Source organism: Neotabrizicola sp. VNH66 (assembly GCF_049445895.1).
Lineage (GTDB): Bacteria > Pseudomonadota > Alphaproteobacteria > Rhodobacterales > Rhodobacteraceae > Pseudogemmobacter.
On sequence record NZ_JBMSDW010000003.1, the window covers coordinates 274327 to 384002 of the forward strand.

Sequence of the window (109676 nt, forward strand, 5' to 3'; positions counted from 1 at the left end):
CTGGACGGGGCTTGGCCCGCGCCTTGGGCGCTGGACAGCTTTCCTGTCATCCGTGACCGCATCCGCGCCGCTTTGCAGGGACAGCCCGCCGACCGGGTGATCCTTGTGGGCGACCACGGGCTGGAGGCGGAATGGTGCGCCGCAGGGCGGCTGGCCGCCTGGCTGCCTGCCGAGCGGTATTTCGGCTGAAGGTCGCGGCTTCCGGCCCACTTCCCGTCGCCTCCGGCGTTGCAAGGACAAGCGGTCAGGCGCAGGAGAAACGTTGCGCAATGAAAAACGGCGGCCTTTCGGGACCGCCGTTTTCTGTTCGTCCGGAAAACCTCACGCCGCGCGCGACAGCAGAACCTCGTCCACCTTCTTCTGCGCGCCCGCCTCATCCACGCCGGACACGGCGGCGACTTCGCGGGTCAGACGCTCCAGCGCCTGTTCGTACAGCTGACGCTCGGAATAGCTTTGCTCGCGCTGGTCGTCCGAACGGTGCAGGTCGCGCACCACTTCGGCAATCGCCATCAGATCGCCCGAGTTGATCTTCTGCTCATATTCCTGCGCGCGGCGCGACCACATCGCCCGCTTGACCTTGGCCTTGCCCTTCAGGGTTTCCAGCGCGCGGCTGACCACATCGGGCGCGGACAGGGCGCGCATGCCGATCTCGGTGGCCTTGTGCGTGGGGACGCGCAGGGTCATCTTGTCCTTCTCGAAATGGATGACGAAGAGCTCCAGCTTGAAACCGGCGATCTCCTGCTCCTCGATGGACATGATCTTGCCGACGCCATGGGCGGGATAAACGACAAACTCGTCGGGGCGGAACTCAGGCTTCTTCGACTTGGTCATTCGGGCTTTCCTCGGGCGGACGCCGCCGCGACAATTGCGCCTGCCGCAGGCGGAACCTGCGGGCATGACGCGGGAGTTTTCACAGAAAATCCGCCCCGGGCGAGCAGCGCCGGAACAGGGGAACGGCATCCTTGTTTGTTTGTGAACACACCATAACACAGAAATGGCATGATTCCAACTGCCGCGAAACAAAGCGGCCCTGCGCCAAACGCAAGGAAATCAAGCTGTTTTTGGCCGGCTGGCCGTCTTTGAACGCTGTGTCAGCGAATCGTGAACGAAGGCCGGTTCAGCTGCCCTGGCCGGGTTCCGGGCTGAAATATTTCTCCAGCTTGCCAGTCTCGCCGTCGCGCGCCTCATGGTCGGGCAGGGGATCGCGCTTTTCGGTGATCACCGGCCACAGCTCCGCATATTTGCGGTTGAAGGACACCCATTCCTCCATATCCGGCTCGGTGTCCGGGCGGATGGCGTCGGCCGGGCATTCCGGTTCGCAGACGCCGCAGTCGATGCATTCGTCGGGGTGGATGACCAGCGTGTTGACCCCTTCATAGAAGCAGTCCACCGGGCAGACCTCGACGCAATCGGTGTATTTGCAGGCGATGCAGTTGTCGGTGACGACATAGGTCATGGCTGGCCCCGAAAGCGGTCTTTGCCCTGCCAGTTACGCCAGCGCCGCCGATCATTCAAGCGGGGGCGGCACCATCGGGGGGGCATCAAGGTCAAGAAAGAGCGTCTGTGCCTCGGATGCGGGCCCGCGGCGGACGCCCGTCTCCAGAATGCGGATCAGGCGGATATTTCGTCCCTGCGGGAAGGTCAGCGTATCGCCCGGCCCCACCTCGCGCGAGGGGCGGGCGACCGGCGTGCCGTTCACCCGGACATGTCCGGTCTCCACCATCTCGGCGGCAAGGGTACGGGATTTGAAGAATCGCGCCTGCCACAGCCATTTGTCGATGCGGATGCGCGGAACGGTCGGGGCGGGCGCCTCGTGCGAGAGGGGATGCCGTCCGCCGCCGACCTTTGCCAAGGCTCAGACCTTGCCCTTCAGCGCCAGAAGCGCGGCGAAGGGATTGTCGGGGTCGATGGGCTTGTCCTTCTTGGGCGGACGCGCCTCAAAGTTCTTCGGCCCGTCGTTGCGCCGCTCGGGCTTGCCATGCTTGCCCTGCGGCTTGCCGCCAAAGTCCTTGCGGTCGCGCCGCTCCCCTTGCGGGCGGTCACCCTGCGGACGATCCCCCTGTGGCTTGTCACCACGCGGACGGTCGCCCTGAGGGCGGTCACCTTGCGGGCGGTCCCCTTGAGGACGGTCACCGCGCGGGCCACGGCGTTCGCCCTGCGGGCGGTCTCCGCGAGGCTGGCCTTCGGACCGTTCCTGACGGGGGCCACGCTCGGGGCGCTGGAAGCGGGGCTTCGGTGCCCAGGTGAAGGTATAATAGGTCTCCATCTCGGGTGCGGTCTCGGCCACAGCCTCGCCCTCGGGGAGCGGCGCCTCTTCCGGCGCAGCCTCTGGCACGGGGGCCAGAAGCGAGACCTCCTCGGGGATCGGCTGGCCGGACGCGGCCGCCGCCTCGATGGCGGCTTCCACCTCGGCCGGCGCCACCACGGGGGCGGCCTTGACCTTCGGACGTTCGGCCTTTTCACCCTTGTAGCCCAACCCGCCCATCAGATCGGCGAATTGTTCCAGCGTCATGCCGGTGATCGACAGCATGTCCGGCGTCGCTTCGAACCCGGCGCGCGAATCCTTCGTGCGCAGGATGTCGGCCAGCCGTTCCAGCATGTCGATGCGGATGGCGCGGGTGCCTGCGGGGCGATAGCCCGACAGGGTGTAATGCTCTTTCGGCACTTCGGCGATGTTCGGGATGGTCACCAGACCGGGGGGCGGGCTTTCGGGGAATTCCGACAGCCCGTTCCACAGCGACCACAGCACCAGCCGCAGCCGGGTGGGAGCGGGCTTCAGCAGGGCGGGCAGGAAGACGGTGTACTGGCCGAACCGCACGCCATGCTTGCGCAGCGCGCCGCGGGCGTCCTGATCCAGTTCCTTCACCTCCGTCGCCACCGCCTCGCGCGGGATGACGCCCAGCGTTTCGGACAGGCGGAAGGCGAAGCCGCGGGCCAGACCGGCCAGCGCCTCGTCCCGCGCCATGGCCAGAAGCGGCTCATATTGCGCGGCGACCTTGCGGTCGATGAAATGCTGCAACCGGCGGCGGACCTTCTCGGTCACCTCCGGGCCTGCCTCTTCATCCACGAAGGGTTCGACCCCGGGCTTCAGGGGTTCTGACCCCTTCACCAGCTTGCCGACCGCGTGGGATCCCCACATCAGCCCGCCCTGTTCGGTGAAATCCATCTCGGTATCGGGCGCGTTGTAGAAACGGTCCGCGCGGAGATGGAATTCCGGCTTCAGCGCCGCGATGGCAGCCTGACGCAGGGTTTTGCCCTCATCCGTGCCGGCGCTGGCGTCCTGCTGGAAGCGGAACCCTTCTAGGCGTCCGGTGAACTGACCCTCGACGGTCACTTCGCCCTTGTCGTTAACCTCGGCCACGAGGTCCTCCTTCTGTTTCAACCGGCGAAGCAGCACAGATGTCCGCCGGTCGACAAAGCGTTGCGTAAGGCGCTGATGCAGCGCGTCTGACAGGCGGTCTTCTACCGCGCGGGTCTCTCCCCGCCAATGGGATTCGTCATCGACCCAGTTCTTGCGCTGCGCGACATAGGTCCATGTGCGGATATACGCCAACCGCTTGGACAAAGCGTCGATATCACCATCGGTCCGGTCGATGCGCGCGATGGATTTCGCCAGCCAGTCCGAGGGGATGCGCCCGCCGCCGATGCCCTTGCCCACGAGGAATTCGAAAATCCGCGACAGGAGATGGGCATGGTCGGATTCACTGGCGTTGCGGAAGTCCGGGATGCGGCAGACGTCCCACAGAAGCTGCACCCGTTTCGGCCCGGTCAGAAGGGCGGCCACCTCGGGCATGGCGGACAGCGTCTTCAGCGCCAGAACGTCATCGGCATCCCGCGCGCGCGACAGCCATTCGTCGAAGGTCGGCCGTTCCAGCGAGCGGATCAGATGCTCGGCGCTGGCGAAATCCAGATCGGCATTGCGCCACATCAGCTTTTTCACCGGGGCAAAGCGGTGCGCCTCGATCTGGTCGACCAGCTCCTGACTGAAGGGCCGGGCCTCACCCGTCACGCCGAAGCTGCCGTCCTCGGTATGGCGGCCCGCGCGCCCGGCGATCTGGCCGATCTCCTGCGGCAGCAGCGCCCGCATCCGCCGCCCGTCGAATTTCGAGGTGGAGGAGAAGGCCACGTGTTTGATGTCGAGGTTCAGCCCCATGCCGATGGCATCGGTCGCCACCAGATAATCCACATCGCCATTCTGGTAGAGTTCGACCTGCGCATTCCGCGTCCGGGGCGAAAGCGCACCCATGACCACCGCGCAGCCGCCCTTCTGACGCCGGATCAGCTCGGCAATGGCATAGACATTTTCAACAGAAAACCCAACGATGGCTGAGCGTTCTGGCATGCGGCTTATCTTTTTCGAACCTGCATAGCGCAAGGTCGAAAAGCGGTCGCGCTTGGTATAGGTCAGGTTCGGCACCAGCCCTGCAATCGCGCCCCGCATGGTGTCTGACCCGAGGAACAGCGTCTCATTCGTTCCTCGCGCGCGCAGCAGGCGGTCGGTGAAGACATGGCCGCGCTCCGGATCGGCGCAAAGCTGGATCTCGTCCACGCAGACGAAGTCGGCCAGATTGTCCTGCGGCATCGCCTCGGTCGTGCAGACCCAGTATTGCGCGCGTTCGGGAACGATCCGCTCTTCCCCGGTGACCAGCGCCACCCGCGACGGCCCGGCCTTGGCGACCACGCGGTCATAGACTTCGCGCGCCAGAAGACGCAGCGGCAGGCCGATCACCCCGGTGCGGTGCGTCAGCATGCGTTCGATGGCATGATGGGTCTTGCCGGTGTTCGTCGGTCCAAGGACCGCCGTCACCCGCCGGGGCGCATCCATTGTTTAAAGGTCCTGCCCCTCAAGGTCCTTCGACAGACGGTCGATGGCGTCGTTCACATCCTGCATGTAGGGGTGAATGTCGGCTGCCGCGCGATAGGCTGCAAGTGCCTTTTCTTTGTCGCCCGTTTCTTCAAGGATGGTGGCCAGACCCGCCAGCGCCGCGAAATGCCGCGGCTCCGCCGTCAGGACATGGGCCAGATCGCCCACGGCGGGGCCGATTTCGCCCGACAGGTAATAGGCCGCGGCCCGCCCGTCCCACGCCGCCACGAAGGCCGGATCATGGTCTATGATCGCCGTAAAATGTTCCACCGCGGCCTGCGCATTGCCCACGGCCAGCGCATCCGTCGCGCGCTGATACAGCAGATCCATCGCCGGAGAGCCGGATTTGGTCCATTCGATCTGTATTTCCGATTCGATCCGCCCGGCCTCGCCCGCGTCTTTTGCGTCCTTCAGGCGGCTGAACAGGCTGTCCAGCTTGGCCCGGTCCACCGCCCCTGCGGGCAATGCGGCCAGAAAGACGGCCAGAAGTGCCGCAACGACATGATTGTGAAACCGGATCATGGCTTTCATATACCAAACTGTAGCCGATCCGCGGTGAAATGCCAGCGGCGGCAAGGTCACGAAAGGGAGACTTGGGGATGAGCGAGATCGTGGACAAGGCTGTCGAGAAGCTGGCGGCAAAACTGTCGGGGGGATTCGACGGCGTGGCAAAGTTTGTGATCAAGGATGAAGGCGCGATCATGCTGGATGCCGGCGGTGTTCGCGCCGGGGATGAAGAGGCGGATGTCACCCTGACCGCCACGGCCGAGACGTTTCAGGCCATTCTCGAAGGCGATATGAACCCGACCATGGCCTTCATGACCGGCAAGCTGTCGGTCGACGGGTCGATGGGGCTGGCGATGAAGCTGGGATCGGCCCTGTCGTGACTGCTGAGGCCGCCCCGTTCCGCGCCGATCTGGCCGATGGGCCTGAAGGCGGCCATGCCGTCTGGTTGCGCGCGTCCGACGGGGTCCGCATCCGTCTGGGCCTGTGGCCGGGCGGGGCGAAGGGGACGGTGGTCCTGCTGCCCGGCCGCACCGAATATGTCGAAAAATACGGGCGGGCGGCAGCAGCACTGCGGCAGCGCGGCTGGTCGGTCCTGACGATCGACTGGCGCGGGCAAGGTCTGGCCGACCGCATCCTGCCCGATCCGATGCTGGGCCATGTCGGGGCCTTCGCAGATTATCAGCTGGATCTGGACGCCGCTTTGCTCTGGTTGCGGCAGGAGGGCGGGGCTGCGGGCTTCTGCGGCCCGCTGATGATGATGGCCCATTCGATGGGCGGGCTGATCGGTCTGCGCGCGCTCTATCGTGATCTGGGCTTCCGCGCCGCGGTGTTTTCGGCACCGATGTGGGGCATCCATATGCCGATCTGGCGGCGCCCCTCGGCGGCGGTTCTGTCGCGGCTGCGGCTGCGGCTGCCGCAGGATCACGGCTATGCGCCCACCACCTCTGGCAAAAGCTATCTGCTGGTCGCCCCGTTCGAGGGCAACCTGCTGACCGGCGATCCGGAGATGTGGGCCTATATGCACCGCCACGCGCTGGCCGAATCCGGCTTCGGGCTGGGCGGCCCCAGTCTGGGCTGGGTGCGCGATGCCCTGCGCGAGGCGCGGGCGCTGTTGCGGATGGCCGCGCCGGACGTGCCCGCCATCGTGGGCCTGGGCGGGCATGAAGGCATTGTCGAGCCGGGTCCGATCCGCCGCCGCATGGCCGCATGGCCCGGGGCAGAGCTGGATTTCTACCCCGAGGCCCGGCATGAACTGCCGATGGAACGCGCCGCGATCCGCGACCGTTTCTTCGACCGCGCGGCCGAGCTTTATGAGCGGACGGCGCCCGCGCAGGCGGTGGCCGCCCGTTGATCCGTCAGGCAGTGCAGGTCAGGCAGACCCCCGCCTTGTCGCCGCGGTCGCGCACCAGTTCGATGCTGCGTCCTTCCGGCCCGGTCAGGACCAGATGATCCTCGCGCAGCTCTGCTCCGGTCATGGAGGACAGCGCCGTCAGAAACTGGTCTTCGGCGGCCATGGCATCGCAGGCCATGCGTGTGGCACCGATGGCATCCAGCTGCAGGGCGGGCAGCGCGGCCTTGCTCTGCCCGAAGTAACGGTTGCAAGGCGCCTTGCCCGCGATCTGGCCGTCGGGGGTAACCGAGAAGGTCGCTTCGGCGGCAAACAACGCGCCGTCCACGGCCAGCACCTGCCATTCGCCTGCGGCAATCTCTTCCGCGTGAAGGGGCAGCGCCAGCAGCGCGCTTATGGCGGCAAGGGTCAGGGTCTTCTTCATTCCGGGGCACTCCTGATGATTCCGGTTGCCCCAGTATGACGCATCAGAAGGCCGCGGGCTTGGCCTCGCGCGCCATATGATCCAGCACCGCGTTCACGAAGCCGGATTCCTTGCCCTCGGGAAAGAAGGCGCGGGCCACATCGACATATTCGGTGATCGCCACCTTGGGTGGCGTGTCCATCTGCGTCAGCTCCGCCCCCGCGGCGCGGAACAGCGCGCGCAGCACCGGGTCGATCCGGCCGATCGGCCATTTCGCCACAAGCGCCCGGTCGGTCATCTGGTCGATCAGCGCCTGCCAGTTGACGGCATGGTCCACCACGGCGCGGAAATGGTCCAGATCGCCCTCGATGAACTCGCCCTCGTCATAGGTGGCGCCGAAGCGATGCACCTCGAACTCCCGGCAGACGGCCTTGATGGTCTGGCCCGAGCTTTCCATCTGAAACAGCGCCTGCACGGCATAAAGCCGGGCCGCCGATTTCATCTGGCGCTTGGTGGGGGCGGTGGTCATGCGCGGAATCCGATTCCCTTTGTCTGGGCGGCCCATTTGCGGGAAAGCGCGATCAGGTGCAAGGCCGCCGCTGCGGCACCGCCGCCCTTGTTCTGGCCGTTCGGGTCGGCGCGGACATCGGCCTGCGGCTTGTTCTCGACCGTCAGGATGCCGTTGCCGATGCAGACGCCCTGCAGACCCAGAAGGGTGATCCCGCGTGAGCTGTCGTTGCAGACAGTGTCGTAATGCGTCGTCTCGCCCCGGATGACGCAGCCGAGGGCCACGAAGCCGTCGTAATCGCCCATGCGCTGCGCGATGCCGATGGCGGTCGGGATTTCCAGCGCGCCGGGCACCTCGACCAGATCGACACTGGCGCCGGCCGCTTCGCCCGTGGCGCGGGCGCCGGCGATCAGATTGTCGGCGATGTCGCGGTAATAGGGGGCCACCACGATCAGAAGCTTCACCGGACGGTCGAAGCTGGGCAGGGGGAGGCTGTAATGCTGTTCCGAGGACGCCATGGGGTTCACTCCGTCAGGGGGCGGGTGCCCGCGATGGTCAGGCCATAGGCGTCAAGGCCGATGACCTTGGGCGCCTTGGAATTGGTGACAAGGGTGATCTGCGACAGGCCGAGCGAGGACAGGATCTGCGCCCCCAGCCCGTATTGCCGCAGCGTCTGTGGCGAATGCTCGCCCGCTTCGACCAGTTTCATCGTGGTGTCGCGCAGAAGGACCACGACGCCGCGGCCCTCGTTGGCGATCAGCTTCATCGCCTTGGGCAGGCTGGCGCAATTGCCGATGCCCAGCACATCTTCCATCGGGTTCAGCGCATGGACGCGGACCAGCACCGGCTCGGGGGTGGTCAGGTCGCCCTTGGACAGCACGACATGCTCGGCGCCCTGCGTCTCGTCGGTATAGACGCGCATCAGCCAGTCGCCGCCATGGATCGAGCTGACGGATTTGACCGCCTTTTCGTTCACCAGATTGTCGTGGCGGCGGCGGTAGGCGATCAGGTCCGAGATGGTGCCGATCTTCAGCCCGTGCTTTTGCGCAAAGCCGATCAGCTCGGGCAGGCGGGCCATGGTGCCGTCTTCGTTCATGATCTCGCAGATCACGCCCGAGGGGTTCAGCCCGGCCAGACGGCTGACATCCACCGCCGCCTCGGTGTGGCCTGCGCGGACAAGGACGCCGCCGTCACGGGCGCGCAGCGGGAAGATATGGCCCGGCGTGGCAATATCCGCGGGCCCGTGGCTCGGGTCGATGGCGACCGAGACGGTGCGCGCGCGGTCCGCGGCCGAGATGCCGGTGGACACGCCCTCGCGCGCCTCGATCGAGACGGTGAAGGCGGTCTCATGCCGCGACGAGTTCTTGGTGCTCATCAGTTGCAGGCCGAGCGCGTCGATCCGGCTGCCCGGCATCGCAAGGCAGATCAGCCCGCGGCCGTGGGTCGCCATGAAATTGATCGCAGAGGGCGTGCACATCTGCGCCGGGATCACGAGGTCGCCCTCGTTCTCGCGGTCCTCATGATCGACGAGGATGAACATGCGCCCGTTGCGGGCGTCTTCGATGATCTCCTCGACCGAGGAGATGGCGTCGGAAAAGTCGGTGCGCGTGTCAGACATGGGCCTAGTCCGGGGTATGGGTCGGGTCACCGATAGCGCGGGTGGGCGGCAAAGGCCAGAGGATTGGGCGCGGGTCTTCTGTGCAGCCGCGCAGGGGGGCGCTGCCCCCCGTCTCCTGACGGAGACTCCCCCCGGGATATTTGGGCCAAGATAAAGGGGCCGGTCAGGCGAGAAGGGGCAGCGCCGCGGCCATGGCGATCTGCTGGCTGGCGCCGAGGATATCGCCGGTCTGGCCGCCGATCCGGCTTTGTGCCACGCGGGCGAGGAGGGTGGTGAGGACAAGGATCGCTGCCGCGGCCACGAGGGCTTTGGTGCCGCAGAGGGCGAGGGCGATCAGAAGCGCCAGCGCGCAGGCGGCCAGCGCGGTTCCCGCCGTGGGGCGGCCGGTTCCCGCAGAGAGGCCGGTGGCCCGGGCCGGGGGCAGGGCGGCCATGACCGCGGCCATCGGCGCGCGGGAGAGTGCGGCGGCGGCGATCAGCGCGGGGGCAGAGGCCGCGGCCAGCGCAGACCATTGCGCCAGCGTGACCAGCATCAGCGCCAGCGCGCCATAGCTGCCGATGCGGCTGTCCTTCATGATCTCCAGCCGTCGGTCGCGGTCGCGCCCGCCGAGAAGCCCGTCGGCGGTATCGGCCAGCCCGTCTTCATGCAGGCCGCCGGTCGTCAGCGCCATGGCGGCTAGCGCGGCGGCGGCGGCGGGGCCCGGACCTGCCCCGGCCCATGCCGCCAGCGCCCCGGCCGCCGCGCCGAACCCGCCGACCAGAGCGCCGACCAGGGCCCAGGCCCAGGCCCCAGCGGCCCCGCGGAACGCATGGGCGGGGACGGGCAGGCGGGTCAGCAGGGAAAGCGCGCTGCACAGATCATCCCGCAGCCGGGCGGCAAGGTCGGTCTTCAGCATGAACGCGTCCTTTCCGGCTGGCTGGTCCCTTTCGGATGGGGTAGCCCCTTGGTCCGACAGGATCAATCGGGATCACCTTCATGACCGGACTTGCCCCCTTCCGTGCCGCCCTTGCTGCCTTGCCCGGCCCCGATGCTGCCGCTGTGGCCGCGGCCCGCGCGCGCGATGCCGTGCTGACGAAGCCGCCCGGTGCGCTTGGCCGGCTTGAGGAGATTGTCCTGTGGCTGGCCGCATGGCAGGGCCGTGCGGTACCGCAGGCCGACCGGGTGCGGATCGCGGTTTTCGCGGGCAATCACGGGGTGGCGGCGCGCGGCGTTTCGGCCTTTCCGGCGGCGGTGACGGCGCAGATGGTGGCGAATTTCACAGCGGGTGGCGCGGCGATCAACCAGCTGGCCCGCAGCTTCGGGGCCGAGATGCAGGTGGTGCCGCTGGATCTGGACCAGCCCACGGCGGATTTCACCGAAAGCCCCGCGATGAGTGCGGCAGAACTGGCCGCCGCGCTGCAGGCCGGATGGGATGCGGTCGATCCCGGGCTGGACCTCTTCATCGCGGGTGAGATGGGCATCGGCAACACCACGGTGGCGGCGGCGCTGGCGGCGGCCTTGTTCGGCGGCACCGGCTGGGCGGGGCGCGGAACCGGGGTGGATGATGCCGGGCTGGCCCGGAAAGAGGCGGCAGTGGCCGCGGGGCTGGCCGCCCATGCCGGGCATCTGGACGACCCGCTGGAGGTGTTGCGCCGTCTGGGCGGGCGCGAGGTGGCGGCGATGACCGGAGCCATCCTGCATGCGCGGATGCTGCGGGTGCCGGTTCTTCTGGACGGGTTCATCGCCTGTGCGGCGGCGGCGGTCTTGCATCGGGCGATGCCGGGCGCGCTGGATCATTGCATGGCCGCCCATGTGGGGGCCGAAGGCGCGCATCGCCGCCTGCTGGCCGCGCTGGACAAGGCGCCGCTTCTGGATCTGGGCCTGCGGCTGGGGGAGGGGTCGGGCGCCGGGGTCGCGCTTGGGCTGGTGAAGGCGGCGGTCGCCTGCCATGCGGGCATGGCGACCTTTGCCGAGGCCGGGGTCTCCGGCGCCTGAGCGGGGCGCGGTTGCGCCGGATCAGCCCTTCGGCATCTCCAGCGCGAGCAGGCGGCCGCCCTTCTGATAGCGGACTTCGGTCTGGGTGATCGCCTCGATCCGGCCGCCGTCGATCTTCTCGCCGACCTTGACCTTCTTGTAACGGCCATTGGCCTGCCGGATCAGCGCATAGCGGTTGGACGGCGTGCCGTAGATGCCGATCAGGTTGATCTTCGACAGGTTGATCGCGTTCTTGTAGGTGGCCTGCTTGGCCACGCTGGCCTTGGTCGGGATCTTCGGCGCGGCGGCCACGACCTCCGGCTCGTCGATCTCGTCATGTTCCTCGGGCTTCACCTCGGGCGCCTTGGCCGTCTTCTTGGCGGCGGGGGCGGGCTCCGGCTCTGGCACGGGGTCCGGCGCGCGGACGGCGGCGGCCACGGCGGCCTCGACCGCGCGGGAGAAATCCTTGGGCTTCGTCGCCGGGCGGCGCGAAATGGTCAGAAGCGAAGGGTTCGCCGCATCTTCTGCGGTCACCGAAGGCACCGCGGCAGAGGCCAGTTGCACCTCTGCCTCTCCAGAGGCCAGTGACGCGGCAGCCGTGTCGGACCGGGCCCGCTCACCGGCGGCCAGAATGATCTCTGGGCGCGCGCGTGGCTTCAGGCTGGCAAAATCAACCACCGCTTCGGGTTGCAGGGCGGCATCATCGTCGGCCGTGGCCGGGACCAACCCCTCGGGACGGACCCGCGGGCGGCGGTCGGCGAGTTCGGGATTCGGCTGCGCCTCGGGTCCGGTGGCGGCGACAGGCACGGCCTCGACCACGGCACCGGCGGGGGCCGCTCCGGGGGCCACGGGCGCGGCTTCCACGGCAGCCGCGGCTTCTGCGGCGGCACGGGAGGTCGTTGCGGCCTCTTCCGCGGCGGCACTGCGCGCCGGGGGCACCCGGACGGGCTTGCCCGCCCAGATCGTATAGCCATCGGGGCTGGGAATGCCCTCGGCCATCGGCACGATCAGCCCGTTCGCGTCGAACTGGTAAACCATACCATAGGGCGGCGGAGGCATCGGCGCGTCCGGCGACTGTTCCTCGGCCCCCTGCGGGGCGGGCAGCGACAGTGCGTCGAAGGCCGGCGGCGGCGCATCGGCCGCGGACAGGAAAATCTCATCCTCGGAATCGGCCAAAGCGACAGCGGTGGGGCTGTCGCTTGTCATGGCCGTTTCAGGAGCGGGCTCAACCCTGGGCTCCGGCGCGGCTCCGGCGGCAAGGGTCGGGTCCTCGGCGGCTTGTTCTGCAGGCGGCTCATCGCCCGCGGCCAGCGTATTGTCCCCGTCCGGAGCGGCAAGTTCCGCCTCGTCGCCCGTCACGCCATCGGCCAGTGCCTCGGGGTCCTGTCCGTCGGCCAGAAGTTCCGCATCCACCGTGCTGCCGCCGTCCAGCGCGGCCACGGCGACGGCCGGGTCCTGATCCCCGCGTGAGGCAAGGAAGAACGATGACCAGGCCGCGACCAGCGCAAGACAGATCAGCAGGATCGCGGTCAGGATCAGCCCCAGATAGCGCGGCTTGCCCCGCTGCAGGCCGGGTCCGGTGAAGGGCGATTTGCCAAGGCTGCGCGCCGCCTCTTCAGCCGTCATGGCCGGGGCAGCCGCCCCGGCACCGGCCGGGCGGGCTGCGGACGGGGTTGCGGTGACCTTGGCCTTTGGCTTGGCCTTGCCGGGCGGCGGCACCGATGTGCCAGGCCCCTTGGCCGCGGGCTTTGTCGCGGTCACGGGGGGGCGGGCGGCAAGGGGCTGCGGCGGGCGCGGCACGGGCGGCAGATCTTCGATCGGCTTGCCACGGGCATTGCGGGCCAGCGTGGCCGCATCGGGCCGGGTTACCGGGGGCAGCGGCGGGGCCTTGCCTGCGGCGGCCGGGCTGGCCGGGGCCGCGGCATCGCTGCGGCGGCTGGCAAGGGCGGCCATCACCGCATTGGACGGTGCCGGCGGCAGGTCGTCCTCTTCGGGATCGGCGGCCAAGGGCGAGGGGCGGCGCAGTGCCGGTGCGGGCGGCAGATCGTCTTCTTCGGGGAAGGCCGAACTATCGGGCACATGGGCAAAGGGCGCCTCGTCCGGCTCCGGCTCCACTTCCGGCTGATGCGGCGGCTGGGGGCGCGGGCTGCTGAAAGAGGGGGCCGCAGCAGCGGCCGGTGCGACGGGGGGCGTGACCGCCGGGGGGGCGGGCATCCGCGTCGGTTCGACCGAAGAGACCGACAGGGCGGGTTTCGGGGCCGGTTGCGGGACCGGTGCCGCGGGTATGGGTTCAGCCGCAGCAGCGGGTGCCGGGCCAGCGTTGCCGCCCAGAGGCGCCGGTTCGGCAAAGCGGAATTCGGCCTGCGGGCGGGGCGCGGATTCGGGTGCATTGGGCGCAGATTCCGCCGCCACCGGAGCAGGCGCCACGGGCTCGGCTGCCGCGGGTTCTGCAATCACAGGTTCGGCCGGCACAGGATCAGCGGGCGCGGTTTCGGTGGCCGGGGGCGCCACCGGCTTGGCCGGGGCAGGCGGTGGCGCGGCAGGCTCTGCCGCAACCGGCGGCGGGGCTGCGGGCAGGACGGCGGGCTCCGGCGCAGCCATGGCGGCCTTTGGCGCGGGCGGCGGTTCTTGCGGCGGCGGTGGCGGGGCCACGGCAGGCGCTGCCTGCGGCTCTGGCATAGGCTCAGGCTCGGCCAGCCGTTCAGGTTCCGGCACCGGCTCGGGCTCCGGCTGGCGGCGGGCGCGGGGGGGCTCGGCGGCATTCACCGGCATGCTGTCGCGCTCGACGGTCAGATCCGCGGCGGCGGCCGTGGGGCCGAACCACGGCTCGCCCGCGAAACCATCCTCCTCGGGGGCCGCGACAAAGCTGACCGGGTTGAACCGGTGCTGCACGGCAAAGCCCTCGGCCTCGGCCAGCGTCTCGCGCGCGACGGCGGCGACCAGAACCGAAGCCCCGTCGCCCGACCAGTCGAAGACGATCTCATCGGCGCGATAGGGCGTCCGCCCTTCCAGCGCCTCGGCGATCTCGGCCCGTTTCGCCTCGTCGGTGGTGCCCGTCACCTGAACCGCAGTGTAAAGCACCTGCGCATTCGGGATGACCAGCTTGGTCGAGAATCCGCCCGGTTCCAGCCCGAGGGCGGTCTTGCGCAGATAATCCAGCGCCTCCTCCAGATCGGGGCTGTCGAAGGGCGTCTCGCCGACCTTGAGCCAGCCCTTCGCCGTCCGGTGCAGGAGCGCGATGCTGGTGTCGGTGAAGTTCAGGGCGAAATTCGGTTTCATGCCTAGGGTCTAGCACAGCAAGGCAGGGCGCGGGAACGCGCCCCGGAGGGTGCAGACTGTCTATAGCAGCTTTCCGCCGAAAGAAAGAAAAACACCCGTGAGCGCCAAGGAACCCGCAACGGCCTGCGTTACAGAGGGGCAATTGCAGGCAGATCGAACAAAGGAGAGATCCATGCGCAAGCTTCCCCAGGCCCTTCGGGCGCTTCCCGTGGCCGCGCTGATGGCAGCGGCCCTGTCCACCGCGACGATGACCGCGGTCCGGCCGGCGATGGCGCAGACCGCGGGCCAGACCCAGACGGCCACGATCACCGTCACGGGTGAGGCGATGGTTTTCCGGTCCCCGGACATGGCCACCGTGACCATCGGCGTCACCACCGTCGAGGCGACGGCGGCCGAGGCGCTGGCCGGGAATTCGGTGGCGATGCAGGCGGTGATCGACCGGCTGAAGGCGGCTGGCGTCGCTGCCAAGGACATCCAGACCAGCAATCTGTCGGTGAACCCGAACTGGTCGGGCTATGATTCCTCGTCCTCGGGGCAGACGATTTCAGGCTATACGGCGTCGAACTTTGTCACCGTCGACATTCTGGCGCTGGAGGGCTTGGGCGCGGTGCTGGATGCCGCGGTGGCCGATGGCGCCAATACGCTGAACGGCGTCAGCTTCGGTCTGGCCGATCCGCGCCCCGCGCTGGATGAGGCGCGCGTGGCCGCCGTGGCCGATGCCCGCACCAAGGCAGAGCTTCTGGCCAATGCCGCCGGGGTGAAGCTGGGGGCCATCGTCTCGATCAGCGAAGGCGGCGGCTATGGCACGCCGGTCCCGCTCTACAAGGCCGACTCGGCCGGAGCGGTGCCGGTGCAGGCGGGTGAGGTCAGCTACAATGCGGGCGTCACCGTCACCTGGGCGCTGGCCACCGAATAAGCACCGCGAAGCTTTCCCGCTTCCGGCGCGTTTTCGCCGTATTTGAACCGCAGAACCCCCGGAGGCCATACGCTTTCGGGGGTTTTTCATGGTTCGCGGTCCGGTCAGCCTGGTGATCGTCGGCGTCCTTGCGCTTTTTGTGTTCCTGCTGGTCAGCCTTGGGCCGCGGGCCTTTGAAAATGTGCTGCCCGCGCGGGCCATCGCCTTTCTGGAGACGATGGGCGATCCGCAGATGCTGATGGACCGCGGCTATGCGACCCGGGGCGAAGAGGGGCGCGCCCCGCTGGACTATCTGCGCGACAGTTCGGATGGCTGGAAGGTTTCAGGCCCGATTGCCGGGCTTGCAGGGGGCGGGGCGGCCTTTGTCGGGGATGTGGTCGCTGACTATTCCGCCCGTGTGCGCGATGCCGAGACCGGGCCGCTGACCGTGCTGGCACCGCTGGCGGGCTGCCTGCCCACGCCGCCTTCGGCCGGGGCGGCCTTTGCCCATGTGGGACAGCGTGGCGATACCGGTATGACGCTGGCGCTGGCCACCTATAACGACGCCGATCTGGCCCAGGCGGTGCAGGTCCTGGTCAATGTCGCGCGCGATCATGGCGGCCGGCACCGGCCCTCGGCCGCGGGGCTGGGGTATCAGTCCTTTGACGTGGCCGTGACCGAAACCGCTGCCCCGGTCTATCTGGTGGTCGAGGCGGGCTATGGCCGGCAGATCGTGAACCTGCATCTTTCCCCCGGCGCAAGGCTGGAGCGGGTGGTCCTGCTGGGCGGCGATCAGATGGGCGTGGCCAACCTGCCCGCCGACGTTCCGGTCGAGGTCCTGCGCGGGGCGGAGCTTCAGGCCTGCGGCCTCTTGCCCTTCTATCCGCTGAACCCCGGGCATCTCTATTATCAATCCGTCGCCAATGGCGCGATCCGCCCCGACGACGTGGCCGCGAAAGAGGCGCAGTTCGCCGCACAGGTCGCCGCGTGGGACGGCTGGTTTCGGTCAGCCTTCGGCTATGGCGCGGGTGAAACACTGGCCGGTGGCTGGCTGGCGGCCACGGCCGCAGTCGCCGGTCCGCTGCCTGCCACACCCGAGGCGCGGGCGGTCTTTGCCCCGGTGAAGGGTGCCCCCGTCAGCCTGACGCAGGACCAATATCTGGAAACCCCGGCGATGGACCGTGCCGGGCAGGGCTTTGCCGCGCGGGTGGAGGCCATTGCCGCGGCCTTCGCCTGGGGGGATCTGAAGAACCTGACGTTGGAAGGGGGCATGTAACATGCTGGTGCGGATCGTTCTTTTCCTTGGTCTTGCGTTGGTCGTCTTTGCGGGCGGGGCCGCGGGCTGGCAATATTGGCAGACCCATCGCGGCACGCCGACCGCCACGGCGCCCGCGCCGGAGGTCCGCGCCGGACCCTTTGCCGCAATGGCGGGTGCGCCCGCCCCGCAGGATGCCGCGGTGCCCGAACAGGACTGGCTGATCTCGCCCGGTGGCGGACTGGTCGAACAGGCCGAGGCCGCGGGCTTTCTGAAACAGGACCGCTTTGTCGAGGGGAGAGAGGTGCAGATCGTGCTGCGCCTGCCGCTGACCACGCTGCTGGCCGCGGGCGAGCGGCTGCCGGATGCGGTCTTTGCGGGGGTGTTCGCCGATATCCGCGCGCCTATTCTGGCGCTGGACCTCTGCCGCCCGCTGCTGGCGGACTGGGCCTCGGGCTGCCGGGTGATTCTGGCCCGGGCGGTGAAAGACAGTTTCGACCCGGCCACCGGCACGGCGGAATTCCGGTTCCGGCTGGCCTTCACGCAGAAACCCGGCCCGCTGCCGCTGCCCGATCTGGCCACGGTGATCCATCACGCGGATTGGGTGAACCCCGATGCGACGGGACCGGACCTTGCCGCTGCGACTCCGCAAGAGGCGCTGACCGCGCTGGTTGCCGCCGCCGGTCAGGTCTGCGCCGAGAGCGAGGCGGCCGGGCGACCCTGCCGCCTGCAATCCCTGTCGCTGAGCTGGGAGGGGCCGGGGGCCTCCTCCTCCTCGGTGCGGTTCGGCTGGTTGGCTGCCATGCCAAAAGGGATGTTCCCCGCCCCGCCGCTGTTCTGACGGCGGGGCGCGAAGTCCTTAGCGGGACTGTCCGGTCGCCGCCGTCAGCGCCTGATCCAGATCGGCGATGATATCGGCCACATCCTCGATCCCGATGGAGACGCGCACCACATTCGGCGCCGCGCCCGCGGCGATCTGCTGCTCTTCGCTCAGCTGCCGGTGCGTGGTCGAGGCAGAGTGGATCACAAGGCTGCGCGTATCGCCCAGATTGGCGACATGGCTGAACAGCTTCAGATTGTTGATCAGGCTGACGCAGGTGTCATAGCCGCCCTTCAGCGCGAAGGTGAACAGCGCACCCGCCCCCTTGGGCAAAAGCGCCTCGGCCCGGCGATGCCAGGGCGAGGATTTCAGCCCGGCATAGGTGACATACTCCACCCGCGGATCCTGCTCCAGCCAGTCGGCCACGATCTGGGCGTTCTTCACATGCCGTTCCATCCGCAGGCCCAGCGTCTCGACGCCCATCAGCGTGTAATGCGCGCCCTGCGGGTTCATCGTCATGCCCAGATCGCGCAAGCCCACGGCGATGGAATGGAACGTATAGGCCATGGCCCCAAGCGCGGGGTGGAAGGCCAGGCCGTGATAGGCGGGCTCCGGCTGCGACAGGCTGGGGAATTTGTCGTTCTGCGACCAGTCGAACTTGCCCGAATCGACCACGATGCCACCGGTGACGGTGCCGTTCCCGGTCAGGTATTTGGTGGCCGAATGCACGACCAGCGTGGCCCCCATCTCGATGGGCCGGGCCAGCCAGGGCGTGGCGGTGGTGTTGTCCACGATCAGCGGAATGCCCTTCAGGTTGGCAATGCGTGCCAGCGCGGGGATATCGCTGATATAGCCGCCCGGATTGGCGATGGTTTCACAGAAGATTGCGCGGGTGTCGTCGTCCACCGCCGCCTCGACCGCGGCCAGATCGTCGGTGTCGACGAATTTGGCCGACCAGCCGAAGCGTTTGATGGTCTGGCTGAACTGGGTGATCGTGCCGCCGTAAAGCCGGGTCGAGGCCACGATGTTGCGGCCCGGCCCCATCAGCGGAAACAGCGCCATGATCTGCGCGGCATGGCCAGAGGAGCAGGCGATCCCGCCCGCCGCCCCTTCCAGCGCGGCCACCCGATTGGCCAGAGCCGCAACCGTCGGGTTCGTCAGCCGCGAATAGATGTAGCCCACTTCCTGCAGATTGAAGAGCCGCGCGGCATGGTCGGCATCTTTGAACTGATAGGCGGTGGTCTGGTAGATCGGCGTCTGGATCGCGCCGGTGGCGGGGTCGGGCGCGGTGCCGGCGTGAATGGCCAGCGTGTCAAAGCCCTGCGGTCTGTCGGTCATATCGTTCCTCCCGGATTGCGGGCGAAGTTTAGGCGGCGACCTGCGGCCCGGCAATGGGCGGCAGTGGAACGGGATATCCGAAATTTTCAACTTGAAGATGCGGGAGTTTCATCGCGGACCGGCGGCGGGGAATTCCGTTCCCGCCGGATGTGCCGGTTCAGCCGCGGTCATCCTTGGGGCTGCCCATCACGACATGGGTGACCACGGTCTGCACCTGCGGCAGCACGCCCAGAATATCGGTGTGCCAATGCTTGTAGCTGGCCAGATCGGCGGTTTCGACCCGGAGGAGGTATTCGACGTTGCCAGTGATGTTGTGGCATTCCCGGACCTGCGGCGCGCGGGACACGGCACGCTCGAACGCCTCCTGCGCAGCTTTGGTGTGGGTGTTCAGGCCAACGGTCACATAGGCGACAAAGCCGGTGCCGGTCTTTTCCCCGTCCAGCACCGCGCGATAGCCCTTGATGATGCCCGCCCGCTCCATCTCCTGCACACGGCGCAGGCAGGCACTGGGCGACAGGCCCACCCGCTCGGCCAGAGCAAGATTGGTCAGGCGACCGTCGCGCAAAAGCTCTCGCAATATCCGGCTGTTTGTGGCGTCAATATCGGTCATTTGTTGTGTATAGTGCGATCAGGCGATGCAGATTGCAATCATTCACCGCGAATTGCAGCGCAAAGATTGCGCCATGACATGGGATCTGTACCTTGCCCTGCTCGGCTTTGCCTTCGTGACCACGGTGACACCGGGGCCGAACAATATGATGCTGCTGGCCTCTGGGGTGAACTTCGGGTTCCGCCGCACGCTGCCGCATATGCTGGGGATCAGCCTTGGCATGGGGGTGCTGGTCAGCGCCACCGGCCTGGGCGTCGCCGGGCTGTTCCGCGCCTGGCCGCCGGCGCTGACGCTGCTGAAGGTGGCCTCGGTCGCCTATATGCTCTGGCTGGCGTGGAAGATTGCCCGCGCAGGCGCCCCCGGCAGCGGGCGGGTCGGCGCGCGGCCGATGACGCTGCTGCAGGCGGCGGCATTCCAATGGGTCAACCCCAAGGCCTGGGCCATGAGCCTGGGCGCGGTGACGGCCTATGTCGCCCAACCTTCGGCCGCGGCCTATCTGGCGGTGGCGGCGGGGTTCATGGCGGTCGGGCTGCCGTCGATTTCGGTCTGGGCGGCGGCGGGGCAGGGGCTGCGCCGCTGGCTGGAGCATCCCGTCCGGCTGCGCCTCTTCAACGGGGCAATGGCGGTGGTGCTGGTCCTGTCGCTGTGGCCGGTGGTGACGATGCAGATGCCGTAAGGGGGCAGATGCCGTAAGGGGCCTTCCGCTTTGCGCCCGCGTCTCCTATGGCTTGGGCAAAGGCGGCAAAGGGGGCGGCGATGATCCCGGTTCGGGGCTATCAGGGGCAGAGGGTGGCGGTTCTGGGCTTGGGCCGGTCGGGTCTGGCCACGGCGCAGGCGCTGGAGGCGGGCGGCGCGGAGCCCCTGTTGTGGGACGACAGCCCCGAGGCGCGCGCCAAGGCCGAGGCCGAAGGCTTTGTCCTGACCGATCTGACCCGCAATGCCGCGCTGGAAGGGGTGGCCTGCCTCGTCACCTCGCCGGGGATACCGCATCTTTACCCGAAACCCCATCCGGTGATCGCCCGCGCGCTGGAGGCGGGCGTGCCGGTGGACAATGACATCGGCCTGTTCTTCCAAAGCTGGGCCGGTCCGGCCTGGGATGATTTCGAAACCATGCCCAAAGTGGTGGCGGTGACCGGATCGAACGGCAAATCCACCACGACCGCGCTGATCCACCATATCCTGCAAGAGGCCGGGCGCCCGACGCAGATGGCGGGCAACATCGGCAAGGGCGTGTTGTCGATCGACCCGGCGCAGGATGGCGAGGTGGTGGTGCTGGAACTGTCCAGCTACCAGACCGATCTTGCCCGCGCGCTGACGCCCGATGTGGCGGTCTTCACCAATCTCTCGCCCGATCATCTGGACCGGCATAACGGCATGGGCGGCTATTTCGCGGCCAAGCGCCGGCTGTTCGCCGAGGGCGGGCCGGACCGTGCGGTCGTGGGGGTGGATGAGACGGAAGGCCGGTATCTGGCCAACCAGCTGGGGCAGGGGCCGGGGGATGACCGGGTGATCCGGATTTCCTCGGGGACGAAGCTGGAGGGGTTCGGCTGGTCGGTCTTCGCGCGCAAAGGGTTTCTGGCGGAATGGCGCAAGGGACGGCAGGTGGCCAGCATCGACCTGCGCGGGATTGCCGGGCTGCCGGGCGCGCATAACCATCAGAACGCCTGCGCGGCCTATGCGGCGACGCGGGCGCTTGGCCTGGCGCCCAAGCTGATCGAAGAGGCCCTGCACAGCTTTGCCGGGCTGCCGCACCGCAGCCAGCTGCTGCGCGAGATTGGTGGCGTGAAATTCATCAATGATTCCAAGGCGACCAATGTGGACAGTGCCGCCAAGGCGCTGCAGGCTTTCCCGAAGATCCGCTGGATCGCGGGCGGCATGGGCAAGGACGGCGGCATCGCCGCACTGGAGCCTTTGCTGGGCCCGGTGGTGAAGGCCTATCTGATCGGCCATTCCGCGCGGGACTTCGCGCTGCAGATCGGCCAGACCCCGCATGTGATTGCCGAGACGATGGAGGCGGCGGTGGCGCAGGCCGCGGCAGAAGCCGAGCCGGGTGAGGTGGTACTGCTGGCCCCCGCCGCGGCGAGTTTCGACCAATATCCGAATTTCGAGAAGCGGGGCGAGCATTTCGCCGCGCTGGTGGCGGCGCTGCCGGGCTGAGGCGCAGTGCTTTCCGCAGGCTGACCTCGCGGAGCGGCCCCGAGGGCCGCATGCCATGTCCCGGCGCAGGCCCCTGGCCTGCACCGGCGAGAGGGGGGGCGCTGCCCCCCGGCTTCGCCGCCCCCCGGGATATTTTAGCCAAGATGAAGGTGGATTACAGTTCGATTTCGGCGCCGGGGGCGGGTTTTTCCAGCGGGGCGGGCACCAGCGGCGTCTTGCGGCGGATCAGGATATCGCCGTTGGGCAGGATTTCCGGCGGGTTGTAGTTTTCGATATCGCCCATCAGCCGGGCCACCTCGCGCAGTTGCGGGCCCCATTCCTCGATCAGGGGGCGGAACTCTTCCAGCGTCCGGCCCATCTCGTCGAGCGCGGGTTCCATCTCCTGCATGAGGCCGCGGAAGAGGAGTTTCGCCCCCTCTTCCATCAGCGAGAAGCCTTCATCGGGGGATTCTGCTGCGGCCGGGGGATCGGTCTGGGCGCCAAGCACAGACGGCGGCGCGGCCAGTGCCAGCGCGGCCAGAACCGGCGCGGGTCGCAGGAGCAGGGATTTCAGGCGCATGGGGCGGGTATTAGCGGGGCGCATGTTTGCGGCGGGCATGAATCCTCCGGTCCGGCACTGCAAAGCACTGCCCCCAATATGGGGCGGCCCCGGCACGCGCGCAATTCAGCCGGGCGGAACGGGCGGGGTCCTGCCGGGCGGCGCCTCCAGCGGAATGTCGATGGTGACCGGGAAATGGTCCGACGCCTGCAGCAGCGCCTCGCGCAGTTCGGGGACGGCGGTGACCATGGGATCGTTGAACGGGTGCCAGATCCGCCATTCCGGCTGGCGGGCGGCGATGCCGGGCGAGACCATGACGAAATCGAGGAGCGCTTCGAAATAGCGTTTCTTCGGCGCAAGGTAGAACCGTGCGGTGGTGGGGGCAAAGCCGATCCGCGCGTTCAGGGCCATCTGGGCATGCGGGTCACAGAGCCGCAGCGCGGGCGGCGCCCCTTCGCCCAGCACGATCTCGATCCCGGATTTCCCGAACAATTTTTCGAATTCGTCCAGACCGGGGCCGTCATTGAAATCGCCCATCACCACAAGGCTTTCGCCGCGGCTCAGGTGTTCCTCGACCCGCTGGCGCAGCCAGATGCATTGCGCCAGCTGCTTTCTGCGGTTCTCGATCGAGACGCGCATGGCGCTGGCCTCGTCGGTGGCGCCATGGGGGTTCTTGGATTTGGCATGGACGCCGATCACCCGCAGGCGGTGGCCGCCCGGCGTGCGCAGGACCAGTTCCAAGGGCGGTTTGGAAAAGCGGATCGTGTCGGGCGCGTGGTCGGCGTCAAGATCGTAGCGGAAGGTGCCGTCGAAGCGGGGGGCCAGCCGGCTGCCCTTCTTGCCGGTGGGGTCGCCGCGGGGATCATGGCGGACGGACAGGCGGGCGGGATCGTAGAGGAAGGCGATTTCCTGTTCGGTTTCCGAGGAGAAGCCGTGGATCGCCCGGCTTGTCCGGAGCCCGTATTTCGCGGCGAATGTCTCCAGCGCGCGCACGGTGGAGCGGCGGGAATTGGTGTCGGGCCCTTCGACGATCATGATGCCGTCGGCATCGAGCGCGGTGAAGACGATGCCAAGCGCGCCCGTCTGTCCGGCGCGGGTGATGTGATAGCGGGAGGAGGGGGCGCCGTCTTCCCAGAGCCGCCCCTGATCGTCGAACAGGGCGTTGAACCATTCGACATTATAGGTGGCCAGCCGCAGCACGTTGTCGCGCATCAGGCGGCCTTCCGGTCGGCGATGTCCTTCCAGGCGGCGTTGATGGCGATGAGCCGGCGTTCGGCCAGTTTCACCGCCTCGGGCGGGACGCCGCGGGCGATCATCGCATCGGGATGGGTGTCGCGTACCAGAACGCGCCATGCGCGGCGCGCTTCTTCGACCGAGGCGGTGCGGGGGATGCCCAGCACGTCATAGGGGTCGCGCGGCGCGCCTTCGACCAGCCGGGCGCGGACGGCGCGGAAGCAGCCTTCGTCCAGCCCGAAGATCTCGGCCACATGGGCCAGAAAGACATCTTCGCCGGGATGATAGCTGCCATCGGCCAGCGCGATCTGGAACAAAGCCTCCAGCACATCGACCAGAACATGGTGGTCGTCGGCGCAGAGGCGGCGGCCTTCGGGGTTGAACAGGCGGGCGATCTTGCGGGCATAGGCGTCGAAGCCCGCCACATCCTGCCGGGCCAGATTGAAGACGCGGGCGGCATGCTCTTCCTCGCCCTCGGGAAAGGTGAAGATGCGGCGGAACGAGGTCACCTCGTCACGGGTCACCTCGCCATCGGCCTTGGCCATCTTGGCGCCCAGCGACAGCACGGCGATGGTGAAGCCGATGGTCCGTTCAGGGGCCGCGGCACCGCGCAAAATGTCGAAAACCGCGGAAAGCGGCTCTCCCTTGGCAAGGGCGGCGAGGGCGTCGGCGATGCGGGTCCAGATCGACATGACCGGATCATAGCCGCGCCGCAGCGGAAATGTCAGAGCAATTTCCCGAGAAGCCACAAATCCATGTGACGTCCGAACTTGAACCCGGCCTGCGGCAGCGTGCCGTAAAGCGTATAGCCCACGGCTTCGTGGAAGGCGCGCCCCTCGGTGTTCTCGCCCGAGACTGCCCCGATCATCAGCCGGTGTCCGGCCAGACGGGCGTGATCCTCGACCGCTGCCATCAGGGCGCGGCCATGGCCGTGGCCGCGGGCGCCGGGGTTCAGGATCACTGTATGTTCCATCGTATGGGCATAGCCGGGGCCGCCGCGGAATTGTCCGTAGGTGGCAAAACCCAGAAGGCCGCCCTCCTTCTCGGCCAGAACGAAGGCCTGTCCGCCAGCCTGCCGGGCAAAGATCATCGCCGCAATGTCATCGGCGGATTTCGGCACCGGATTGAAGGTGATGGCGGTGCCGGTGATCCACGGATTCCAGAGCGAGGCCAGTGCCGGGGCGTCAGAGGGATTGGCGTCCCGGATCATTCAAGGCTCCTTCTGCCATGCGGCGTGTCGAATTCGGCGCGCATCGCCTTGTGCGGGCCTTCGGTGAGGGTGACGCGCGGATCGCCGAACCGGCCCGCCAGCGCGGCGCGCAGGGCAGGGGTTTCGGGATGCGCGATTTCAAGCCGGTGCAGCCGCAGGCCGGTGTCGGGGAGGAGGGGCGCGGGATGCGGCCCGTCCCAGCGGATCAGCGCCGGAAAGGCACCGTCGAACGGCAGGCGCCCGTCGGCCGGAATGCCCATGCGCCAGCGGAAATCGCCGCGCGCGACCGGGGTTTCCACCCCCGCACCAGCGGGCGAGGCGGCGAGTTCCGCGCCGATATCCTCGCAGGCCGCGACCCAGTTGGTGATCCGCGGCGGGCCGGAGAAGCGGTCAAGGTCGAACCAGCGCGGTCGCCCGGGGGGCGGGGCGGCAGGGTCGATGGCGATGACTTCCAGATACAGATCGCCCATGCCCATCAGCCGGTTGTGCGTGCCCATCAGAGGATGCGCGCCACCGCCTGCCATCGGCAGGCCAAGCGCCGCCTCAACAGCGGCCACACCTTCGGCCAGCGTGGCAGCCGCCACGGCGAAATGGTCGAATACCAGCATCAGCCCGCCTCGGCGGCAAGGGCGATCCGGGTCTGCGCCTTCAGGGCCACGGCCAGCGCGGCAAAGCGCGCCTGTGCCACCTCTCCGAACAGGCCCGCGCCTTCCTCGGACAGTTCCAGCCCCAGAACGCGCTTTTTCGGCATCCAGACCAGCCGCCCCGCCCGGGCCGGATCGCCGACCGAGAACATCGCGCCAAAGCGCATGGCCTTGCCCAGAACCTCGGCCTGCTGGATGTCGGCATCCGACAGCAGACGGAACAGCGGTTCCATCCGGTTGCCGGAGCGGCTGTTCTTGTAGCGGTGCAGCAGCGCCAGCCCCAGAAAGACGCGGCCGGTATGGTCCAGCCCGCCCAGATTGGCGCGGGTGGCATTGTCGAAACAGGCCTCGGCCCGGTAGTCGGGATGGGCCCGCCATGTGCTGTCATGCAGAAGACAGGCGGCCTTGATCAGCCGAAGCCGCTGTTCACCCGCATCGCGGAACAAAGGCTGCAGGAATTCGAACAGCTTCTTGCCGAAGCCCGGCATCCGGGCCTGGGTGCGTTCGGTCATCCGGGCCGCTTCGATCAGCGGGTCCCGCTCGCGCAGCTTTTCGGGCATCTGTTCATAGAGCAGCCCCTCACGGATGCCATAGGCAGAAACGTCGATCTCTTTCGGCTTCAGCACGGCGATCAGCTCGCGCAGCACCTCGCAGGCGATGGGGACCAGTTCCATCCGCTCGGCCCCGGTGCCGGTGCGGGCCCGCAGGATCGCCAGATCCGAGGCCGCGATCCAGTCCAGCGTGTCCAGAAGGCCCTGCGGCGTCATGCGGTATTCGTGTAGCACCAGAAGGGGATAGTTCCGCCGCTCCATGTCCAGCCGGGCGATGACGCGCCAGCTGCCTCCGACCAGATAGATCCGTTCCCCGGTGGATTTCAGCTTTGACTGGGCGTCCTTCAGGATGCGGTCGATGTGATCCTTGCGCCGTTTCGGCCCGCCTTCCAGCTGTTGCAGGCGGAAGGGGCCAAGCGGGGTCGAGACACGCTTGCCCACCTGCCCGTCGCCGATCCGCGCCAGTTCCATGGAATTGCCGCCGATGTCGCAGACCAGCCCCTTGGCATCGGGCCAGCCCAGAAGGACACCCTGCGCCGACAGCCGCGCCTCTTCGTCGCCGTCGATCACATGCAGCCTGAGGCCGGTCTCGCGGAACACCTCTTCCTGGAATTCCGGTCCGTCCAGCGCCTCACGCGTGGCGGCGGTGGCGACCACGGTGAACGGGTCCACCTGCATCCCCTTGGCCAGAAGCGCGAAACGGCGCAGCGCGGACAAAGCACGCTTGCGGCCTTCGGGGTTCAGGCGGCCGGTCTCGGCCAGCCCCTTGCCCAGCCCGCACATGATCTTTTCATTGTAGAAATAGGCCGGGCTGCGCGCTGCACCGTCAAAGACCACCATCCGGACCGAGTTCGAGCCCACATCCACCACGCCGACCCGGCTGAGCGCGCGGGTCGAATCGTCCTGAAACAGACGGCGGCCAAAGGGCTCCCAGTCGTCTTCGCCATGGGACGTGAGGGCGGAGGGTCCGTCGATGGCCATGAGGCGATTCCCGTGAGTTGCGCGCCATGATTGCCATGCTGCGGCGCTGGGTCAACCGCCTGCATCGCAGCATCTTTCGCGCTGCAAAAAATTCCGTTGCCGAATCAACAGGATCAGCGAGGCATTCAGCCCCGCGCCACCTGCTCATCACGGGCGGGGGCCAGCCGGGGGGCATCCTTTGCCCCAGCCGTGCCGCGGCCAGACAGCGAGGGGTTCTCCATGAAGAAGCGGTGGCAGCTGAAGGGCACGTGGTCCTGCGGCAGGGTGCGGCGATAGCTGCCGTCGGGCATCAGCACCCAGCTTTGCGCCTCATCCGCCAGGTTGGCGGCCATGATCTGGCTGAGGATCTGGCTTTTCACCGTGGGGTTCATCGCCTCGATCAGCGTCTCGACCCGGCGGTTCAGGTTGCGCCCCATCCAGTCGGCCGAGGACAGAAACACCCGCGCGCCCTGCGCCGGCAGGCCGTGGCCCGCGCCGAAACAGACGATGCGCGAGTGTTCCAGAAACCGGCCCACGATGGATTTCACCCGGATGTTCTCGGACAGGCCGCGGATACCGGGGCGCAGGCCGCAGATGCCGCGGATGACAAGGCTGATCTTCACCCCGGCGCCGCTGGCCGCATAAAGCGCATCAATCACCTGCGGGTCGATCAGGCTGTTCATCTTGGCCCAGATCTCCGCCGGGCGTCCGGCGCGGGCATGGTCCGCCTCGGCCGCGATCAGGTCCAGAAGCCGCGGCTTCAGGCTGATCGGCGAAATCGCCAGATTCTCCAGCCCCTGCGGCTGCACATAGCCCGACAGGTAGTTGAACACCTTGGTCGCATCGCGCCCAAGGGCCGCATCGCAGGTGAACAGGCTGAGGTCGGTGTAGATCCGCGCGGTGATCGGGTGATAGTTCCCGGTGCCGAAATGGGTATAGGTGACCAGACTGTCGCCTTCGCGCCGGACGACGGTGGAAATCTTCGCATGGGTCTTCAGGTTCATGAAACCATAGACGACATGGGCGCCTGCACGTTCCAGACGGCGGGACTGCCTAATGTTCGCCGCCTCGTCGAAGCGGGCTTTCAGCTCCACCAGTGCGGTGACGGATTTGCCCGCCTCGGCCGCCTCGCACAAAGCGCTGACGACCGGGCTGTCCCAGCTGGTGCGGTAAAGCGTCTGCTTGATCGCCAGAACGTTCGGATCGCGCGCCGCCTGTTCCAGAAAGCGCACCACCATGTCGAAGGTCTCATAGGGGTGGTGCAGCAGCATGTCCTTCTGGCGGATCGCCGCGAACATGTCGCCTTCGTGGTCCTGGACCCGTTCCGGCACCCGCGGCTTGAACGGCGGCCACAGAAGATCGGGGCGTGAGGGCAGGACCAGCGCCTTCAGATCGGCCATGCCCAGCAGGCCGCGGACCTCGACCACCTCCTCCTCGGCGACGTGCAGCTCTTCCATGATCAATGCGCGCAGTTCCGGCGGTGCCCCGGCCGACATCTTCAGCCGGATCACCTCGCCCCGGCGGCGGCGTTTCAGCGCCGTCTCGAATTCGCGCACAAGGTCTTCGGCCTCTTCCTCGACTTCCAGATCGCTGTCGCGCAGCACCCGGAAGGTGCAATGGCCGCGGTCGGCATAGCCGGGGAACAGCATGTCCAGATGCAGAAGCAACAGCTCTTCCAGCGGCAGAAAACGGTCTTCGCCTTCCTTGCAGGGCAGTTTCACGAAACGGGCAATCTGCTGCGGAATCGGCAGCAGCGCCTTCAGCGGGCGGCGGTCGGTGATCCGCTCCAGCTCCAGCGCCAGAGAAAACCCGGTGTTGGGGATGAAGGGGAAGGGGTGGGCCGGGTCGATCGCAAGCGGCGACAGCACCGGAAAGACATTGGACAGGAAGTAATCCTCAAGGAATTTCAGGTCGCGCGCGGTCAGCTTGGACCGGGTCAGAAGCACGATCCCCGCATCTTCCATTGCGGCCCGCAGCTTCTTGAACTTGATCTGCTGCGCCTGCATCAGCCGCCGCGCATCGGCGTGGATCATCCGCAACTGCTCGGCTGGTCTGCGCCCGTCTTCGGAAGGCGTGCTGTTGCCGGTGCGCACCAGCGCCCGCAGCCCGGCCACCCGGACGGTGTAGAATTCATCCAGATTGGTGGCCGAGATCGACAGGAAACGCAGCCGCTCCAGCAGGGGAACGGCGGGGTTCGCGGCCTCTTCCAGCACGCGCCAGTTGAAGGCCAGCCAGCTGAGCTCACGGTTGAAAAACCGTTCAGGGCCAGAGGTTTCCTCCTCAGGCAGAGAGAGGGGGACGGCGAAGGGGGATTTCAGGAAATCGGTCTGGGTCATCTGGGGTGCAATCGGGGAAACAGGTCAATCGTCCGGGGTGTCATGAAGGATTTCGGCAGCAAGACGCAGGCCGACCGTGCGGCCTTCGGCCAAAGCGCGGGCGTCCAGCTCTGCCACCACGGCGCGCGCGGCGCCGATGGACCGCGGCATCCGCGTCAGAAGATAGGAGATCAGCCCCGGCGGCGGCGCGATCTGGCGGTCCGAGAACAGCTTGGTCAGGACGCCGTGCAGAAGCGTGTCATCCGGTGCCTCCAGCCGGGTCAGGGGCGCGGCCTGCATCCGCGACAACAGATCGGGCAGTCCCAGACCCCAGTCGCGCGGCGGGGTGGCGGCCGTCACCAGCAGCCGCCCCGCGGGCAGCAGCAGGTTGTGCAGGTGGAAGAGCGCCCGCTCTGCCGCCGGTTCGCCCGCGATGCGGTCTGCATCCTCGACCGCGACGGCGCCATGGCGCGCCAGCCGGTCGGGATCATCCAGCGCGGTGGCCGAAACCACGGTCGCACCGCTGTCCGCGGCCCAGATCCGTGCCAGATGGGTCTTGCCCGCACCCGAAGGCCCGGCCAGCACCATCTTGCCGCCCGGCCAGCCCTGCCAGCCGTCCAGCGCCGCCAGCGCCAGCCGGTTGGCCGGTGTGACGATCAGCCCCGCGCGGGTGAAATTCTCCAGCGGCGGCAGGTCAAGGATCAGCTGCCGGCTCACCCGCGGTCCCCTTCGGCCGGGGGCAGGGGCGTCATCGGGACCGAGACCACCGTCTGCGCAGGTCTCTGTGCAGGCACCTGTCCGCCCTGTCCGGTAAACAGCAGGCTGGTCTGATACCGCTCAACCGCGAAACGCACGACCACTCCGATCACCGCAGCCACCGGCACGGCGACCAGCATCCCCACAAACCCGAAGAGCGAGCCGAAGACCGAAAGCGCCAGCAGCAGCCAGACCGGATGCAGGCCGACCGATTTGCCCACCAGCTTCGGCGTCAGCACATTGCCTTCCAGAAACTGGCCAAGCGCGAAGATGGCGGCGACGATGCCGATGGACAGCCAGTCCCCCCAGAACTGGAACAGCGCAAGGCCGATGGCCAGTGCGCCGCCGACCAGCGCGCCGACATAGGGAATGAAGGTGATCGCGCCTGCGATGGCGCCGACGATCAGCCCGAACTGCAGCCCCGCGATCATCAGCGCGACGGCATAATAGGTGCCAAGGACAAGACAGACCATGACCTGCCCGCGCAGGAAACCCGCCAGCACTGTATCCACCTCACGCGCAAGGCGGCGCACGACGGGGGCATGGTCGCGCGGCAAAAGCGCATCGACCCGGCTCACCATCGGGTCCCAGTCCAGAAGCATGTAGAAGGCCACCACCGGCACCACCAGCAGGAAGACCACCATGGAGACGATCCCCATGGCCGAGCTGAGGAGGCCATTCGCCAGCTCTCCGCCGCGTTCCTGGATGGCCTTGCCGATCGAGGACAGCGTCTGACGCATGGTGGAGGTGGAATCCGCCAGCTGCGGGAACTGATCCATCAGGAAGCTTTCCAGCCGCTTCACGATATCGGGCGCGGCATTCACCAGCGCGGCCAGCTGATTGACCAGCGTGGGGATGATCGAGAGGACCAGAAGGATCATCAGCAGAACCGCGGCAAGGCCGATCACCACGGTGGCGCCGGTGCGCGACAGGCCCGCGCGTTCCAGCCGGTCGGCCACCGGATCAAGGAAATAGGCCATGGCTCCGCCCACGACGAAGGGCAGCAGGACATTGCCCATCAGCCACAGGAGCAGCATCAGGATCAGGGCGGCAAGGCCCCAGTATTTCACCTGATCGCGGATCGGCAGCGCCATCTTGTCATCCTTCCGGCCAGAGGCCCGTGCGGCCGTTCCGGCCCATCCTCCGATATTGCCCGGCCCGTCCCCCCGCGCAAGGGGAGGCGGGCCGGATGCGGCAATTCAGGACGGTTGATGGCAGGCAAGGGGGCGGGCCACGCCCGCGAACGGCTCAGGGGAACATCAGCGAGCGGTGGACGGTTGCCCCGGCCCAGGCGCCGTCGGCCACCGCCAGCGTCACTGAGTGCGGGGTCCGCGCCACGTCGCCACAGGCAAAGGCCCCGGGAATGCTGGTTTCCTTCATCGCATCCACGCGGATCTGGGTACCGAAGGGAGTCTCCTCCAATGCACAGCCCAGCCCGGCGGCCAGCGGGGTGGAGGGCTCACAGCGCGGGGCGGTGAACAATCCGGCAAAGACCGCGCGGCGACCGTCGGCCAGCAATACCTCGGCATCCCCCTCCAGCCCCAGGACCGGCACCGTCTCGATCCGGATCCCGCGCGCGGCCAGATCGGTGCAGAGTGCGGGGTCCTCTGGCGCGGGCTGGCCGTTCAGGAACAGCGTCACCGGTCCCCAGTCGGCCACCACCTGCGCCTGATGCACCGACATCGGCCCGGTGGCGATGACCCCCAGCGGACCTTCGCCCAGTTCGTAGCCGTGACAATAGGGGCAGTGGAATACCGATTGCCCCCAGCGTTCGGCCAGACCCGGCACCGCGGGCAGAATGTCGCGCAGCCCGGTGGCGAAGAGCAGGCGCGTGCCCCGGTGCACCTCGCCCGTGGCTAGGGTGACGGTGAAGGCGTCCTTCGTCCCGGCCACCGCGGTGGCACGACCGTCCACCCAGGTCAGCGTGGGATAGGCCATCAGCTGCGCCCGCGCGGTGGCGGCGATGGTGTCAGGCGGTACGCCGTCCTGCCCCAGAAACCCGTGCGAGGTGGAGGCAAAGCGGTTGCGCCGCAGCCCCTCGTCCACCACCAGCACCTTGCGGCGGGCACGCAGAAGCTGCAGGGCGGCGGCCATTCCGGCAAAACCACCCCCGATCACGATCAGGTCGTGCATGGTCAGTCCCTTTCCCTGTGTCGCACCCGGGCATGGCGCCGGGCGAAATCGGCGGCCAGATCCGCCAGCGTGATTTCGGCGAACCGGGCCAGAAGCAGCGCCTCGGCCCGGGTGAAGGCATCGTCCAGCGCGGCATTCACCGCCTGTTCGACAAGGCAATCGGGCGCCTCATGCCGGTTGCCGATGGCAAAGACGGCGGGTTCGCCCAGAAGGTCATGCAGCTGCCGCAGGGTGACCTGCGCCAGATCGGCCGAGATCCGCCAGCCGCCCGATGGCCCGCGGGCCGAGGCGACCAGCCCCGCCTCGCGCAGCAGGCCCATTGTGCGGCGCACCACGACCGGATGGGTCTGCATGCATTGGGCCAGCGTGTCGCTGGTCATGGGCTGGTCCTGCTCTGCCATATGCAGAAGGGCATGCAGGACACCGGAGAGGCGGCTGTCGCGTTTCATGTAACTTCAATTATTACGAATTAGCGTACAAGGCAAGCCCCCGCGCGACGCCAGTGCGGAGGGTCAGAGAACCCGGCCGCGCTCCAGCCGGACGATGCGGTCCATTCTGGCTGCAAGATCAAGGTTATGAGTGGCAATCAGGGCCGACATGCCGGTGTCGCGCACCAGTTCCATCAGCGCGGCAAAAACCGTGTCCGAGGTGCCGGGGTCGAGGTTCCCGGTCGGTTCATCCGCCAGCAGAAGCCGCGGCCCATTGGCCAGCGCCCGGCAGAAGGCCACCCGCTGCTGTTCCCCGCCTGACAGGGCGGCGGGGCGGTGGTCGGCGCGGGCGGCGACGCCCACCTTCTCCAGCAGGGACCGCGCGCGGGTCTCGGCCGTGCCGCGGGGGGTGCCGTTGGCAAGCTGGGGAATGACAATGTTTTCCAGCGCAGTGAATTCGGGCAGCAGGTGGTGGAACTGGTAGATGAACCCCACCTCGCGCCGCCGCGCCTCGGTCCGGGCGCGGTCGCCCAGGCCCCCCATCTCGCGCCCGTTCAGCCGCACCGTGCCGGTGTCCGGCGTGTCCAGCAGCCCCGCTATGTGCAGCAGCGTTGATTTCCCTGCGCCCGATGGGGCGACTAGTGCGACGACTTCCCCCGCCGCGACATGCAGCGATGCACCATGCAGCACCTGCACCGCATTGGGCTTGCCGCGGTTATAGCCCTTTTCGATCCCGTCCAGAACCAGAGTGTCATTCATAGCGCAGGGCCTCCACCGGGTTCATGCGGGCGGCGCGGCGGGCCGGGAAGATGGTGACGACAAAGGACAAGACCAAGGACAGGCTGACGGCCGAAAGCACGTCCTTCAGCTGCAGCTTGGCGGGCAGGCTGTAGATGCCGCGGATCGAGGGGTCCCAGACCTCGGCCCCGTTGATCCAGTTGATCGCGCTCATCACCTGATCAATGTAGGTGGCCAGCAGGCATCCAAGGATCAGCCCGCAGAGCGTGCCGATCACCCCGGTGAACGCCCCGCAGATGAAGAACACCCGCAGGACCGCCCCTTCGGTCAGGCCCATGGTGCGCAGGATGCCGATGTCGCGGCCCTTGTTCTTCACCAGCATGATCAGCCCCGAGACGATGTTCAGCGAGGCGATCAGGACGAGGATCGACAGGATCAGGAACATCACATTGTCTTCGATATCCAGCGCGCGCAGAAAGCTGCCCGCGCTGTCCTGCCATGTCCAGATCAGCGCATCGGGCCCGGCGGCATTCAGGATCGGCAGGGCATAGGCACCGATATTGTCGGGGTTCTGCACCGAAACCTCGATCTCATCGGCAAAGCCTTCGCGGTTGAAAAAGCTCTGCGCCTCGGTGAAGGGCAGGTAGATCCGGGTCTTGTCGATATCATAACGGCCCGAGTTGAAGATATAGACCACCTCATAGGCGTTTTGCCGTGGCGCCGATCCCATGGCGGTCTTGACGCCGGAGGGCGAGATGATCCGCACCCGGTCGCCCACACTGACGCCCAGATCGCGCGCGATGCCGGAGCCGAGCGCGATGCCGTTGCCGAAATTTTCAATGTCGCCAATGCCCTGCGCGTTGTCTCCGACGCGCGGGATGGTCTTCAGATCGGCGGGAGAGATGCCGAAAACCTCGGCCCCGGCGCTGTCCTGCCCGTCGCTGACCATCACCTGCGCCTTGATCAGGGGCGCGGCGCGGGTCACGCCCGGCACTTCGGCGATGCGGGCGGCCAGCGCCTCATAATCGGGAAATCCGCTGATCGACTGGCCGTTTTCGTCGGTGCGTTCGGTGGTGTAGACGGTCACATGGCCATTCGCGCCCAGGATCGTCTGCACGAATTCCTCGCGAAAGCCCGCGCGCACCGCCAGCGTCACGATCAGCGCAAAGACGGCCAGCGTGATACCGATCAGGCTGATCCATGTCATGACGCTGACACCGCCCTCGGCCCGTTTGGCGCGCAGATAGCGCCAGGCGATCATCCATTCGAAGGCGGCAAAGAGTTTGGTCGTGGCGGCCATGGGTCCGGTCTCTTGGGTCGCGCGGACCCTGACTTGGGCGCGGTGAAAGGTCAAGGAACGGGCGGACCTCGGGGTCCTGTTGCGGCACAGATTCGCGTGATCGGGGTGGGGAATGGCAGACTTGGCCCCGCCCCGCCGCCGGGGCCAGATGCCCGCCATGAAAGCCGCGCTTGCCCGGGCCTACGGCCCGCCCTCCGTCCTGACCGTGGACGAAATCCCCCTGCCACCCCTGCGGTCCGGGCAGGTGCATGTGCGGGTGACCGCGGCAGCGGTGACGGTGGGCGATGCGCGCATCCGGGCCGCGCGGGCGCCTGCGGGCCTGTCTTTCGGGCTGCGGCTGGCCTTTGGGCTATTCCGGCCCCGCCGTCCGGTTCTGGGCATGTTCTTCTGCGGCGTCGATCCGTCGGGCGCGCGGGTTCTGGGGAATACCGGCATGGCCATAGGCGCGCATGCAGAGGTGGTCGCGGTGGCGCCCGACCGCCTGCTGCCGGCGCCGCCGGGCCTTGGCGATTCCGAGGCGGTGGCACTGCTGTTCGGCGGGCTGACGGCGGCGGATTTTCTGATCGGCAAGGCCGCGGTCCAGAGCGGAGAGCGGGTGCTGGTCAACGGCGCCAGTGGCGAGGTGGGCTGTGCCGCGGTGCAGATCGCCCGGCATCTGGGGGCAGAGGTCACCGCAGTCTGCCGCCGCGAGAACCATGATTTCGTCCGTGGCCTTGGCGCGCAGGCGGTGTGGGACTATCGCGACGGCCCGCCCGCGGGGCAATGGGATGTGGTGATGGATGTGGCGGGGACGCTGCCTTGGGCACTGTCCCGGTCCTTGCTGGCGCCGGCCGGGCGGCTTTTGCCGGTGACGGCCAGCCTAGGCGCCATGCTGGGCGCGGCCCTGCGGCCCCGGCGCGGCACGCTGCGGGTCTTGCCCGCCACCACGGCGGACGGGCCGGAGGCGATGCGGCACCTGCTGGACCTTTATGCGCAGGGTGCGCTGCGGTCGGTTTTGGGCGCAACCTTCCCGCTGGACCAGATCGCCCGCGCCCATGCTCTGGCCGACAGCGGGCACAAGCGCGGCGCGGTCGTGGTTCTGATGGATCAGGCGGCGACAGAGACGGCAATCGCCGCGAAGTGAAGCCCCGCGGCCACCGCCACGAAGAGGTGCCAGATCGCGTTCTGGAACCGCAGCCGTTCCCACACATAGAAGGCCACCCCGGCGACATAGGTCACGCCACCCGCGACCAGCAGCCAGACCGAGACGGCGGGCAGCGCGGCGGTGACCGGCACGGCGGCGGCCACGCCGACCCAGCCCAGAAGGATATAGGCCAGGATCGACAGCCGGTCATAGCGGCCGGGCAGCAGCACCTTGACCAGAATACCGATGGCTGCTGCGACCCAGACCACGACACCCAGGGCCCAGGTCCAGGCCGGGCTGTCGAACTGCACGATGACGGCGGTATAGGTGCCCGCGATCATCACATAGATCATCGAATGGTCGAACCGGCGCAGCAGCCATTTCACCGCCGAGGGCGGGGCCATGTTATAAGCCAGCGAAAAGCCGAACATCAGGAAGAACCCGGCCGCATAGACCGCCAGCGCCGCGAAAATCCCTATGCCCGAATTGTTCAGCGCATGGGACAGCAGGAGCGGAAAGGCGATCAGCCCTGCCAGCAGCGCCAGCGCATGGACGATGCCGTCGGCGACAAGCTCCCCCTCGGAATAGGGGCGTTTCAGAAGGCGGCGGTGATAGTCGGGCAGGGTCATGCGATCAGGCTAAAGCTTTTGGGTTACCGGAGGATGACCTTAGAAACAGCATCGCCCGGCGGCCCCTGTCAACGAACAACCCCGTGCATGACGCAACGGAAAGGCGGGGCTTCGGGGATATGGGCGTACCCGCCGCGACCGGATGCCGCAGGGCGATCAGCAACGGGACCGGCAGCCGCCGGGGGCGGGCTGCGGGGCAGGCCGATGTTTCGCGCGTCGCCGGATCTGTGGCCTGCCTGACAATGGCGTTCATTAGGCCTGCGGCACGGGGCGGGGGCGCATGAAAAGGCCCGCCTCCGGAGGAAGCGGGCCTTGGGTCGGGTCGGCGCGCCTCAGGGATGGGCGGCGTAAATTTCCGCGATGCGGGCCACGGCGGCCTCGGGCGTCATCTCTTCCGACTGGCCGGTGCGGCGCGAGGTCAGTTCCACAACGCCATTGGTCAGACCGCGGGGGCCCACGGTGATGCGCCAGGGCAGGCCGATCAGGTCCATCGTGGCGAATTTCGCCCCCGCGCGTTCGTCGCGGTCATCGTAAAGCGGTTCCAGCCCGCGGGCCAGCAACGCCTTTTCCAGATCGGCGCAGGCGGCATCGGCCGCGGCATCGCCCTGCTTCAGGTTCACAAGGCCCACGGGGAAGGGCGTCACGCCCTCGGGCCAGATGATGCCCTTGTCGTCATGGCTCGCCTCGATGATGGCGCCCAGCAGGCGGCTGACGCCAATGCCGTGGCTGCCCATTTCGACCGGAACCTTGCTGCCGTCCTTGGTCACCACGGTGGCGCCCATGGATTCGGAATATTTGGTGCCGAAATAGAAGATCTGCCCCACCTCGATCCCGCGGCCCACCTTGCGGTGTTCCTCCGGGATCTGGTCGAAGAGGGCGCCGTCATGCGTCTCATCGGTGCGGGCATAAAGCGTGGTGAATTCCTCACACACGCCGGCCACCTGCGCGCGGTCGTCATAGTCGATCTCACGCTGGCCCAGCTTCAGCCCGGTCACGCGGTCATCGTAAAACACCTCCGACTCGCCGGTATTGGCCAGCACCAGGAATTCATGGGTGTTGTCGCCGCCGATGGGGCCCGAGGCCGCGCGCATCGGGATCGCGGTCAGGCCCATGCGTTCATAGGTGCGCAGATAGCTGACCATATGGCGATTATAGGCGTGCAGCGCCGCGTCGCGGTCCACGTCGAAATTGTAGCCGTCCTTCATCAGGAATTCGCGCCCGCGCATCACGCCAAAGCGGGGGCGCACCTCGTCGCGGAATTTCCACTGGATGTGATAGAGCGTCAGCGGCAGGTCTTTGTAAGACGAGACATGCGCGCGGAAGATGTCGGTGATCATCTCTTCGTTGGTGGGACCGTAGAGCATGTCGCGCTCGTGCCGGTCCTTGATGCGCAGCATTTCCTGACCGTAGTCGTCATAACGGCCCGACTCGCGCCACAGATCCGCCGGTTGCAGCGTCGGCATCAGAAGCGGGATATGCCCGGCGCGGATCTGCTCTTCATGCACGATCTGTTCGATCCGCTTCAGCACCCGATACCCCAAGGGCAGCCAGGAATAGATCCCCGCGGCCTGCTGTTTGATCATGCCGGCGCGCAGCATGTAGCGGTGCGAGACGATCTGCGCCTCAGCGGGATTTTCCTTCAGGACGGGCAGGAAATAGCGGGACAGACGCATCTTGGCCTCTTGGCAAGCAGGTTGGGGCAAGCAGGGTGGATTGGAACGGGTTCGGACGTTCCTAGCGGGTCGGGGCAGGATCGGCAAGTTTGCCCCGCCCGCTTTTGCCCGCCCGCTTTTGCCCGGCTGCTTTGTCCCGCTTGCGGCACGGGCCGCAGTTCCCTTTCCGGCCCGGCGCGCGCTATGTTGCGGTCAAAGCCAGCCCGCGCCTGCCAAGAGGTTTCCCATGCGTCCCGTCCTGCTTCTTTTGCCCCTCGCCCTTGCCGCCTGCCTGCCGCAGGACAAGCGCCCGACCGGGGCCGAGGATTTCACCACCTATTGTGCGGCCTGCCACGGGGCGGGCGGCATGGGCGATGGCGAACTGGCGGGCGGGCTGACGAAAAAGCCCGCGAATCTGACCACATTGGCCGCCCGCAACGGCGGCACCTTTCCCAAGACAAAGGTGATGGCCAAGATCTGGGGCTACACCGGCGGCAAGGACAGCCATGCGGTGATGCCGCAGTTCGGGCCGCTCCTCGAATCGGAGCTGGTGCCCTATGATGGCGGCGACGGGATCCAGACCCCCACGCCGGTGCGGCTGGTGCAGATCGCGGAATACCTCCAGACCCTGCAGCGCTAGAGGGAAGGCGGGCAGGCGGCCCCGGCCTCGGTGCAGCCGCCTGTGCATCCCGCCCCATCCCCTCTGGCGATGCGGGCGGGCCTGCGCCCCGGCCATGACCAAAAGGTGCAGCAAAGGCCGAAGCCTTTGGTTCTGCATCACTTTTGGAAAGATGGTGGGCGATCCTGGAATCGAACCAGGCATGAGTCGCCTCGGCGGAGTTACAGTCCGCTGCCACACCTTGTAGCATATCGCCCACTGAGGGCGGGGAATAGCCAAGGGGGCCGGGGGCGTCAAGAGGCGGAAGTCACCGAAATGCGAATATGCTGTCCCGCCGCCCTTCACCGCCGCCGCCCGGCCCCCGCGCGCCTTTGCGCTTGCGCTTTGCGCGCGTTTGGCCCTTCTGTCGGGCAAAGCGGCGGCCCGGCGAAGGGGCCGGAAACGGGGATTTGCGATGAAGAAACCGGCCTGGGTTGTCGATAAAGAGCGGAACCGCAAGGTCGAGGCGAAGGAAACGATCTGGCTGTTCGGCCTTCATGCGGTGCGCGACGCGCTGCTGAACCCCCGGCGGGAAAAGCTGCGGCTGATCGTCACCAAGAATGCGCTGGACAAGCTGGCCGAGGCGGTGGCCGCGTCGGGGATGGAACCCGAAGTGGTGGACCCGCGCAAATTCTCGGCGCCGATCGACGAAGGCTCTGTCCATCAGGGCGCCGCGCTTGAGGCGCGTCCGCTGGACTGGGGCAGCCTTGCCGATGTGGCGATCTCCGGTCAGGGGGCGCCCTTGGTGGTGCTGCTGGACCGGGTGACCGATCCGCATAACGTGGGCGCCGTCCTGCGTTCGGCCGAGGTGTTCGGCGCCCGCGCGGTGATCGCCCCGCGCCACCATTCGGCGCCGGAAACCGGGGCGCTGGCGAAAACCGCCTCCGGTGCGCTGGAGCGGCAACCCTATCTGCGGGTGACCAACCTCTCGGACGCCATGGCAGAGCTGAAGGATGCGGGCTATGTGCTGATCGGGCTGGACGGCGCGGTGGAAACCCCGCTTGCCGCCGCGCTGGCGGGGGCGGGCACCCGTCCGGTGGCGCTGGTGATGGGGGCCGAGGGGCCTGGCCTGCGCGAAAAGACGCGCGAGACCTGCGATGTGCTGGCCCGCATTCCGGCCGCGGGGGGATTCGGCAGCCTCAATGTCTCGAATGCGGCGGCGGTCTCGCTTTATGCCGCGGTGACCCGCTGATCACAGATGCGCGACGGCGTCTTTAATTCCGCGCTAGGGTTTCTAGATCACAGTCACAGGGTGTGGGACCGGAACCCCCGCGCCTTTGTCACTGTCCCTCGTTCCGCAACTTCGGCGCCCGGGCCCCATGCCTCGGGCGCCTTTTTCTGTCAGGGGAGGCCTGCATGAGCGACGATGCCACCATCCGCAGCGTTCTGACCGGGGCGAAGACCATCGCCGTCGTCGGCTGGTCGCCGAAAGAGGACCGGCCAAGCCATCGCGTCGCCGCCTTCCTGGCGGGGCGGGGCTACCGGGTGATCCCGGTCAACCCGGGACAGGCCGGGCAGATCGCCCTCGGCGCCACGGTCCGCGCCTCGCTTGCCGAGGTGGCGGAGAAGGACGGGCCGGTGGATATGGTGGACGTCTTCCGCCGCAGCGAGGAGGCGGGCGCCGTGGCGGATGAAGCCGTCGCCATCGGTGCAAAGGCGGTCTGGATGCAGCTGGGCGTCGTGAACGAAGCCGCTGCGGCCCGCGCCCGCGCCGCGGGATTGTCTGTGGTGATGGACCGCTGCCCGGCGATCGAAATTCCCCGCCTCGGACTGTGACGGAAGCCGCGGAAGGGGGCGCTGCCCCCTTCACCCCCGGGATATTTGCACCAGTATGAAAGCAGTCAGGTCTTTCATACTGGTCTAAATATCCCCGCCGGAGGCTCTGCCGCTGCGGCAGGGCGGGCGGGCTGTCAGGCTCGTGCCGCTTTTTCCGCGATGCCGGAGGTGCCTTCGCGCCGTTCCAGCTCTGCCAGAACCTCGGCCAGCGTGACATCGCGCGCGGTGAGCATGACGAGCAGGTGATAGATCACATCCGCCGCCTCGGCCGTCAGCTTCGTCCGGTCGCCCTTCACCGCCTCGATGATGGCCTCAACCGCCTCTTCGCCGAATTTCTCGGCGCATTTCTCGGGGCCCTTGGCCAGCAGCTTTGCCGTCCAGGAGGTGTCGGGATCGGCGCCCTTGCGGGATGCGATGGTGGCGGCAAGGCGGTCCAGCGTGGTCATGCAAGCCTCATCGGGATGCCGGCGGCGGCCATATGGGCCTTGGCCTCGGCGATGGTGAAGGTGCCGAAGTGGAAGATCGAGGCGGCGAGAACCGCCGAGGCATGGCCTTCGGTGATGCCTTCGACCAGATGGTCCAGCGTGCCCACCCCGCCCGAGGCGATGACCGGCACCGGCACGGCATCGGCGATGGCGCGGGTCAGCGGCAGGTTGAAGCCGGATTTGGTGCCGTCGCGGTCCATCGAGGTGAGGAGGATCTCCCCCGCGCCCTTGGCGGCCACGGTGCGGGCGAATTCGACCGCGTCGATGCCGGTGGGTTTGCGCCCGCCGTGGGTGAAGATTTCCCAGCGGCCCGGAGCCACTGTCTTGGCGTCGATGGCGACCACGATGCACTGGCTGCCGAAGCGGTCGGCGGCTTCGGCCACCACATCGGGATTGGCCACGGCGGCGGAGTTGAAGCTGACCTTGTCGGCCCCGGCCAGAAGCAGCGCGCGCACGTCCTGATGCGTGCGGACGCCGCCGCCCACGGTCAGCGGCACATAGATCTGTTCCGCCGCGCGGGTGACGAGATCGAACATCGTGCCGCGATTTTCATGGGTGGCGTGGATGTCGAGGAAGCAGATCTCATCCGCGCCGGCGCGGTCATAGGCGCGGGCCACCGCGACCGGGTCGCCCGCGTCGATCAGATTGACGAAATTCACGCCCTTGACGACGCGACCATCGGCCACGTCAAGGCAGGGGATGAGGCGGGTTTTCAGCATGGCGGCCCTCCGGCTGTCCCCCGTTTACGGCGCGGGCGCGGGCGGCGCAACCATGGCTATCGGCCGGGGGCCATGCGCCGGGCGGCACTGCGGGTGATCAGGATATGGAAGGGCATCACCGCCGCTAGATAGGCCCGGCCCGCAGGGTTGTGCGGATGCACCCAGGTGGAGAGAAAGAGCCGCTCCCCGTCGCGCAGGACGGCGATGCGGAAGTTCAGATGGCGGTCGTCGAAGCCGAGGACGCATTCGTCCGGCCCGTCTTTCTGCACCGGGAACATGCCAATCGCCTCCTGCCCGGCCTCCGGTCCGGTGCGCAGTCCGAAAGGCCGGACCAGAGCATTGCGCAGCCCGAGCAGCGCGCGCGCCCAGCCGGGCAGCGCCAGCGCCCGAAGCGCCGCCGCGCGCGGCGAGAGCGGGCTTTCGACCGAGGTGCAGTCGAGAAAATCGCCCGGACGGCAGAGGGACCAGAGGCTGCTTGTGGCGGGCAGGCGGTCGGTGCGGATGCGGGGCATGGTGTCCCTCCCAGAGGCGGGAGCAGGGTGGCATGTCCTGCGGGCGGCGCACAGCGGACGCAGCGTCGCAGGGGCGCTGCCCCTCTGGGCCTGCGGCCCATTCACCCCGGGATATTTCTGAACAGATGAATTCAGGCGGCGAGGGTTTTCAGGGCGGCGGCAAGGTCGATGGCGCCGTCATAAAGCGCGCGGCCCGAGATGGCACCGGCGATGATGCCGGTGTCCTTCAGCGCGATCAGGTCTTCCATGCGGGAGACGCCGCCCGAGGCAATCACCGGGATCGTCACGGCGCGGGCGAGGGCTTCGGTCGCGTCGATGTTCGGGCCCTGCATGGCGCCGTCGCGGTCGATGTCGGTGTAGATGATGGCCGCCACGCCCGCGTCTTCGAAGCTGCGGGCCAGATCGGTGGCCTGCACGGTGGTCTCTTCCGCCCAGCCCTTGGTCGCGACAAAGCCCTTGCGGGCGTCGATCCCTACAGCCACCTGTCCGGGGAAAGCGCGGGCCGCCTCGCGCACCAGCGCGGGGTTTTCCACCGCGACGGTGCCCAGAATCACCCGGGCGAGCCCCTTTTCCAGCCACATGGCGATGGTCGCCATATCGCGGATGCCGCCGCCCAGCTGGGCCGGGACCGACACGGCCTTCAGGATCGCCTCGACCGCGGCGGCATTGACCGGCTGGCCCGCGAAGGCGCCGTTCAGGTCAACAAGGTGCAGCCATGTGCAGCCCGCCTCCTGAAACTTCAGGGCCTGTGCGGCGGGATCGTCGCCGAAGACGGTGGCCGCGGACATTTCCCCCCGCAGGAGGCGCACGCATTTGCCGTCTTTCAGGTCGATGGCGGGATACAGGATCATCGGGGCCTCCGGTCGGTTGCGGCCTCCTTTGTCATGGGCGCGCCGCGAAGGGAAGGGCGCACGCGACCCCACGTCATACTTGATCGGCAGGCCCGAGGGCGCGCAGGATCGGCACAGCTTTCAGGAGGAGGAAGCCCCCATGAAGACATTTGCGCTTGCCGCCGTTCTGGCGGTTCTCGGCACCGCCGCCCTTGCCGCCGACCCGGTGGAGGGGACGTGGAAGACCAAGCCGGACGACAACGGCAACTTTGGCCATGTGCAGATCAAACCCTGTGGCCCGGCGTTCTGCGGCACGCTGGTCAAGGCCTTTGACGGGTCGGGCAAACAGATCGAAAGCCCCAATGTCGGCCGCCAGATCGTCTGGGACATGGTGGCCTATGGCGACGGGTTCTATGACGACGGCAAGGTCTATTCGCCCGACCGCGACAAGACCTACAATTCCGAGATGCAGCTCAGCGGCAACAGCCTGACCGTCAAGGGCTGCGTTCTGGGCATCTGCCGCGATGGCGGCACCTGGACGCGGGTGAAGTAACCGCGAATGCGCAGGCTCCGGGTCGCCCGATGGGGTGGTCCGGGGCAGGCTTGGGCCTCTGGACAGGGGGTGCCGATGAAACGATCAGAAGCGGGGCGCGCGGTCAGCGATGCCGAATGGGCGGATTTGCAGGCCAAACGTTCGACCGGGCTGGTCTGGGCGGTGGCAACGACCGGCATTCATTGCCGTGATGGCTGCGGTGGCCGACCCTTGCGCAAGAATTTGCGGGTGATGCCCAGCCGGGCTGCGGCCGAGGCGGCGGGGTTCCGCGCCTGCCTGCGCTGCGGTGGCGGGCCGGAATAGGGGCGGCAGAGACAGGTACAGGTGCAGTCTGCCGGGGCCGCGAAGCCGGGCCCTGGCGCTGTGAAGATCAGGGCAGGGCAGCCCCGTTTCCGGGGGCCGCCCTTACGGTGCCCAGTTCAGGAAGTTGGCGATGATGCGCAGCCCGGTGGCCGCGCTTTTCTCGGGGTGGAACTGGGTGCCGACGATGGTGTCCCGCCCCACGATGGCCGTCACATCCCCCGCATAATCGCAATGCGCCAGCCGCTGCGCCGGATCGGCCACGCGGAAGTGGTAGGAATGCACGAAATAGGCGTGATCGCCGGTCGTGACGCCCGCCAGAATCGGGTGGGGATGGTCGATCACCAGATCGTTCCAGCCCATATGCGGCACCTTCAGCGCGGGGTTGGCGGGGGTGATCCGCGCGACCTCTCCGCCGATCCAGCCGAAGCCGGGGGTGGGTTCATATTCCAGCCCGCGGTCGGCCAGCATCTGCATGCCGATGCAGATGCCCATGAAGGGTCGCCCTTTCACGGTGACGGCTTCGTCGATCGCCTCGAACAACCCGCCATGTTCGCCCAAAGCGCGGCGGCAGGCCGGGAAGGCGCCGTCGCCGGGCAGGACGATCCGGTCGGCGCGGGCCACATCCTCGGGCCGGGCGCTGACGATCACCTCGCCCGCGCCGGTCTCGGCCGCCATGCGCTGGAACGCCTTTTCGGCGGAGTGCAGGTTGCCCGACTCGTAATCGACCAGAACGGTCAGTCCCATCAGAGCGCGCCCTTGGTCGAGGGCAGGACACCCGCCATCCGCGGATCGGGCTCCACCGCCTCACGCAGGGCACGCGCCACGGCCTTGAAGGCGGCTTCGGCGATGTGGTGGCTGTTCAGGCCCCGGATCAGATCCACGTGCAGGGTGATCCCGCCATGGGTGGAGAATCCCTGAAAGAATTCCCGCACCAGTTCGGTGTCGAAGGTGCCGATCTTCTGGGTCGGGAAGGGGACCTCCCACGCCAGCCAGGGCCGGGCTGACAGGTCCAGCGCACAGGCGACCTGCGTGTCGTCCATCGCCAGCCGGAAATGGCCGTAGCGGCGGATGCCGCGCTTGTCGCCAAGCGCCTGCGCCATCGCCTGTCCAAGGGCGATGCCGGTATCCTCGACCGTGTGGTGATCGTCGATGTGCAGATCGCCGGTGGCCTTCACGGTGATGTCGATCAGCGAATGGCGGGCCAGCTGGTCCAGCATATGGTCGAAAAACCCGACGCCGGTCTTGCAGTCATACTTGCCGGTGCCGTCAAGATTGACCGAAACCTCGATCTGCGTCTCAGCGGTGGTGCGGGACAGGCTGGCCTTGCGCATGAGCGCCTCCGGACAAAGGGGCTATCGTGCAGGCGGAGTAACGCCTTGGCCCCGCTGCGGCAAGCCCCGGCAGGGCAGCAGAAACGCAAAGGGGCGCCCGATGGCGCCCCTTGCGGTTTCGTTGGAGCGGGCGATGAGATTCGAACTCACGACCCTAACCTTGGCAAGGTTATGCTCTACCCCTGAGCTACGCCCGCACTCCGTGGCGGGGTGATTAGCCGAAGCCGGAGGGGGGCGCAAGGGGGCTTTGCGCAGATTGCCGTGGCGGGGCGACCGGGTCTCCGTGCCATCTGCGGGGGCGCGGCAAAGCATGGTCTGGAAATGGAAAAGGCCGCCCGAAGGCGGCCATTCTTCATCCGGATTGGAGCGGGCGATGAGATTCGAACTCACGACCCTAACCTTGGCAAGGTTATGCTCTACCCCTGAGCTACGCCCGCACCCCGTTCCGGTAGCGGCGGATTTAGGGGATCGTCCGGATGGCCGCAAGGGGAAAAAGCGGGCCCGGACAGATTTTCCGCAGCGGTTTCCCGCGCCTGTCCGCAGGGGCGATCTCTCCGGCTGTCGATCGCTGCGGCCGGGAACCGTTTCCCGGTCATGACGTTATCCCAGCGAGACGGCGGAACGTCCCGCCGTCCTGTGCCAGTGCAAAGGAGATGCGTTATGAACAGCGATCAAATCCAGGGCAAATGGAAGCAGCTGAAGGGCGAGGCCAAGATCGCCTGGGGCAAGCTGACCGATGACGAACTGGACAAGGCCGAGGGCCGCGCCGACAAGCTGGCCGGCCTTGTGCAGGAGCGCTACGGCAAGTCCAAGGAAGAGGCCGAGAAGGAAGTGAAGAAGTTCTTCGACGGCCGCGCCTGAGGCATTTTGCCAAGCGTGGCAGGTCCGTAGATCAGAACCCTACGAATTAAGTCAGCCGCAAAGGTCCGATGGACCTGACGCGGGGCCAGCCTTCGCGGTGGGCCAAAGGAAAGGGGGGCAGTCGCCCCCCTTTTTGCATTTCTATCCCGCAGTAGTGCCGTCGCAGGAGAGGGCCGCGTGAGGCCCTCCGCGACGATCACTCCAGTTCGATCAGCAGGTCCTTCGCCTCGATCTGGCTGCCCGGCGTGGCATGGATCGCTTTCACCGTGGCCTCGCGGTCGGCATGCAGGCCGGTTTCCATCTTCATCGCCTCGATGGTCAGCAGGAGATCGCCCGCGCGCACCTTCTGGCCCGCGGTAACCGCGACCGAGGCGACGGCACCCGGCATCGGCGCGCCGATATGGGCGGGGTTGCCGTCCTGCGCCTTGGGCCGGGCGGCGGTCTTGGCCTTCACCGCACGGTTCGGCACCCGGATGGAGCGGGGCTGGCCGTTCAGGTCGAAGAACACCTTCACCTCGCCCGCGTCATCGGCCTCGCCCACGGTTTGCAGGCGGATTTCCAGCGTCTTGCCGGGGTCGATTTCGGCGGTGATCTCCTCGCCCGGCTCCATGCCGTAGAAGAAGGTCTTGGTCGGCAGCACGCGGACCGGGCCATAGGCCTTGTGGCGGCCCATATAGTCAAGGAAGACCTTGGGATACATCAGATATCCGTTCAGATCCTCATCATCGACGGTATAGCCGTTCAGATCGGCCGACAGCTTCGCCCGCACCTCTTCCAGATCGACGGGGGGCAGGGTCTCGCCCGGGCGGCCCGACAGCGGCGCCTCGCCCTTCAGCACCTTTTTCAGGATGCCCGCGGGCCAGCCGCCATGGGGCTGACCCAGATTGCCCTTCAGCATGTCGGCCACGCTGTCGGGGAAGGCCACATCGACGGCGGGGTCTTCGACCTGCGCGCGGGTCAGGCCCTGCGCCACCATCATCAGCGCCATGTCGCCCACCACCTTGGACGAGGGCGTGACCTTCACGATATCGCCGAACATCTGGTTCGCATCGGCATAGGCCTGCGCGACTTCGGGCCAGCGTTCTTCCAGCCCCAGAGACCGGGCCTGCGCCTTGAGATTGGTGAACTGGCCGCCGGGCATTTCGTGCAGGTAAACCTCGGATGCCGGCGCCGCGGTGCCGGATTCGAAGGCGGCATATTGCGCCCGCACATGTTCCCAATAGGTGGAGATTTCGCGCACCGCGCCGATGTCCAGCCCGGTGTCGCGGTCGGTGTGGCGCAAAGCCTCGACGATGGAGCCGAGGCAGGGCTGCGAGGTGCCGCCGGAGAAGGCGTCCATCGCCGCATCCACCGCATCCACGCCCGCGTCACAGGCCGCTAGAACCGTGGCCGCGGCCGCACCGCTGGTGTCATGGGTGTGGAAATGCACGGGCAGGCCGATTTCCTGCTTCAGCGCCTTGATCAGGATGCGGGCCGAGGCGGGCTTCAGCAGACCCGCCATATCCTTCAGCCCCAGAACATGCGCGCCCGCCGATTTCAGCTCTTTCGCGCGGTCGAGGTAGTATTTCAGGTCATATTTCGCGCGCGCCGGGTCCAGCAGGTCGCCGGTATAGCAGATGGTGCCTTCGCAGACCTTGTTCGCCTCCAGCACGGCATCCATGGCGACGCGCATGTTTTCAACCCAGTTGAGCGAGTCGAAGACGCGGAACACGTCCACCCCCGTCTCGGCCGCCTGCTTGACGAAGGACTGCACCACATTGTCGGGGTAGTTCGTATAGCCCACCCCGTTCGAGGCGCGCAGCAGCATCTGCGTCATCAGGTTGGGCATCGCCGCGCGCAGGTCGCGCAGCCGCTGCCACGGGCATTCCTGCAGGAAGCGGTAGGCCACGTCGAAGGTGGCGCCCCCCCAGCATTCCACGCTGAACAGCTGCGGCAGGTTGGCGGCATAGGCGGGGGCCACCTTGATCATGTCGATGCTGCGCATGCGGGTGGCCAGCAGCGACTGGTGCCCGTCGCGCATGGTGGTGTCGGTCAGCAGAACCTTGGTCTGCGCCTTCATCCAATCTGCCACCGCCTGCGGACCCTTTTGCTCCAGCAGGTTGCGGGTGCCTGTGGCGGGCGTCTCGGTGCGCAGCGCCGGGGGTTTGGGATCTTTCACCGCGGCAACCGGCTTCGGACGGCCCGCCGTCTCAGGGTGGCCGTTCACGGTGATGTCGGCGATATAGGTCAGGATCTTCGTCGCCCGGTCCCGCCGTTTCTTGAAGGCGAACAGCTCGGGCGTCGTGTCGATGAACTTGGTAGTATAGCTGTAGTCCACGAAGGTCGGGTGCTTCAGCAGGTTGATGACAAACTCGATATTCGTCGCCACACCGCGAATACGGAACTCTCTCAGGGCCCGGTCCATCCGCGAGATCGCCTTTTCCGGCGTCTGGGCATGGGCAGTTACCTTGACCAGCAGCGAATCGTAATAGCGGGTGATGACCCCACCCGCATAGGCGGTGCCGCCATCAAGGCGGATGCCGTTGCCGGTGGCTGACCGATAGGCGGTCAGGCGGCCATAGTCCGGGATGAAGTTGTTCAGCGGGTCTTCGGTGGTCACCCGGCACTGCACGGCATGGCCGTTCAGCTTCACATCCGCCTGCGAGGCGACGCCGGTAGCTTCAGCCAGCGACTTGCCTTCCTCGATCAGGATCTGGGCCTGCACGATGTCGATGCCGGTCACCTCTTCGGTGACGGTATGTTCGACCTGAACGCGCGGGTTCACTTCGATGAAGTAGAATTTCTGGCTGTCCATATCCATCAGGAATTCGACAGTGCCTGCGCATTCATAATCGACATGGGCGCAGATGCGCCGCGCCATCTCGCAGACTTCGGCGCGCTGTTCGTCGGTCAGATAGGGGGCGGGCGCGCGTTCGACGACCTTCTGGTTGCGCCGCTGCACGGTGCAGTCGCGTTCGAAAAGGTGCCAGACATTGCCCTGTTTGTCGCCCAGGATCTGCACCTCGACGTGGCGGGCGCGCAGGATCATCTTTTCCAGATAGCCCTCGCCATTGCCGAAGGCGGCCTCGGCTTCGCGCCGGCCTTCGCGGACCTTGGCTTCCAGTTCGTCCTCGTTCAGGATCGGGCGCATGCCGCGGCCGCCGCCGCCCCAGGACGCCTTCAGCATCAGCGGATAGCCGACTTCGGCGGCTTCCTTCTTGATGGCGGCGAAATCCTCGCCCAGCACCTCGGTCGCGGGGATGACGGGCACGCCCGCCTCGATCGCCACGCGGCGGGCGCTGGCCTTGTCGCCAAGGGCGCGCATCGTCTCGGCCCGCGGGCCGATGAAGGTGATCCCGGCCTTGTCGCAGGCATCCACGAAATCGGGGTTTTCCGAAAGAAGCCCATAGCCCGGATGGATTGCATCGGCGCCGGCCATGCGGGCCACGCGGATGATTTCGGGGATCGACAGATAGGCGCCCACCGGCGACAGGCCTTCGCCGATCAGATAGGCCTCATCCGCCTTGAAGCGGTGCAGCGACAGCTTGTCCTCTTCGGCATAGACGGCGACCGTCTTCTTGCCCATTTCATTGGCGGCACGCATCACGCGGATGGCGATTTCGCCCCGGTTCGCGATCAGGATTTTCTTGAATTCGGGCATGGTCGTCTCCCCAATGACTGGCCTGCTGCACGGGCACTCTAGGGCCGCTGCGGTGCAGCGCAAGGGCGGCCATGTCATAGAAATGCAAAGTTTGCGAAATATTCAGGCAGAGTTTTGCCGCTGCAAAGTTATCGGGCAGGGCCGTGGCAAAGGCCCGTGTTGCATGGGCCGCGGCTTCGGCGCAGGGTCGGGGCATGACACAGGGACCCGATCTGCATGCCGCCCCCTTGGGCATTGTCGGTGCCACCGGCTGGCTGGGGCAGGGGCTGGGGCTGAACCTCTTGCGCCGCGGCTGGCCTGCCGACCGGCTGGTGCTGCTGAACCGCTCTGGCCCGCAGCCCGCTTATGACGGGTTTCCGGTGGTCTGGGCACGCGACATGGCCGACCTTCTGGCGCTGTCCGGCCCCGTCGTCCTGTCCACCCGGCCCGAGGATTTTCCGCTGCCCGGATTCGTGCCCGGCAACCGGCTGCTGATCTCCTTCATGGCCGTGCACCGCATTGCCCATCTGGCCGCCTTGGCGCCTGAGGCGCGGATCGTGCGCGCCATGCCCAACGGCGCCGCGCCCGAGGGGCGGTCCTGGACGCCGTGGCTGGGCGATGTGGGAGGGGAGGATGCGGCGCTGGTCCGTCACCTTCTGTCCGCCATCGGTGACGAAGCGCGGGTGGAGACCGAGGATCAGATCGACATTCTGACCGCGCTGTCCGGCTCCGGCCCGGCCTATCCCGCGCTGCTGGCGCAGGCCCTGCTGGCCGCGGCGGCGGAGGCCGGGTTGCCCCCGCATCTGGCCCGCCCCGCGGTGGCGGCGGTGGTCAACGGCGCGGCGGCCGGGCTGCGGGTCGAGGAGGCGGAGACCGTGCTCGCCACCATGCAGGGCTACCGTGGCATTACCGCCGCCGGGCTGGATGCGGCCGAAACGGCGGGCTTCGGTCCGGCAGTGACTGCGGCGATCCGCGCTGCGGTGGCAAAAGCCCGCGCGTCGGGCCGTGAACAATAGAAGAACAACGCTTTCCCTTGCCCCGCAGCGGCGCTAGACTGCGGGGATGAGCCATTTCGACCCTTCCGACGATGACGGATTCGAGGCCGCCGCCGCGGCCTCTCTGTCCGCGCGCGCGCTGGCGGCGCGGCCGATGCCCTATCTGGACGGGCTGAACCCCGCACAGCGCGAGGCGGTGCTGGCCCCCGACGGTCCGGTGCTGATGCTGGCGGGCGCGGGCACCGGCAAGACCCGGGCGCTGACGGCGCGGATCGTCCATCTTTTGATGCAGGGCAGGGCGCGGTCGAACGAGATTCTGGCGGTGACCTTCACCAACAAGGCCGCGCGCGAGATGAAGGAGCGGGTGGCCCGCATGCTGGGTCAGGCCGAGGGCCTGCCGTGGATGGGCACCTTCCACTCGCTGAGTGTGAAAATCCTGCGCCGCCATGCCGAGCTGGCCGGGCTGCGGCCGAATTTCACCATTCTGGACACCGACGATCAGCTGCGGCTGCTGAAGCAGCTGATTCAGGCCCGCAACATCGATGACAAGCGCTGGCCGCCGCGGATGCTGGCAGGCTTCATCGACCATTGGAAGAACCGCGCCTGGACGCCGGACAAGGTGCCGTCCTCGGAAGCCGGGGCCTATAATAATGTGGGCACAGAGCTTTATGCCGAATATCAGGAGCGTCTGCGCACCCTGAACGCCTGCGATTTCGGTGACCTGCTGCTGCATTGCGTGGAAATCTTCCGCAAGCACGACGATGTGCTGGCCCAGTATCAGCGCTGGTTCCGCTATATCCTTGTGGACGAATATCAGGACACCAACGTCTGCCAGTATCTGTGGCTGCGGCTGCTCGCGCAGGCGCACCGCAACATCTGCTGCGTGGGTGACGACGACCAGTCGATCTATGGCTGGCGCGGGGCCGAGGTGGGCAATATCCTGCGGTTCGAAAAGGACTTTCCGGGCGCGACGGTCATCCGGCTGGAACAGAACTACCGCTCTACCCCGCATATTCTGGCGGCGGCTTCGGGGGTGATTTCCGCCAATGCGGGCCGTCTGGGCAAGACGCTGTGGACCGATCTGAAAGAGGGCGAGAAGGTCCGCCTGATCGGCCATTGGGACGGCGAGGAAGAGGCGCGCTGGATCGGCGAAGAGATCGAGGCGATCCAGCGCGGCACCCGCGGCTGGACCCCGGTGCCGCTGAACGGGCAGGCGATCCTCGTCCGCGCCAGCCACCAGATGCGCGCCTTTGAGGACCGCTTCCTGACCATCGGCCTGCCCTATCGGGTGATCGGCGGCCCGCGGTTCTATGAACGGCAGGAAATCCGCGACGCGATGGCCTATTTCCGGCTGGCGGTCAGCCCCGACGACGATCTGGCGTTCGAGCGGGTGGTGAACGTGCCGAAGCGCGGACTGGGCGACAAGGCGGTGCAGAACATTCAGGTCGAGGCGCGCTCGGTGGGGATGAGCCTTCTGGAAGGCGCGCGGTCTCTGGTCGCGCGGGGTGGCATCGGTGGCAAGGGCGCGGCGCAGCTGCGCGCCTTTGTCGAAGGGGTGGACCGCTGGCATGAGGCGATTGCCGCCGTGCGTCCGGCCCCGGCCGATCAGATCATCGAACCCCTGTTCCCCGATACGCCCGCCGCCACCGACCATGCCCATGTCCGGCTGGCCGAGGTTATTCTGGAGGAATCGGGCTATGTCTCGATGTGGCAGAACGACAAGACGCCCGAGGCGGAAGGTCGGCTCGACAACCTGAAGGAACTGGTCAAGGCGCTGGAACAGTTCGACAGCCTTCAGGGCTTTCTGGAACATGTCAGCCTGATCATGGACAATGACAGCGAGGATGCGACCGAAAAGGTCACGCTGATGACGCTGCACGCGGCCAAGGGGCTGGAATTCCCGGTGGTTTTCCTGCCCGGCTGGGAAGACGGGCTGTTCCCCAGCCAGCGCAGCATGGACGAATCCGGCCAGAAGGGGCTGGAGGAGGAACGGCGGCTGGCCTATGTCGGCATCACCCGGGCCGAGGAACTCTGCACCATCTCCTTCGCGTCGAACCGCCGGGTCTATGGCCAGTGGCAAAGCCAGCTGCCCAGCCGGTTCATCGACGAATTGCCGGTGGCCCATGTCGAGGTGCTGACCCCGCCCGGGCTGCAGAACGGCTTTGGCGCGGCGCCGGGCTATGGCGGCGGCTTCGGTTCGGCGCTGGAGGACCGGGCGACCAAGGCCGATGTCTACAATTCTCCCGGCTGGAAGCGGCTGCAGGACCGGCAATCCGCGCGGCCCATGGCGCAACCGCGGGAAAGCATGGGCAGCGCGGTCAACAGCGGTGGCGAAAGCGATTATGACATTGGCGACCGGGTGTTCCACGTCAAATTCGGCTATGGCCGCGTGATCGGGGCCGAGGGCGACAAGCTGGACATCCGTTTCGACAAAGCGGGCGAGAAGAAGATCGTCGCCCGATTCGTCATGCCCGCGGAAATCGGCGACGACATTCCGTTCTGAGCGGTGAGGCCGCGCCTGTGGCGGCGGTCCCCCCTTGCAGCGATGATGCCGTGGTCTGGTGCTGGCCGCGCGCCCCTGAAATCTTGGCTGGATGATTTGTCGGGGGCGGCTCGCGCGGCCTTCGGCTGTCCTCGCAGCCGATAGGTCCGGCGCTGCAAAGAGGCCACCGGCGGGCGGCAAGAGGCGCGTTTTTCAGCCCGCAGGTGCGCGCAACCTCGCCCAGCCCCGCTCCAGCGCGTGGAAGACCAGACCGGCCAGCAAGCCCCAGAAGGCGGCGCCCACGCCCAGAACCGCCACACCCGAGGCGGTGACCGCCAGCGTCAGCGTGGCGGCAAAGCGTTGCGCGGGCACCGCGAATCCGGTGGCCAGCGCACCGGTCAGCGGCCCCAGCAGCGCAAGCGCCACCAGAATCACCATCACCTCGCCCGGCAGCGCGGCCAAAAGTGTCAGGATAGCCGGACCCAGCAGGCCAAGGGCGACCCAGACCGCCGCATAGGCCAGCCCCACCTTCCAGCGCTGGTCGCGGTCGGGGTGGACATCCGGCCCCATGCAGATCGCCGCGGTAATCGCTGCCATCGACACGGTATGCGCGCCGAACAGCCCTGCCAGCGCGGAAATCCCTCCGGTCACGCCAAGGGCGGGGCGCACCGGCGGCTCATATCCCGCGGCGCGCATGGTGGCGAAGCCCGGCAGATTCTGCGACGCCATCGTCACCAGATAGAGCGGCAGGCCAAGACCGATCAGCACGCCAAGATTCCAGTCCGGCGGGATGAAGGTCAGCACCGGCCAAGGCAGGCTCAGCACGGGAAAGACGGCCAGCCCCGCCCCGAAGGCCAGCGTCAGACCCACGGCCAGCGCCGCCAGCACCGCCATCGCCGGATTGACCAGCCGCACCAGCGCAAAGACCGCTATCATCGGCAGCGCGATCAGCGGCGCCGCCTCGGCCGCGCCGGTGCCGCGCAGGCAGAAGGGCAGCAGGACCCCGGCCAACATGCCCCCGGCAATCCCGTCGGGAATCAGCGCCACCGCCCGGCCCAGCGGGCGCAGCGCCCCGGTCAGCGCGATCAGCAGACCCGCCAGCACGAAGGCCCCCACGGCCTGCGCCATGGTCACGCCCTCGGTCGCGGCCACCAGCGCGGCGCCGGGGGTGGACCAGGCCAGCACGACGGGCACCTTGTGGCGGAAGGACAGAAAGGCCGAACCTGCGGCCTTGGCCAGACAGATGGCCAGCACCCAGCTGGCGGTCTGCTCCGGGGTGGCCCCCACGGCGGCGGCGGCAGACAGGACCAGCGCGATGGTCGATCCGTAACCGACCAGCGCCGCGACAAGGGCCGCGGAAAACAGCGATGCGCGCATGCAAAAACCCCGGGTGTTTCCCGGGGACTAGGCGCAAGCGCAGGGGTTGTCCAGCATTGTGAGAAAGGAGCGCGCGACGGTTCCGAGGGAGGAGGAGAGGAGCCGCCGCGCAATCCGGTGTCTCCAGGGAGGAGGAGAGGAGCCACCGAAACTCTGGACCCGCAGGTCCGGTATACTTGGGCGCGGCAGCTCCGAGGGAGGAGGAGAGGAGCTGCCGCGCAATCCGGTGTCTCCAGGGAGGAGGAGAGGAGCCACCGAAACTCTGGGCCATCAGGCCCGGTATGGGGTGCGGCGATCCCAGGGAGGAGGAGGGGATCGCCGCTGGTTCGATGGCCCATGGGAGGAGGAGAGGGCCGCCGAAGGGGTCAGGGCAAAGATGCCCTTAGGATCTGGTGCGGCGCCACCTGGGAGGAGGAGCGGTGGCGCCGCTTTTGCCAAGGGTCCCGAGGGAGGAGGAGAGGGACCCAGCAAAGAGAAACTTCAGTTGCCGTAGGCCGCTTCGTGGGCGACCCGGGCGATGGAGAGACGCGAAATGCCCAGATCGGACAGTTCGCGGTCGCTCAGTTCACGCAGTTCTGCCAGCGTGCGGCTGTAAAGCCTGCGGCGGGCCAGCGCAGCGCCCAGCTGAGCGAAAATCCCGTTCGTCGAGCCGGCCATGCGGGCCGGAACGGTGCGGGTGCTGGTTGCGTATGCCATTGTCGTCTTGCCTCTGTCTTCTTCTTGCGTCCGGCGGTCATTGCCGTTTCGTTGAACCCAAGATGGAGCAGTTTCTGCACCTGCACAATGGGGTGGGTCCGCAATGCCGCCATGCAGCAATCGCATGGCTTTGACTGTAAAATCTGTCATTGAATTCAGCGGGTTTGCTGAATTTCTGATCAAATGGAAAACTTACGTAACGGCAATCTCTTGCTCTTGGCCGGAAAATGCCGCCTCTTTGCTGCGGAACCGGAGAGACCCGCCATGCAAGCCACCCGCGACGATATTCTCAGCGCCCTTTCGGGCATTTCGCTGCCCGGCGGCGGCACGCTGACCTCGCGCGATTTGATTCGTGCCCTCACGATTGACGGCGGCACCGTGCGCTTTGTGATCGAGGCGGAAAGTGCCGATGCTGCCCGGGCGATGGGCCCGGCGCAGGCGGCGGCCGAGGCGGCGGTCCGGGCGATTCCCGGGGTGACCGCGGTGCAGGTGGTGATGACGGCGCATGGTCCGGCGGCCAAGGCGCCGCCTGCGCCCAGCCTGAAAATCGGCGGCCATCCGACGCCGCAGCAGGGCGGGCCGCAGAAACTGTCAGGCATCGACCGGATCATCGCCATCGGCTCGGGCAAGGGCGGCGTGGGCAAATCCACCGTGGCCTCGAATCTGGCGGTGGCGCTGGCGCGGCAGGGTCGGCGGGTCGGGCTGCTGGATGCCGATATATATGGTCCCAGTCAGGCCAAGATGATGGGCGTGTCGAAACGCCCGGCCAGTGCCGACGGCAAGATCATCGAGCCGGTTGTGGCCCATGGCGTGACCATGATGTCGATGGGCCTTCTGCTGAAAGAGGATGAGGCGGTGGTCTGGCGCGGCCCGATGCTGATGGGCGCGCTGCAACAGCTGCTCGGGCAGGTGGCATGGGGGCGGCTGGACATCCTGCTGATCGACCTGCCACCGGGCACGGGCGATGTGCAGCTGACTCTGGCGCAGCGGACGCAGCTGACCGGGGCGCTGGTCGTCTCCACCCCGCAGGATGTGGCGCTTCTGGATGCGCGCAAGGCGCTGGACATGTTCCAGAAGGTCAAGGTGCCGGTTCTGGGTCTGATCGAGAACATGTCCAGCTTCGTCTGCCCGAACTGCGGCCATGAAAGCCATATCTTCGGTCACGGCGGCGTGGCGGCCGAGGCGGCGCGGCTGGATCTGCCGTTCCTGGGCGAGCTGCCCTTGGCGCTGGAGGTGCGGCTGGCGGGCGATGCGGGCACGCCGGTGGCGGCGGGCGAGGGGGCCGAGGCCGAGGCCTTCGCCCGGCTGGCGCAGCGCCTGATCGCGGGCGGCATGGCCTGATCCTGCCCTGCGAAGAGACCACCTGTGAGCGCCCGTTCCCGGTTCCGGGGCGGGCGTTTTGCATTGGTCCGGGTCGCACACGGGAAATCACGGGACAGCGACCGGCCGCGAATCACCGCGAGCGGGAAATCACGGGAAATCCGGGGCAGAATCGGGCTGGCTGGCGGAATCTGTGTGAGGATCGGGTCGGTTTGGCCGGAATTTTAACCGAGTAAGTGGCGGATACGGCTGGATCCCGAAACTTTTCGGGAAACCATGGGACGATCTGGGCAAAATTTGTGACCACTAGATATAGAAGCTCACGCCGCCGTGATCGCTAGAAATTGCTGCGTGAGGTGAGGGGGGCACCACAAGATGCTGGATTTTAGCCTCTTTCCAAACAAGATCCGGTTTGCGCCGCCCAAAAAATCCCTTGCTTTCCCATGTTCTCCCATGGCATCCCTTGTTCACGGAAGATGACTGGGGCAGACAAGACGCGAGGGGCGGCGAAAGACCCCGAACAAGGCGAAAATGCAAAAATAGGCAGCTTCATACAGGCAGCCCCATTCATCAGACGACACAGATCCGGCGCGCGAGCGAGCAGACATCTCCCCCAAGGTGGCGCGCGTAGCTGGACGCCCAGCGATGGGACAGCGGCGGATCGGACAGTGGCAGCAGTCCGATCCGCCCTTTTCTTTTTCGCCGGTCGCACATGGAACATCCCGGGGAGAAAAGGGCCGAAAGGCAGATGGCTGAGGCGTTCAGAGGCGAATTCTACCAGAAGGTAGACGGCAAGCAGCGCGTGACGCTGCCGGCTGCGTTTCGCCAGATCCTCCTCGCCGATGATCCTGACCGGACCGATCCCGCCCGTCCCCGTGTTTACCTCGTCTACGGCGGCAAGAACCGCAATTACGTTGAGGGCTATTCCAAGGCGGGGGCCGATGCGCTGGCCGCCCAGATCGAAGCCATGGAAATCGGGTCCAAGGCCCGCGACCGGGCCGAGCGTGACCTGATCAGCCGCTCTGTCATGGTCGAGATCGAGCCGGATGGCCGGTTCGTGCTGCCCCCCAAAGTGCGTGAGAAGATCGGCCTGACCGGCCCGGACTTCGCCTCGGGCGGGGAAGTGGCCTATGCGGGCACGACTAACCGCTTCCGGCTTTATCGTCGCGATGTCTATGACGCCGAAAACGAGGATGACGACGACGATGATGACGACGGCGTCGATCCGCTGGCGCTGGTCGGCCGTGCGGCCAAGGGGGCGTGACGATGGCCGCCCCGCCAGATCCCGCACCTGCGCGCGACCCTCATGTTCCCGTCCTGCTGCGGCCGCTGATTGCGGCCGTTTCGCCCGTTGAGGGGGTCTGGATCGACGGCACCTTCGGGGCAGGGGGCTATGCCCGTGGCCTGATCGCCGCCGGGGCCGCCCGTGTCATCGGCATCGACCGCGATCCGCTGGCGCATGAGATGGCCGCGGGATGGATCGGCGGCGTGCCGGGGATCGAACTGCGGCTCGGCACCTTTTCGGACATGGACGAGCTGGCCGGAGAGGCGGTGGATGGCGTGGTGCTGGACCTTGGCGTGTCCTCCATGCAGCTGGACCGGGCAGAGCGCGGGTTTTCCTTCCAGAAGGATGGCCCGCTGGACATGCGGATGAGCCAGGACGGCGAAAGCGCCGCCGATCTGGTCAACACCGCCGACGAATCCGTGCTGGCCGACATCCTGTATCTTTATGGCGAAGAACGCGCCTCGCGCCGGATTGCCCGTGCGATCGTCGAGGCGCGCAAGGCCGAGGCGATCACCACCACGCTGCGGCTGGCCGAGATCGTGTCGAAATGCCTGCCGCGGCCGAAATTCGGCGAAAGCCACCCGGCGACCCGCAGCTTTCAGGCGCTGCGCATCGCGGTGAATGCGGAATTCGACCAGCTGGCCGAGGGCCTGTCGGCGGCAGAGCGTGCGCTGAAACCGGGCGGGCGGCTGGCGGTGGTGACCTTCCACAGCCTTGAGGACCGGATCGTGAAACGGTTCCTGCAACAGGCCAGCGGGGCAGAGCCGGCGGCGAACCGCTATGCCCCCGCCACGCAAAAGGCCGAGGCGCGGTTCACCTTGCTGTCGAAGAAAGCCATCGGACCCGACGCCGAGGAGATGGGGGCCAATCCGCGCGCCCGCTCGGCCAAGTTGCGGGTGGCCGAACGGACCGCCGCCCCGGCCCGGCCCGCAGATCCCGTGTCGCTGGGTCTGCCCCGGCTTGCCCAGAAAGGACGACGCTGATGCGCCCCGTGCTTTATGTCCTGTCCTTCCTTGCGCTGATCGCATTGGGCTTCTGGGCCTATCGCGAGAATTACGCGACCCAGACCGCGCTGCGCGAGGTGCGGGCCCTTCAGCGCGAGATCGCCGATCTGCGCGAAGGCCTGTCAGTGCAGAAGGCCGAATGGGCCTATCTGAACCGCCCCGACCGTCTGCGCGAACTGGTCAACCTGAACTTCGACGCGCTTGGCCTTCTGCCGATGGAGCCGGGCCAGTTCGGTTCGGCCTCGGACGTGGCCTGGCCGGTCCCGGAAATTCCCGCCATCGAAGGTCCGGTCGATACCCAAGGCGGGCTGAACGCCATCGAATCCACAGCCGCCACCACAGATGAGGAGGGACTGTAACTCATGCGCACCCCGCTTCGCCCGCTTGCCCGCATCCTTTCCGCCCGCCAGCAGGGCCAGAACCCCGATCTGATCGAACGCGAGAATCTTGCGCTGCGCCATGAGGTTCAGCGCGAAAAGACCCAAGGCCGCGCTGCGGCGCGTCTGGGCCTGATGGCGGTGGCCTTCGGTTGTGCCTATCTGACCATCGGTGTGCGCATGGGCCACCTTGCCGCCTCTGAGCCGGTGGAGCCGGTGGCCTCGGCCCCGGGGGCCGAGATCGTGGCGCAGCGGGCAGATATCGTGGACCGCAATGGCCGGATTCTGGCCACCAACATGACCACCTATGCGCTTTACGCCCATCCGCTGGATATGGTGGACCCCAAGGGATCGGCACAGAAGCTGGCCGCGATCTTCCCAGAACTGAACGCCGCCGATCTGGAACGCCGCTTCACCGATGGCCGCCGTTTTGTCTGGGTGCGCAAGGTCCTGTCGCCCGAGCAGATGCAGAAGGTGCATGAGATCGGCGATCCGGGCCTGCTGTTCGGCCCGCGCGAGATGCGGCTTTATCCGAACGGCCCGCTTCTGGCCCATGTGTTGGGCGGCTATTCCTTCGGCGCCGAGGGCGTGCATTCGGCCGAGGTCATCGGCACCGCGGGGATTGAAAAGGCAATGGATGCGCGGCTGCGCGATCCCGCACAGGCGGGCCAGCCGCTGGAACTGTCGATCGATCTGTCGGTTCAGGCCGCGGTCGAAGAGATTCTGGGCGCGGGCATCACCATGATGAACGCCAAGGGCGGCGCGGCCATCATCATGGATGTGCGGACGGGCGAACTGATTGCGCTGGCCTCGGCCCCGACCTTCGACCCGAACGACCGGCCGGTGCCGCTGGTCAGCAAGGATGCCGAAGCCTCGGACAGCCCGCTCTTCAACCGGGCGGTGCAGGGGGTCTATGAACTGGGCTCCACCTTCAAGATCTTCGCGGCGGCACAGGCGATGGAGCTGGGGCTGGTCGGCCCCGACACGATGGTCGATGCCAACGCGCCCATGCAATGGGGCAAGCACAAGATCAAGGAATTCGAGGGCAAGAACTACGGCCCCCTCCTGTCGGTCACCGATGTGATTGCAAAATCCTCCAACGTGGGCACCGCGCATATCGCGCTGATGATCGGGCCGCTGCGCCAGCAGGCCTTCCTCAAATCGCTGGGCTTCTTCGATCCGCTGCCGCTGGAACTGATCGAGGCGCCGGGGGCAAAGCCGCTGATCCCGAAGAAATGGCCCGAGATCGTGACGATCACCACCTCTTACGGCCATGGCATGTCGGCCAGCCCGATGCACCTTGCCGCGGCCTATGCGGCGATTGCGAACGGCGGCATCTATGTGAAACCCACGCTGATCAAGCAGAACGGCCCCGCCCGCGGCGTCCGTGTGATGTCCGAGCAGGTTTCCGCCGATGCCCGCGCCATGCTGCGTGGCGTGGTCACCCACGGCACCGCCTCGATGGCCGAGGTTCCGGGCTATGAGGTCGGCGGCAAGACCGGCACCGCGGACAAGCCGAAACGCTCCGGCGGCTATTACAAGGACAAGGTGATCAATACCTTCGCCTCGATGTTCCCCGCGTCGAACCCGCGCTATGTGGTTATCGTCACGCTGGACGAGCCGGTGAATACCATGGGGCCGATCCCGCGCCGCACCGCCGGCTGGACCGCGGTCCCCGTCGCGGCCGAGGTCATCCGCCGCATCGCCCCGCTCCTCGGCCTGCGCCCCGTGGTTGAACCCGCCCCCCAAACTGCGCTAACAGCCGCGCGGAACTGACCCGGGGGATGAGATGGGCGTCGCAAAGAACCTGTCGGCACTGGGGCTGTCGGCCCGGCAGGGGCGCGACCCGCTGCTGACCGGCCTGACCGCGGACAGCCGGGCCGTGCGGCCCGGTTTCCTGTTCGCGGCTTTGCCCGGAAGCACCCGCCACGGCGCCGAATTCGCCCGCGCGGTCCTTGACGCAGGCGCCGCCGCCATCCTGACCGATCCGATGGGCGCGGTGATCGCCTCCGAGGCGCTTGGCCTGTCGGAGACCGCGCTGGTGGTGGTCGATGACCCGCGCGAGGCTTTGGCCTATGCCGCGGCTTTGTGGTTCGGCGCGCAGCCTGCGGTGATGGCCGCGGTGACGGGCACCAATGGCAAGACCTCGGTCGCGACCTTCACCCGCCAGATCTGGCAGGCACTTGGCCATGCCGCCATTAACATCGGTACCACCGGGGTCGAAGGCGACTGGGCCGCCCCTTCGGCCCATACGACGCCCGATCCGGTGACGCTGCAGAAAATGCTGGCCGAAGCCGCGGCGGCGGGTGTCACCCATGCCGCGATGGAGGCCTCCTCTCACGGTCTTGACCAGCGCCGGCTGGACGGGGTTCGGCTGCGCGCGGCGGGGTTCACCAATCTGACGCAGGACCATCTGGACTATCACGGCACGATGGAGGCCTATTTTCAGGCCAAGGCCGGGCTCTTCACCCGCCTCCTGCCCGAAGAGGCCGTGGCCGTGGTGAACCTTGACGGCGCCATGGGGCCAGAGATGGGGCGGCTGGCGGCGGAACGCGGCCTGCCGGTCCTATCGGTGGGGCAGGGCGACCGCGCCGATCTGCGCATCGCCGCGATCCGCCCCGATGCCACCGGACAGGAGGTGCGCTTCCTCTGGCAGGGCCGCCCGTTCCAGACCCGGCTGAACCTGATCGGCGGCTTTCAGGCCGAGAATGTGGCCGTGGCCGCGGGGCTTGCCATCGCCTGCGGCGACGCGCCCGAGGCGGTGCTGGCCACGCTGCCGCAGCTCAGGGGTGTGCGGGGCCGCATGCAGCATGTGGCGACGCGGCGGAACGGTGCTTCGGTCTTCGTGGATTACGCCCATACGCCCGATGCCATCGCCACCGCTTTGCGCGCCCTGCGCCCGCATGTGATGGGCCGCATCGTCATCGTCTTCGGCGCGGGCGGCGACCGCGACCGCACGAAGCGCCCGCTGATGGGCGCCGCCGCGCGTGAAAATGCCGATGTGCTTTATGTCACCGACGACAACCCCCGCAGCGAAGAGCCCGCGGCCATCCGCGCCGCCATCCGTGCCGCCTGCCCCGAGGCGAATGAGGTGGGCGACCGGGCCGAGGCGATCCTGCGCGCCGTCGATGCGCTGCAACCGGGCGATGCGCTGCTGATCGCGGGCAAGGGTCACGAGTCGGGCCAGATCATCAAGGGCGACGTCTTCCCCTTCGACGATGCCGAACAGGCCTCCATCGCCGTGGCTGCGCTGGACGGGGTGATCTGATGGCCGTAGCTGCCCTTTTCATCTGTTCAGAAATATCCTGCGGGGGGGCGGGGGTGCAAAACCCCCGCCTGCGCCGCCAGCTGCAAAGGACCGTCCTATGACCCCGCTCTGGACCGCGGCCGAGGCCGCTGCCGCCACTGGCGGACGTGCCACCACGGAGTGGGCCGCCACCGGCGTTTCCATCGACACCCGCAGCCTGAAGCCCGGCGACCTGTTCGTGGCGCTGAAGGACATCCGCGACGGCCATGATTTCGTGGCGCAGGCGCTGGCCAAAGGGGCCGGAGCGGCCCTCGTCTCGCGCATCCCCGAAGGCGTCTCCGCCGATGCCCCGCTTCTGGTCGTCTCCGATGTACTGACCGCGCTGGAGGCGATGGGCCGGGCCGCGCGCGCGCGCAGCCGCGCAAAGGTGGTCGGCGTCACCGGATCGGCGGGCAAGACCTCCACCAAAGAGATGCTGCGGGCCATTCTGGCCGGGCAGGGGCAGGTCCATGCGGCCGAAGCCAGCTACAACAACCACTGGGGCGTGCCGCTGACGCTGGCGCGCCTGCCTGCGGATGTCGACTTTGCCGTCATCGAGATCGGCATGAACCACCCCGGAGAGATTGCGCCACTGGCCCGGATGGCCGCGCCGCATGTGGCGCTGATCACCACCGTGGCCGCGGCGCATCTGGCGGCCTTCCCCTCGGTCGAGGAGATCGCCCGCGAAAAGGGCGCGATTTTCGAGGGGCTCACCCCCGGCGGCACGGCAGTCATCAATGCCGATCTGCCCTCCACGCCCCTTCTGCGCCATCTGGCCACCGAGGCGGGCGCCACAATCGTCGATTTCGGTGCCAGCCCGGGTGCGGCATGGCATCTGGACGAGGCACGGCTGGCGGACGAGACCACCGTGGTCCGCGCCACGCGGGACGGGCAGCCGCTTCTCTTCAAGGTCGCCTCTCCGGGGCGGCATTTCGCCATGAACGCGCTTGGCGCACTGGCTGCCGCCGCGGCGCTTGGCGCTGATCCGGTCATGGCCGCGCATGACATCGGCCGCTGGGCCCCCCCCGCGGGCCGCGGCACGCGCGAACGGATCGTGCTGGATCTGGTGGAGGAAACCTTCTTCGACCTGATCGACGATGCGTTCAACGCCAATCCCGCCTCGCTGGCGGCCGCGCTGGATGTGCTGATCGCCGCCCGGCCGGTCGACGGGGTGGGCCGCGTGGGCGGCGGGCGTCGCATCGCCATTCTGGGCGATATGCTGGAACTGGGGGAGCGCGAGATGGAGCTGCACGCCGCCGTGGCCCGCCACCCGGGCCTTTCTGCGGTGACCACCGTGCATTGCGTCGGCCCCCGGATGCGCGCGCTTTATGAGGCGCTGCCCCGGGCACAACGCGGCGACTGGGTCGAGACCGCGCCCGAGCTGGCCGCCCGTGCCCCCACCCTGTTCGACGCGGGCGATATCCTGCTGGTCAAAGGCTCCAAAAGCTCGAAGGTCAGTCTGGTCGTTGACGCGCTGCGCAAACTCAGCCAAGCCGCGCCCGGCGGTGAAGGCGCCGGCTGTCCTGCGGGGCCGGGAAACGAAGGAACGCACTGAATGTTGTATTGGCTGACCGAATTCTCTGACGGCGGCGACGTCTTCAACCTGTTCCGCTACATCACCTTCCGGGCAGGCGCCGCTTTCGTGACCGCGCTGGTCTTCGGTTTCATCTTCGGGCGCCCGCTCATTGACTTTCTGCGACGGAAGCAGGGCAAGGGTCAGCCGATCCGTGACGATGGCCCGCAAAGCCATTTCGCCAAGGCGGGCACCCCCACGATGGGCGGCCTTCTGATCCTGTCGGCGCTGATGGTGTCCACGCTTCTGTGGGCGCGGCTGGACAATCCCTATGTCTGGATCGTGATTCTGGTGACGCTGGGCTTTGGCCTGATCGGCTTTGCCGACGATTACGCCAAGGTCACCAAGCAGAACACCAAGGGCGTTTCGTCCCGGGTGCGGTTCCTGCTGGGGCTTCTGATCGCGGCGCTGGCCTCTTTTGCGGCCACCCAGTTCCACCCCGAGGCGCTGCGCAACGAACTGGCCTTCCCGTTCTTCAAGGATGCGCTGCTGAACCTTGGCGTCTTCTTCGTGCCCTTCGGCATGATCGTGATCGTGGGCGCCGCCAATGCGGTAAACCTCACCGACGGGCTGGACGGGCTGGCCATCATGCCGGTGATGATTGCTGCCACCACTCTGGGCGTCATCGCCTATGTGGTCGGCAATTCGAACTACACCCAGTATCTGGGCGTCCATTTCGTGCCGGGCACGGGGGAGCTTCTGGTGATCACCTCGGCCCTCGTGGGCGGGGGGCTGGGCTTCCTGTGGTATAATGCGCCGCCGGCTGCGGTGTTCATGGGCGACACCGGATCGCTGGCCCTGGGCGGCGCTCTGGGCGCGATGGCGGTCTGCACCAAGCACGAGATCGTTCTGGCCATCGTCGGCGGCCTTTTCGTGGTCGAGGCTTTGTCGGTCATCATTCAGGTGGCCTATTACAAGCGCACCAAGAAACGCATCTTCCTGATGGCGCCGATCCACCACCACTTTGAAAAGAAGGGGTGGGCCGAGCCGCAGATCGTGATCCGGTTCTGGATCATCAGTCTGATCCTTGCGATGATCGGCCTTGCCACGCTGAAGGTGCGCTAGGGCGGGGCTTGCCGCGCCTGCCGGTTTTGCCTATCTCTGCGGGCAGGGCGTCACTGCGCCCTGTCGGAGAGTTTATGTCTGAGATTGCGTCCAGCCGCTGACGCCCCTGTGCTTCGGGCGTCGTGAATGTCCCGCCACGCTTGATGGCGTGCGGGAATCTGCTGACGCATATCCGGACTTACCCCATGAATATCTCGAAGGCAGAACAAAGGGTTCTGCATGTGCTGGCGCTTGGCGGCCAGATCCGCCATTTCTTTGACGACCGCGGCCGTATCGCGGAAATCCTGTGCTTCACCCATGACGGCGCTGTGCTGGACGGGGTGACGCTGCCGCTGTTCCACCGCCTGCGCCGCCGCGGGCTGATTTCCAGCCGGGGCGGGGCGCCTTACCGCATCACCCGTCTGGGGCGGCAAAGGGTGCGTGCCCAGCCCGACAATCAGGGCTAGGGCAGCGAATGGGCAGGGGCGCCTTCCGGGGCGCCCCGTTCAGAACGTCAGGCGGATGCTGTCGGCCTTCACATCGGCCATCAACCGGCGGGACTGGGCCTGCAGCTCGCCCGGGACCAGCGCGAAATGCACCTGACCCGCGCCGATTTCGGGCGGGGCATGCGGTTCGGTCAGCACCTCCCACAGGGCGGGGTCGATCTTCAGCCGGGCGGCGGCGGCGTCCATGGTCCAGCCGGGCTCGCTGCGGGTGATGCGAATGCGCCCGCCCCAGGCCATGGCCGTCTCAAGGCATTGCAGCAGCAGGAAGGCCAGCTTCACCTCGCGCCGGGGCAGTTCCACCGGACTTTGCCAGTCGATCTGCAACCGCCCGCCGCGGGTCATGTCGGTCAGGACCTGCACCACCTCGCTGCGGGCGATGCGCTGGTCCGATCCCGCGGCCCCGAAAGCCACCCGGAAGAACCGGATGCGCGCATTAGCGCTGGCCACGCTTTCGGCGATCAGCGCCAGTTCGGGGCTTGCGCTGGCACGATCCATCATCATCAGTTCAACACCGTTGCCGATGGCGCCGATCGGGCTGATAAGATCGTGGCAGATGCGCGATCCGATAAGGGCGGCAAGATCGGGTTTTTCACTCATAAGGGGCCTCCGGGTGTCTTTTTCACTGAATTCTCTGCTGGAGCCGGGCATGTTCGTCCGTCATCCGGAACAGCCGGACTGGGGTCTGGGACAGGTGCAGTCCAATATCGGGGGCCGCGTCACCGTGAACTTTGAACACGCCGGAAAGAAGGTCATCGACACGCGCAACGTCGTGCTGGTGCCCGATTTTTCGGCCTGAAACCCATAGTGGTTCAGTCGCGGGCAATTGCAACCGTGACGAGCGTTCCCGGCGCAACATCCCCCGGGTTCGCACAATGCCGGTTTTCATTGCATTCGGCGCCCCCGGCGTCTAAGCCGGAACCGCCTGCCGAACGGAACAGATCGACATGCTTGCCGAAGACAGCATCTATGCGCTGCGCCTTGCGACAGAGCCCGCCGATCTTCTGGGGGCACAGCGTCTGCGCTACCGCGTCTTCGTGCAGGAGCTGGGCGCCGAAGGGCCGCTGGTGGATCACGCCGCCGGGATCGAGCGGGATGAGTTCGATCCCCTTTTCGATCATCTCGTGCTGGTCGATACCCGCATCCCGCCGGAAACGGGCGACCATGTGGTCGGCGCCTACCGTCTGCTGCCGTCTGACCGGGTGGGGTCGCAGGGCCGGTTCTATTCGCAAGGAGAGTTCGACCTTGCCCCGCTGCGCGCGGGCGGGCGCAAGCTGCTGGAGCTGGGCCGCACCTGCGTGCATCCAGACCACCGCGGCGGGGCGGCGATGTTTCTCTTGTGGAACGGGCTGGCCGAATACGTGCTGGAGCGCGGGATCGAGGTTCTGTTCGGCGCCGCCTCGTTCCATGGCACCGATCCGCAGGCCCTGGCCATGCCGCTGGCCTGGCTGCACCACCACCACCTTGCCCCGCCCGAGATGCGGGTACGTGCCATCGGGCCGGACCGGGCGGAGATGAACCTGATCGCGTCAGACGCGCTGTCGCGGGCGCAGGCCATGGCGGCGATGCCCGCGCTGATCAAGGCCTATCTGCGCCTGGGCGGCTTTGTCGGTGACGGCGCCTTTGTGGACCGGGCCTTCAACACCACCGATGTCTGTCTGCTGATGGACACCGCGAAGATGAGCGCGAAGCACCGCGATTTCTACATCCGCAAACAGGCCGCGCCTTGATCCCCTTGCCTTCTGATCCGAAACCCGCCGCCGATTGGACGACTGACGAACTGCCCCCGCGCCGCATCGGCCCCCTGGGCTGGCTGCGGGTGGCTTTGCGCGGGCTGGCGCTGGCGGTGCTGGTCTATGGTGCGCTGATGGTTTTCCTGCTGGTCCGGCTGGTCGAGGCGCCCTTGGCCGCGCCGAACCGCCCGGTGTCGCCCAAGGTCACCCGCTTTGTCTGCCGCAATGCGCTGCGCATCTTCGGGATCGGCTATGCCACCCGCGGCACGCCGATGACCGAAAAGGGCGCGGTGGTGGCGAACCACTCCTCATGGCTGGACATTTTCACCCTGAACGCCGGGCAGGAGATCTATTTCGTCTCCAAGGCCGAGGTGGCGGGCTGGCCCGGCATCGGCATTCTGGCGAAGGTCACCGGCACCGTCTTCATCACCCGCAAGGGGACCGAGGCGAAGCGCCAGCAACAGGTGTTCGAAGAGCGGCTGCGGGCGGGCCACAAGCTGCTGTTCTTCCCCGAAGGCACCTCGACCGATGCGGTCCGGGTGCTGCCGTTCAAATCCACGCTGTTTCAGGCGTTTTTCACCCATGGGCTGGACCGCGTGCTGCAGATCCAGCCGGTGACCGTGGTCTATCACGCGCCCAAGGGCGAGGATGCGCGCTTCTACGGCTGGTGGGGCGATATGGAATTCGCGCCGCATCTCCTGATGATGCTGGCCGCGCCGCGCCATGGCCGGGTGGAGGTGATCTTCCACCCGCCTGTGCCGGTGGACGCCTTCCCCGACCGCAAGACACTGGCCAGCCATTGCGAGCGGGTGATCCGCACCTCGCACCCGAATGCGGTGGCCTGACGGCCTCAGCCCAGCGGGGCGATCAGCGCGCGCAGGGTGGCGGCGGGGTCGTCCGTCGCCCAGATTTCCTCGCCAAAGCCGAAGAAATCGCTGACGGGGCCGAATTTTTCCACCAGTTCGGCGGTCAGCCCGCCTTCGGCGATGACCGGAACCTCGATCATCTCGGACCACCACTGGAACAGGTCCCAGTCGGCATGCGTACCGTCGCCCAGACCCGTCAGCCCGACCGGACCGAAGGCCACGTATTCGGACCCCGCCTCGGCCGCGGAAATGCCCTCATGGCGCGAGGCGCCGCAATGGGCGCCGACGATGGCATCTTCGCCCAGATCCTTGCGCGCCTTGCGGATGGTGCGGGCGCCGTCGGTCAGATGCACGCCGTCCAGCCCGTGGCGCTCGGCCAGAAGGATGTGGTTTTCGATCACGATGGCCACGTCGCGGGCATGGGCCACCTCGCGGCAGGCATCGGCCATCCGGCCCAGCGTATCGGTGTCTTTGGTGGCCAAGGACAGCCGCAGGCAGGCGATCTCTACCGCATCCAGCACCCGGGCCAGCGCCTCGGGGAAGGTGTGCAGATCCGGGGCGGGCGGAGTGATCAGGTTGATCTGCGGACGGTCTTCTGCGGACATCTTGGCCTCGGGAATGGAACTCCGGCTCCTTAGCAGCCTTTCGCGGCCATGGCTACGGGGGCAAGAGGGGGCGCTGCCCCCGTCCTCCTGACGGAGGACTCCCCCGGGATATTTGGGCAAACTGGAAGGGCATAAGATGGGTCAGTGCGGGGGCAGGCGGGTTGCCCCGTGGCCGCGGGGCGCGTAGAGGGACGGGGTTTGCAGGGGAAGACCGATGATCCAGCCCGCCTTTATCCTTGTCCGGCCCCAGATGGGCGAGAATATCGGCGGCGCCGCGCGCGCCATGCTGAACTTCGGGCTGGAGCGGATGCGTGTCGTGGACCCGCGCGACGGCTGGCCCAACCCGCGGGCGGCGGCGCTGGCCAGCGGGGCGGGCCGGGTTTTGGACAATGCGGGCGTGTTCCCCGATGTGGCGCGCGCCGTGGCCGATTGCGATTTCGTCTTTGCCACCACCGCGCGCAACCGCGAACTGGTGAAAGAGGTGGTGACCCCCGAACGCGCCATGGCCATGACCCGCGCCATGGCGGCCGAGGGCAAGAAGGTGGGCATCCTCTTCGGGCCGGAGCGGGCAGGGCTGGAGAATGCCGATATCGTCCATGCCAATGCCATCGTCACCGTGCCGGTGAACCCCGAGTTCTTTTCGCTGAACCTCGCGCAATGCGCGCTGCTTCTGGCTTATGAATGGGGCCGTCAGGGGGTGGAGGTTCCGGCCTCGGTCCTGGGGCTGGCGCGCACGGAACTGGCCAACCGCGAGGAGGTGGAGCGGTTGGGCGACCATTTCGAGGAACGGCTGGACACGGCGGGCTTTTTCTTCCCCGAGACCAAGGCCGAGGGGATGAAGCAGAACCTGCGCAACATGTGGGGCCGGCTGGCGCTGACCCGGGCCGAGGTGCAGACGCTGCACGGCATGCTGCGCCAGATCGCGCACCGGCTGCGGCGGCAGGGGGACTGAGCAGGACCTGAAGGAGCCCGCCGGGCGGCTGCAGGGCAGACGGGACCGCTCAGCCGGGGCGTTTCAGCGGGAAGACCTGTTCCACGAAGGCATAGTCCAGATAGCCCAGCCGGGCGACGGGCTGGTAGGTGGTGACATCGAACCGGCCTTCCCGCAGGCAATCGTCGCGCAGATGCACGCCGGTGACCTGTCCGAACACCACCGTATAGCCGCCCGGCAGCACCAGATCGCGGATCACCCGGCATTCCAGCGTGGCCGGCGCTCCGTCCACGCGCGGGCAGTCGATCGTTGTGCACTCGGCCCGTGGAATGCCCGCCAGCGCGAATTCATCCACCCCGCGGTCCACCAGCGCCGAGGTGGCATTCATCGCCTCCCATGCGGCGCGTTCGACGATGTTCACAGCATAGACCCCGCTTTCCAGCGCATTGGCCACGCTGTCGGCGCCCGGCCCGCCGGAAAACATCACGATGGGCGGTTCGTTCGAGACGGCATTGAAATAGCTGAACGGGGCGAGGTTGTCGCCCGAGGCCGCGCGGGTGGAAATCCAGCCGATGGGCCGGGGTGAGACCACGGCGGGCAGCGGATTGCGGGGCAGGCCGTGGCCGTCTTCGGGGCGGTAGAACATCGAAGCGTCTCCTGACGTTTGAACCTGACACAATCGCATGTTACGCGGCGATGCCAGCAGATTCGGGGATCAGCCGACCCTGTGGCCGCAGGGGGGCAGTCCGATGTATCGCCTTGAAGAAGAAACCGAAAACGACTGGTGGGAGGTGGAGGCGCTTTATGACCTCTGCTTTGCGCCGGGCCGGACCGCGCTGTCGTCCTACCGGCTGCGCGACGGGGTGCCCACGGTGGCGGCCCTGTGCCTGACGCTGCGCGACGATACCGGCACCCTATGCGCGGCGATCCGCTACTGGCCCGCTTTGGTGGGCGAAGAGGATGTGCTGCTCCTGGGCCCCGTGGCCGTGCACCCGACCCGGCAGGGCGAGGGGCTGGGCGGCCTTCTGATCAACGAATCGCTGGCCGAGGCGCGGCGGCAGGGCTGGGAGCGGGCGCTTCTGGTGGGCGACGCCCCCTATTATTCGCGCTTCGGGTTCAAAAAGCTGGAGGGGGTAGAGATGCCGCCGCCCACCAACCCCGACCGTGTGCTGGGGTTGGAGCTGAAGGCGGGCGCGTGGAAGGGTGTGACGGGCAAGGTGCGCAAGGCCACCTGACGCCCAGCTTGGCGCATTCGGCGAAAGAACGGACAAGACGTGCCGGATCGAGACCCGTTGCGCGCGTGGCAGAAGACGCTTCTGTAGTCTTTACCTCTTGCATGATCCACGCCCCGCTGTGGTCGCGGCAAAAGGAGATGATGCGGGGTATGGCGTCGACCTGGACGCCTTTGATGGCCCTCCGGCGGCAGAGATGGCTCGCCCTGCCTTTGCGCCGCGGCGGGCGGTCGCGGCGTTTTCTGCGATGCCGCCCAGGCTTCTGTGCAAGCCCGATGTCCCCGCGACAGAACCTTGTGCGGACCGGGGCCGCCCCCATATCCTTGGGCATGGAAACGCATGCCCTTGTCCCCGCCCTGTCCCCTGATCTGCCGCAGGCCGAAATCGACGCGCTGGCGCGGCGGTGGAAGCGGGCGAATGGCCCGGTCATCGGGCTGATGAACCGCTTTGGCGGCACGCTGGAGGCGCAGATGGGCCTGATCCCGGCCGGCCTGCGCCAGCGGATCGACGCGGTCACCGTGCAGGCGCTGGAAAGCGCCTATGGGCTGGCGCGGCAGGGCGACCGGTTGCCGGGCACCGGCGGGCGCGGGACCATGGTGGCGGCCATGGCCAGCGGGGCCGCGGGCGGGGCGGGGGGGCTGGCCACCGCAGTGGCGGAACTGCCCTTCACCATCACTGTCCTGTTGCATGCGATCCGGCGCGAGGCGCAGGCTGCGGGCTATGACCCGGATGATCCGTGGATCCGGGCGGAATCTTTGCGGACCTTCGGTTCGGGCAGTCCGGCGGCGGCGGATGACGGGATCGACACCAACTTTCTGTCGGCGCGGCTGACCCTGACCGGCCCGGCGATCCAGAAGCTGATTGCCACCGTGGCGCCGAAGCTGGCGGCGACCTTGGGCCAGAAGCTGGCGGCGCAGGCGGTCCCGGTTCTGGGGGCGGTGTCGGGCGCGGCGCTGAATGCGGCCTTCCTGCGCTATTACCGCGAGGCGGCGGCGATCCGCTTTGCCCTTTTGCGGCTGGCCGAGGGGTATGGGGCAGAGCCGGTTCTGGCGGCCTTTGCGGCCGCGACCACCCCGCCGCGGATCAAGGGCTGAAAGGGCGGGTCCCGCCGCAGCCGCCGGAGGGGTTTTGCACCCCTCCGGACCTCCCCGCAGGATATTTTTGCCAAGATAAAGGCGGCAAGCAGATTTGGCTCTGCCTCCGGTTCAGCGGCGCAGCGCGGCGAGCAGGTCCACCGAAGCCTCGCCCGTGACGGGCAGCCCGCGGCTGGCTTGGAACGCCTCGATCGCGGCGCGGCTTTTCGGGCCGAGAACGCCGTCGGTGCCGCCGGTGTCGAACCCCTTCTGCGTCAGGAGGCGCTGCACCTCCTGCCGGTCGGCCTTGGTCAGGCCGGTCGCATCGGGGCCGAAGGCGGCGCGGACCGGGCCTGCGCCGAGGATGCGGTCAGAGAGGTGGCCCACGCCGATGGCATAGCTTTCGGCATTGTTGTAGCGCAGGATCACGTTGAAATTCTGCGTCAGCAGAAAGGCCGGGCCGCCGGTGCCGGTGGGTGCGATGATCGACCCCGCGGCAAGGCGGCCGCCATTGGCCGCGGTGACGCCCATGCCCGACCACTCCGCCGCCGACCGGCCCTTGCCGCGGCCCAGAAGGCCTGCGTTGAAGCCTGCGGGCAGCCGCACCTCCATCCCCCAGGGCAGGCCGTGCTGCCAGCCTGCGCGGGCGACGTAATTCGCCGTCGAGGCGAGCGCATCGGTGGGATCGTCGCTCCAGATGTCGCGGCGGCCGTCGCCGGTGAAATCCACCGCATATTCCAGATAGGAGGTGGGGATGAACTGGGTGTGGCCCATGGCGCCGGCCCAGCTGCCGGTCATCCGCGCGGGGGTGATGTCGCCCGCCTGCAGGATGCGCAGCGCGCCGGTCAGCTGGCCCTCCATGAACTCGGCCCGGCGGCCTTCGTAGGCCAATGTCGACAGGGCGGAGATCACCGGGATATTGCCGCGGCGGGTGCCGTAGAACGATTCGAGCCCCCAGAAGGCGGTGACGACATGGCCTTCGACGCCGTAGCGGCTTTCGATCTGGGACAGCACATTGCGGTAAGTGGCATAGCTGCTGCGGCCCAAGCTGACCCGTTCGTCCGAAGCGGCGATGGACAGGTAATCCTCAAGGCTGCGCTTGAATTCGGCCTGATTGCGGTCGCGGTCGATCACATCGGGCAGGAAGCCCGCGCCGCGGAAGGCCGCGTCCAGCGTGCCTGGGCTGATGCCCCGGGACTGCGCCCGGCTGCGGTATCCGGCGACCCATTGGTCCCAGCCCGCATCGGGCACCGGGCGGGGCGGCGCGGCCTCACCCCCGGCGCCGCGCACCACGCTGCTGCCGCCCGAGACACAGCCCGAGAGAAGGGCGCCGGTGGCCGCCCCCATGGACGCAAGGGTGAAGAAGCGCCGTGAAATCATCTGCCTGCCCGCCTTTGTTGATTTGTTGGCAGGCAGGTTAGCCCATTGCGGCCCGGCGGCAAAGCCCGGGCCGCGCGGGAGGGCGGATCAGAGCGCGCGCCAGCCGATGTCGCGGCGGCAGAAGCCTTCGGGCCAATCCACGGCATCGACCATGGCATAGGCCGCATCATGCGCCGCGCGCAGGCTGTCGCCGCGGGCGGTGACGTTCAGGACGCGCCCGCCGGTGGCGGCGATCTGGCCGTCGCGGGCGGTGGTGCCCGCGTGGAACACCATGCGGCGGCTGTCTTCCGGCAGGGCCTCCAGCCCGCGGATGACGCTGCCCTTGGCATAGGCGCCGGGATAGCCTGCCGCGGCCATCACCACCGTCAGCGCGTGATCGTCGGCCCAGTTCACCCGGGCGCTGTCCAGCCGCCCCTCGGCACAGGCGAGAAGCAGGTCCAGCGCCTGCGCGCCAAGCCGCATCATCAGCACCTGACATTCCGGATCGCCGAAGCGGCAGTTGTATTCGATCAGCCGGGCGCGACCGTTTTCGATCATCAGCCCGGCATAAAGGACGCCGCTGAAGGGCGTGCCGCGGCGGGCCATTTCGCGGATGGTGGGCAGGACGATTTCCGCCATGGCCTGCGCCTGAATGGCGTCGGTCAGGACGGGGGCGGGCGAATAAGCGCCCATGCCGCCGGTGTTGGGGCCGGTGTCGCCGTCGCCCACGCGCTTGTGGTCCTGCGCGGTGCCGATGGGCAAAGCGTTTTCGCCGTCCGAGAGGATGAAGAAGCTGGCCTCTTCACCCGTCATGAATTCCTCGATCACCACTTCTGCGCCGGCATCCCCGAAGGCGCCGCCGAAGATCTCGTCAATCCCGGCAAGTGCCTCTTCCAGCGTCATGCCCATGATCACACCCTTGCCCGCGGCCAGACCATCGGCCTTGATCACAAGGGGCGCACCCTGCGCCTGCACATAGGCGCGGGCGGCGGCGGCCTCGGTAAAGCGGGCGTAACCGGCGGTCGGTGCCCCGCAGGCATCGCAGATTTCCTTGGTGAAGGCTTTCGACGCCTCCAGCCGTGCCGCCGCGGCGGAAGGCCCGAAGGTCAGAAGACCCGCCGCCCGCGTTGCATCGGCCACACCGGCCGCCAGAGGCGCCTCTGGCCCGACGATCACGAAGTCGATGGCGTTTTCCTCGCAGAAACTCACCACCTGTGCGCCGTCCATAATGTCCAGCGAGGCGGTTTCGGCGATGGCGGCGATCCCGGCATTGCCCGGCGCCACGATCAGCCGGTCGCATTTCGGGTTCTGCTTCACCGCCCAGGCCAGCGCATGTTCGCGCCCGCCGCCGCCAAGGATCAGGATATTCATGCCGCTGCGCTCCGTCCGGGGGAATCGTGCCGCCTGATAGGAGGGGGCGGCGGGGCTGACAAGCGCAGGCGGCGGATTCGGCCGAAGTTTTCGTCAGAGCAGCCGCCGCAACGGGGCGCGGTTGCAGAAGATGACGACCTGACCGGCATTTTCGACGACAGAGAAGCCGCGGCGCTGCATTTCCTCGAGAAAAGCCTCACGCCCGAAATTGCTGTCGATCTCGCTGACGCTGCGGTGAAGAACGCCGCCTTCTGTCATCGCAGGAGAGGCGGTCAGCTGGCTGAACCACAGGGCGGCCTGTGCAGGGTCGTGGATTATGGTCATCGGTCACCTTCCCCGCGCAACCTGCAGCACCGGGGTTAATGCCGTGTTAATGCGGCCCAGGTCCGCGCCTCAGCCGGGGCTGTCCGGCCCGGGATCGCGGCGGTGCGCGTCGTGGTCGCGGGCAGATTTCTCCGCCCGCGCCTTGTCCAGTTCCCGCTCCGCTTTGGTGCGGCCATGCTTTGCGGCATTGGCGTCGGCCTCGGCGCGCCGGTCGCGGCGCGCCTTGTCCTTGCGGAAGCGGTTGAGGTTGACGACCTCGGCCATCTTCAGCCTTTCGGGCTGATCATGTCTTCGGGGCGGACCACACGGTCAAAGGTCTCGCCATCGACAAAGCCAAGGGCGATTGCCTCTTCGCGCAGGGTGGTGCCGTTCTTGTGCGCGGTCTTGGCCACCTTGGTCGCGTTGTCATAGCCGATGGTCGGCGCCAGCGCCGTCACCAGCATCAGCGATTCCTTCATCAGCTTTTCGATCCGGGCGGTATTGGCCTTGGTGCCCACAACCATGTTGTCGGTGAAGCTGGATGCCGCATCGCCCAGAAGCTGGATCGATTGCAGGACATTGTAGCTCATCATCGGGTTGTAGACGTTCAACTCGAAATGGCCCTGCGACCCGGCAAAGCCGATGGCGGCATCGTTGCCCATCACATGGGCGCAGACCATGGTCAGCGCCTCGGCCTGCGTCGGGTTCACCTTGCCCGGCATGATGGAAGAGCCCGGCTCATTCTCCGGCAGGATCAGCTCGCCCAGACCCGACCGCGGGCCGGAGCCCAGAAGCCGCAGGTCGTTGGCGATCTTGAACAGCGAACCCGCAATCGTCTTCAGCGCGCCCGAGAAGAAGACCATGGCATCATGCGCGGCCAGAGCCTCGAACTTGTTCGGCGCGGTGACGAAGGGCAGGCCGGTGATCTTGGCAATCTCCGCCGCCACGCGGGCGTCATAGCCGACGCGGGTGTTCAGCCCGGTGCCGACCGCGGTGCCGCCCTGCGCCAGTTCATAGATATGCGGCAGGGCCAGCTTCACCCGCTCGATCCCGCGGTCCACCTGCATGGCATAGCCGCTGAATTCCTGACCCAGCGTCAGCGGCGTCGCATCCTGCGTATGGGTGCGGCCGATCTTGATGATGTCCTTGAATTCCTCGACCTTGGCCCAGAGCGCCTTGGACAGCTTCTCCAGCCCCGGGATCAGCACGTCGCGGGTGTGGGTGCCGATGGCCACATGCATCGCGGTGGGGAAGGTGTCGTTCGACGACTGTCCCATGTTCACATGGTCATTCGGGTGGACCGGCTTTTTCGAGCCCATCACGCCGCCCAGCATCTCGATCGCGCGGTTCGAGATGACCTCGTTCGCGTTCATGTTCGACTGGGTGCCCGACCCGGTCTGCCAGACGACCAGAGGGAAGTTGTCGTCGAACTTGCCGTCGATCACTTCCTGCGCGGCGGCCTGAATGGCCTTGGACAGCCCGGCGTCCAGATCGCCCTGCGCCTCGTTCACGATGGCGGCGGCTTTCTTGATCGTGCCAAGCGCGCGGATGATCGGGACCGGCTGCTTTTCCCAGCCGATCGGGAAGTTGATGATGGAGCGCTGTGTCTGCGCGCCCCAGTACTTGTCCGAGGGAACCTCCAGCGGGCCAAAGCTGTCGGTTTCGGTGCGGAATTCTTGGGTCGCCATCAGGTGCCTCCTGCAAAAGCTCGGCGCCGGAATAGCCCCGGGGTTCTGCAAAATCAATCGGCATACCTTTGCATACCGATTGCAAAGCCCCGATTTTCAGGTGCGGCGAAAGCGGTAGACCCGTGCGGGCGGCAGATTGGCCCAGACCTTGAACCCGCGGTCGACCTTCAGCCCCAGTTCCGCAATCATGGATTCGGGCACCGGCGGGCGCGGACCATAGGTGAACTGTACCAGCATCCCCCCCCGCCGCAGCAGCCGGAAGGCCGAGGTCAGGATCCCCTCTTGCAGGGTGCGCGGAAAAGACAGCAGCGGCAGGCCGGAAATCACCGTGTGAACGCCTGTCTCCACCCTCTCATGCGCCGTTTCCGCCCCGGCCTGATGCACCGTCACTTCGGGAAATTTCTGCCGCAGATAGGGCACGAATTCATCGTCCAGCTCGAACAGCGTCAGGTTCTGCGGCGGAACGCCACGGGCCAGCATCGCCTCGGTAAAGCGGCCGGTGCCGGGACCGAATTCCACCACACGGCCCGATTGCGGACCCAGACCCAAGGTCATCGCCCGGGCAAGTGTCCGCGACGACGGCGCAATGGCAGAAACCTGCCGCGGATTGCGCAGCAGACGGCGGCGGAACAGGGCCAGATCGCTTTCCACAGGGGGTCAGGTCTTGCGGAATTTGTCGAGGCTGACGACTTCGGCCTCCTGCCGCGGCGGGGCGGGGGCCTCTTCCTCCTCCTCGATCTCGTCTTCGTCCTCTTCCTCGTCGTCATCGCCGTCCTGCGTCTCGAACCGCAGACCGAATTCGACCGAAGGGTCCACGAAGGTGCGGACGGCATCGAAGGGAATCACCAGAGGCTCGGGCTGGTTGCCGAAGTTCAGCGTGACGGAAAACCCGTCCTCCGTCACGTCCAGCCCCGAAAACCAGTTCTGCAGAACCACTGTCATTTCCTGCGGATAGCGTTCATGCAGCCAGTCGGCGATGTCGACGCCCGGGGCGGTGGTGTCGAAGGTGATGAAGAAATGGTGCGCGCCCGGCAGGCCGTTCTGGGCCACATCCTCCAGCACAGAGCGGATCAGCCCCCGCATCGCCTGGTGCATGAGATTGCCATAGTCGATGCCGCGCGCCATCCGGTGCCCCTTCCTGATTGGCCGCCAGCATAGGGTTTTTCCCGGGCAAGGGAAGGGGGCGGCGCCCTGAAACTGCCGCAGGGGCAACGGAAATCAGACAGGGCGCGCGGCAGGCTTCCGCATCAGAAATCCGGATTGAAGTGGCCGGCGGCGTCCGCACCAGTCCCGGCTGCAGCTGTCGATTCAGCCAAGAGACAGTCCGGAAAAGGCAGCCGGGACGAGCGTAACAGGTTCCGGCGCACAGTCCAAGGACGCACTGTCGGCAGGGGTCATCGCGCCGCCCTGACAACGGGTCATTACCCGCGATGGCGATGTCCCAAAGCCTTCCTTTCCTCCGCTGCGATGGTTCCGGCGACGGGTTAGGAGCGGGTTCCGCCTGACGAAGAAAAGACCGGCGTTCGGCCCTGGTGCCCGATCTTCCTGCCGCAGAAAAACGGGAATGGCATGCCACGCATCACAGGCCCTTCAAGCAAGTGGGTGACCCCTTGCGCGAGCTGCACTCTCCCCTGAAGCCAAGGTGGTCACGGGTTTAGGGCCAAGGCTGCGATCTGTTTGCGGCAGAACTGCGTCGCCGCAGTTCAGATTGGGGACATGATCGGCAGGCCAATCGAATGCTGCCGCCGTCGTGCAGTCCGAAATCAGGCGGCAAGGCTGTAAGCAATGAAATCCAAAATCAGAAAGTGAAGGAAAACCAGATGCTTGCGGAGGGATTGAAGCGCAGGTTTCTGTTGCCAGGTACCTGCAAACCCCGCCTTACGCGGCTAAGCGCAAGGACTTAGTTTTGGTGTTGAGAGCTGCTTACGCAGCCATCGCGACCGGAGCACGGTTGTCGTTGGCAACTGTGATCTTGGACCGATAACGGTGGTACCTCACCGAGCGAAAGCTGGCCTCTTTGAACGTCCGTCGATCCTGTTTCGGCCCCACACGCCCGCAACGAACGGGAGGATTGGTGGAGCCGCCGGGTACCGCCCCCGGGTCCGAGCCGTCTATTACAGGTGCGTTTATCGCCATAGTCCGGGTTGCCCCGGACAGAACCAATATAGGCAGCCCTCGGCCCCGCCGCAAGCGGGGAAGGGGGCGCTGCCCCCTCGGGCTTCGCCCTCACCCCCGGGATATTTGTGCAAACTGGAATAGGCTTTCCACTTTGTCCAAATATCCCCGCGCGGAGCGCCCCTGAGGAGGAGCGAGCAGGCGCGACGACGACGTAAAAGGAATGCGGCGCAGCCGCTCTGTTCAATAGCGGCTGAGGGCGAGGTCCGTCGCGTCGATCTCAGGCGCGCGGCCCGAGACCAGATCGGCGATCAGCCGGCCCGAGCCGGAGGACATGGTCCAGCCCAAAGTGCCGTGGCCGGTGTTGAGGTAAAGGCCCTTGACCGGCGTCGCGCCGATCACCGGGGTGCCGTCGGGCGTCATCGGGCGCAGGCCGCTCCAGAACGTGGCCTGCGTCAGGTCGCCGCCGGGGAACAGGTCGCTGACCGAATGTTCCAGCGTGCGGCGCCGCGCCGGTTCCAGCCGGTTGTTGAAGCCCGAGATCTCGGCCATGCCGCCCACGCGGATGCGGTCGCCCAGCCGGGTGAGGGCGATCTTGTAGGTCTCATCCATCACGGTCGATTCGGGCGCGCGGCTCGCATCGGTGATCGGGACGGTCAGCGAATAGCCCTTCACCGGATAGACCGGCAGTTTCATTCCGAAGGGGCGCAGCATCAGCGGACTGTAGCTGCCAAGCGCCAGCACCACCGCATCGGCCTTTTCCGTGCCGCGGTCGGTGGTCACGCCGGTGATCCGGCCACCCGCAACCTCCAGCCGCAGGATGGTTTCGCCCCAGCGGAAGGTCACGCCCTTCTCCGCCGCCAGCGCGGCCAGCGCATTGGTGAATTTGAAGCAGTCGCCGGTTTCATCCAGCGGCGTCAGCAGCCCGCCGACGATCCGGTCGCGCGCATGGGCCAGCGCCGGTTCCTGCCTTATGCAGCCCTCGACATCCACCACTTCGCAGGGGATGCCGTCCGCCTTCAGCGCCTTCACATCCTTGGCCGAGGCGTCCAGCTGCGCCTGCGTGCGGAACAGCTGCAGCGTGCCCTGCATGCGTTCGTCATAGGCGATCCCGGTCTCGTTCCGCAGCGTGGCCAGCGACTGGCGGCTGTAATCGGCCAGCCGCAGCATCCGGCTTTTGTTAATGGCATAGCGGCCCGAGGTGCAGTTGCGCAGCATCTGCAGCATCCAGCCGATCATCGCCGCATCGACCTTGGGCCGCAGGATCAGCGGCGCATGTTCCATCATCAGCCATTTGATGGCCTTTTTCGGGATGCCCGGCGCGGCCCAGGGGCTGCAATAGCCGAAGGACACCTCGCCCGCATTGGCAAAGCTCGTCTCCAGCGCAGGGCCGGGCTGGCGGTCGATCACCGTGACCTCATGCCCCGCCCGCGCCAGATACCAGGCTGAGACGGTGCCGACGACGCCGCTGCCAAGGACGAGGACTTTCATGAGGTGCTCCGCTGAATGATGCGATGCAGCATCCGGGAAATCCTGCCGAATGTCCTTTGAATCCGCGCAATCTTCTGCGATCAAAGATCAGGTTGCGCAACAATGAAGCGGATGACGCAAGATCATGCCGGAGCTGGACCGGATCGACCGCGGGCTGATTCGTGCGCTGCGGCGCAATGCAAGGATCACCAATGCCGCCCTTGCGGCCGAGGTGGGGCTGTCGCCTTCGGCCTGCCTGCGGCGCGTTCAGGCGCTGGAGCAATCGGGCACGATCCGCGGCTATACGGCGCTGGTCTCCGGCCCCGCGACCGAGGGGCGGCAGGTCGTGATCGTGCGGATCAGCCTGTCGCGCCAGACCGAGGACATCCTGAACGCCTTCGAGGCCGAGGTCCTGCGCCACCCCGAGATCCGCCAGTGCTATCTGATGACCGGAGAGGAGGACTACCTCCTGCATCTGGAGGCCGACGGCCCGGGCGATTACGAACGCATCCACAAGGAGATTTTGTCGCGGCTGCCGGGGGTGACGCGGATCAATTCCAGCTTTGCGATCCGGGCGGTGGTGTGAGGGGGGGGCGACGATTTGAGCCCTTATCGGACGGTCAGTCTATCAGGTCGGACAATCCCCAAACCGATACGCCTCGAACCTAACAAACTGATTGGCCCGATACGACCAGCGGAAATGCCGCGCTCCATCTTCTGCCATTACGGTGAGGATCAGGCCGGGTGAGCGACTGATCCCCGGCGGCAGGGTCAGTAGCATCGTCTCGTTTTTAATTGCCAAACGATCCAAAGCCCTCAGGCATCGCGGCGGCCCCGGCATGATGGCATCTGCTTGTGCCCTGATCATCGAAGGCCAGACCGTTCCGCCCAGAAGTGCCAGCACAGCAACGATGGAAAGCGCAGCTCTGGCTGCAAGGCGAGCGTGCCCCGAGACGTTACGGCATACCCAAACTGCAGCCAAAGCCGCAACTCCAGAGACGGACAGGTGCAAGGTCAGACCGCCTTGTGCTCCCCGCAGGGTAAGTGCTCCAAACAAAGACAAAAAAAGGCCAGAACTTATGCCGAGAAGACATGCGATCACCTGGTCGGTGGCACGCAAGGTTCGGGTCTCATCTGGTGGTATTTGAGATGGTGACCGTAGCGAGGGCCATACAAAGCGTGCGAGAAGCCACCGAAGCACAATGCCCAAGAGAGTTATTAGCATCGCTGCCAGGAGGATGCCCTGTGCAACTCCATAAAGAAACCCTTGATCCTCCCAGCGTGCATTCGGTGCAAGAAGGACGAGCGTCCCTCCGATGACCCCTGTGATCAGCCATATCCGCCATGCCCAACGGGTAGGGCAAGCTCCGCCGAGGAGGATAAGACCCGCAATGAGTGCGATTGTATGTGCCACTTGTGCAGACCTCGTCGTCACCTGACCGCCAAGGGTTGTCGCGCGCACAACTCGGCAATGCAATGACTGCTTTGTCCGCAAAGCCGACATCTCGTACAGGGGGGCTTTGTAGCACAAAACGCCCGGGACCATCCGGCCCCGGGCATTCCTTCTTTCGTCAGATCCGGATCAGAACCCGGCCTTGATCGCCTCGAACTCGTTCACCAGCTTGTCGCGCAGTTCCGGTTCCATCGGCGTCTGCAGGAACAGCGTGGTGTCGATCTTGTCCACGAAGGCGGCGGCCTGCTGGTCGGCAGGGATCGTCGCCATGGCGTCGGGGTTCACGTTGGCATAGCCGATCGCTTCGATGATCGGCGCCGCGCTGGAGGGCGCGAACATCGAATTCACCCAGTCATAGATACGCTCTTCATCGCCGGGGCCGTCCTTCATGTTGACGAAGCCGCAGAAGAACGAGGTGGAGCCTTCGGCCGGGGCGCGGTTGAAGCCGACCGGGAAGCCTTCGGATTGCAGGATGGCCACCGGGTCATTCCACGACCAGGCGACAAGGATCTCGCCCGAGGCCATGGCTTGCGCCAGTTCCGAAGGGTCCGACCAATAGGTGCGGACATTTGGATGCACTTCCCGCAGCCATGCGGCGGCGGCGGCAATCTGCTCATCCGTCACGGTTTCCCACGAGGTGACGCCGGTGGCCAGGAAGGCCAGCGCCCAGACATCGTCCGAATTGTCGGAAATCGAGATCCGGCCCGCGTATTTCGGATCCTTGAACACGGCCAGCGAGGCGACATCGGTCTCCGGCACCTGGTCCTTGTTGTAGGCGATGGCCGTATAGGCGAAATCGAAGGGAATGAACCAGACCCCCGCATCGTCCTTGATATGGTGCGAGGCGAAGAGGTCGGGGTCGATCTTGGCGAAAGCCTCGATCTTGGAGGTGTCCCACGGTTCGATCAGGCCGGCCTCGCGGTAGCGCGGCACCGCGCCCGGGCAGGGGTGGACCACATCGGCCTTGAACCCGGACGACACCTTCTGGAACGCCTCGTCATCATCAGCGTAGAAGGTGTAGGTCGGCTTCTGGCCATGCTTTTCGACATAGGGCACCAGCGCGCCGTCGATCTCCCAGCCCGCCCAGTCGAAGACGGTCAGTTGGGGATCGGCGGCATGGGCGGCGGTCGCAAGAGCCATGGCCGAAACGGCGCCGGCCAGGAACGGAAGGGTGCGGGACATGAAATCTCCTCTGTCGGGGCCAGCCGCTTTTTCCCCGGGCCGGCCGTTTCATTCGCAAACGCTATGACAGGGCAGGCCCCGTCACAAGACGGATGTGAGGATGGGCGGACCATCCTGCAAGGGCAAGAGGGCATGGAAGAATTTGCCTGTCCGTCGCACGCGCCCTGCCGGTTTTGCCTGTTCCTTCGGCGCGGGCCGGGGCAGTCTGGCGCGGCCCCGCGGGATTCGCGGCCAAAGCCGGGAGGAGACCACCATGCGCGCAATCCTTATGGAAAAGGACGGAGAGGCGCCCGCCGCAGCCCGGCTGGCCGACATTCCGGAGACGGCCCTGCCCGAGGGCGAGGTGACGGTGGCTGTCGAATACTCGACGGTGAATTACAAGGACGGGCTGTGCCTGTCGGCCACCGGTGGCGGGCTGGTCCGAAACTGGCCGCATGTGCCCGGGATCGACTTTGCCGGCGTGGTCGAAACCTCTGCGGATCCGCGCTATGTGCCGGGGGACCGGGTGGTGCTGACCGGCTGGCGCGTGGGCGAGGCCTATTGGGGCGGCTATGCGCAAAAGGCGCGGGTCCGGGCGGATTGGTTGGTCCGGCTGCCCGACAGCATCTCCACCCGGCGCGCCATGGCCGTGGGCACCGCGGGATTTACCGCAATGATGGCGGTGGTCGCGCTGGAGGAACACGGGCTGACCCCGGCGCAGGGCGAGGTGCTGGTGACCGGCGCGGCCGGGGGCGTGGGGTCGGTCGCGGTGGCGATCCTTGACCGGCTGGGCTACCGGGCCGCCGCGGTGACCGGGCGGCCGGAAACCGAAGGCTATCTCCGCGACCTTGGCGCCGCGCGCATCATCCCGCGGGCCGATCTGGCCGAGGCGGTGAAGAAACCGATGGAGTCGGAAACCTGGGCGGGCTGCATCGACGCGGTGGGCGGCACCATGCTGGCGCGGGTGCTGGGCCAGCTGAAATCCGGGGCTTCGGTGGCCGCCGTGGGCAATGCGGGCGGGCTTTCGGTGCCCGCGAACATCATTCCCTTCCTGCTGCGCGGGGTGAACCTCCTTGGCATCAACTCGGTTCATGTGCCCTATGACCGGCGGGTGATGCTCTGGGACCGGATCGCCCGCGATCTGCCCTTCGACAAGCTGGATGCGATGACGCGCACGGCCCCCTTGGCCGAAGTGCCCGCCCTTGGCGCGGCCATCCTGAAGGGACAGGTGCAGGGCCGGGTGGTCATCGACGTGAACGCCTGACGGTGAAGGGGTCGGGACCTTGCAGCCGCTAAATCCCCCCCGGGCGCGCCGCGCGGTCCTGCCCTGCCGGTCCAATGCAGACCAACCGCCCCTCCCGCGCAGTAATCCTGCCGCGGGCCCCATACCTATTTCTTTCCATTCATCTGTTCAGAAATATCCTCGGGGGTCCGGGGGCAGACAGCCCCCGGCGGCTGCGGCGGGGCGCCATCTTCTCCCGCTTGCACGCTGCCCAACCCCCGGCTAAGCCTTGGGGGACGCCCGGGTCCTCCCGGGCTCTGGGCCGCGGAGAGACAGCCGCGGCTCTGGCGGGAAGACCCGGCCAGCGAACCGGGGTCCCCGGCGGCGCGGTCCCGTCCGCCGCGGCCCCGCAGACAGGAGTTGCGATGACCGCGCTTGATCTTGATTTCGTCCGTTCCCAGTTCCCGGCCTTTTCCTCGCCGGTGCTGTCCAGCCACGCGTTCTTCGAGAATGCAGGCGGCAGCTATCCCTGCCGTCAGGTGGTGGACCGGCTGACCCGGTTCTACACCGACCGCAAGGTGCAGCCCTATGGTCCCTATCCCGGCGCGCAGGCGGGCGGGGCCGAGATGGACGAGGCGCGGACAAGGCTGGCCGCGATGATGGGCGTCGCGCGGGAGGAGGTGTCCTTCGGCCCTTCGACCAGCGCGAACACCTATGTTCTGGCGCAGGCGGTGCGGCAGTGGCTGCGCGGCAGCGATGGCGCCGTGGTGGTGACCAATCAGGACCATGAGGCGAATTCCGGCGTCTGGCGCCGTCTGGCCGACGAGGGGATCGAGGTCCGCGAATGGCGACTGGACCCCGCAACCGGCAGCCTTGATCCGGGTGCGCTGCAGACGCTGCTGGCCGATGGGCGGGTGCGGCTGGTGGCCTTCCCGCATTGCTCCAACGTGATTGCCGAGATCAACGATGTGGCGGCGATTTCCGCCATGGCGCGGGCGGCGGGCGCACGCACGGTGGTGGATGGCGTCAGCTATGCGCCGCATGGCTTTCCCGATGTCCCGGCGCTGGGCTGTGACGCCTATCTGTTCTCCGCCTACAAGACCTATGGCCCGCATCAGGGCATCATGGTGTTGCGGCAGGATTTCGGGATGGAGCTTCCGGGGCAGGCGCATTTCTTCAACCACGGGGTGCTTTACAAGCGGCACACCCCCGCGGGGCCGGATCATGCGCAGGTGGCGGCCTGTGCGGGCATGGCGGATTATGTCGATGCCTTGGCCGCGCATCATGGCATCACCGGCGATCCGGCGGCGCGCAACCGCGGCGTGCACGATCTTATGCGCGCGCAGGAGGTTGCGGTGATCCAGCCGCTGCTGGACTATCTGTCCGCCCGCAACGACCTGCGCCTGATCGGGCCACGGGATGCGGCGACGCGCGCGCCGACGGTGGCCGCCGAACTCTCCGGTCCGGCCGAGCCGGTGTCGGAAGAGCTGGGCCGTCAGGGCATTGCCTGCTGGGCGGGGGATTTCTACGCCGTCCGCCCGCTGGAGGCGCTTGGCATCGACCGCGCCAAGGGGGTGCTGCGGCTGTCGGCCACCCATTACACCAGCGCCGATGAGGTGGCGCGGCTGATCGCGGCGCTGGACCGGGTGCTGTAGCGGCGCGCTTTGCCGTTCCCCCGGGGAGGTTTTGCACCTCCCCGGACCCCTCCGCAGGATATTTTTGCCAAGATAAAGGGGCGAAGGAAGAGTGGTCCGCAGGCGAGTGGTCTGCGTATCAGGGCGGAGACGATGAAGGAATGCCGATGACCGCGCCCCTGATCCTGTGGTTCCGCCGCGACCTGCGGCTGGCCGACAACCCGATGCTGGCCGCTGCCGCCGCGACCGGACGGCCGCTGATCCCGGTTTTCGTGCTGGACCCCGAGACCGAGGCCATGGGCGCCGCGCCGAAATGGCGGCTGGGCCGTGCGCTGGAGGTGTTCGGTGCGACGCTGCAGGCAAAGGGGCTGCGGCTCATTCTGCGCCGTGGTCCGGCGCAAGAGGTGCTCGAGGCGTTGCTGGCCGAGACCGGGGCGGCGGGGGTCTGGTGGGGGCGGCTTTATGACGGGCCGTCGGTTGCGCGGGATACCGCTGTGAAGGCCGCGCTGCGCGGGCAGGGCGTGGAGGCGCGCAGTTTCGCGGGCCATCTGCTGCATGAGCCCTTTGCGGTGGAGACCGGGCAGGGCGGGCCTTACCGGGTCTTCACCCCCTATTGGAATGCGATCCGCGGCCGCCCGGTGCCTTTGCCCGCGCCCGTGCCCAAGGCGCTGCGCGGGCCCGCGGACTGGCCTTCCTCGGACGTTTTGGGGGATTGGCGGCTGGGGGCAGCCATGCGGCGCGGCGCGGCGGTTCTTGACGCCCATATCCGCCCCGGTGAAGAGGCCGCGCGCGACCGGCTGCATTGGTTTCTGGACGGGCCGGTGGACCGCTATGCCGAGGACCGCAACCGGCTGGACCGCGATGCCTGTTCGGGCCTGTCCGACTGGCTGACCTGGGGCGAGATCGGCATCCGCGAGGTCTGGCACGCGGCCGAACGCGCAGCTTTCGAGGGGCGGGCGGGCGCGGGCGCGTTTCTGCGCGAACTCGGCTGGCGCGAATTTGCATGGCACCTGTTCTATCATTTTCCGCAGATGGACCGGGCGAACTGGCGCGAGGACTGGGACGCTTTCCCGTGGCGCGGCGACAATCCCGATGCCGAGCGCTGGCGCCGGGCCCTGACCGGGGAGCCCGTGGTCGATGCCGCCCTGCGCGAGATGTATGTCACGGGCCGGATGCACAACCGGGCCCGCATGATCGTGGCCAGCTATCTGACCAAGCATCTGATGACGCATTGGCGGGTGGGGCTGGACTGGTTCGCCGATTGCCTGACCGACTGGGACCCGGCTTCGAATGCCATGGGCTGGCAATGGGTGGCGGGGTCCGGCCCCGATGCGGCACCCTATTTCCGGGTGTTCAATCCGGCCTCGCAGGCGGAGAAGTTCGATCCTGAGGGCCGCTATCGCCGCCGCTGGCTGACCGGGAAGGGGGCCGAGGCGCTGTCCTATTATGAGGCTGTGCCGAAGTCATGGGCACTGACGCCCGCCACGCCCACTCCTGCGCCGGTTGTCGATCTGGCGCAGGGCCGGGCGCGGGCGCTGGCAGCCTATGCGGCACGAAAGGCTTGAGCCGGCGGGGTTTCTCTGGAAAGCTGCCCGGGACGGGGCATCCTTGCGGGGAAAGCGATGGAGTTCCTTGAGTCCACCGAAGGCCAGACCGGCCTGCCGCGCTGGTTCGCGCAGGTCTATCAGCAGATTCGCGGGTTGCGGGCGGGGCGGCTGGATTTCGTCCTGACCGATGGCCGCCGCTTCCGCGCCGAAGGGCCGGAACCGGGGCCGGTGGCCGAAGTCATCCTGCATCACCCGGATGTCTTCGCCCGGCTGGTCCGCGATGGCGAGCTGGGCTTCTGCGAGGCCTATCTGGACAACCACTGGTCCACGCCCGACCTGCAGGCCTTTCTCGATCTGATCATGCTGCCGGACAATCTGCCGGTGATCGACGCGTTTCCGGGCATGGCTCTGGTCCGGGCCTGGGAAAGGCTGCGGTTCTGGGTGCAGTCCAACACAAGGCGTCAGGCGCGGCGCAACATCGCGGCGCATTACGATCTGGGGAACGAGTTCTACGCGCTCTGGCTGGATGACAGCATGACCTATTCCAGCGCGCTGTTCCTGACCGGGCAGGAAAGTCTGGAACTGGCGCAGCGGCAGAAATATGCGGCCCTGGTGGACCGGATGGGCGCCCGGCCCGGCGATCATGTGCTGGAAATCGGCTGCGGCTGGGGCGGGTTCGCCGAATATGCCGCGGCCGAGCGGGGGCTGCGCGTGACCGGGCTGACGATCAGCCGCGCCCAGCACGATTTCGCGGTGGACCGCATCCGCCGCGCGGGCCTGTCCGACCGGGTCGAGATCAAGCTGCAGGATTACCGGGACGAACGCGGCCAGTATGACGGCATCGCCAGCATCGAGATGTTCGAGGCCGTGGGCGAACGCTACTGGCCGGTCTATTTCCGCAGCCTGTTCGACCGGCTGCGTCCGGGCGGAAATGCGACGCTGCAGATCATTACCATCGCCGAGGACCGCTGGGCCAGCTATCGCCGCAGCGTGGATTTCATCCAGAAATACATCTTCCCCGGCGGCATGCTGCCGCCTTTGTCCGCGCTGCGCGATCAGGCGGTTCAGGCCGGGCTGGCGGTGCGCGACCATGCCGAATTCGGGCAAAGCTACAGCCAGACCCTGCGGCGCTGGCACGAGACGTTCAATGCCCGCTGGGACGACATCCGCCGGATGGGGTTTGATGACCGGTTCCGGCGGCTGTGGAACTTCTACCTCGCCTCTTGCGCAGGCGCGTTTCAGGGCGGTAACTGCGACGTGACCCAGATCACCCTGACGCGGCCCGCCCGCTGAGGCTTGCCCCCGGAACACCCCGCTGACAGACGAGGACCGATGCCCACCTCTGCGAAACTGGCCGCTGCATTGTGGTTTGCCGCCATGGGCTGGCTTGCCGCGAATGCCCATGTGCCCGCCCTTGGTCCCGACGCCCAGATCGGCTGGTTCCGGGAAATCACCGCCGCCATCGGGCTGGTCTGCGGCTGGACGATCTCGGGCCGGCTGGCGGGCGGTACCTGGACCGATGCGGTGAACAACGGCCTGCGCACGACGGTCAGCATGGCGGTGCTGGCGCTTCTGGGCTTTTCCATCATGTTCATGGTGAAGGAATCCCTGCGGATGCGTTATGACGGGCCGATGGATGCGGTCGTCGGCGTCTTTACCCTGATGATCGAGCATGCGCAGAAGATGCTGAGCGTGGGGGTCATCGGCGTTCTCCTGATTGCCGCCCTGGGCGGCGGGCTTCTGACCGAAGCCGTGTTCCGGCGCTGGCGCTGACATGACCGATTCCAGATTGAAAGACCCGGCGCTGGCGGCGCTTTTCGCGGCACGGGATGCCGGGGCGCTGGCCTATTGGCAGGAGGCGACGGGCGGTTCGGCCGCGCCGGATGCCGCGATCGAGCGGGCCCTGGCGCGCGACATCCTGGCCCATCGCGGCGACTATCCCGCCGCGCTGTTGCGGCAGCATCGCGGCCCGATGCTGGCGCGTGCAGCCTCAACCGTCCGGGCCATGGGCCAGGGCGGCGCGGCCGGGCCGGGGGACAGCCTGGTCGAGCTTCAGCAGACCGACCATGCCTTCCGCGGCTTCTTCGGGGTCGAGGTGCTGACCCTGCGCCACCGCCGCTACGACGGCACGATGAGCCTGCCCCTGCGGCGCGAGGTCTTCGTCTCGGTCGATGCGGTGACGGTGCTGCCCTATGATCCGGTGCAGGATCTGGTGCTGATGGTGGAACAGTTCCGTGCCGCGCCCGTTGCGCGGGGCGGGGGACGGGTCTGGCAGCTTGAGGCGGTCGCAGGCCGGATCGACGCGGGCGAGACGCCGGAAGAGACCGCCCGGCGCGAAGCCGCCGAGGAGGCCGGGGTGCAGCTGGACCGGCTGCTGCCGGTGGCCAGCTACTATCCAAGCCCGGGCGCGGTGACCGAATATCTCTATTCCTTCGTGGCGCTGACCCGGCTCGACCCCGGTCAGGCGGGCCTGCATGGTCTGGCCGAGGAAGGCGAGGATATCCGCACGCTGGTGGAACCCTTCACCACCGCCATCGGCCGGGTGGCCGCGGGCGAGATCACGAATGCACCGCTGATCATGTCGCTGCTCTGGCTGGAGCGGGAACGCGCGGCCTTGCGCGGCTAGGGCAGGGGCGGCGATCCGCCGGGCTGCCTAGGACGGGTGGAGAATTTGATCAACTCCCGAAAGCGCCGGTCTTGAAAGCTGCGGCCATGCGGTCATAACTGGCCTTCCGGCGGCTGGCCGGGCGTCGGGACATCAGACACGGGACAGCAGGTATGGGGGCAGCAGGCATGGCCGGAGACAGCCGCAAGATACCGACCCATGAGGTCACCTATGCGCGGCTGCGCGACATGGTGCTGTTCGGCCATCTGGCCCCGGGCCAGCCCGTCACCATCCAGGGGCTGATCGCCGAACTGGGCGCCGGCATGACCCCGGTGCGCGAGGCGATCCGGCGGCTGACCGCCGAGGGCGCGCTGCTGCCGCAGGGCAACCGCCGCGTGGCGGTGCCGCAGATGACCGCGGCGATGCTGGATCAGGTGGCTTTCGCCCGGCTTTCCATCGAGCCGGAGCTGGCGCGGCTGGCACTGCCGCGGCTGGCGCCGGCGCGTATCGACCGGCTTGAGGCGGTGGATGCGCGGGTGAACGAGGCCATCGGCACGGGCGACCTTCCCGCCTATCTGGAAGCGAACCACGCCTTCCACTTCACCCTTTATGAGGCGGCCGAGGCGCCGGTGCTGCTGGATCTCGCACGCTCGCTGTGGCTGCGGGCCGGGCCCTCGCTGCGCGAGGTGATCGGCCGCTACGGCCGCGCCGCCCTGCCGGACCTTCATCACGAGGCGCTGGCCGCGATGCGGGCCGGCGATCCCGCGGCGCTGGCGGCCGCCGTGCACCGCGACATTCAGCAAGGCGTAGATCAGGTGCGCGCCGCGCTGTCCGCCTGACCGCCGCGAAGCGGAGCGGCTTGCGCCGCAAGCCTTTTGCCTCGTCGTCGCGCCTGCGCGCTCCTCCTCAGGTTTGCCTTCGGCGAGGATATTTGGACCAATGTGAAAGGGCTTTCATACTGGTGTAAATATCCCGGGGTGAGCGCGTCAGCGCGAGGGGCAGCGCACCTGTTCTGGGGGTGTGGCAGGGCACTTCAACAATTTGATCAAATTTCTTGAACGCCGTCAGGTTTGATCATATCCTGCGCTGGAAGAGGCGCGTCTGGACGTGCCCTGCTGATTCCGTGCCCGCTGATTTCCGTGAAGGAGGTGCCGCCATGACCACGATTTCGACCAACACGCCGACCGCCGAGCTGCAGCGGCTGGATGCGGCGCATCACTTCCATCCCTTCACCGACAAGGCGGCGCTGGACCGCAAGGGCGCCCGCGTCATCCTGCGGGGCGAAGGGGTCTGGCTGACCGACAGCGAGGGGCACCGCATTCTGGACGGGATGGCCGGGCTCTGGTGCGTGAATGTGGGCTATGGCCGCAAGGAACTGCCCGAGGCCGCCGCGCGGCAGATGCTGGAGCTGCCCTATTACAACACCTTCTTCCAGACGACCCATGTGCCGGCCATCGCCTTGTCCGCGAAGATCGCGGAGCTGGCGCCGGGCAACCTGAACCATGTGTTCTTTGCCGCCTCCGGCTCGGAAGCCAATGACACCAACATTCGTCTGGTCCGCCGCTACTGGCAGGTGAAGGAACAGCCGGAGCGGCGGGTGATCATCGCGCGCTGGAACGGCTATCACGGCTCCACCCTGGGGGGAGGGTCCTTGGGCGGGATGAAGGGCATCCATGCCCATGGCGGGATGATCGACGGGGTGGAACATATCCGCCAGCCCTATTGGTGGGCCGAGGGCGGCGATATGGACGAGGATGCCTTCGGTCTGGCCCGCGCGCAGGAGCTGGAGGCGAAGATCCTGGAGATCGGCGCCGACAAGGTCGCGGCCTTCATCGGCGAGCCCATTCAGGGCGCGGGCGGGGTGATCGTGCCGCCGAAGACCTATTGGCCGGAGATCCAGCGGATCTGCCGCAAATACGGCATCCTGCTGATCGCCGATGAGGTCATCACCGGGTTTGGCCGCACCGGCAACTGGTTCGGCAGCCAGACCTTCGGGATCACGCCCGACATCATGACCATCGCCAAGGGCCTCAGCTCCGGCTATGCGCCGATCGGCGGGTCGATCCTGTCGGACGAGGTGGCCGAGGTCGTGGGTTCCGGCGGGGAATTCGCCCATGGCTACACCTATTCGGGCCATCCGGTGGCTGCGGCGGTGGCGCTGGAGAACCTGCGGATCATGCAGGACGAGGGCATCGTCGACCATGTGAAGAACGTGGCGCATCCCTATCTGGCCGAGCGCTGGTTGAAGCTGACCGAGCATCCGCTGGTGGGCGAGGCGAAGCTGGTGGGGCTGATGGGCTCCATCGCGCTGACGCCGGACAAGGCCAAGCGCGCGGCCTTCGCCAGCGAGGCCGGGACCGTGGGCTACCGCTGCCGCGAACGCTGCTTTGCCAATGATCTGATCATGCGCCATGTCGGCGACCGGATGATCATTTCGCCGCCGCTGGTCATCAGGCCGGAAGAGATCGACGTGCTGATCGCGCGCGCCACCAAATCGCTGGACGAATGCTATGCCGGGCTGAAGGCCGACGGGCTTCTGGTGGCGAAAGAGGGCTGATCCGTCAAAGGACGAAAAACGGGGGGCGGGCCGTCGGGTCCGCCCTTTTCCTTTGCCGCTTGACCCCGCGTCGGTTCCCGACGGATAACCAAGGCGTGAACCGGGTCGCAGAGCCCGGGCCGGTGGTGTGTGGGGCGAGGAACGGGCGATGCGGCTGGACCTGCGGGAGATTCCCGCGACGATCATCAACCTGCCCAAGGAACGCAAGCGGCGCGCGGCGATGACCACGCGGATGACGGCGCTTGGCATTCCCTTCGCCTTTTCGGACGGGGTGACCGATCAGGACGGCAAGATCCGCAATGCCGCCGCTGCGCATCGCAATGCCATGGCGGCAGCGGGCGATCCGCCCTTTATGATCCTTGAGGATGATCTGGAATTCCGCCGCCCCTCGACCGTGATCGAGGATGTGCCGGAGGATGCCGATGTGGTCTATCTGGGCATCAGCTCGGTCGGGTGCTTTCCGCGCAGCTCGGACTATACGCGCGATCTGGGCCACCGCGGCGTGCCGGATTTCGTGCTGGCCTCGGCGCATAACGCCTCCTTTGCCCGGCTGCATTCGATGATTTCGGCCCATGCGGTGCTTTTTCTGACCCGCACTGCGGTGGACCGCTACGGGCAGGCGCAGCAGATGGCGGTGAACCGCAAGATGCCGCTGGATGTGTCCTATGCCTATGCCATGGCGGATCTGACGGTCTATGCCGCGATCGACCCGATCTTTGTCGAGGATCAGGCACTTCAGCCGCAACAGAAGCGCAGCGACTGGCGGGCCGCGCTGACGACGGGGCCGCTGCGGCTGGCTGCCCCCGGCGATCAGCGGACCGGACGGCGCAAGCGCTATACGATCGAAGGCGAGGTTGAGGAGGCCGGAGAGGGCCGCCTGCAATGGCGGCTGCGATCCTACACCGATCACCGGGCCGAGGGTGCCGAAGAAGAGGACGGGGATGACGACTGACACCCTGCATGCCTCGCCCGGGCTGGTGATCCGCCACGCCCGGCGCGGGGACGGGGATCTGGTCGTCGTCACCTTTTCCGACATGCTGGACCGCGGCGCGGCCGAGCCGGAGGCCGCCTTCGGTTGGCGCTGGCTGGCGCGGCACGGGATCAGCCAGATCGCGGTCTGTGCCGAACGGCCGGACTGGTTCCAGTGCCCGGGCTTCATGGAGGGCATGGCCGCGGTCAGCCAGCGCATCGCCGCCGAGGGCTATCGCCGCTCAACGCTTTACGGGTTGTCGATGGGCGGGTTCGGCGCGCTGTTGGCGGCGCCCGTCCTGCGGCCCGGGCGCATACTGGCTCTTGCTCCGCAGATCTCGGTCGATCCGGCGGCGGTGCCATGGGAACGGCGCTTTGCGGCCGAGGTTTCGCAGATCAGCCCGTTTCGCTGGAGGATCGACCCGGATGCAGGCCGCGGCAGCACGGTCATCCTGCTGCATGATCCGCTGAAAGGCGCCGATCACCGGCATGTGCGGCTGATCCGGCGCGGGCGGGTGGTCAGCGACCTGCCGGCCTATGGCGCGCGGCACAATCTGGTGGCGTGGCTGGCGGCGCGGGGCGCAGGGGCGCCCTTGCTCGCACAATTGCAGCAGAGGGCGCCGCCGGGTGCGTTGCGGCGGGAAATCCGCAGCCTGCGCCGCGCCGATCCGCGCTGGCGTCCGAAGATGGAGCGCAGGCTGGGCGCCGCGCGGGTGGCGGCGATCCTTGCCGCCTGTGCCCGGGCTGTCGCGCAGCGGGTTCCCGGCTGACCATCCTGCGCGGATTGGAAAAAGCCCGGGCCAAAGGCCCGGGCGGATACTCGTTACATCAGGTGTGAACCTGAAATCACATCACCGGAATTTCGGCTTACTGGGCCGGCATCGTATATTCCGGCAGCGCCTCCAGCGCGGCCTTGTCCATGGCCACATGGGCGACCAGCGCCTTGTCGGCATTCTCGTAGAAGGAGATCTGATCCAGCATCAGCTTCACCGTATGGGTGCCCATGCCGAGGAAGCCGCCCACATCGACGATCACACCGGTCACAGCGCCGTCAGCCGACAGTTCGACATCGGAAATCTCGCCCACGCTGCTGCCGTCCGAGGCCAGAAGGTCAACGCCCTTCAGCGTGTCTGCGGTCAGGGTGGTCATATCCGCCACGGCGACATAGCCCTCGGGCACGACGAAGGCCGGTGCGGTTTCGGCCGGTGCAACCGCGGTTTCGGCCGGAGCGGCGGGCATCACCTCGGGGGTGGTCGCCTCGGGCGTGGCGGGCTCGGTCGTGGCCGTCTGGGCGAAAGTCATCACCGGCGCGGCGATGAGAGCGGCCGACACCAGCAGGGCCGGGATCTTCGAAACGGTCTTGCGGTCCATGGTCATTCTCCTTTGCGGTTTTTGCGGAAGGCGGTGCAGTTTCGCAGCGCCCGTCGCTTGGACACTGGCACAACACGGCCAACCGCCGTCCGGGTCCGCGGCAGAGAGAGGTGTCGGAAAGGGTGGCGACACTTTGCCGAAATGCGCAAACCGGCTGCGCAAGGCCTTGCCGAGCGACGTTTTGAGGCGGGAACGCAAACAGGATCAACGCGTTACGCGCAAGGTGGATGGGGTGTGCCCGGGTGGTGTCCTGACCGGTCCATCCGCTGTCTGTCCAAGGGGGCGGGGCGGCCGCAGCCGGTGTTTGCCGCGCAAATGCCGGTCACCGCCTTGCTTTCCTGCACTGTCCTGCCTGTCCACGCTGCATAGTGTGGTGCCGCGGGCCCCCCTTCGTTCCGCGACCTGCCCTCGCCCTCCGAACCGCCGCGGATGCGCCCGGATCGCCGGTGCCCTTGCCTCGGGCGCGGGCTTGGCTATGGTCGCCCTCCCGACCGCGCCCGAGGAGGAATCGCATGAGCCTTGCCCGTATCCCCGAGATCATCGCCTCGGACATCGCGGCCCAGCCCCGGCAGGTGATCGCTGCGGTGGAGCTCTTGGACGGTGGCGCGACAGTGCCCTTCATCGCGCGCTACCGCAAGGAAGTGACGGGGGGCCTTGACGACACGCAGCTGCGCAAGCTGGAGGAACGTCTGTCCTATCTGCGTGAGCTGGAGGCCCGGCGCGCGGCCGTGGCGGGAGAGATCACCAGCCAGGGCAAGATGACCGATGATCTGGCCCGCGCAATTGCCGGGGCCGGGACCAAGGCCGAGCTGGAAGACATCTATCTGCCCTACAAGCCGAAGCGCCGCACCAAGGCGATGATCGCGCGCGAGGCGGGGCTTCAGGCGCTGGCCGATGCCATTCTGGCCAACCGCGCGGCGGATCCGCTGGTGCTGGCCGCGGGCTTCGTGACCGAGGGCTTTGCCGATGCCAAGGCGGCGCTGGACGGCGCGCGCGACATTCTGGCCGAGGGGCTGGCCGAGGACGCTGCCCTTCTGGGCCGGTTGCGCGACCATATGCGCAAGGTGGGCCGTCTGGCCGCCAAGGTCGTGGCGGGCAAGGAGCAGGCAGGGGCCAAATTCTCCGATTACTTTGACCATACCGAGACCTGGGCCGATGCGCCCAGCCACCGGGTTCTGGCCATGTTGCGCGGCCGGAATGAGGATATCCTGACGGTTGATCTGGAGGTGGATGCCGACGCCCCCCGCGGCGAAAGCCCGGCCGAACGGGCCTGCGGCGCGGCGCTTGGCGCGGCGGGTCAGGGCGCGGGCGACCGCTGGCTGCGCGAGGCGGCCGCCTGGGCCTGGCGGGTGAAGCTGAAGACCAGCCTGACGCTGGACCTGATGGCGGATCTGCGCGACCGGGCCGAGGCGGAGGCGATCCGCGTCTTCGCCCGCAACCTGAAAGACCTGCTGCTGGCCGCGCCCGCGGGCGGCAAGGCGACGATGGGTCTGGACCCCGGCATCCGCACCGGGGTGAAGGTGGCGGTGGTTGATGGCACCGGAAAGCTGGTGGCGACTGACACTGTTTATCCGTTCCAGCCGAAGAACGATCTGCGCGGCGCGCAGGTGGCGATTGCCAAGCTGATCGGGAACCATGGCGTGAAGCTGATCGCCATCGGCAATGGCACCGCCAGCCGCGAAACCGAGAAGATGGTGGCCGATCTGCTGGCGCTGCTGCCCGCGGGGGAGAACAAGCCCACCAAGGTGGTGGTCAGCGAGGCGGGCGCCAGCGTCTATTCGGCCAGCGAACTGGCGGCGCGCGAGTTTCCGGGGCTGGACGTCTCCCTGCGCGGCGCCGTCTCCATCGCGCGGCGCTTGCAGGACCCCCTGGCCGAGCTGGTGAAGATCGAACCCAAAAGCATCGGCGTCGGCCAGTATCAGCATGACGTGGACCAGCACCGGCTGGCGAAACAGCTGGATGCCGTGGTCGAGGATGCGGTGAACGCCGTGGGGGTGGATCTGAACACCGCCTCCGGCCCGCTGCTGGCGCGGGTTTCCGGCGTGGGGCCGGGACTGGCCGAGAATATCGTCGCGCACCGCGATGCGAACGGCCCCTTCGCCACCCGCCGCGACCTTCTGAAGGTGGCGCGTCTGGGGCCGAAGGCCTTTGAACAGGCGGCTGGCTTTTTGCGGATCACCGGCGGGAAAGAGCCGCTGGATGCCTCCTCCGTCCATCCCGAAGCCTATGATGTGGCGCGGAAGATCGTGGCCGCCTGCGGGCGCGATATCCGCGCGATCATGGGCGACGGCGCGGCGCTGAAGGCGCTGAACCCGGCGTCCTTTGTCGATGAGAAATTCGGCCTGCCCACGGTGAAGGATATCCTGTCCGAACTGGAAAAGCCCGGCCGCGACCCGCGCCCGACCTTCAAGACCGCCACCTTTACCGATGGGGTCGAGGAAATCTCGGATCTGAAGCCCGGCATGGTGCTGGAAGGCACGGTCACCAATGTCGCGGCCTTCGGTGCTTTCGTCGATATCGGCGTGCATCAGGACGGGCTGGTCCATGTCAGCCAGCTGGCCGACCGTTTCGTGTCAGACCCCCATGAGGTGGTGAAGGCGGGTGATGTGGTGCGCGTCACCGTGGTCGAGGTGGATGTGCCGAGGAAGCGCATCGGCCTGACCATGAAAAAGGACGGCGGCACCTCGGCCAAGGCCGCGAAAGAGGAACGCGGGCCGCAGGGCAGGGGACCGCAGGGCGGGCCGAAGGGCGGCGGGCGCGCACCGATGAATGCGGCGCCGAAGGGCGGCGGTTCGGGCGGGAATGCCTTTGCCGATGCGCTGAAGGGCAAGTTTGGGCGCTGAGCGCCCACCTTCTCGTCCGCTTGACGGCGGCATGTCGGGCCGGGCCGCCGTCAGGCAGACAAGAAGCGGTCAGAATGCCATCGGCCGCCACAGCGCCAGCGCGAAACGGTGAAAAGTGGCCATCACCGCGCCAAGGGCCATCAGGACCGGCTCGTGCAAGATGGCGCCGGTCAGCCCGCCCAGCAGGGCACCCAGAATGGCGGCCACCCCTGCGCCATACCAGCCCCGCCGCATCAGAAGCGCCGCCGCCACTGCCAGCGTGGACCAGAAGGGCAATGTCACCAGCGGCGACAGCGTGGCAAAGACGAAGCCCGCGCCCAGCCTGACGAAATCCTCGCCGAAGGTGTCCGGACCGATCTGCCGCAGCACCGTCCAGCCCACGGCCCCGGCCAGCGCCGGGCCGAGGCAAAATCCCAAAGACACCGCCGCCACCGCACGCCAGCCGGTCAGGGCCAGCCCGCCGGGGGTGGAGCGCAGGAAGCTCATCCCGCTTTCGACCCGCCCACGGTCAGCCCGCCGATCATCAGCGTGGGTTGCCCCACGCCGACCGGCACCCATTGCCCGGCCTTGCCGCAATTGCCGATGCCGGGGTCCAGCGCCATGTCATTGCCGATGGCGCGGATTTCGCGCAGGGCGGTGGCGCCGTCGCCGATCAGGGTGGCGCCTTTCAGCGCCTCGCCCACCACGCCGTTCCTGACGCGATAGGCCTCGGTGCAGCTGAACACGAACTTGCCGCTGGTGATGTCCACCTGACCGCCGCCGAAGCCCACGGCCCAGATCCCGTCCTTCAGATCGGCCAGAATGGCCGCGGGATCATCCGGCCCCGCCAGCATATAGGTATTGGTCATCCGCGGCATCGGGATATGGGCAAAGCTCTCGCGCCGCCCGTTCCCGGTGGGGGCCACCCCCATCAGCCGGGCGTTCTGGCGGTCCTGCATATAGCCCGTCAGCACGCCATCCTCGATCAGCACATTGCGGCCCGAGGGCGTGCCCTCATCGTCTATGGTGAGCGAGCCGCGGCGGTCGGGCAGGGTGCCGTCGTCCAGCACGGTCACGCCGCGGGCGGCGATCTGCTGGCCCATCAGCCCGGCAAAGGCGCTGGTCTTCTTGCGGTTGAAATCGCCCTCCAGCCCGTGGCCGATGGCTTCGTGCAACAGGATACCGGGCCAGCCGGGGCCAAGCACCACATCCATCATTCCGGCGGGCGCGGGCACGGCGCCCAGATTGACGCGGGCAATCCGGATCGCCTCGGCCACCATCGGCTTCCAGTGATCCGCCGCCATCAGCCCGGCCAGACCGAACCGCCCGCCGCCGCCCATGCCGCCGCTTTCGCGCCGCCCGTTTTCCTCAAGGATGACCGAGATGTTCAGCCGGGCCATGGGCCGGGTGTCGGTCAGGATACCGCCTTCGGGGCGCAGGATCACCACCTCCTGCAGGCTGGCCGAGACCGCGGCCGAGACCTGTACCACCCGCGGATCGGCGGCGCGGGCAAAGGCGTCGATCTCTTTCAGCAGGTCGATCTTCACCGCAAAGCTGGCATCCGCCATCGGATTTTCCGCGCCATACAGATGGCGGTTGGTGCCGGGCGGGGGCAGGGCCAGCGTGCCGCCGCCATCGCCCACGGCCAGACGCGCCGTTTCCGCCGCACGGCGCAGCGCGGTTTCGCTGATCTCGGTCGAATGGGCATAGCCCGCGACATCGCCCTTCACCGCGCGCAGGCCGAAGCCTTCGGTCGCGTCATAGCTGGCGGTGCGGATGCGACCGTCATCCAGCACAAGGCTTTCGCCGACGCGGCGTTCCAGGAACAACTCGCCATCTTCGGCGCCTGCGGTGGCGGCGCGCAGCACGGACAGGGCGGCGGCCTCGTCCAGATGGGTGTCAAAGGGGCGGAAGGGAGCGTCGGACATCGGAAAACGGCCTTGTGCAAGCGGGTCTCCGGAACCTAGGCGCGCGGCCCTTGCCTTGCAAGCGGTCCCGCCCCCGGGCGTGTCTGCCACCTCTGTCGCACCGCCCGGGTTTCCGCGCCGCGGCAGGGGTGTCGTGCAGATGCAGCACGTCTTTGACACAGATCAACGGGTGCGGCTTTGTCGCACGGGTTTCTCTTGTCGATCCCGTGCCGATGTGGTTTGAGAAGATACGCCAAAGACGGGATTCCGGCCCGACGGGGACGGCGTTCGTGACAAGCGGCAACAAGCCGCAGCTGAAGACGGGAAGAGACATGCGTGGGATGACGTATTTGCGGGGCCTTGCCCTGAGCGGTTTCGTGGCGCTTGCGTCGGGCAGTGCTCTGGCCCAAGGGCTTGAGATTGTCGGCCAGCCGGTGCCCAAGGGGATCGGGTTCCAGCCCGCTTCGAGTGAACTGGCCCATGATCAGCAATGGCTGGATCATATGGTTCTGGTCATCATCTCGATCATCACCGCCTTCGTGCTTGGCCTGCTGCTGATCGTGATCGTGCGCTACAACAGCCGGGCCAATCCCGTGCCGAAGAAATTCACCCACAACACCCCGGTCGAGGTGGCGTGGACCGTCATCCCGATCATCATCCTGATCTTCATCGGTGTCTTCTCGGTGCCGGCGCTGAAGAAGCAGCAGACCTTCCCTGCCGGCGATGTGGTGGTCAAGATCACCGGGAACCAGTGGTACTGGACCTATGAATATCCGAATGAAGGCATCGGCCCCTACGACAGCTATATGATCGGCGGCCTGAACCTGGGCGGCGACGGTCGCTTTAACGAGCAGGTCGAGGCGGATCTGAAGGCGGCGGGCTATTCCAAGGATCAGTGGCTGCTGGCCACCGACACCGCGATGGTGGTTCCGGTCGGCTCCAAGGTGCTGCTGCAGATCACCGGCGCCGATGTGATCCACTCCTGGACCATCCCGGCTTTCGCCGTGAAGCAGGACGCCGTGCCGGGCCGGATCGCCCATGCCTGGTTTGCCGCCGACCGTGAAGGCATCTTCTTCGGCCAGTGCAGCGAACTGTGCGGCAAGGACCATGCCTACATGCCGATCACCGTGAAGGTTGTCTCGCCTGAGGCCTATGCCGCCTGGGTCGAGCAGGCCAAGGGCGGGAATGTCGTGCTGGCGGAGGCTGCGGCGCCCGCCGCACCGACCGCGCTGGCCTCGAACGACTGATCCCAAAGGGATCGGCCAGGCGTTGGCCCTGCCGTCGCGGCGGGGCCATCTGTCCAAGCGAAGGAACGGCGATGAGCGAGATCGGAGCATATCAGCAGTCTGAAACCGGCCCCGGCTTTGGTCCCGGCGAGGCGGGTTTCGGCGATTACGTGCAGCTTCTGAAGCCGCGCGTGATGTCGCTGGTGGTGTTCACCGCGCTGGTGGGTCTGCTGGTCGCGCCGGTGCATCTGCACCCGGTCGAGGCATTCGCCGCCATCCTGTTCATCGCGCTTGGCGCGGGCGCCTCGGGCGCGCTGAACATGTGGTGGGATGCCGATATCGACGCGGTGATGCGCCGGACGCAGGGCCGTCCCGTCCCCTCGGGCCGGGTCCAGCCCGGTGAGGCGCTGGCCATCGGCCTGTCGCTCTCGGGCATCAGCGTGGTCATGCTGGCCCTGGCCACCAACATCATGGCCGGTGCATTGCTGGCCTTCACGATCTTCTTCTATGCCGTGGTCTATACGATGTGGCTGAAGCGCTGGACGCCGCAGAACATCGTGATCGGCGGCGCAGCCGGGGCCTTCCCGCCCATGATCGGCTGGGTTGCGGCCACCGGGCACATCGGGATCGAGGCGGTGCTGATGTTCGCGCTGATCTTCATGTGGACCCCGCCGCATTTCTGGGCGCTGGCCCTGTTCATCAAGAGCGACTACGACAAGGCGCAGGTGCCGATGCTGACCTCGACCCACGGGCGCAAGGTCACGCGGAACCACATTCTGGCCTATACCGTGCTGCTGGCGCCGGTGCCGCTCTGGGCGGCGATGACCTCGATCGGCGGGCCGCTGACGCTGGCGGTGGCGGTGGTGCTGAACGGCTGGTTCCTGATCGGTGCCTTCCGCATCTGGCGCCGGGACGAAATCATGGCCGAGGCGGACGGCTACCGGGTGGAGAAGCGGTTCTTCGCCTTCTCGCTGGCCTATCTGTTCCTGCATTTCCTGGCCTTCCTGGCCGAGGCGGGGCTGCGGCACTGGGGCATGGGGGGCTGGTAAGATGGCACTGAACCCGACACATGAAATGCACAAGCGCCGGTTCGGGCGCAATCTGGGCGTGGCGCTTCTGCTGGGGGCCTTCGTGGCGCTGGTCTTCGCGCTGACGGTCGTCAAGGTGACGCGCGGCGATCCGATGCAGGGCTATGACCATGTGGTCCAGCCCGAAGCGGTGCCGGGCGCGACCGCACCGGCCGAAGGGGGCACGCCATGACCGCGCGCCAGAACCGCACCGCGCTGAAGCTGGTGGGCGTCGTCGTCACCATGGGGGCCTTGTCCTTTGCGGCGGTGCCTTTCTATGACTGGTTCTGCCGGGTCACCGGCTATGGCGGCACCGTCTCGGTCGCGGCGCAGGCGCCGGATACCGTGCTGGACCGCACGATCAAGATCCGCTTCGACGCCTCGCTGGAGGCGGGGATGCCGTGGAAATTCACCCCCACGCAGCGCGAGATGGACATCCGCATCGGCGAGAACGGGCTGGCCTTCTATGAGGCCTATAACCCGACCGACCGGGTGATCGCCGGCACGGCGAGCTATAATGTGGCCCCCGATGTGGCGGGCTATTATTTCACCAAGATCCACTGCTTCTGCTTTGAACAGCAGGTGCTGCAGCCCGGTGAGCGGGTCAGCATGCCGGTCAGCTTTTATGTCGATCCCTCGATCATGGACGACATCGACGGCCGCGAGGTCGAGGCGATCACGCTGAGCTACACCTTCCATGTGACGGACCTGCCGAAAGAGCAGGCCGCACTTGCCGAACAAGGGGGCGCCGCTCCGGCCGCGCCCGCCGCGAACTGAGAGAGAACGAGGGAACCGAAACGGCCATGGCCCACGCAAAGAACCACGACTATCACGTCCTGCCACCGTCGATCTGGCCCTTCCTTGGCGCGGTCGGCGCGTTCATCATGCTGTTCGGCGCCGTGCTCTGGGTGTCGCCCAACCATGCCAATCCGCAGCCCTGGATGTTCCTTGTCGGGCTGGCGATCGTGCTTTACGTCATGTTCGCATGGTGGTCGGATGTGGTGCATGAAGGCCAGACCGGCGATCATACCCCGGTCGTCCGCATCGGCCTGCGCTACGGCTTCATCCTGTTCATCATGTCCGAAGTCATGTTCTTCGTGGCGTGGTTCTGGACCTTCTTCAAGCACCGCATGTATCCGATGGGGCCGGACAGCCCCTGGGTGGACGGTGTCTGGCCGCCGGCCGGGATCGAAACCTTCGACCCCTGGCACCTGCCGCTGATCAACACGCTGATCCTGCTGCTTTCCGGTTGCGCCGTGACCTGGGCCCACCATGCGCTGGTGCATGAGAACAACCGCAAGGACCTGATCAACGGCCTGACCATCGGTATCGTTCTGGGGGTGATCTTCACCGGCCTGCAGGCCTATGAATACAGCCATGCGGCCTTTGGCTTCTCGGGCAACATCTATGGCGCGTCCTTCTTCATGGCGACCGGCTTCCACGGTTTCCACGTCATCGTCGGCACGATCTTCCTGTTCGTCTGCCTGATGCGGGCGCTGAAGGGCCATTTCACCCCGTCGCACCACACCGGCTTTGAGGCTGCGGCCTGGTACTGGCACTTCGTGGACGTGGTCTGGCTGTTCCTGTTCTTCGCCATCTATGTCTGGGGTGAAGGCTGATATCAGCCCCTTGACGATCCCACCCGCGCGGGCCCAAGTGGCCCGCGCTTTCCATTCTGCGCCTTCACATGCCGGGGGGACCATGCGGCAGATCCTGTTCCTTGTCGTCTGCGCGGCCGGTCTGGCCGTCCTTCTGTCATTGGGTGTCTGGCAGCTCCGGCGGCTGGAGTGGAAAGAGGGCCTGATCGCGCAGGCCGAGGCGATGATCGCGCAGGCCCCGGTGCCGCTGCCCGCCGCGCCGGATCCGGCCCATGACCGCTATCGCGCCGTCACGGTGGAGGGGCGGTTCACCGGCGAGGAAACCTATGTCCTGACCTCGACCCGTGAGCGGGGACCGGGCTTTCTGATCATTGCCGCGTTTGAAACCGAAGACGGCCGCCGCATCCTGATCGACCGCGGCTATGTGCCCGAGACGGCGAAGACCACGCCGCGCCGGGGGCATGGGGCCACGGTGACCGGCAATCTGAACTGGCCGGACGACATCACCTCTTCGACCCCGGCGCATGACGAGAAGACCGACATCTGGTTCGGGCGCGATCTGGCGGGGATGGCGGCGCAGCTGAAGACCGATCCGGTTCTGGTCATCGCCCGCGCCGATACCGGCGACGGCATCACGCCGATGCCCGCCACCGCAGCCTTTCGCAACGATCATCTCGGCTATGCGGTGACATGGTTCGGGCTTGCGGCGGTCTGGGCGGGGATGACACTTGGGTATCTGTGGCGTATCAGACGGCGGACGGTCTGAGGGGGATTCATGCGGTATATCTCGACACGGGGGCAGGCGCCCGCTCTGGGCTTCGGCGAGGCGATGATGACGGGGCTGGCCCGCGACGGCGGGCTTTATGTCCCCGAGACGGTGCCGGTGCTGACCGCCGCTGAAATCGCCGCCTGGCGGGGCCTGTCTTACGAAGATCTGGCCTTCAAAGTGGTGCGCCCTTTCGTGGCCGGGTTCTTCGACGATGCCGAGCTGAAGCGGCTGATCGCGCAGGCCTATGCGGGCTTTGGCCACATCGCCCGCGCGCCTCTGGTCCAGCTGGGCCCGGATCACTTCCTGATGGAGCTGTTCCACGGCCCGACGCTGGCCTTCAAGGATTTCGCCATGCAGCTGATCGGTCAGCTGATGCAGGCGGCGCTGGCCCGGACGGGAGAGCGGATCACGATTGTCGGCGCCACCAGCGGTGACACCGGATCGGCCGCGATCGAGGCGTTCCGCGGCCTGTCCAATGTGGATGTGGTGATCCTGTTCCCGCATGGCCGCGTCAGCGAGGTGCAGCGCCGCCAGATGACCACGCCGTCCGAGGCGAATGTCCATGCGCTGGCGATGGAGGGCGATTTCGACGATTGCCAGTCGCGGCTGAAGGATATGTTCAATGATTTCGCCTTCCGTGACCGGGTCCGGCTGGCGGGGGTGAACAGCATCAACTGGGCGCGGGTTCTGGCACAGGTGGTCTATTACTTCCACGCAGGCCTTTCGGTCGGCGCGCCGGACCGGCCGGTCAGTTTCACCGTGCCCACCGGCAATTTCGGTGACATCTTCGCAGGCTATATCGCGCAGAAGATGGGCCTGCCCATCGACCGGCTGGTGATCGCCACGAACCAGAACGACATTCTGGATCGTGCGCTGAAGACCGGCGAATACCGGACCACCGGTGTCGTGCCGTCGATCAGCCCTTCGATGGATATTCAGGTCTCGTCCAACTTCGAACGCGCGCTGTTCGATGCCCTGGACCGTGACGGCGCGGCGGTGCAGGCGCTGATGGACAGCCTGAAGCAATCGGGCAGCTTCACCATTCCCGCGCCCGCACTGGCGAAGCTGCGGGCGACCTTCCTCTCGGGCCGCGCGTCGGAGGAGGAGACCGCCGACACTATCGCCCGCCTCTGGCGCGAGACGGGTGAGCTGCTGTGCCCGCATTCCGCCGTGGGTGTGAAGGTCGCGCAGGAACACGCGGGCCAGGGGATGATGGTCACGCTGGCCACCGCCCATCCGGCCAAGTTCCCCGATGCGGTGGAACGCGCCACCGGCCTGCGCCCCGGCCTGCCGCCCCGCATGGCCGACCTCTTCGACCGGCCCGAGCGGGTGACCTGCGTGCCGAACGATCTGGCCGCGTTGCAATCGCTTATCCTTGAAAGGACCGGGCTGTGAGCACCACCCGCATTCACCGTCTGGCGAACGGCTTCCGCATCGTGACCGAACATATGCCGGGGCTGAAATCGGCCTCTGTCGGGCTGTGGGTGGGCGCGGGCGGCCGGCATGAGCGCGCCGCCGAAAACGGCATCGCGCATTTTCTGGAACATATGGCGTTCAAGGGCACGGCCCGGCGCAGCGCACTGCAGATCGCCGAAGAGATCGAGGATGTGGGCGGCTATATCAACGCCTATACCTCGCGCGAGATGACGGCCTATTACGCGCGCTGCCTGTCGGCCGATGTGCCGCGCGCGCTGGACGTGATTTCCGACATCGTGCTGAACCCCGCCTTCCACGACGGCGATATCGAGACAGAGCGGCATGTCATCCTGCAGGAGATCGGGCAGGCCAATGACACGCCCGATGACATCATCTTCGACTGGCTGCATGAGGCGGCCTATCCCGGTCAGGCCTTTGGCCGCACCATCCTTGGGCCGGAGGACCGCGTGGGCGGCTTCTCCGCGCCGGATTTCCGCGCCTTCGTCAGCCACCATTATGGGCCGGACCGGATGATCCTGTCCGCGGCGGGTGGGGTGGATCACGATGCGATCGTGAAACAGGCCGAGGCGATCTTCGGCGGCCTGTCGCCGGTGGGGCTGCGGGTGGCGGATCCCGCCCGGTTCCTGACCGGCGAACGGCGCGAGGTGAAGGATCTGGAGCAGGCGCATTTCGCCCTGAACCTAGAGGCGCCGGGCTACCGCGATCCCGCGGTCTATACCGCGCAGATCTGGTCCATGGCCGTGGGTGGCGGCATGTCCAGCCGGCTGTTCCAGAAGATCCGGGAAGAGCGGGGCCTGTGCTATTCGATCTATGCCCAAAGCGCCGCCTATGACGACACCGGCCATGTGACGATCTACGCCGGCACCTCCGGCGAGGAGATCGGGGAACTGGCACAGCTCACCATCGAAGAACTGCGCCGCGCCGCCGATGACATGAGCGAGGCCGAGGTGGCCCGCGCCAAGGCGCAGATCACCGCGGGCATGATGATGGGGCTGGAAAGCCCGTCCTCGCGTGCCGAACGAAATGCGCGGCTGCTGTCGATCTGGGACCGCGTGCCCGATCTGGACGAGGCGGTGGCCCGGATCGAGGCGGTGAATGTCGCGGGCGTGCGCGACTGGGGCGCACAGGTCCTGTCGGCGCAGACCGCGCTGGCCGTCTATGGCCCGGTCGAGGCCGCCCCCGGCGTGGAGGCGATCCGCGAGGCGCTGTCGGCGTGATGCTGGGCCTTGCGCGGCGTGTCCGGATCGAAACCGCGCGGCTGACGCTGCGCCTGCCCCAGCATGAGGACTGGCGGCAATGGTCCGACCTGCGCGCCGCCAGCGCCGATTTCCTGACCCCGTGGGAGCCGGTCTGGTCCGAGGGGCACCTGTCGCGCCGCAGCTTTGCCGCGCGGGTCTACTGGGCCAAACGGGCGGAGGCGCAGGGCACGGCCTTGCCGCTTCTGCTGATCCGGCGCGAGGATCAGCGGCTTCTCGGCGCCATCACTTTGGACAACATCCGCCGCGGCCCCTCGCAGGCCGCCACCGTGGGCTACTGGATCGGTGCGCCTTTCGCCCGCGCAGGTCATATGCGCGAAGCGCTGCAGGCGGTGGCGCACCATGCCTTCACCCGGCTGGATCTCAGCCGGATCGAAGCCGCCTGCCTCCCGGAAAACGCACCCTCGCGCGGGCTGCTGGAAAAATGCGGCTTCAAATACGAAGGCGTGGCGCAGGCCTATCTGCAGATCAACGGCCGCTGGCGCAACCATGTGCTTTACGCCAGCCTGCGCCCCGACCGCCGCGGCCGAACGGATGTCGGCCCCGCCTGACGGTGACCGTTCCGTCCCGCCGCCTCGTCGCGCGGGGGCTGTCTGCCCCCGCACCCCCGAGGATATTTGGACCAATGTGAAAGTCCGTCCGGGAAGGGTTTGTGCCTTTCACAATGGTCCAAATATCCCGGGGGAGTCCTCCGCAGGAGGACGGGGGGCAGCGCCCCCTTTTGCGGCAGAGCGGAGGCGGACGACGCTGACCGGGGCGAAACGACCCCGGCTCGCGCATCCGTGATGCCGGGGCGAGGGGCGCGTCGGGGTAGCCTTGCGTCACCCGCCGCCGCCGGAGGTCTGCCCCATGACCCGCCCGCTTGCCGCCCTGATCCTGTCCCTGGGAACGCTGCCCGCCATCGCGCAGGAGCGGATCCCCTCGCATTGCATCGCCCTTGCCGCGGGGCCAGCACGGGTGATGCCTGCCGCGCTGACCGTGCCGGAGGCGGATCATGTGCTGCTGCGTTTTCTGGATCATGCGAGCTTTGCCATCGTGGCCGAGGACGGCACTTTTGCGGTGACGGATTACACCGGCTATCTCGGGACGGGCGATGCGGTGCCGGATGTGGTGACGATGAACAATTCCCACAGCACCCACTGGACGCCGACGCCTGACCCGCGCATCCCCCATGTGCTGAAGGGCTGGCCCGAAGCGGGCGCGCTGCCGGACCACCGGCTGGATCTGGGGATGATGCTGGTCCGCAATGTGACGACGGATGCGCGCAGCTGGGGCGGCTCGGTCCGGCCGGACGGCAATTCGATTTTCATCTTCGAGGTGGCAGGCCTCTGCATCGGTCATCTGGGCCATCTGCACCAGATCCCGACCGAGGCCCAATATGCCGCCATCGGGCGGATGGATATCGTGCTGGTGCCGGTCGATGGCCGGGTCACGCTGGCCGTGGATGACATGGTGCAGGTGGTGCGGCGGCTGCGGTCGAAGGTGGTGATCCCGATGCACTGGATGTCGGGAGCGGGGCTTCAGATGCTCATGGCGGCTTTGTCCGGGCAGTTTCAGGTGGTCGAGACCGGGCTGAACGAGATGGTCTTTTCCATCCGGGATCTTCCGGCCGAGCCGACGATCCTTGTGCTGGAGCCGCGCTGGCTGGACTGATCCGGCGCGCGGGTCTAGGCAGGGGGCCGGAGGTGCCCATGCTGAACCCCTGCGATGCCGCTTTCCTTGCCGGTCTGTCCGAAACCCTGCCGCCCGGCACCCTGCGTGAGGCCGAACCGCGTTGGCTGAGCGAGCCGCGCGGGCGCTATCAGGGGCAGGCGGGCGCCGTGGCCCTGCCGCGCAGCACCGCGGAGGTGTCCGCCATCCTGCGGGCCTGTGCGGCGGCCCGGGTCGGGATCGTGCCCTGGGGCGGGGGGACGGGGCTGGTGGCCGGACAGGTGATGGCCGAGGGCCCGGCGCCGCTGCTGCTGTCGCTGGAGCGGATGGCCGCGGTCCGCGGGATCTGGCCCGGGGAAAATGTCATCGCGGTCGAGGCGGGCATGACGCTGCAATCCGTGCAGGAGGCTGCGGCCGCGGCGGGTCTGCTGTTCCCGCTGTCGCTGGCCAGCGAGGGGACTGCGGCCATCGGCGGCAATCTGGCCACGAATGCCGGGGGCACCGCGGTGTTGCGCTACGGCAATGCGCGCGACCTGTGTCTGGGGCTGGAGGCGGTGCTGCCGGACGGTTCGGTCTGGAACGGGCTGGGGCGGCTGCGCAAGGACAACACCGGCTATGACCTGAAGAACCTGCTGATCGGGTCCGAGGGCACGCTGGGAGTGATCACCGCGGCAAGCCTGCGGCTTTATTCGCAGCCCGCGGCGCGGGTGGTGGCCATGCTGGCCGTGCCCTCTCCGGCCGCGGCGCAGGCGCTGTTGCGGCTCTGTCAGGCGCAGACCGGCGGGCTTGTCAGCGGGTTCGAGCTGATCGGGCGCATGGGGTTCGAGTTTCTGGCCGAGGCCGGGCCGGCACTGCCCTTGCCCTTTGCTGCCCCGCCGGACTGGACGGTGCTGCTGGAACTGGGTCTGCCCGTCGCGATGGAGCCGGAGGCGACCATGGCGGGGATCTATGAGGCGGCGGATGGTGCCGGGCTGGTGCTGGACGGGGTCATCGCCACATCCGAGGCGCAGGCCGACCAGCTTTGGGCGATCCGCGAGTCGATCCCGGAAGCCAACAAGCGCATCGGCGCGGTGGCGAGCCATGACATCAGCCTGCCGCTGGATGCGATCCCGGGCTTTCTGGAGACGGCCGGGGTGGCGCTGGCGGCGCGGGCGGATGTGCGGATCAATGCTTTCGGCCATCTGGGCGATGGCAATCTGCATTACAACCTGTTCCCGGCCCGGGGGCGGCACCGCAGCGACTATGACGATGCGCGCGCGGAACTGACGCGGATCGTGCATGATCTGGTGGCGGCCGAGGGGGGCAGCATCTCGGCCGAGCACGGG

The 109676-nt window shown here is 67.2% G+C and carries 109 protein-coding genes, 3 tRNA genes and 1 other RNA gene (2 of these 113 only partly in view); 56 read left to right on the forward strand and 57 right to left on the reverse strand.

Annotated elements, in window-relative coordinates; translation table 11 throughout:
• Nucleotides 1-189, forward strand: the 3' end of a protein-coding gene (locus ACO2Q5_RS06080; protein ID WP_423288953.1) for a hypothetical protein. It extends 360 nt beyond the left edge of the window; only the last 189 of its 549 coding nucleotides appear in the window; its start codon lies beyond the left edge, outside the window; it ends in the stop codon at nt 187-189.
• A gap of 132 nt (nt 190-321) precedes the next feature.
• Here ACO2Q5_RS06080 and ACO2Q5_RS06085 read toward each other — a convergent pair whose 3' ends face one another.
• The 5 genes from ACO2Q5_RS06085 to ACO2Q5_RS06105 form a co-directional block, all read right to left on the reverse strand.
• Nucleotides 322-831: a CarD family transcriptional regulator gene (locus ACO2Q5_RS06085; protein ID WP_423288955.1), complete on the reverse strand. Its 510-nt coding sequence runs from the start codon at nt 829-831 to the stop codon at nt 322-324.
• Nucleotides 832-1117: 286 nt separating this feature from the next.
• Nucleotides 1118-1456 (reverse strand): ferredoxin FdxA, encoded by a 339-nt coding sequence (fdxA, locus tag ACO2Q5_RS06090; RefSeq protein ID WP_423288957.1) that lies wholly within the window; start codon nt 1454-1456, stop codon nt 1118-1120.
• Between the two features lie 51 nt (nt 1457-1507).
• Nucleotides 1508-1852, reverse strand: coding sequence for an RNA-binding S4 domain-containing protein (locus tag ACO2Q5_RS06095; protein ID WP_423288959.1), 345 nt, complete (start codon nt 1850-1852; stop codon nt 1508-1510).
• Between the two features lie 3 nt (nt 1853-1855).
• Nucleotides 1856-4825, reverse strand: a complete 2970-nt coding sequence (locus tag ACO2Q5_RS06100; protein ID WP_423288961.1) for a helicase-related protein — start codon at nt 4823-4825, stop codon at nt 1856-1858.
• A 3-nt stretch (nt 4826-4828) separates the two neighbouring features.
• Complete coding sequence (locus ACO2Q5_RS06105; RefSeq protein WP_423288963.1) at nt 4829-5386, reverse strand: hypothetical protein; 558 nt, start codon at nt 5384-5386, stop codon at nt 4829-4831.
• A gap of 77 nt (nt 5387-5463) precedes the next feature.
• On the opposite strand from ACO2Q5_RS06105, the gene ACO2Q5_RS06110 reads away from it, so the two are divergent.
• Both ACO2Q5_RS06110 and ACO2Q5_RS06115 read left to right on the forward strand, forming a co-directional pair.
• A complete protein-coding gene (locus ACO2Q5_RS06110; protein ID WP_423288965.1) occupies nt 5464-5751 on the forward strand; it encodes an SCP2 sterol-binding domain-containing protein in 288 nt (95 codons plus the stop codon).
• Nucleotides 5748-6722: an alpha/beta fold hydrolase gene (locus tag ACO2Q5_RS06115; protein ID WP_423288967.1), complete on the forward strand. Its 975-nt coding sequence runs from the start codon at nt 5748-5750 to the stop codon at nt 6720-6722. Before ACO2Q5_RS06110 ends, ACO2Q5_RS06115 begins: the two co-directional genes overlap by 4 nt.
• A gap of 4 nt (nt 6723-6726) precedes the next feature.
• Here the strand turns inward: ACO2Q5_RS06115 and ACO2Q5_RS06120 are convergent, their stop codons facing one another.
• The 5 genes from ACO2Q5_RS06120 to cobS form a co-directional block, all read right to left on the reverse strand.
• Complete coding sequence (locus ACO2Q5_RS06120) at nt 6727-7143, reverse strand: META domain-containing protein (protein ID WP_423288969.1); 417 nt, start codon at nt 7141-7143, stop codon at nt 6727-6729.
• A 43-nt stretch (nt 7144-7186) separates the two neighbouring features.
• Entirely contained in the window at nt 7187-7651 is a 465-nt protein-coding gene (gene nusB, locus ACO2Q5_RS06125) for a transcription antitermination factor NusB (RefSeq protein WP_423288971.1), read from the reverse strand.
• Nucleotides 7648-8148, reverse strand: a complete 501-nt coding sequence (locus ACO2Q5_RS06130) for a 6,7-dimethyl-8-ribityllumazine synthase (RefSeq protein WP_423288973.1) — start codon at nt 8146-8148, stop codon at nt 7648-7650. The genes nusB and ACO2Q5_RS06130 overlap by 4 nt, the downstream gene beginning before the upstream one ends.
• A gap of 5 nt (nt 8149-8153) precedes the next feature.
• Nucleotides 8154-9248, reverse strand: a complete 1095-nt coding sequence (gene ribB / locus ACO2Q5_RS06135; protein WP_423288975.1) for a 3,4-dihydroxy-2-butanone-4-phosphate synthase — start codon at nt 9246-9248, stop codon at nt 8154-8156.
• Nucleotides 9249-9411: 163 nt separating this feature from the next.
• The gene (cobS, locus tag ACO2Q5_RS06140) at nt 9412-10140 is read right to left on the reverse strand and encodes an adenosylcobinamide-GDP ribazoletransferase (protein WP_423289256.1); all 729 of its coding nucleotides are present in this window, start codon (nt 10138-10140) and stop codon (nt 9412-9414) included.
• Nucleotides 10141-10223: 83 nt separating this feature from the next.
• Between cobS and cobT the strand changes: the two genes are divergently transcribed.
• Nucleotides 10224-11222 (forward strand): nicotinate-nucleotide--dimethylbenzimidazole phosphoribosyltransferase, encoded by a 999-nt coding sequence (gene cobT, locus ACO2Q5_RS06145; RefSeq protein WP_423288977.1) that lies wholly within the window; start codon nt 10224-10226, stop codon nt 11220-11222.
• A gap of 21 nt (nt 11223-11243) precedes the next feature.
• On the opposite strand, the gene ACO2Q5_RS06150 is transcribed toward cobT, so the two are convergent.
• Nucleotides 11244-14480, reverse strand: coding sequence for a hypothetical protein (locus ACO2Q5_RS06150; RefSeq protein WP_423288979.1), 3237 nt, complete (start codon nt 14478-14480; stop codon nt 11244-11246).
• A gap of 172 nt (nt 14481-14652) precedes the next feature.
• Between ACO2Q5_RS06150 and ACO2Q5_RS06155 the strand changes: the two genes are divergently transcribed.
• The 3 genes from ACO2Q5_RS06155 to ACO2Q5_RS06165 all read left to right on the forward strand — a co-directional run bounded on the left by ACO2Q5_RS06155 (nt 14653) and on the right by ACO2Q5_RS06165 (nt 17471).
• Nucleotides 14653-15396, forward strand: a complete 744-nt coding sequence (locus tag ACO2Q5_RS06155; protein WP_423288981.1) for an SIMPL domain-containing protein — start codon at nt 14653-14655, stop codon at nt 15394-15396.
• Nucleotides 15397-15484: 88 nt separating this feature from the next.
• Entirely contained in the window at nt 15485-16651 is a 1167-nt protein-coding gene (locus ACO2Q5_RS06160) for a hypothetical protein (protein WP_423288983.1), read from the forward strand.
• A gap of 1 nt (nt 16652) precedes the next feature.
• Nucleotides 16653-17471 (forward strand): hypothetical protein, encoded by an 819-nt coding sequence (locus tag ACO2Q5_RS06165; RefSeq protein WP_423288985.1) that lies wholly within the window; start codon nt 16653-16655, stop codon nt 17469-17471.
• A gap of 18 nt (nt 17472-17489) precedes the next feature.
• Here the strand turns inward: ACO2Q5_RS06165 and ACO2Q5_RS06170 are convergent, their stop codons facing one another.
• A complete protein-coding gene (locus ACO2Q5_RS06170) occupies nt 17490-18788 on the reverse strand; it encodes an O-acetylhomoserine aminocarboxypropyltransferase/cysteine synthase family protein (RefSeq protein WP_423288987.1) in 1299 nt (432 codons plus the stop codon).
• A gap of 157 nt (nt 18789-18945) precedes the next feature.
• Nucleotides 18946-19398, reverse strand: a complete 453-nt coding sequence (locus ACO2Q5_RS06175; RefSeq protein WP_423288989.1) for an Lrp/AsnC family transcriptional regulator — start codon at nt 19396-19398, stop codon at nt 18946-18948.
• A gap of 73 nt (nt 19399-19471) precedes the next feature.
• On the opposite strand from ACO2Q5_RS06175, the gene ACO2Q5_RS06180 reads away from it, so the two are divergent.
• Nucleotides 19472-20074, forward strand: a complete 603-nt coding sequence (locus ACO2Q5_RS06180) for a LysE family translocator (protein WP_423288991.1) — start codon at nt 19472-19474, stop codon at nt 20072-20074.
• An 80-nt stretch (nt 20075-20154) separates the two neighbouring features.
• Nucleotides 20155-21555 (forward strand): UDP-N-acetylmuramoyl-L-alanine--D-glutamate ligase, encoded by a 1401-nt coding sequence (gene murD / locus ACO2Q5_RS06185; RefSeq protein WP_423288993.1) that lies wholly within the window; start codon nt 20155-20157, stop codon nt 21553-21555.
• Nucleotides 21556-21709: 154 nt separating this feature from the next.
• On the opposite strand, the gene ACO2Q5_RS06190 is transcribed toward murD, so the two are convergent.
• The 13 genes from ACO2Q5_RS06190 to ACO2Q5_RS06250 form a co-directional block, all read right to left on the reverse strand.
• Nucleotides 21710-22153, reverse strand: a complete 444-nt coding sequence (locus ACO2Q5_RS06190; RefSeq protein WP_423288995.1) for a hypothetical protein — start codon at nt 22151-22153, stop codon at nt 21710-21712.
• 66 nt (nt 22154-22219) lie between these two features.
• Nucleotides 22220-23305 (reverse strand): endonuclease/exonuclease/phosphatase family protein, encoded by a 1086-nt coding sequence (locus tag ACO2Q5_RS06195; protein WP_423288997.1) that lies wholly within the window; start codon nt 23303-23305, stop codon nt 22220-22222.
• Nucleotides 23305-24018 carry a TerB family tellurite resistance protein gene (locus ACO2Q5_RS06200; RefSeq protein ID WP_423288999.1) on the reverse strand — a complete coding sequence of 238 codons (714 nt, stop codon included), beginning with the start codon at nt 24016-24018 and terminating at the stop codon, nt 23305-23307. Before ACO2Q5_RS06200 ends, ACO2Q5_RS06195 begins: the two co-directional genes overlap by 1 nt.
• 32 nt (nt 24019-24050) lie before the next feature.
• Nucleotides 24051-24536: a GNAT family N-acetyltransferase gene (locus ACO2Q5_RS06205; protein WP_423289001.1), complete on the reverse strand. Its 486-nt coding sequence runs from the start codon at nt 24534-24536 to the stop codon at nt 24051-24053.
• On the reverse strand, nt 24533-25144 hold the full coding sequence (locus tag ACO2Q5_RS06210) for a VOC family protein (protein WP_423289003.1): 612 nt from the start codon (nt 25142-25144) through the stop codon (nt 24533-24535). Before ACO2Q5_RS06210 ends, ACO2Q5_RS06205 begins: the two co-directional genes overlap by 4 nt.
• The gene (locus tag ACO2Q5_RS06215; protein WP_423289005.1) at nt 25144-26712 is read right to left on the reverse strand and encodes a Ppx/GppA family phosphatase; all 1569 of its coding nucleotides are present in this window, start codon (nt 26710-26712) and stop codon (nt 25144-25146) included. Before ACO2Q5_RS06215 ends, ACO2Q5_RS06210 begins: the two co-directional genes overlap by 1 nt.
• Before the next feature lie 125 nt (nt 26713-26837).
• Nucleotides 26838-29027, reverse strand: coding sequence for an RNA degradosome polyphosphate kinase (locus ACO2Q5_RS06220; protein WP_423289007.1), 2190 nt, complete (start codon nt 29025-29027; stop codon nt 26838-26840).
• A 24-nt stretch (nt 29028-29051) separates the two neighbouring features.
• Nucleotides 29052-29723 carry a chromosomal replication initiator DnaA gene (locus ACO2Q5_RS06225; protein WP_423289009.1) on the reverse strand — a complete coding sequence of 224 codons (672 nt, stop codon included), beginning with the start codon at nt 29721-29723 and terminating at the stop codon, nt 29052-29054.
• A complete protein-coding gene (locus ACO2Q5_RS06230; RefSeq protein ID WP_423289011.1) occupies nt 29720-30856 on the reverse strand; it encodes an AI-2E family transporter in 1137 nt (378 codons plus the stop codon). The genes ACO2Q5_RS06225 and ACO2Q5_RS06230 overlap by 4 nt, the downstream gene beginning before the upstream one ends.
• A 154-nt stretch (nt 30857-31010) precedes the next feature.
• Complete coding sequence (locus tag ACO2Q5_RS06235) at nt 31011-31895, reverse strand: NAD(P)/FAD-dependent oxidoreductase (protein ID WP_423289013.1); 885 nt, start codon at nt 31893-31895, stop codon at nt 31011-31013.
• A gap of 2 nt (nt 31896-31897) precedes the next feature.
• The gene (locus ACO2Q5_RS06240) at nt 31898-32344 is read right to left on the reverse strand and encodes an Rrf2 family transcriptional regulator (protein WP_423289015.1); all 447 of its coding nucleotides are present in this window, start codon (nt 32342-32344) and stop codon (nt 31898-31900) included.
• A 63-nt stretch (nt 32345-32407) separates the two neighbouring features.
• The gene (locus ACO2Q5_RS06245; protein ID WP_423289017.1) at nt 32408-33082 is read right to left on the reverse strand and encodes an ABC transporter ATP-binding protein; all 675 of its coding nucleotides are present in this window, start codon (nt 33080-33082) and stop codon (nt 32408-32410) included.
• The gene (locus ACO2Q5_RS06250) at nt 33075-34361 is read right to left on the reverse strand and encodes a lipoprotein-releasing ABC transporter permease subunit (protein WP_423289019.1); all 1287 of its coding nucleotides are present in this window, start codon (nt 34359-34361) and stop codon (nt 33075-33077) included. The genes ACO2Q5_RS06245 and ACO2Q5_RS06250 overlap by 8 nt, the downstream gene beginning before the upstream one ends.
• A 112-nt stretch (nt 34362-34473) precedes the next feature.
• Between ACO2Q5_RS06250 and ACO2Q5_RS06255 the strand changes: the two genes are divergently transcribed.
• A complete protein-coding gene (locus ACO2Q5_RS06255) occupies nt 34474-35484 on the forward strand; it encodes an NAD(P)-dependent alcohol dehydrogenase (RefSeq protein WP_423289021.1) in 1011 nt (336 codons plus the stop codon).
• Here ACO2Q5_RS06255 and trhA read toward each other — a convergent pair.
• Both trhA and proS read right to left on the reverse strand, forming a co-directional pair.
• On the reverse strand, nt 35448-36113 hold the full coding sequence (gene trhA / locus ACO2Q5_RS06260) for a PAQR family membrane homeostasis protein TrhA (RefSeq protein ID WP_423289023.1): 666 nt from the start codon (nt 36111-36113) through the stop codon (nt 35448-35450). The two genes, ACO2Q5_RS06255 and trhA, sit on opposite strands and share 37 nt — an antisense overlap.
• Before the next feature lie 332 nt (nt 36114-36445).
• Entirely contained in the window at nt 36446-37786 is a 1341-nt protein-coding gene (gene proS / locus ACO2Q5_RS06265; protein ID WP_423289025.1) for a proline--tRNA ligase, read from the reverse strand.
• A gap of 226 nt (nt 37787-38012) precedes the next feature.
• Here proS and ACO2Q5_RS06270 point away from each other — a divergent pair, with 226 nt between their 5' ends.
• The gene (locus ACO2Q5_RS06270; RefSeq protein ID WP_423289027.1) at nt 38013-38405 is read left to right on the forward strand and encodes a c-type cytochrome; all 393 of its coding nucleotides are present in this window, start codon (nt 38013-38015) and stop codon (nt 38403-38405) included.
• A 152-nt stretch (nt 38406-38557) separates the two neighbouring features.
• Here the strand turns inward: ACO2Q5_RS06270 and ACO2Q5_RS06275 are convergent.
• A tRNA-Tyr gene (locus ACO2Q5_RS06275) sits at nt 38558-38641 on the reverse strand.
• 197 nt (nt 38642-38838) lie between these two features.
• Between ACO2Q5_RS06275 and rlmB the strand changes: the two genes are divergently transcribed.
• Nucleotides 38839-39615, forward strand: a complete 777-nt coding sequence (rlmB, locus tag ACO2Q5_RS06280; RefSeq protein ID WP_423289029.1) for a 23S rRNA (guanosine(2251)-2'-O)-methyltransferase RlmB — start codon at nt 38839-38841, stop codon at nt 39613-39615.
• A 164-nt stretch (nt 39616-39779) separates the two neighbouring features.
• Nucleotides 39780-40199 (forward strand): CoA-binding protein, encoded by a 420-nt coding sequence (locus ACO2Q5_RS06285; protein ID WP_423289031.1) that lies wholly within the window; start codon nt 39780-39782, stop codon nt 40197-40199.
• A 134-nt stretch (nt 40200-40333) separates the two neighbouring features.
• On the opposite strand, the gene ACO2Q5_RS06290 is transcribed toward ACO2Q5_RS06285, so the two are convergent.
• The 4 genes from ACO2Q5_RS06290 to hisA form a co-directional block, all read right to left on the reverse strand.
• A complete protein-coding gene (locus ACO2Q5_RS06290) occupies nt 40334-40645 on the reverse strand; it encodes a phosphoribosyl-ATP diphosphatase (protein ID WP_423289033.1) in 312 nt (103 codons plus the stop codon).
• On the reverse strand, nt 40642-41403 hold the full coding sequence (gene hisF, locus ACO2Q5_RS06295) for an imidazole glycerol phosphate synthase subunit HisF (protein ID WP_423289035.1): 762 nt from the start codon (nt 41401-41403) through the stop codon (nt 40642-40644). Before hisF ends, ACO2Q5_RS06290 begins: the two co-directional genes overlap by 4 nt.
• Before the next feature lie 56 nt (nt 41404-41459).
• Entirely contained in the window at nt 41460-41915 is a 456-nt protein-coding gene (locus ACO2Q5_RS06300; RefSeq protein WP_423289037.1) for a DUF2867 domain-containing protein, read from the reverse strand.
• A 131-nt stretch (nt 41916-42046) separates the two neighbouring features.
• Nucleotides 42047-42766 (reverse strand): 1-(5-phosphoribosyl)-5-[(5-phosphoribosylamino)methylideneamino]imidazole-4-carboxamide isomerase, encoded by a 720-nt coding sequence (hisA, locus tag ACO2Q5_RS06305; protein ID WP_423289039.1) that lies wholly within the window; start codon nt 42764-42766, stop codon nt 42047-42049.
• 139 nt (nt 42767-42905) lie between these two features.
• Between hisA and ACO2Q5_RS06310 the strand changes: the two genes are divergently transcribed.
• Complete coding sequence (locus ACO2Q5_RS06310) at nt 42906-43298, forward strand: DUF2147 domain-containing protein (protein WP_423289041.1); 393 nt, start codon at nt 42906-42908, stop codon at nt 43296-43298.
• A gap of 75 nt (nt 43299-43373) precedes the next feature.
• Nucleotides 43374-43601, forward strand: a complete 228-nt coding sequence (locus tag ACO2Q5_RS06315) for an Ada metal-binding domain-containing protein (RefSeq protein WP_423289043.1) — start codon at nt 43374-43376, stop codon at nt 43599-43601.
• 102 nt (nt 43602-43703) lie between these two features.
• Here ACO2Q5_RS06315 and hisH read toward each other — a convergent pair whose 3' ends face one another.
• From hisH to ACO2Q5_RS06335, 4 genes are all read right to left on the reverse strand, one after another.
• Entirely contained in the window at nt 43704-44345 is a 642-nt protein-coding gene (hisH, locus tag ACO2Q5_RS06320; protein ID WP_423289045.1) for an imidazole glycerol phosphate synthase subunit HisH, read from the reverse strand.
• Nucleotides 44345-44932: an imidazoleglycerol-phosphate dehydratase HisB gene (gene hisB, locus ACO2Q5_RS06325; RefSeq protein WP_423289047.1), complete on the reverse strand. Its 588-nt coding sequence runs from the start codon at nt 44930-44932 to the stop codon at nt 44345-44347. Before hisB ends, hisH begins: the two co-directional genes overlap by 1 nt.
• A gap of 122 nt (nt 44933-45054) precedes the next feature.
• Nucleotides 45055-45129: transfer RNA gene (locus tag ACO2Q5_RS06330), tRNA-Gly, on the reverse strand.
• A gap of 165 nt (nt 45130-45294) precedes the next feature.
• Nucleotides 45295-45369, reverse strand: a tRNA-Gly gene (locus tag ACO2Q5_RS06335).
• 223 nt (nt 45370-45592) lie between these two features.
• On the opposite strand from ACO2Q5_RS06335, the gene ACO2Q5_RS06340 reads away from it, so the two are divergent.
• On the forward strand, nt 45593-45793 hold the full coding sequence (locus tag ACO2Q5_RS06340; RefSeq protein ID WP_423289049.1) for a CsbD family protein: 201 nt from the start codon (nt 45593-45595) through the stop codon (nt 45791-45793).
• A gap of 196 nt (nt 45794-45989) precedes the next feature.
• On the opposite strand, the gene ACO2Q5_RS06345 is transcribed toward ACO2Q5_RS06340, so the two are convergent.
• Complete coding sequence (locus tag ACO2Q5_RS06345; RefSeq protein ID WP_423289051.1) at nt 45990-49433, reverse strand: pyruvate carboxylase; 3444 nt, start codon at nt 49431-49433, stop codon at nt 45990-45992.
• Between the two features lie 194 nt (nt 49434-49627).
• Here ACO2Q5_RS06345 and ACO2Q5_RS06350 point away from each other — a divergent pair, with 194 nt between their 5' ends.
• Together ACO2Q5_RS06350 and ACO2Q5_RS06355 are read left to right on the forward strand one after the other, a co-directional pair.
• Nucleotides 49628-50428: a pyrroline-5-carboxylate reductase family protein gene (locus ACO2Q5_RS06350; RefSeq protein ID WP_423289053.1), complete on the forward strand. Its 801-nt coding sequence runs from the start codon at nt 49628-49630 to the stop codon at nt 50426-50428.
• A gap of 46 nt (nt 50429-50474) precedes the next feature.
• Nucleotides 50475-52910, forward strand: coding sequence for an ATP-dependent helicase (locus ACO2Q5_RS06355; protein WP_423289055.1), 2436 nt, complete (start codon nt 50475-50477; stop codon nt 52908-52910).
• Between the two features lie 192 nt (nt 52911-53102).
• On the opposite strand, the gene ACO2Q5_RS06360 is transcribed toward ACO2Q5_RS06355, so the two are convergent.
• Together ACO2Q5_RS06360 and ACO2Q5_RS06365 are read right to left on the reverse strand one after the other, a co-directional pair.
• Nucleotides 53103-54266, reverse strand: a complete 1164-nt coding sequence (locus ACO2Q5_RS06360) for a benzoate/H(+) symporter BenE family transporter (RefSeq protein ID WP_423289057.1) — start codon at nt 54264-54266, stop codon at nt 53103-53105.
• A 480-nt stretch (nt 54267-54746) separates the two neighbouring features.
• Nucleotides 54747-54962, reverse strand: coding sequence for a DUF1127 domain-containing protein (locus tag ACO2Q5_RS06365; RefSeq protein WP_423289059.1), 216 nt, complete (start codon nt 54960-54962; stop codon nt 54747-54749).
• Nucleotides 54963-55226: 264 nt separating this feature from the next.
• On the opposite strand from ACO2Q5_RS06365, the gene ACO2Q5_RS06370 reads away from it, so the two are divergent.
• The 9 genes from ACO2Q5_RS06370 (at nt 55227) to ACO2Q5_RS06410 (ending at nt 65318) form a co-directional block, all read left to right on the forward strand.
• Nucleotides 55227-56303, forward strand: a complete 1077-nt coding sequence (locus ACO2Q5_RS06370; protein ID WP_423289061.1) for a P-loop NTPase — start codon at nt 55227-55229, stop codon at nt 56301-56303.
• A 727-nt stretch (nt 56304-57030) separates the two neighbouring features.
• The gene (locus tag ACO2Q5_RS06375; protein ID WP_423289063.1) at nt 57031-57546 is read left to right on the forward strand and encodes a division/cell wall cluster transcriptional repressor MraZ; all 516 of its coding nucleotides are present in this window, start codon (nt 57031-57033) and stop codon (nt 57544-57546) included.
• Between the two features lie 2 nt (nt 57547-57548).
• The gene (rsmH, locus tag ACO2Q5_RS06380; protein WP_423289065.1) at nt 57549-58550 is read left to right on the forward strand and encodes a 16S rRNA (cytosine(1402)-N(4))-methyltransferase RsmH; all 1002 of its coding nucleotides are present in this window, start codon (nt 57549-57551) and stop codon (nt 58548-58550) included.
• Nucleotides 58550-58930: a cell division protein FtsL gene (gene ftsL, locus ACO2Q5_RS06385; RefSeq protein ID WP_423289067.1), complete on the forward strand. Its 381-nt coding sequence runs from the start codon at nt 58550-58552 to the stop codon at nt 58928-58930. The genes rsmH and ftsL overlap by 1 nt, the downstream gene beginning before the upstream one ends.
• A 3-nt stretch (nt 58931-58933) precedes the next feature.
• Complete coding sequence (locus ACO2Q5_RS06390) at nt 58934-60724, forward strand: peptidoglycan D,D-transpeptidase FtsI family protein (RefSeq protein WP_423289069.1); 1791 nt, start codon at nt 58934-58936, stop codon at nt 60722-60724.
• Nucleotides 60725-60737: 13 nt separating this feature from the next.
• A complete protein-coding gene (locus ACO2Q5_RS06395) occupies nt 60738-62216 on the forward strand; it encodes a UDP-N-acetylmuramoyl-L-alanyl-D-glutamate--2,6-diaminopimelate ligase (protein ID WP_423289071.1) in 1479 nt (492 codons plus the stop codon).
• Nucleotides 62217-62313: 97 nt separating this feature from the next.
• On the forward strand, nt 62314-63789 hold the full coding sequence (locus ACO2Q5_RS06400) for a UDP-N-acetylmuramoyl-tripeptide--D-alanyl-D-alanine ligase (protein WP_423289073.1): 1476 nt from the start codon (nt 62314-62316) through the stop codon (nt 63787-63789).
• Nucleotides 63790-64872 carry a phospho-N-acetylmuramoyl-pentapeptide-transferase gene (gene mraY / locus ACO2Q5_RS06405; protein WP_423289075.1) on the forward strand — a complete coding sequence of 361 codons (1083 nt, stop codon included), beginning with the start codon at nt 63790-63792 and terminating at the stop codon, nt 64870-64872.
• A 185-nt stretch (nt 64873-65057) separates the two neighbouring features.
• Nucleotides 65058-65318: a YjhX family toxin gene (locus tag ACO2Q5_RS06410; protein ID WP_423289077.1), complete on the forward strand. Its 261-nt coding sequence runs from the start codon at nt 65058-65060 to the stop codon at nt 65316-65318.
• Nucleotides 65319-65357: 39 nt separating this feature from the next.
• Here the strand turns inward: ACO2Q5_RS06410 and ACO2Q5_RS06415 are convergent, their stop codons facing one another.
• The gene (locus ACO2Q5_RS06415; protein ID WP_423289079.1) at nt 65358-65954 is read right to left on the reverse strand and encodes a histidine phosphotransferase family protein; all 597 of its coding nucleotides are present in this window, start codon (nt 65952-65954) and stop codon (nt 65358-65360) included.
• 49 nt (nt 65955-66003) lie between these two features.
• Here ACO2Q5_RS06415 and ACO2Q5_RS06420 point away from each other — a divergent pair, with 49 nt between their 5' ends.
• From ACO2Q5_RS06420 to ACO2Q5_RS06430, 3 genes are all read left to right on the forward strand, one after another.
• Entirely contained in the window at nt 66004-66153 is a 150-nt protein-coding gene (locus tag ACO2Q5_RS06420) for a DUF3553 domain-containing protein (protein ID WP_423289081.1), read from the forward strand.
• 148 nt (nt 66154-66301) lie between these two features.
• Nucleotides 66302-67084 (forward strand): GNAT family N-acetyltransferase, encoded by a 783-nt coding sequence (locus ACO2Q5_RS06425; protein WP_423289083.1) that lies wholly within the window; start codon nt 66302-66304, stop codon nt 67082-67084.
• Nucleotides 67081-67932 (forward strand): lysophospholipid acyltransferase family protein, encoded by an 852-nt coding sequence (locus ACO2Q5_RS06430; protein WP_423289085.1) that lies wholly within the window; start codon nt 67081-67083, stop codon nt 67930-67932. The genes ACO2Q5_RS06425 and ACO2Q5_RS06430 overlap by 4 nt, the downstream gene beginning before the upstream one ends.
• Nucleotides 67933-67937: 5 nt before the next feature.
• Here ACO2Q5_RS06430 and ACO2Q5_RS06435 read toward each other — a convergent pair whose 3' ends face one another.
• On the reverse strand, nt 67938-68558 hold the full coding sequence (locus ACO2Q5_RS06435; RefSeq protein ID WP_423289087.1) for a thiamine phosphate synthase: 621 nt from the start codon (nt 68556-68558) through the stop codon (nt 67938-67940).
• A 214-nt stretch (nt 68559-68772) separates the two neighbouring features.
• Here ACO2Q5_RS06435 and ACO2Q5_RS06440 point away from each other — a divergent pair, with 214 nt between their 5' ends.
• Nucleotides 68773-69510: an RNA methyltransferase gene (locus ACO2Q5_RS06440; protein ID WP_423289089.1), complete on the forward strand. Its 738-nt coding sequence runs from the start codon at nt 68773-68775 to the stop codon at nt 69508-69510.
• Nucleotides 69511-69559: 49 nt separating this feature from the next.
• Here ACO2Q5_RS06440 and ACO2Q5_RS06445 read toward each other — a convergent pair whose 3' ends face one another.
• The gene (locus ACO2Q5_RS06445) at nt 69560-70135 is read right to left on the reverse strand and encodes a flavin reductase family protein (protein ID WP_423289091.1); all 576 of its coding nucleotides are present in this window, start codon (nt 70133-70135) and stop codon (nt 69560-69562) included.
• A 103-nt stretch (nt 70136-70238) separates the two neighbouring features.
• Between ACO2Q5_RS06445 and ACO2Q5_RS06450 the strand changes: the two genes are divergently transcribed.
• Together ACO2Q5_RS06450 and ACO2Q5_RS06455 are read left to right on the forward strand one after the other, a co-directional pair.
• Nucleotides 70239-70724: a GNAT family N-acetyltransferase gene (locus tag ACO2Q5_RS06450; protein WP_423289093.1), complete on the forward strand. Its 486-nt coding sequence runs from the start codon at nt 70239-70241 to the stop codon at nt 70722-70724.
• Nucleotides 70725-71050: 326 nt separating this feature from the next.
• Nucleotides 71051-71815, forward strand: a complete 765-nt coding sequence (locus tag ACO2Q5_RS06455; RefSeq protein ID WP_423289095.1) for an EcsC family protein — start codon at nt 71051-71053, stop codon at nt 71813-71815.
• Between the two features lie 111 nt (nt 71816-71926).
• On the opposite strand, the gene ACO2Q5_RS06460 is transcribed toward ACO2Q5_RS06455, so the two are convergent.
• The 9 genes from ACO2Q5_RS06460 to ACO2Q5_RS06500 all read right to left on the reverse strand — a co-directional run bounded on the left by ACO2Q5_RS06460 (nt 71927) and on the right by ACO2Q5_RS06500 (nt 80121).
• On the reverse strand, nt 71927-73174 hold the full coding sequence (locus ACO2Q5_RS06460; protein ID WP_423289097.1) for a lytic murein transglycosylase: 1248 nt from the start codon (nt 73172-73174) through the stop codon (nt 71927-71929).
• Between the two features lie 87 nt (nt 73175-73261).
• Entirely contained in the window at nt 73262-74524 is a 1263-nt protein-coding gene (gene purD / locus ACO2Q5_RS06465) for a phosphoribosylamine--glycine ligase (RefSeq protein ID WP_423289099.1), read from the reverse strand.
• Nucleotides 74525-74617: 93 nt separating this feature from the next.
• Complete coding sequence (locus ACO2Q5_RS06470; RefSeq protein WP_423289101.1) at nt 74618-74848, reverse strand: N-(5'-phosphoribosyl)anthranilate isomerase; 231 nt, start codon at nt 74846-74848, stop codon at nt 74618-74620.
• 69 nt (nt 74849-74917) lie between these two features.
• Complete coding sequence (locus ACO2Q5_RS06475; protein ID WP_423289103.1) at nt 74918-75112, reverse strand: DUF4169 family protein; 195 nt, start codon at nt 75110-75112, stop codon at nt 74918-74920.
• A 2-nt stretch (nt 75113-75114) separates the two neighbouring features.
• Entirely contained in the window at nt 75115-76515 is a 1401-nt protein-coding gene (fumC, locus tag ACO2Q5_RS06480) for a class II fumarate hydratase (RefSeq protein ID WP_423289105.1), read from the reverse strand.
• A 96-nt stretch (nt 76516-76611) separates the two neighbouring features.
• Nucleotides 76612-77166: a class I SAM-dependent methyltransferase gene (locus ACO2Q5_RS06485; protein ID WP_423289107.1), complete on the reverse strand. Its 555-nt coding sequence runs from the start codon at nt 77164-77166 to the stop codon at nt 76612-76614.
• 6 nt (nt 77167-77172) lie between these two features.
• Nucleotides 77173-77640, reverse strand: coding sequence for an SspB family protein (locus ACO2Q5_RS06490; protein ID WP_423289109.1), 468 nt, complete (start codon nt 77638-77640; stop codon nt 77173-77175).
• 714 nt (nt 77641-78354) lie between these two features.
• Nucleotides 78355-78709, reverse strand: a transfer-messenger RNA (tmRNA) gene (gene ssrA / locus ACO2Q5_RS06495).
• Nucleotides 78710-78873: 164 nt separating this feature from the next.
• On the reverse strand, nt 78874-80121 hold the full coding sequence (locus ACO2Q5_RS06500) for a D-amino acid dehydrogenase (protein ID WP_423289111.1): 1248 nt from the start codon (nt 80119-80121) through the stop codon (nt 78874-78876).
• Nucleotides 80122-80245: 124 nt separating this feature from the next.
• Here ACO2Q5_RS06500 and ACO2Q5_RS06505 point away from each other — a divergent pair, with 124 nt between their 5' ends.
• Entirely contained in the window at nt 80246-80686 is a 441-nt protein-coding gene (locus ACO2Q5_RS06505) for an Lrp/AsnC family transcriptional regulator (protein WP_423289113.1), read from the forward strand.
• Between the two features lie 42 nt (nt 80687-80728).
• On the opposite strand, the gene ACO2Q5_RS06510 is transcribed toward ACO2Q5_RS06505, so the two are convergent.
• Together ACO2Q5_RS06510 and ACO2Q5_RS06515 are read right to left on the reverse strand one after the other, a co-directional pair.
• Complete coding sequence (locus ACO2Q5_RS06510) at nt 80729-81220, reverse strand: hypothetical protein (protein ID WP_423289115.1); 492 nt, start codon at nt 81218-81220, stop codon at nt 80729-80731.
• Between the two features lie 462 nt (nt 81221-81682).
• Nucleotides 81683-82735 (reverse strand): extracellular solute-binding protein, encoded by a 1053-nt coding sequence (locus ACO2Q5_RS06515; RefSeq protein ID WP_423289117.1) that lies wholly within the window; start codon nt 82733-82735, stop codon nt 81683-81685.
• A gap of 253 nt (nt 82736-82988) precedes the next feature.
• Here ACO2Q5_RS06515 and ACO2Q5_RS06520 point away from each other — a divergent pair, with 253 nt between their 5' ends.
• From ACO2Q5_RS06520 to ACO2Q5_RS06565, 10 genes are all read left to right on the forward strand, one after another.
• Nucleotides 82989-83978 (forward strand): MDR family oxidoreductase, encoded by a 990-nt coding sequence (locus tag ACO2Q5_RS06520; protein WP_423289119.1) that lies wholly within the window; start codon nt 82989-82991, stop codon nt 83976-83978.
• Nucleotides 83979-84361: 383 nt separating this feature from the next.
• Nucleotides 84362-85591 (forward strand): aminotransferase class V-fold PLP-dependent enzyme, encoded by a 1230-nt coding sequence (locus tag ACO2Q5_RS06525; protein ID WP_423289121.1) that lies wholly within the window; start codon nt 84362-84364, stop codon nt 85589-85591.
• 140 nt (nt 85592-85731) lie between these two features.
• Nucleotides 85732-87135 (forward strand): cryptochrome/photolyase family protein, encoded by a 1404-nt coding sequence (locus ACO2Q5_RS06530; RefSeq protein ID WP_423289123.1) that lies wholly within the window; start codon nt 85732-85734, stop codon nt 87133-87135.
• A gap of 57 nt (nt 87136-87192) precedes the next feature.
• Entirely contained in the window at nt 87193-88410 is a 1218-nt protein-coding gene (locus ACO2Q5_RS06535) for a class I SAM-dependent methyltransferase (RefSeq protein WP_423289125.1), read from the forward strand.
• Between the two features lie 39 nt (nt 88411-88449).
• The gene (locus ACO2Q5_RS06540) at nt 88450-88890 is read left to right on the forward strand and encodes a TrgA family protein (protein WP_423289127.1); all 441 of its coding nucleotides are present in this window, start codon (nt 88450-88452) and stop codon (nt 88888-88890) included.
• A gap of 1 nt (nt 88891) precedes the next feature.
• Nucleotides 88892-89743 (forward strand): NUDIX domain-containing protein, encoded by an 852-nt coding sequence (locus ACO2Q5_RS06545; RefSeq protein WP_423289129.1) that lies wholly within the window; start codon nt 88892-88894, stop codon nt 89741-89743.
• Nucleotides 89744-89910: 167 nt separating this feature from the next.
• Nucleotides 89911-90561, forward strand: coding sequence for a GntR family transcriptional regulator (locus tag ACO2Q5_RS06550; protein WP_423289131.1), 651 nt, complete (start codon nt 89911-89913; stop codon nt 90559-90561).
• A 317-nt stretch (nt 90562-90878) separates the two neighbouring features.
• Nucleotides 90879-92279, forward strand: a complete 1401-nt coding sequence (locus ACO2Q5_RS06555) for an aspartate aminotransferase family protein (RefSeq protein WP_423289133.1) — start codon at nt 90879-90881, stop codon at nt 92277-92279.
• A gap of 148 nt (nt 92280-92427) precedes the next feature.
• Complete coding sequence (locus tag ACO2Q5_RS06560; protein ID WP_423289135.1) at nt 92428-93231, forward strand: hypothetical protein; 804 nt, start codon at nt 92428-92430, stop codon at nt 93229-93231.
• Nucleotides 93221-94018, forward strand: coding sequence for a hypothetical protein (locus ACO2Q5_RS06565; protein ID WP_423289137.1), 798 nt, complete (start codon nt 93221-93223; stop codon nt 94016-94018). The genes ACO2Q5_RS06560 and ACO2Q5_RS06565 overlap by 11 nt, the downstream gene beginning before the upstream one ends.
• A gap of 97 nt (nt 94019-94115) precedes the next feature.
• On the opposite strand, the gene ACO2Q5_RS06570 is transcribed toward ACO2Q5_RS06565, so the two are convergent.
• Nucleotides 94116-94619 (reverse strand): PRC-barrel domain-containing protein, encoded by a 504-nt coding sequence (locus ACO2Q5_RS06570; protein ID WP_423289139.1) that lies wholly within the window; start codon nt 94617-94619, stop codon nt 94116-94118.
• A gap of 512 nt (nt 94620-95131) precedes the next feature.
• Between ACO2Q5_RS06570 and ACO2Q5_RS06575 the strand changes: the two genes are divergently transcribed.
• Nucleotides 95132-97462, forward strand: a complete 2331-nt coding sequence (locus tag ACO2Q5_RS06575; protein WP_423289141.1) for a Tex family protein — start codon at nt 95132-95134, stop codon at nt 97460-97462.
• 69 nt (nt 97463-97531) lie between these two features.
• Here ACO2Q5_RS06575 and ACO2Q5_RS06580 read toward each other — a convergent pair whose 3' ends face one another.
• On the reverse strand, nt 97532-97948 hold the full coding sequence (locus ACO2Q5_RS06580) for a hypothetical protein (protein ID WP_423289143.1): 417 nt from the start codon (nt 97946-97948) through the stop codon (nt 97532-97534).
• Nucleotides 97945-99369 carry a metalloprotease TldD gene (gene tldD, locus ACO2Q5_RS06585; protein ID WP_423289145.1) on the reverse strand — a complete coding sequence of 475 codons (1425 nt, stop codon included), beginning with the start codon at nt 99367-99369 and terminating at the stop codon, nt 97945-97947. The genes ACO2Q5_RS06580 and tldD overlap by 4 nt, the downstream gene beginning before the upstream one ends.
• Nucleotides 99370-99680: 311 nt before the next feature.
• On the opposite strand from tldD, the gene coxB reads away from it, so the two are divergent.
• The 11 genes from coxB to ACO2Q5_RS06640 all read left to right on the forward strand — a co-directional run.
• Complete coding sequence (gene coxB, locus ACO2Q5_RS06590) at nt 99681-100595, forward strand: cytochrome c oxidase subunit II (protein WP_423289147.1); 915 nt, start codon at nt 99681-99683, stop codon at nt 100593-100595.
• Nucleotides 100596-100666: 71 nt separating this feature from the next.
• Nucleotides 100667-101623 (forward strand): heme o synthase, encoded by a 957-nt coding sequence (cyoE, locus tag ACO2Q5_RS06595; protein ID WP_423289149.1) that lies wholly within the window; start codon nt 100667-100669, stop codon nt 101621-101623.
• 1 nt (nt 101624) lies between these two features.
• Nucleotides 101625-101834, forward strand: coding sequence for a hypothetical protein (locus ACO2Q5_RS06600; RefSeq protein WP_423289151.1), 210 nt, complete (start codon nt 101625-101627; stop codon nt 101832-101834).
• Nucleotides 101831-102418 carry a cytochrome c oxidase assembly protein gene (locus ACO2Q5_RS06605; protein WP_423289153.1) on the forward strand — a complete coding sequence of 196 codons (588 nt, stop codon included), beginning with the start codon at nt 101831-101833 and terminating at the stop codon, nt 102416-102418. Before ACO2Q5_RS06600 ends, ACO2Q5_RS06605 begins: the two co-directional genes overlap by 4 nt.
• Nucleotides 102419-102444: 26 nt before the next feature.
• Nucleotides 102445-103260: a cytochrome c oxidase subunit 3 gene (locus ACO2Q5_RS06610; RefSeq protein WP_423289155.1), complete on the forward strand. Its 816-nt coding sequence runs from the start codon at nt 102445-102447 to the stop codon at nt 103258-103260.
• A gap of 82 nt (nt 103261-103342) precedes the next feature.
• The gene (locus ACO2Q5_RS06615) at nt 103343-104005 is read left to right on the forward strand and encodes an SURF1 family protein (protein ID WP_423289157.1); all 663 of its coding nucleotides are present in this window, start codon (nt 103343-103345) and stop codon (nt 104003-104005) included.
• A gap of 9 nt (nt 104006-104014) precedes the next feature.
• Nucleotides 104015-105403, forward strand: coding sequence for a threonine synthase (thrC, locus tag ACO2Q5_RS06620; RefSeq protein WP_423289159.1), 1389 nt, complete (start codon nt 104015-104017; stop codon nt 105401-105403).
• Nucleotides 105400-106662 carry a M16 family metallopeptidase gene (locus ACO2Q5_RS06625; RefSeq protein ID WP_423289161.1) on the forward strand — a complete coding sequence of 421 codons (1263 nt, stop codon included), beginning with the start codon at nt 105400-105402 and terminating at the stop codon, nt 106660-106662. The genes thrC and ACO2Q5_RS06625 overlap by 4 nt, the downstream gene beginning before the upstream one ends.
• Nucleotides 106662-107252: a GNAT family N-acetyltransferase gene (locus ACO2Q5_RS06630; RefSeq protein WP_423289258.1), complete on the forward strand. Its 591-nt coding sequence runs from the start codon at nt 106662-106664 to the stop codon at nt 107250-107252. The genes ACO2Q5_RS06625 and ACO2Q5_RS06630 overlap by 1 nt, the downstream gene beginning before the upstream one ends.
• Nucleotides 107253-107550: 298 nt before the next feature.
• Complete coding sequence (locus ACO2Q5_RS06635) at nt 107551-108354, forward strand: MBL fold metallo-hydrolase (RefSeq protein WP_423289163.1); 804 nt, start codon at nt 107551-107553, stop codon at nt 108352-108354.
• Between the two features lie 38 nt (nt 108355-108392).
• Nucleotides 108393-109676, forward strand: partial view of an FAD-binding oxidoreductase gene (locus ACO2Q5_RS06640; protein ID WP_423289165.1) — the 5' portion only. It continues 129 nt past the right edge of the window; 1284 of the gene's 1413 nt are visible here — the first part of the coding sequence; the start codon lies at nt 108393-108395; the stop codon falls past the right edge of the window.

Bases quoted from the DNA above. Each gene is read 5' to 3' on its own strand.
- ACO2Q5_RS06175 (WP_423288989.1), bottom strand. From the start codon at position 19,398: ATGACCGATATTGACGCCACAAACAGCCGGATATTGCGAGAGCTTTTG.
- ACO2Q5_RS06580 (WP_423289143.1), bottom strand. From the start codon at position 97,948: ATGAGCTTCCTGCGCTCCACCCCCGGCGGGCTGGCCCTGACCGGCTGG.
- ACO2Q5_RS06570 (WP_423289139.1), bottom strand. From the start codon at position 94,619: ATGGACCGCAAGACCGTTTCGAAGATCCCGGCCCTGCTGGTGTCGGCC.
- ACO2Q5_RS06285 (WP_423289031.1), top strand. From the start codon at position 39,780: ATGAGCGACGATGCCACCATCCGCAGCGTTCTGACCGGGGCGAAGACC.
- ACO2Q5_RS06505 (WP_423289113.1), top strand. From the start codon at position 80,246: ATGCCGGAGCTGGACCGGATCGACCGCGGGCTGATTCGTGCGCTGCGG.
- ACO2Q5_RS06195 (WP_423288997.1), bottom strand. From the start codon at position 23,305: ATGCGCGACAACGTGCTGCGGCTGGCCACCTATAATGTCGAATGGTTC.
- ACO2Q5_RS06615 (WP_423289157.1), top strand. From the start codon at position 103,343: ATGCGGCAGATCCTGTTCCTTGTCGTCTGCGCGGCCGGTCTGGCCGTC.
- ACO2Q5_RS06635 (WP_423289163.1), top strand. From the start codon at position 107,551: ATGACCCGCCCGCTTGCCGCCCTGATCCTGTCCCTGGGAACGCTGCCC.
- ACO2Q5_RS06290 (WP_423289033.1), bottom strand. From the start codon at position 40,645: ATGACCACGCTGGACCGCCTTGCCGCCACCATCGCATCCCGCAAGGGC.
- ACO2Q5_RS06500 (WP_423289111.1), bottom strand. From the start codon at position 80,121: ATGAAAGTCCTCGTCCTTGGCAGCGGCGTCGTCGGCACCGTCTCAGCC.
- ACO2Q5_RS06245 (WP_423289017.1), bottom strand. From the start codon at position 33,082: ATGAATGACACTCTGGTTCTGGACGGGATCGAAAAGGGCTATAACCGC.
- ACO2Q5_RS06250 (WP_423289019.1), bottom strand. From the start codon at position 34,361: ATGGCCGCCACGACCAAACTCTTTGCCGCCTTCGAATGGATGATCGCC.
- hisH (WP_423289045.1), bottom strand. From the start codon at position 44,345: ATGGGACTGACCGTTCTGGTCGATTACGAGTCGGGCAACCTGCACTCC.
- ACO2Q5_RS06450 (WP_423289093.1), top strand. From the start codon at position 70,239: ATGTATCGCCTTGAAGAAGAAACCGAAAACGACTGGTGGGAGGTGGAG.
- ACO2Q5_RS06410 (WP_423289077.1), top strand. From the start codon at position 65,058: ATGAATATCTCGAAGGCAGAACAAAGGGTTCTGCATGTGCTGGCGCTT.
- ACO2Q5_RS06365 (WP_423289059.1), bottom strand. From the start codon at position 54,962: ATGGCATACGCAACCAGCACCCGCACCGTTCCGGCCCGCATGGCCGGC.
- ACO2Q5_RS06310 (WP_423289041.1), top strand. From the start codon at position 42,906: ATGAAGACATTTGCGCTTGCCGCCGTTCTGGCGGTTCTCGGCACCGCC.
- proS (WP_423289025.1), bottom strand. From the start codon at position 37,786: ATGCGTCTGTCCCGCTATTTCCTGCCCGTCCTGAAGGAAAATCCCGCT.
- cobT (WP_423288977.1), top strand. From the start codon at position 10,224: ATGACCGGACTTGCCCCCTTCCGTGCCGCCCTTGCTGCCTTGCCCGGC.
- ACO2Q5_RS06170 (WP_423288987.1), bottom strand. From the start codon at position 18,788: ATGACCGACAGACCGCAGGGCTTTGACACGCTGGCCATTCACGCCGGC.
- rsmH (WP_423289065.1), top strand. From the start codon at position 57,549: ATGGCCGCCCCGCCAGATCCCGCACCTGCGCGCGACCCTCATGTTCCC.
- ACO2Q5_RS06455 (WP_423289095.1), top strand. From the start codon at position 71,051: ATGGAAACGCATGCCCTTGTCCCCGCCCTGTCCCCTGATCTGCCGCAG.
- ACO2Q5_RS06105 (WP_423288963.1), bottom strand. From the start codon at position 5,386: ATGATCCGGTTTCACAATCATGTCGTTGCGGCACTTCTGGCCGTCTTT.
- ACO2Q5_RS06155 (WP_423288981.1), top strand. From the start codon at position 14,653: ATGCGCAAGCTTCCCCAGGCCCTTCGGGCGCTTCCCGTGGCCGCGCTG.
- ACO2Q5_RS06360 (WP_423289057.1), bottom strand. From the start codon at position 54,266: ATGCGCGCATCGCTGTTTTCCGCGGCCCTTGTCGCGGCGCTGGTCGGT.
- ftsL (WP_423289067.1), top strand. From the start codon at position 58,550: ATGCGCCCCGTGCTTTATGTCCTGTCCTTCCTTGCGCTGATCGCATTG.
- ACO2Q5_RS06435 (WP_423289087.1), bottom strand. From the start codon at position 68,558: ATGTCCGCAGAAGACCGTCCGCAGATCAACCTGATCACTCCGCCCGCC.
- ACO2Q5_RS06150 (WP_423288979.1), bottom strand. From the start codon at position 14,480: ATGAAACCGAATTTCGCCCTGAACTTCACCGACACCAGCATCGCGCTC.
- ACO2Q5_RS06460 (WP_423289097.1), bottom strand. From the start codon at position 73,174: ATGATTTCACGGCGCTTCTTCACCCTTGCGTCCATGGGGGCGGCCACC.
- mraY (WP_423289075.1), top strand. From the start codon at position 63,790: ATGTTGTATTGGCTGACCGAATTCTCTGACGGCGGCGACGTCTTCAAC.
- ACO2Q5_RS06550 (WP_423289131.1), top strand. From the start codon at position 89,911: ATGGCCGGAGACAGCCGCAAGATACCGACCCATGAGGTCACCTATGCG.
- ACO2Q5_RS06235 (WP_423289013.1), bottom strand. From the start codon at position 31,895: ATGCACGACCTGATCGTGATCGGGGGTGGTTTTGCCGGAATGGCCGCC.
- ACO2Q5_RS06130 (WP_423288973.1), bottom strand. From the start codon at position 8,148: ATGGCGTCCTCGGAACAGCATTACAGCCTCCCCCTGCCCAGCTTCGAC.
- fdxA (WP_423288957.1), bottom strand. From the start codon at position 1,456: ATGACCTATGTCGTCACCGACAACTGCATCGCCTGCAAATACACCGAT.
- ACO2Q5_RS06400 (WP_423289073.1), top strand. From the start codon at position 62,314: ATGACCCCGCTCTGGACCGCGGCCGAGGCCGCTGCCGCCACTGGCGGA.
- ACO2Q5_RS06345 (WP_423289051.1), bottom strand. From the start codon at position 49,433: ATGCCCGAATTCAAGAAAATCCTGATCGCGAACCGGGGCGAAATCGCC.
- ACO2Q5_RS06395 (WP_423289071.1), top strand. From the start codon at position 60,738: ATGGGCGTCGCAAAGAACCTGTCGGCACTGGGGCTGTCGGCCCGGCAG.
- ACO2Q5_RS06210 (WP_423289003.1), bottom strand. From the start codon at position 25,144: ATGCTGGTATTCGACCATTTCGCCGTGGCGGCTGCCACGCTGGCCGAA.
- ACO2Q5_RS06100 (WP_423288961.1), bottom strand. From the start codon at position 4,825: ATGGATGCGCCCCGGCGGGTGACGGCGGTCCTTGGACCGACGAACACC.
- ACO2Q5_RS06370 (WP_423289061.1), top strand. From the start codon at position 55,227: ATGCAAGCCACCCGCGACGATATTCTCAGCGCCCTTTCGGGCATTTCG.
- hisA (WP_423289039.1), bottom strand. From the start codon at position 42,766: ATGATCCTGTATCCCGCCATCGACCTGAAAGACGGCAAATGCGTGCGC.
- ACO2Q5_RS06120 (WP_423288969.1), bottom strand. From the start codon at position 7,143: ATGAAGAAGACCCTGACCCTTGCCGCCATAAGCGCGCTGCTGGCGCTG.
- ACO2Q5_RS06390 (WP_423289069.1), top strand. From the start codon at position 58,934: ATGCGCACCCCGCTTCGCCCGCTTGCCCGCATCCTTTCCGCCCGCCAG.
- ACO2Q5_RS06315 (WP_423289043.1), top strand. From the start codon at position 43,374: ATGAAACGATCAGAAGCGGGGCGCGCGGTCAGCGATGCCGAATGGGCG.
- ACO2Q5_RS06490 (WP_423289109.1), bottom strand. From the start codon at position 77,640: ATGGCGCGCGGCATCGACTATGGCAATCTCATGCACCAGGCGATGCGG.
- ACO2Q5_RS06445 (WP_423289091.1), bottom strand. From the start codon at position 70,135: ATGTTCTACCGCCCCGAAGACGGCCACGGCCTGCCCCGCAATCCGCTG.
- ACO2Q5_RS06160 (WP_423288983.1), top strand. From the start codon at position 15,485: ATGGTTCGCGGTCCGGTCAGCCTGGTGATCGTCGGCGTCCTTGCGCTT.
- ACO2Q5_RS06420 (WP_423289081.1), top strand. From the start codon at position 66,004: ATGTTCGTCCGTCATCCGGAACAGCCGGACTGGGGTCTGGGACAGGTG.
- ACO2Q5_RS06230 (WP_423289011.1), bottom strand. From the start codon at position 30,856: ATGGCGCTGCCGATCCGCGATCAGGTGAAATACTGGGGCCTTGCCGCC.
- ACO2Q5_RS06425 (WP_423289083.1), top strand. From the start codon at position 66,302: ATGCTTGCCGAAGACAGCATCTATGCGCTGCGCCTTGCGACAGAGCCC.
- hisB (WP_423289047.1), bottom strand. From the start codon at position 44,932: ATGCGCAAGGCCAGCCTGTCCCGCACCACCGCTGAGACGCAGATCGAG.
- ACO2Q5_RS06255 (WP_423289021.1), top strand. From the start codon at position 34,474: ATGGCAGACTTGGCCCCGCCCCGCCGCCGGGGCCAGATGCCCGCCATG.
- ACO2Q5_RS06555 (WP_423289133.1), top strand. From the start codon at position 90,879: ATGACCACGATTTCGACCAACACGCCGACCGCCGAGCTGCAGCGGCTG.
- ACO2Q5_RS06575 (WP_423289141.1), top strand. From the start codon at position 95,132: ATGAGCCTTGCCCGTATCCCCGAGATCATCGCCTCGGACATCGCGGCC.
- trhA (WP_423289023.1), bottom strand. From the start codon at position 36,113: ATGACCCTGCCCGACTATCACCGCCGCCTTCTGAAACGCCCCTATTCC.
- tldD (WP_423289145.1), bottom strand. From the start codon at position 99,369: ATGTCCGACGCTCCCTTCCGCCCCTTTGACACCCATCTGGACGAGGCC.
- ACO2Q5_RS06165 (WP_423288985.1), top strand. From the start codon at position 16,653: ATGCTGGTGCGGATCGTTCTTTTCCTTGGTCTTGCGTTGGTCGTCTTT.
- ACO2Q5_RS06215 (WP_423289005.1), bottom strand. From the start codon at position 26,712: ATGGCCATCGACGGACCCTCCGCCCTCACGTCCCATGGCGAAGACGAC.
- ACO2Q5_RS06415 (WP_423289079.1), bottom strand. From the start codon at position 65,954: ATGAGTGAAAAACCCGATCTTGCCGCCCTTATCGGATCGCGCATCTGC.
- nusB (WP_423288971.1), bottom strand. From the start codon at position 7,651: ATGACCACCGCCCCCACCAAGCGCCAGATGAAATCGGCGGCCCGGCTT.
- hisF (WP_423289035.1), bottom strand. From the start codon at position 41,403: ATGCTGAAAACCCGCCTCATCCCCTGCCTTGACGTGGCCGATGGTCGC.
- ACO2Q5_RS06270 (WP_423289027.1), top strand. From the start codon at position 38,013: ATGCGTCCCGTCCTGCTTCTTTTGCCCCTCGCCCTTGCCGCCTGCCTG.
- ACO2Q5_RS06110 (WP_423288965.1), top strand. From the start codon at position 5,464: ATGAGCGAGATCGTGGACAAGGCTGTCGAGAAGCTGGCGGCAAAACTG.
- ACO2Q5_RS06515 (WP_423289117.1), bottom strand. From the start codon at position 82,735: ATGTCCCGCACCCTTCCGTTCCTGGCCGGCGCCGTTTCGGCCATGGCT.
- ACO2Q5_RS06630 (WP_423289258.1), top strand. From the start codon at position 106,662: ATGCTGGGCCTTGCGCGGCGTGTCCGGATCGAAACCGCGCGGCTGACG.
- ACO2Q5_RS06300 (WP_423289037.1), bottom strand. From the start codon at position 41,915: ATGCCCCGCATCCGCACCGACCGCCTGCCCGCCACAAGCAGCCTCTGG.
- rlmB (WP_423289029.1), top strand. From the start codon at position 38,839: ATGAAGAAACCGGCCTGGGTTGTCGATAAAGAGCGGAACCGCAAGGTC.
- ACO2Q5_RS06535 (WP_423289125.1), top strand. From the start codon at position 87,193: ATGGAGTTCCTTGAGTCCACCGAAGGCCAGACCGGCCTGCCGCGCTGG.
- ACO2Q5_RS06220 (WP_423289007.1), bottom strand. From the start codon at position 29,027: ATGACCCAGACCGATTTCCTGAAATCCCCCTTCGCCGTCCCCCTCTCT.
- ACO2Q5_RS06475 (WP_423289103.1), bottom strand. From the start codon at position 75,112: ATGGCCGAGGTCGTCAACCTCAACCGCTTCCGCAAGGACAAGGCGCGC.
- ACO2Q5_RS06375 (WP_423289063.1), top strand. From the start codon at position 57,031: ATGGCTGAGGCGTTCAGAGGCGAATTCTACCAGAAGGTAGACGGCAAG.
- ACO2Q5_RS06355 (WP_423289055.1), top strand. From the start codon at position 50,475: ATGAGCCATTTCGACCCTTCCGACGATGACGGATTCGAGGCCGCCGCC.
- murD (WP_423288993.1), top strand. From the start codon at position 20,155: ATGATCCCGGTTCGGGGCTATCAGGGGCAGAGGGTGGCGGTTCTGGGC.
- ACO2Q5_RS06530 (WP_423289123.1), top strand. From the start codon at position 85,732: ATGCCGATGACCGCGCCCCTGATCCTGTGGTTCCGCCGCGACCTGCGG.
- ACO2Q5_RS06180 (WP_423288991.1), top strand. From the start codon at position 19,472: ATGACATGGGATCTGTACCTTGCCCTGCTCGGCTTTGCCTTCGTGACC.
- ACO2Q5_RS06470 (WP_423289101.1), bottom strand. From the start codon at position 74,848: ATGACCATAATCCACGACCCTGCACAGGCCGCCCTGTGGTTCAGCCAG.
- ribB (WP_423288975.1), bottom strand. From the start codon at position 9,248: ATGTCTGACACGCGCACCGACTTTTCCGACGCCATCTCCTCGGTCGAG.
- thrC (WP_423289159.1), top strand. From the start codon at position 104,015: ATGCGGTATATCTCGACACGGGGGCAGGCGCCCGCTCTGGGCTTCGGC.
- ACO2Q5_RS06525 (WP_423289121.1), top strand. From the start codon at position 84,362: ATGACCGCGCTTGATCTTGATTTCGTCCGTTCCCAGTTCCCGGCCTTT.
- cyoE (WP_423289149.1), top strand. From the start codon at position 100,667: ATGAGCGAGATCGGAGCATATCAGCAGTCTGAAACCGGCCCCGGCTTT.
- ACO2Q5_RS06520 (WP_423289119.1), top strand. From the start codon at position 82,989: ATGCGCGCAATCCTTATGGAAAAGGACGGAGAGGCGCCCGCCGCAGCC.
- ACO2Q5_RS06605 (WP_423289153.1), top strand. From the start codon at position 101,831: ATGACCGCGCGCCAGAACCGCACCGCGCTGAAGCTGGTGGGCGTCGTC.
- ACO2Q5_RS06240 (WP_423289015.1), bottom strand. From the start codon at position 32,344: ATGAAACGCGACAGCCGCCTCTCCGGTGTCCTGCATGCCCTTCTGCAT.
- ACO2Q5_RS06085 (WP_423288955.1), bottom strand. From the start codon at position 831: ATGACCAAGTCGAAGAAGCCTGAGTTCCGCCCCGACGAGTTTGTCGTT.
- ACO2Q5_RS06540 (WP_423289127.1), top strand. From the start codon at position 88,450: ATGCCCACCTCTGCGAAACTGGCCGCTGCATTGTGGTTTGCCGCCATG.
- ACO2Q5_RS06340 (WP_423289049.1), top strand. From the start codon at position 45,593: ATGAACAGCGATCAAATCCAGGGCAAATGGAAGCAGCTGAAGGGCGAG.
- ACO2Q5_RS06545 (WP_423289129.1), top strand. From the start codon at position 88,892: ATGACCGATTCCAGATTGAAAGACCCGGCGCTGGCGGCGCTTTTCGCG.
- ACO2Q5_RS06200 (WP_423288999.1), bottom strand. From the start codon at position 24,018: ATGTCGATCTGGACCCGCATCGCCGACGCCCTCGCCGCCCTTGCCAAG.
- ACO2Q5_RS06440 (WP_423289089.1), top strand. From the start codon at position 68,773: ATGATCCAGCCCGCCTTTATCCTTGTCCGGCCCCAGATGGGCGAGAAT.
- ACO2Q5_RS06350 (WP_423289053.1), top strand. From the start codon at position 49,628: ATGACACAGGGACCCGATCTGCATGCCGCCCCCTTGGGCATTGTCGGT.
- purD (WP_423289099.1), bottom strand. From the start codon at position 74,524: ATGAATATCCTGATCCTTGGCGGCGGCGGGCGCGAACATGCGCTGGCC.
- coxB (WP_423289147.1), top strand. From the start codon at position 99,681: ATGCGTGGGATGACGTATTTGCGGGGCCTTGCCCTGAGCGGTTTCGTG.
- ACO2Q5_RS06190 (WP_423288995.1), bottom strand. From the start codon at position 22,153: ATGCCCGCCGCAAACATGCGCCCCGCTAATACCCGCCCCATGCGCCTG.
- ACO2Q5_RS06565 (WP_423289137.1), top strand. From the start codon at position 93,221: ATGACGACTGACACCCTGCATGCCTCGCCCGGGCTGGTGATCCGCCAC.
- ACO2Q5_RS06600 (WP_423289151.1), top strand. From the start codon at position 101,625: ATGGCACTGAACCCGACACATGAAATGCACAAGCGCCGGTTCGGGCGC.
- ACO2Q5_RS06205 (WP_423289001.1), bottom strand. From the start codon at position 24,536: ATGATCCGGGACGCCAATCCCTCTGACGCCCCGGCACTGGCCTCGCTC.
- ACO2Q5_RS06610 (WP_423289155.1), top strand. From the start codon at position 102,445: ATGGCCCACGCAAAGAACCACGACTATCACGTCCTGCCACCGTCGATC.
- fumC (WP_423289105.1), bottom strand. From the start codon at position 76,515: ATGGCGACCCAAGAATTCCGCACCGAAACCGACAGCTTTGGCCCGCTG.
- ACO2Q5_RS06560 (WP_423289135.1), top strand. From the start codon at position 92,428: ATGCGGCTGGACCTGCGGGAGATTCCCGCGACGATCATCAACCTGCCC.